We start from the raw sequence: 115,343 nt of genomic DNA, 5'->3' as shown, positions 1-115,343 counted from the left end.
TGCGCCCGCATCGCCGGCACACCACCCACCCCGGCCCAGCAGCCCGCCCGTATCCCGCTGCGGCACAGCCCGCTGCACGTGCCCCACGACCGGCTCACCGTCACCAGCCTCGACGAACTCCCCACCGACCGTGGGGTCGCGTTCACCGCCGCACTCCGTCTCGACGGCACCCGGATCGGCGTCATCCACAACGAGGGCCGCGGCGGCGGGACCTGGCTCAGCTACCACGATCCCGCCCGGTTCAGCCGGCGTGACCTGGATGAGTACGTGCGTGGATGCCGCTACCGGCGCCAGCCCACCGACGAGGAGACCGTCCTCGACCGTCTGGTCACCGAGTACGACCTCACCCGCCGGATCTCCGCCCTGCCGGCCGGCGCGTTCCTGGCCAGGTCGGTCGACGACGACGGCGACTCCTGCGGCGACTTCGTCGTCTTCACCGGCCTCGACCGGCCCCGGCAGCCCGCCGCGTGGACCAGCCTGGCTACCTACCTGGCCACTGTCGAGGCCACCTTCAGCACCCACTGGCAGGTGTGGCTGGACGGCGCCTGGCACCGGGTGCCCGACCCAACTGAGACGGCCGGACCCGACACGCGTTGACGCCGCCCGCCACACCTACCCAGCGTCGCCATCGCCCGCCACGCGCGCGCTCATCACCACCGCACAGCATCAGCCGCACGACCGCCCCGGTGGCCGGGACCGGCCGCCGGCGGACCCCGCTCACCCGAACAACCTCCGCTGACCACACCACCACCCGTGCCCGGCCGGCACCCCGCCCGGCCGGGCCTTTCCCCGACCCGAACAGCAGAAAGGGCACCCCCGTGATCGACACCCGACTCGCCGCCAAGTACTGCCGCGAACGGATCAACCCCCAGCACTTGGCCGAGGCACTACACGCCGACCCCGGCACGCCGACGCTCGCCACGGAACTGCGTACCGCGCTCACCGCCCTGGAGATGACCGAAGGCTTCATCGCCGGACTCATCACACCGCTGGACCGCAGCCTGCGCGACGTCGAGCAGGTCCTCGCCGCCGGACGCCACGACCAGATCCCCCTCATCGAGAACACCGGCGTCCTCCACGCACGAGGACCCCGCCTCGACGCGCTGCTCGCCCGCCGCGCCGCGCAGATCGACCACCTGCGCTCCCTCACCCGGCTTTGGGCAGCCGAGCACCCCGACACGACCCCCCAGTAGAAGCAGACACGCCTCTCGCCCATCCTGACCCCGCCATCCGTACCCCGCACCGCACGCCGGCCCTCACCGCAGCTCCCCAACGCCTGGGCACACCTTCGGCGACGGCCGGCCCGGCCATGGTGGCGTCACCCTGCCCCGCCCGCTGGCCGGGTACCTGGGCGGCGGACCCGCACGCCGCCGTGCTGTCCCCGCTCGAGGTCGCCGCCGCGGCCCTCCGCCTTGCACCACCTGCCGTCGTAGTCCCGACGGCCTCAACCGGCTCGTTCCACCTGACACGATCGCCCCGGCCCGGGCACCTGCTGCCGCCGGCCGTGTGCCGGTCCGTGTCAGCAGGAGCCGCCCCGGCCGGGGCTTTCGCGTCCGAACCGCGCGCCACCGGCGCGCAGAAGGACCCGACATGATCCCGAACCCAGAATCCACCGCACCTGCCGTACGGCGCACGGGGCGGTGACTGCCTCATGGACGACACGTTCCTGCGGCGCGCCGCAGGCGCCGCCGGCTACCGCCTGGCGAACGACCGGCTGACCGAGGCCGCGATCGAGCAGCCCGAGCATGCCGCGAACTGGATCGCCGCCGCCGCCCGCTACACCGCCACAGGCAGGATTCAGCGCCTGCTGACCGACGCAGCACAGCAGCTACGCGACCGGCTTACCGGCCGGCCGCCTACGCGGTTCCGCGCCGACGCCGGAGCGCTCGCCGCCGTGTGCGACCTGCTCGCCGACATCGACGAGGCCCTACGTGACCTCGGCCGGCACGCCCTCGATTTTGCGCACCTCGGCCGGCCGCCGCTGATCGACGACCCGGCGGCCACCGCACTACCCGCCGCGCTGGCCGGACGGCAGGAAGCCGTCGGTGGTGACGAACCGGCGGCTCGGGCGCAGCACGTCACCGGCGGCAGCCCGTTGCCGCCGGGCCGCCGCCGGCCCCGCCGCTCACGGCGGTAACGCACCACGGCGCCGACCGACGGCGCACCCCTGTCTCACCAACGGCACCCGGCCCGCGTCCCGCGCGACGCCCGGGTGGCCTTTCGCATGTAAGGAGCCAAACGACGATGACGCGTCGACTCTGGTGGCGGGTGGAGGAGATCCTCCCGCTGGCCGAACACGCCGCCGCCACCCCCCGGCAGCGCAAGACCCGCCAGCAGTACCGTGCCGGCTGGCCGGACGTACCCGCACTGATCTGGTCCCGCAAGCCTGACGGCGACTGGCTGGCATCCAACGGCGTCCCCATCTGGTACGACGTCGACGGCACCGAGTACCGGGTACGGGCCGAGACCTGGACCCACACCGCCACCGGCGCCACCGGAAACCCCCACCCGAACGACGGTGACGGATTCCTGCCCCTGCACGCCGAACACCTCGACGGGCGCCGCACGCTGCTCGACCTGCTCCGCTTCGCCCGCCAGCACAACGTGCCGTGGCTCGGCGTCAACGCCGACCGCACCAGCGAGGACAGCAACGACAGATACCTGCTGTCGCACAGCCGCGAGGACATCCTGCCCCCCGACGCGAGCTGGGTACCGGCGACCGTCACCTCCGACACCGTCGGCGGCGACCACTACACGGCGCTGGTCGCCGACGGATACAGCGCCGTGAACGGCGGCCTGCTGTGCCGGTTCCCGCGCGACGAGGTCGAACGCATGGCCGACCACCTGCACGGGCTGTCGATCGGCGACATGCCCGGTGAACACCCCGTCCTGCGTCTCGGTGCCGGCTTCGTCAGCGTGCAGTGGGAAGCGGACACCGGCGAGGACAGCAGCCGGTGGATCGAGGAGGACCGGGTACCGGCCGACGCCGACGACCACTACGCCGTCGGCGCCTACCAGTGGCGCTGGACGTCCGCGAACATGGTCGAGGAGCAGCCGTGACCGCCCGCCGTAGCCAGCGACGGCCAGGCACTCCCAACCCCGCCGACGACAGGGCGTTCCACCGTGCGTTGCAACGGCAGGTCGACGCCTTGGCTGCCACGGTCACGCTCAAAGACCCTCCCGACGGCCTCAGCGTCACGGCCGAGCGTGAGTGGCGGGAACAGGTGGCCGCCGCCTGGCTCTACCTGTCCTGCGTCGCCGTCTGGGCCGAGGACCACCAGCTCGTCGAGCCGCTGCTGCGCAGCGCACCGCCCGGGATCGCGCGCAACGCCGCGAGCGCACCGTTGTGGCTCGGCCGCGCTTTCGAAGCCCTCACCCGGCACCCTTCCACCCAGTGGCTGCTGCACCCGGAGTACAACCCGATGCTGTGGGCCGGCGCTCCCAGCGCCGCCGCCTGCGACGACCTGATCAGGTGGTGGGCCACCCAGGCGCCGTCGCTGGCCTGGCCCGACCAGGACGGCTATCCGCCGTCGATCAGTGGCTGGGTCATCGGCGACCTGCTGCAGATCCTGTCCCCGCAGCGGCGGGCGCGTCACGCCCTGGTGCAGACACCGCACTACGTCGCCGACTTCATCCTCGACCGCACCCTCCACCCAGCCGCCGACACCTTCCGCGAAGAGCCCGTGCTGCGGCTGATCGACCCGACCGTCGGCACCGGCCACTACCTGGTCCGGGCGGTCGACTATCTCTGGCAGTGGTACACCGCCGGCCGAATGGACGCCCGATCGGTTGAGCAACCGCCGATCACCGGCGGGCACACTCTCCCGCCCGGCGAGGCGATCCGGCGGATCCTCGCCGGAGTCGACGGCGTCGACATCGACCCGCTGACCGTGGCGGTCGCCCGGCTTCGGATGACCGTCTACCTCGGACATCTGCTCGCCGACGCTGGGCTGCTCCCGCGTCCGCTGCGCCTGGCCGCCGTTCCCGCCTGGGTCACCCCACGGATCGCGGTCGGCGACTCGCTGCTCATCGGCAAGATCAGCCGCGCCGAGTACGGCCGGCTGCGCCCACACCTGGTGGACCTGCCCGGCGCTGCCTTTCCGCTGCCCGGCTTCACGTGGACGGCCGACGAGGCGGCGACCACAGCGCCTCCTCGTCGCGGCCGCCGGAGCTGAGCGGCCTCACGCCGGACGACCCAAGCGATTTGATCGACACCGGTCGCTCGCGTGTGGTTCGTCCCGCCGGTCCGAGCCAGGGCCACCTGCGCCATCCCGTCCATGGCTCGGATCGCCATTGCGTTCGAGCCGCACCTACCCGCAAGGAGGACAACTGTGCCGCACCCTGCCACCCGCGCCGCGACACCCGCGGTGTTGACCGGCGTCGAGTCAGCCGCCGACCAGTACGGCTGGGACCAGCCCCCGGTCGTGTTCGGCCTGTTCGACCGCGCCGACCTCGCCACCTGCCGGCTCCGGCTTTGGGGCGCTTGAGGTCGATCCGAGCCTGGCCGCCCCGGACCTGTGGACCGCGTCCGACTCGGCCCGGCCCGGCGAGTCGCTGCCCGTACCGGTCGTACTCCGGCGCTTCGCCCGGCAGCTCGCCACACCGCACGCCCGGGTTTGGCAGCGGGACTGGCTGGCCCGCGACCGCCGCGCACTCGTCGGTTTCGGCCTGCTGTTCGAGGGCTGGGCTGGACCGGTGACCCCCGGCTACCGGCGCGGTGATCTCGCCAAGGCCCCCGCGGCGGTGCGCCGCGAGGTCCGCATCGCCGCCGCCGTCGACACCGACCTGGGGCTGCACCGCGTCGCGCGGGTACGCCATGGCCAACCGTCGGCCGCGCAGAGCTGGCCCGAACTGCCGCGGTGGAGCCAGCGGCGCGGCGTCGTCGTCGGGCTGCGCGCCCTTACCGAGCTGGCCAAACGCGTCTAGCGCGCCCGCCACGCAGTGCGCCCACCACCGGTGATGAACGGCCCGCTCACCCAGGCATTGGGTGGGCGGGCCCCGCACCCCGCGCCCAGCTCAGCGCCGCCGCCCGCACCGCCGTGAAACATCCGCCCACGAATACCACCGGCTGACCGGCTTCGGCGCCCCGCCGAAGCATTCGATCGACCAGTAAGGAGCGGCATCCGATGCACACCGGGGACCCACGTGTGGCCCGCTACGCCGACCACATCATGACCGAGATCGACGGCGACATCACCGAGGGAGCGGTGCCACCCGGTATCGGCAGCTTCGTCGACCTGCACTGCTACCTCGACGCGAACGACTACCTCGACGCCGCCGGCCTGCCCCACTACAGCAGCCAGGCGGACCTCGACCTCGCCAACGCCGTCACGGACGAGGTCAGCCGGCGGCTACGAACGCCCGGCCGCCCGTTCTGCACCTACGGCCGCTGCACCTTCAGCGCTCACGACCACACCACCAGCGCGGGTCCCGACGGGCAGCACCTGGACCGCGAGGTCCCACTGTGCTGCGCCCACTGCGGCCACCCCGCGCACTACGACACCCGCCTGCGCGACTACCGGCACGACGACCCCGCCGCGCCCGACTGCTTCCTCATCCGCAGAGACACCCACGGGCACACCGAGACCTCGGCCGGTCCGCAAGCCGCGTGCGGAAACGCGAAGCCCGCCGACGCCCCCTGGACGACTTGATCTTTCCGCAGAGTCGAGCGTCGATCGGCGCGGTCACCATCGCCCGACCCGAACGGCGAGGAGGACGGCTCCCAGGCCACGAGCCGAGACGGCCGGGGGGGTGGTGACCACCCGCCCGATCCCGGTCGCCGAAAGGACCCGCCCTCATGCCGCCCACCACCCCCGCTCCCGAGCCCGAGACTGTGACCGACCCGATGCTCTGGCGCATGGCCGTCCGGGTCACCGCCGATCACCAACCCCACCCGCGCCATCCCGGCCGCTGCGCCAACCTGCGCTGCGTACACGAGGCCTACCCCTGCCCGCCGCTGCGCGACGCGCAGCGGGCGCAGCAGGCCGCGACCCGCCCGCACCGGTTCACGCCGGGACGCGCCCGCGTCGCTGCCGCCGCGCAGAGGTTCGTCGGCTGGTTCCGGCCCGCGCGCCCCGTTCCGCCGGCCCCCGTACCGCTGCCCCGCCGGCAGCCCATGGCCACCCTCGGCCTCGCCGCCTGACGTCCCGAACAGACCAGCGACCGGCCGATCCCGGCCGCCGGTTCGACAACCCCCTTTGGAGGCACCTTGAGCTTCTACCAAGAGACAACCCTGGCCGGCTACGCCCGGGCCGCCGTCCACCTCAAGTCACGGATGGTCGACTACAGCCGTACCCGCTTCGCGCAGCAGTACCTGAAGGCCTACCTCGACGCCCGCGTTCGAGGAGACCGTCGCGACGACAACGCCGAAGGTGCTCGCAGCCGTCGACAAGCTCGCCCACCAGCCGTGGCAACTCGGCGATCCCTACGTGCTGGCCCCCGAGATGACCGCGATCGTGGCCGCCGCAGCCGAGGCACTCGACCTGACCGGCGACCTCATCCCCGACGACATCGCCCCCAGCGACAGCGGCGTCCTTTTCCTGCCCGAACCGATCTACCACCGTGGAACACACGGCCAGGTCGCATCGATAGGCGCGGTCACCTGGGCAAAGATGCACAACATCGGCACCGGAAGCACCGACTGGTGGATCACCGGCTGGGCCGACCGTAACGACCCGCTCGACCCCAGCGCCGCCCGCCTCCGAGCCCAGTACACACAGGACGCCCAACTCGCGGCGGACTTCGGCCCGTACGTGCTGGCCTCATCGGCCCGGATTCCCGTGGGCAGGTCGGTCGAAGCCCGTTGCGACCTCACCGCGTACGACGATGACGACATCGAGTGGGAACCAGCCCCCGACGGGCGGTTCTGCATCGACGAATCGACCGTCCGGGTCAACGCGGTGCCGCCATCGCCTACGCGTTCTGGGCCATCCAGGCCCAACCCCTCGCCACCGTATCCGCCCCGCCCCTCGACCGCGCCGCCCGCCGCCGCGCCCAACGAGACAAGGTCGTCCACCTGACCCGCGTCGTCATGCTGCGCCGACGCAAACCCGTCACCGACCGCAACACCGGTGAAGCGAAATGGCACTACCGGGTCCGGTTCTTTGTCAAAGGCCACTGGCGTCACCTCTCCGACGCTGAAGGCCGGCGGTATCGCATCTGGGTCCACAAACACATCAAGGGGCCGGACGGCGCCCCGCTGCTTCTTGGTGACGCCGTCTCCATCCTCGCCCGCTAAACAAGAAAGGAAACAAGATGCCACCGCTCGAGGAGTTCCTCCAAAACCAACAACGTCTCATCAACGAATTCGGCTGGGCAGTGACCGCCGTACTACCCGATCTCGGGGAGAGCGGCTCCACGTTCGCCTACACCGTCGGCCTGACCGAGCATGATTTCCCTGAGTTGGTCATCGCCGGCCTCGACCCGCTCATCGCCCAGGCATTGCTGAACGACATGGCCGGACGCGTCTACTCCCGGGCCGAGCGGTTCACCCACGGCCAACGCGTCGCCGACCTGCTCGTCGGCTACGACGCGATCATCGTCGAGGGACCCGCCACCGACGCGCTGCTTCCCGGTGCGGCCCACGCCCGGTACGGCAAGGATCGCGTGCGCCTGCAGCAGATCGTGTGGCCGGACCCGCGCTCCCGGTTCCCGTGGGACGACGGCTACGAATACCCCGCTCACGTGCAACCGCTGCTGGGACGCCCGTAACCCGATGAGCGGCATCACGGGAGCCGTCAACGGCCTGGCGTTGGAAGTTGGCGCGACCGTCAACTGGACCGCGTTGCACAACAATCTGCTATCCCCGGCCGTGACCGCGCTCATCAGCGCCGCCGCGACCGTCGAGTTCAACACCGGCCTGGTAGAGAAGCATCAGCAAGAGCTCAATCACATGCTTGACGCGGCGAAAGTCGAAGGCGGCCTTCCCGAGGACCTACTGCTCGTCGCCGGCGCACTGGCGGACATGTCCCTGACCCTCCTCGACGAGCGACAAGCAGCCGTCGATCGAGTACGGACGCTCGTCATTCCGCTCGCCGAACTCGGAGTGCTGGAAATGCCCGTGTGACAGGCGGGGCCTGAAACGGCCCCGCTGTCTAACGGCGACGCCGTCGCCGTCCTCCCCGTTCACTACGAACCCGGATGTCGCTGTGGGAGACAGCGACGCGATTCACCTGGCCCCACGCCCCGCGCGTGGGGCTTTGTTCTGTCCATGAATCGACACAGGAGCGTTACTTTCCATGTCCGGTCACACCTTCGCCAAGGAGGACCTTGTCGTCATCAGCCCGGTTTTCGCTCGCCCTGGCGAGGAGAACGTCGTGTATCGCGTGGTCGAGGTTCACCGAGTGAACCTCGACGCCGCTCCCGTCAGCGGCGGGCGTCCCATCCGGGCACCCAAGGACATGTTTGAGCCCACGCCGGAGACCACCGCCGCTGCCGAACAGCCGGACGGCACGCATCCGGCCCCAGCCAACCCGGTCACCCTGTGGGCCGGCAGTGTCGTCACGGTCGCCGGGCCACGGTGGCCAGGGCAGGCTGGCCAGCTCTACGTCGTCCTGCGGACGAGCGGCGACAAGGTCTCCCTGGCCAAGCTCGGCGGCGACAACGGCCGCTACTGGCGTGGTGTCCACCGCAGCTTCTGCGCCCTCGTCGACCCGAGCCTCATCACCATGTCCCCGGCGACTCAGTAGCCGGGCGCCGACGCGTCAACCTCGGTGGCTAATCCGCGCCGCCGGCCCGCCGGTCTGCCGCCAGCCCGCCGGTAGGCGACAGCGCACTCCGGCAGCCCGCCGCCGAGGTTTTCAGGTCAATCCAGCTCCAATCATTCGCATGCGGCGCCCCGAAGGCTGGCCCACCCACCACTGGGCGGGCTCGCCTTCGTGGGCGCCGCTGCCTCTTCGCTGGGAGAAATCCATGCCTCCGTCGAAAAGCCCTCTCGTCCGGGTGGCCGCTCAGTTCGGCTACGACCTCGACGAAACCTCGCTCCTCACCGACCCGGGCGTCCCCGCGACCGACACACAGGCCGCCCGGCTGTGCGCGGTCCTCATCGAACATGCCAGCTACATCAACGACCCCGGCCTGCGTTACACCATCAGCCAGGACCCGGACTACGTGCACGGCATCGTGGCGGACGCTGCTACCGCGATCGAGCGCGCCTACCGGGCCATCGCCGTGCTCCTGTCCACCGCGGTCAGCACCGGTGCCGCGCAGCTGCTCACCCCAGGCGGCAGTCGCGCCGCGGTCGCGTCGCCCTGGCGTCCCGGCGTGGTCCGAATCGCCGGCGCCCACGGCGGGCCCTACCCCTGCCAGATCTGGCCGGCGGGCTGGAACGGCTGGGCCCGACCCCGCTTCACCCGTGACATCGTCGCCCGGCTGATGGCCGACCTGGACGAGGACCGGCGCCGCAGCGGGCAGCACCCCGACTCCCTCGCCGGACAGCTGCTCGAGGACGGCAACGTGCTCCTGTTCCACGACGAGGGCGTCCAGGAGGTCATCCACCCGGACGACGACGACATGTTCGCCGTTGGCGCCGGTACGTGGACGTGGGAGGAATGGCCGGAGTAGAACCCGGCCCGCCACCCGACCCGGCGCGCCCCGGGCCGTACTGGCCCGCCTGGGCGCGGCCCGGTACCGCGGGCCGGCACGGCCACGGCGCGAGCCGAGCCCTGAAAGCAATTCCTCTACCCCAGAAAGGAGGCGAGATGCTCAGAATCCTCGCTGTATCCGTCCGAGGGCATCGGTATCTGGAGGGAAACCCGAGCGTTCACCCCATCACTGAAGTATCCGCCGGTACAGGGACCCTGTTCCCTAGCCTCACCGCGGCGCAACACCACGTGCAGCGCGAGTACCGCACCCTGTCGGTGTTCTGGCGCGTCGAGATCATCGACGAGCGTGGTCAGATCGTATCGCGCGGCACGCGTGACGGCCTCAACGGCACCGGCAACCGCTGGGTGTGGCAGACCACGTGAAGCCGTGACCGGCGCACCCACGCCACCCGACCCCGACTCCGCTCGACGTCCGGACACTCCGGCGAGCGGCACCAGCTCCACCCGTTCCCGCGGCGTCATCCGTAGCTGACCGACGCCCGCTTTCGGCACCGCCACCGGTTGTCCGCCCCGCCTCTTGACGGCGGTTCGGCGCGGCACCAACCCCAATTCCCGACCGGGAGGTGGCCACGCCGGAGGCGTGGCCACCTCCTGTCCCTTTACTCAGGAGGAACAACGGATGGACTCTCCACCCACACCAGCGCACCACAGCCCCGACCGCGACTTGATCAGCGAGAGCGGCAACGGTAGTCGTGTCTGCGCCGCACCGATCGACGGCGTCAGGGGACCTGCGATGACCACACCGACAGCGGGTACGCCCGCCACACCTGCCGGCGCGGCCGGGATCAACGCGGTCAGCGGACTGCCGAGGCTACGCGCCGGCGAGCTGCAGAACCAGGTCCTCGCGGTCCTGGCCAGCGCCGGCGTCGCCCTGGACGTCGGCGACATCGCCGGGGTCCTCGCCGGACGGTCCTCTGGCGCGATCGGTCAGGCGTGCGACCGGCTCGTCGCGCGCGGCCACGCCGAACTCCTGCCAAGCTCGCCCAAGCAGTACCGCATCACCTCGGCCGGGCTGACGGAGCACCGGGCGAACCCGACGCCGATACCGCCCGGACCACAAAGCACCACCGCTCGACCCGCGTCCCCGGCCCTGCCCGCCGCCCCAGCCCCACGCCCGGCGGCATCCACCCACCCCACACAGCCGGCGGCTGCGACCCCGCGACCCGCGACACCGGCGGCGCCCGCGCCGAAGAAGCCGACCACGGGGCCGGTGCGGCGCCCGAACGGGCAGCTGTACTACCCACGGCTGCTGGCCAAGCGCCCCGACGTCGACGTGCTGCGAGACCTCCGCGACGCCGACGTCCCCGTGCTGCTCTACGGGCCGCCCGGCACCGGCAAGACCTCGCTGATCGAGGCCGCGTTCGGCACCGACCTGTACACGGTGCCCGGCGACGGCGACACCACGGTCGGCGACATCGTCGGGGACTACGTGCCCACCGACAGCGGCGGCTACGAGTTCGTGCCCGGCCCGCTGCCGCGGGCGATGGAAGCCGGCGGGGTGCTGTTCATCGACGACGCCACCCTGATCCAGCCGAAGGTCCTCGCCGTGGTCTACCCGGCCATGGACGGCCGACGGCAGATCATCCTCAAGGCCGCCGCCGGCCGGGTCGTCACCGCCGCCCCCGGCTTCTACGTCGTCGCCGGCCACAACCCCGGCGTCCACGGCGCCGTGCTGACCGAAGCCCTCTCCAGCCGGTTCTCCACCCAGGTCAAGGTCTCCTCCGACTACGACCTGGCCGCCGCGCTCGGCGTCGACTCCCGGATGGTCCGCGCCGCCCGAAACCTCGCCACCCAGTACGACAGCGGCGAGATCGGATGGGCCCCGCAGCTGCGCGAACTGCTCGCCTTCAAACGGATCACCGACGTCCTCGGGGTCGACACCGCCATGGCCAACCTCATCGGCCTCGCCCCGGTCGAGGACCGCGAAGTGGTCCACAAGACCGTCTGCCAAGCCTTCGGCCTGGCCAAGATCCTGCCCCTCGCCCTCGGCAACCAGCTGTAACCCGCAAACGGAGGCACACCCATGTCGTTGTCGAAACACCTCAACCCGGACCCGGACGCCGCGTCCACCCCACTACCGGCCGACCACGCCTGGCTGCGCATGTCGGCCGCGCTCAGCGCGCACATCCCCCCGATCGCCGGCCGCGAGGACCTCCTCGTGGTCATCGAACCCGGCGCCGGTAACGGCGCACCGGCCTGCTTCATCCGTGAACGCGCCACCGTCGAGATCGACGGCACGTACCTCGGCATCGACCCCCGCTCGGTGGACCCGCACGACCCCGACGCCCGGGAGAAGTACCCCGTCGCCTGGGGGCTGCTGGTCCACGAGGCCGCACACTCCCAACACACCCGCTGGGAGTTCGGCACCGGACCCGCCCGGGTGGCCGAGGCCGCCGCACTGCTGGAGGAGTCCCGCATCGAGACCGCCCAACTGCGCCGCAGGCCCGGCGACCGCCGCTGGCTCCGCGCCGCGGTCACCAGGATCCTGCTCGACGACATCCCGACCACCGACGACCCATGGGCCGCCGCCGCCAGCGCCGCGCTCGTCCTCGCCAGGGTCGACGCCGGGGTCATCGATCCCGACGAGGCCGAACAGCTCCGCCGCGCGGTCGCCCGGATCCTGCGCCCGACCCTGCTCAAGACCCTCACCAGCATCTGGCGCGACGCGCACCAGGTGCCCGACGACGACACCGACGCCATGCTCGCCCTCGGCCGACGCTGGTGCGACACCCTCGGCGTCGACCCCGACACCCCACCGCCCCCGCCCGGAACGGGGCAGGCGGGCTCAGGCAACGGGCACAGCGGCGCCGGGCAGGGCAGCGGAGGCAGCCCCGGGGGTGGGGGCGTGCTGCGCAAAGCGGCCGCCTCCGTCGTCGGTGCCGTGGCCGTCCACGACGCCGAAGCCGCCCAGGCCGCCGCCGCTGCCGCCGCCCGCGCCCAACAGCGGGCACAGCAACGCAAGGCAGAGGCCGACCAGCAGAAACGGTCCCAGGACGCGGCCGGCGCGGTCTTCGACGGAGACGGAGGTACCGGCGGCGGGGGCGGCGCGAGCACCAACGGGAACCCCCTGGTCCGCACGCAACCGTCGAGGCATCGGACCCGGGAGCCCGGCGACGATGAGCGTGCCGCCGCGCGGAAGCTCGCCCGCGCACTGCGGGAGGCCGCCTACCGGGAACCGACCGACGCGGTCACCACCTCGGTGACCCCGCCCGGCCGGCTCGTCACCCGCGCCGCGCTCGCCGCCGACGCGCAACGCGCCGCCGGGCAGATCCCCACCTCGCAGCCGTGGCGACGGACCGAACGTCGCCGGGTACCGCAGCCGCCGATCCACGTCGGGATCGTCGCCGACGTCTCCCCGTCGGTGGAGACGTTCGCCGGGCCGATCGCCTCAGCGGCGTGGATCACCGCCCAGGCCACCGCCTGGGCCGGCGGCACGAGCGCCACCGTCACCTTCGGCCAGTACGTCACCGCCGTGACCCGCCCGGGCCAGCCACCCGACAGGGTCCGCCTGTTCGGCAAGGAGGGCAACACGCAGGGTTTCCCCCTCGCGGTGGACGCCCTCGACGCCGCCCTCGGCCTGGCCGACCCCCGCGGCGGCGCGCGGCTGCTCGTCGTGGTCAGCGACGGCGAGTTCACCTCCGCCGAGATCACCGAAGGCCAGAAACGTCTGGACCGTCTCGTCCGCGCCGGCTGTGGCCTGCTCTGGCTCGGACCGCCCAACTCCCGCCCCCTCAAGGACGCCCACGCCACCATCCTCGGCAACCCCGGCGACGCCGGCAGGCTCATCGCCCGCGCCGCCGCCACCGCACTACGCGACACCTGAGGCGACGCCCAGGGCCGGCACCTGTTGGTGTACGGGTTCCCGTGCAGAGCCATGTACGGGAACCCGTACACAGGCCCGGTTACCTGCCGCTTCGGCTCCGTCGGCGGCCGCGGACGCAGTGGCCCCCATCCGCTTATTACGCTGGGCTACCAAGAGAGTCGGTTCGGTGCACCGGATCGCGGCAGATCCGCGCACCTGGCACTCGGGCGACGGCCGCCGCAGCCAGGCAGCCGCTTTCGACCTACATACGCCACACCGCACGGCCGGCTCTCCGGTCGATGTCCAGGCGGCCGGACGGGCTACTCGCGGAACGGGCGGGTCATCGCGGCGAGGAGGGAGTGCTCGGTGTCGTCACCAGCGAGCTGCCACATGAACGCGCCCCGCAGCCCGTGGCTCGCCGCGAACGCCGCCCGCTCCTCGATGGACTCGGCATCCTCGTAACTCACGAACGTCTGCGTACCGGGATGGTAGAGCCACGGTGAGCGGGCGACCCGATGGCGGTGGCGCTGCCATGCCGGGTCGGGCAGCAGGTCACGCCTGATGTCGCGCCAGTCGCCGACCTCGACGGTACCGATCTGGGGCTGGAACAGCCCGGCCTGCTCGCCGGGTGAGGCGACGCGGAAGCCTTGGCCGTAGAACGGTACGCCGAGCACGAGCTTGTCCCGTGGTACGCCGTGACGCTCGTAGTAGTCGACCGCACCGGTGACGTTGTTCCACCGCCGCAGGTCGGGATCGATCGGGTCGTCGGCGACCTCGGCCAGCGGCGCGTTGAACGTGGCGATGCCGGAGAAGCCGGTACCGAAGTCGTAGGTCATGAGGTTGACGAAGTCGAGGATGTCGGCGAGCGCCGCGAGGTCGAAGCTCTCCGCCGGGTCGTAGGGGCCCGCCGACTGCAGCCGCCCGGCCGGTAGCGCGGCGGTCAGCAGGCGGTCCGAGCCGAGGCGGTCACGCAGCTCCTGGGCGAGCAGCGTGCAGTTGCGCCGGTCCTCGGGCCGGTGGGCGAGCTCGGCAGGGCCGCCCGATACCGGAAACTCCCAATCCAAATCCACGCCGTCGAAGCCGGCGACCAGCTCCAGGCATTCGGCGACCAGGTCGGCGCGCGTGTGCGGGGTCAGCGCGGCGTCGGAGAACCCACCGGCGCCCCAGCCGCCGATCGAAATCACAATGCGCAGGTGCGGATGCGTCCGCTTGATCACGGCGAGCTGCGCTGGCGCCGCGGACGGGAGCGTCAGATGGCCGTCCTCGATCCTGGCGAATGCGTAGAAGAGGTGGGTCAACAGGTCGGCGGGGAGATGCTCAATCGGGTACGTGTGCTCGTCCGCCCCGGGAAAATAGGCGCCCAAGACCGCCCGCCCCATGATCATCCACGCACAGTAGCAGCCGGCAGTCATAGCCGACTCGATCAAAAACCTCGGGGCGACATCCGCCGTACCTGATTTCGCGTCCCGGGGGCGAGAGATAGGCCGCCCGGCGTTGGACAGCACGGAGATCGAGGCCTACGACCTGGCGCGCGTGCTGTGGACCCGGATCGACGACATGCTCGGCTATACAAGGTCGGCGCTCACCTCGCGGCATGAGAGTGAAACCGGACCGGATGCGGGGATCGGCTTGGAGCCAGGTGGAGTCGTCCGCCCCCGGGGTTCGTTGTCAGGACTGCGATGCCGGATGATCCCGGGGTGGCGACCATTGATGTGCTGCAAGCGGGCGTGACCAAACCGGGCCCGGACCGATTGGCGAACGCAGCCTGGCTGGCCCTGGTGCACGACGCCACTAGGAAACTCGGCGGCGTGGTCATCACCTCGGTCGAGGAGCCGACGGTCGGCCGGAACTACTACCGGGTCGGTGTTCGACTCCGTGACGGCGTGTCGCTGAGCATCCTCTTCAACGCAGCAGCCAACCTGGCCGCTGGAGCTCGGCGGCATGATCCCGACAGGACCGACGAGGTGTTCGTAGACGTCCCCGCCGCGGACGTCTACCGCTACGCGGGGCTGCGGGTCGCCACCGGAGCAGAGCTGGATCAGCCGCTCAACGACCGACGCCTATTCCTGCTCACCGACGAGGAACGCCGCGACGTCGCCTACCACCAGCCGGAGCGGCTCGGTGACCTACTGTTCAACTGGCTCGGCTGAGGGTGCCCTCGCGCGCCCACACCATCCGCAGATTCGGATGACCGTGTCGGTCGTGGCAGGGTACGCGGATCGGGACGGTATCGGTCTCCGGGAGAGAGTGATTCGTGCATTACCCCTTGACGGCGCACCGGCGGGACATGGTCCTCGCGATATTGCGGCCGCTGCATGGTGGGTTCGCGTCGCTGGTGGCGGAGGTGCCGCTCGGGCACGACTGGGCTCCGGTCACGCGGTTGACGTTCGACCGCGACCTGCCCGGCGTCGGCTGGACCGTGGTGGTCAAGACGCGCCGCGTGGACGGGGCCGGTCACGGCGGCCCTGCCCACCTGCGACGGGAGGAGGCCGCGTTACGGATGGCCGCACCCACCGGGGTCACCGCGCGGCTGATAGCTTCCGACCAGGCCGCAGGGGTCGTGGTCACGACCGATCTGGGAGGCTGGCCGACGTTGGAGAGTGTCCTCCTCGGCGCAGATGCCGACGCCGCCACGCGAGCGGTGGTGGAGTTCGGCGTGGCCGTCGGGCGGCTGCACGCCGGTACTCGCGGCGCGGGTGCGGGGTACCGGCAGGCACTGGCTGGTCTCGGCGCGCCGCAGGCGGATGCCGGCCCCGGACTGCCCTGGCCCGGTATGGAGAGGTGGCAGGACGTCGAGGTGGCCTGCGCCGAGCTGGGCCTGCCGGACGCACGCATCGCGGCTGGTGACGCCGCGTTCGTCCGGGATCGGATCGCCGAACCCGGCCCGTTCGCGGCGCTGACGCACACCGACCTCAATCCTGGCAACGCGCTGGTGACGCCGCACGGCGTACGGATCGTGGACTTCGAAGGCGCGATCTTCGGACACTTCGGCTTCGACGCGTCGTTCCTGCACTTCCCGTTCCCCACTTACAGCGCCCACTGGGCGACGTTGCCCGACAGCGTGGTGACCGAGGCCGATCGTGCCTACCGCAGGGAACTGGACCAGGCCATGCCTGGTGAGATCCTCGGACGCCTTGACCAGGCGCTCGCGGTCGGTGCCGCGGCGGCCCTCGCCGTCCGGGTACAGCGACTGCCGCTGCTGGCCGCCACCGGGCAGCCGTCGCGCACACGTTGGCGCCGTCGAGCGCAGCTCGTGCAACAGATCGGGGTGTTCACCAGGCTCGCCGAACGGGCCGAGATCCTGCTGACGATGGCGGACTGGTTCACCCGGCTCGCCAAGGCGATGTCCGCCCGCTGGCCGGACACGACTGCGCCGCCACCGGCGACGTTTCCCGCCTTCCGGTCAGCCAGGGACAGACGACGCCCAGGCCCACCGCAGGGAGACCGGCGAAACGTGGTCGGCAGGCGAGATGGCAGGAACCCCCCCGCGCCACCCCAGCATGATCAAGTGCACTGATGTTCGACAGGCCAGAACCCTCGATCAGGCGCACGCTCGCATCGGCACGTCCGGACGCCGGCAACCGGCGCCGACATCGCCGTCGGTGATGAGCGCTACGCGGCAGAAGAGTGCGGCTCGAACGGGACGGTCCGGGTCCGGTTCGGCCTGCTCTCGGCCCGATCATGCGGGGTAATCCAGGCATGGTTGCGCTGGTGTGGGACGAGCTGCTGCGTCTGCCAGTCAGTTTTTCTGGCCGATTAGCATCATGACGCGGACGTGTTCGGAGAATCGATCGACGGGGTGGAGGGCCTGCCGGATCTGTTCGGCAAACTCCGGGCGCTGTTCCGGAGCCGGCAGATGGTCGGTGGACAACGCCGAGTAGACCCCGCCGATGAGGTGTTCGAGGTCGATCTCAGCGGTGTACTCGACGGTGGTTTCGCTAACGTGGAAGCCAGCTCTGCGCAGACTTGCGGCATAGCGCTGCTGGCTGGCACCGTCACTGCCGCAGGTGAACGTCAGCGGTCTTACTAGCCACCCTTCGAGAAAGCTGCGCAGCGACTTCGACCAGGTGGTGTCCTGTAGCCATGCCGGGGATCCGTTGGTCAATATCGCCACGCCTCCGCCGTTTCGAACCAGGGGGGCGAGATTGTTGAACAGGGTGTCGGGGTCCATCCAGTGCAGTGCCTGCCCGATGGTGACCGCGCCGAGTGTCGGCGAATCCAGCAGCGCGCCAAGGGCGGGAATGTCGGAATCGGCACCGAGAATCCAGGTGACGTTCGTCGTGTCCTGCTTCCCTGCGACATCGCGTGCGCGTTCGAGCATGTCAGGTTCCGGATCCATGCCGACCACCGCGCGTACGCGCCTGGCGAGCGGCAGTGTCAGTTGTCCGGTTCCGCATCCGAGGTCGACGACGATGTCGTCGTCGCGCAGCTGCAGCGCCGCAACCAATGCGTCGATGACGGGCGATGGGTAGCCCCGCCGATACTTGTGGTAGTAGTCGACGACCTCGCCACTGAACCCGAGTCGCATCGACTCAGCATGCCGAAGCCACCGGCAGAGTTGGAAGCGGTTCAGCGTCGAGCGTAACGGTATGTCAACGGGTGCTCTCCAACGCGCTCGGAAAGTTGACAATCAGCGGCCACCGTCACCGAGGGCGACGCTGGTTTGTGGCATGTGTGGATGTGCCTACCGGTCAGCGCCGCGTCGAGTGGAGGGCTCAGTGCGTGGCGGACCGACGTGCACGCGCTCATCGGCAGATCAGCACGTCGAGGGAACGGCCGACTCAGCAACACCCGTCACGCAACGTCACCAACTTTGACCGTCGCCATGCCGCGGGGTCAGCTGCCGTGTGTAGGTCGAGACCGACCGAGGTCCAATGCATCGACGCGGTCGACACCGACGGCACCGTCTACGTCCTCACCCGCATGCCGGGAACCGCCGAAGGCCTTGTCGCGACCGTCGTCGACCCCGGCGACAACGGAGCCATCACCCTGCTCCGCCGTCTGATCGCCCCCACCTACCCCGGCGGCGGCACCAACCCCTTACCCCCGCCACACCACCGATCCGCACTCGCGGCCCGAAGCACGGCGTCACCGGCGGTCGACACACCATCTCCGCCGCCCGCCCTCACTGGCTTGTCGCCCACACGAGCCGGTCGCGGACCGAAGCCGCCGCGCGGGAAGCTTCCGCATCGAACTCTCACGTCAAGAACATCCCATATCTGATACGGCAACCCAACACGCCTTCGACGTCGGCAACCGCGCGTACCAACGCCTGCTGGCGATCGCCCCCGAGCACCTCGACGTCGCTGTATGGTCGCCGCTGGCCCGGCCGACAGCGCCGCGACCTGTCTGATCCTGTTCGATCGAGCACACCGTTGTCTGGTGGCCGTCGGTCCATTCACTACACAACAGGATGCGGATGACTGGAAGCCGCAACCCGATCAGCAGGCATCCCGGTCCGCGATTACGCTCCGGCCAGCGCCGTGCGACGGCGGTTAGCGGCCGACAGCACACCGGATGACGGGCGGGGCACTTCGCGGTGCCCCGCCCGCCCGAGTGAGAACGGTGGCCCTTTTTCGTTCGCACCGGCTGCTTCCGCGGTCGCGGTGACCGCGTCCGGTCGAGGCTCGCGAACCTATGTTCGTCCGCGCACGCTCGGCCGGCGAAAGCCGGGGGGCAGGTTACGGCGGACGGTTCGCTCCGTCCGGCCGATCCGCCGTGCGATCTCGTCGTACCCCATCTGCGGGTCGACCTCGAGCCAGTAGGCGACGGCGGCGGCTGTCTCGCCCGGGATCTCGGGCGGCTCGCCGTCGTCTCCTGGCGTCGGCGGGTGATCGTGGTCGGCTGGTGGTGGCTCGTCGCCACCGTCCCTGGTCTGGAGAGTGTGCGGCGGCGGCTCGGGATCGGTGGGAGTCGCGCCATCGGCCGTTGAGGTTGACCCGTCCGGACCGTATCGCGGCGGCTCCGCGCCGTTGCCAGTGTGCTCTCTCGCCGGCTCGGCGGACGGCGTGGGCTGACCGTGGGCGGGGACGTCGTCGGTGGCTGGCCGGTCCCGCTCGGAATCGGCGGCGGCCGTACGCCGCGTCGGTTCGACGTACGGGTCGCCCGGTGGCTCGTCGGGGCGGGGGAGCGGCTCCGTCTCGGGGCGGGGGCGCCCGGCTCGTGAGCGCCATCGGCCGATGCTGAGCCGCACGGGTCGTTCGGCCGCGGTGGCGATCCGTGTGGGAGTGAGGTCGGCGGCGATGAGGTTGGTGAGGCCGTCGTAGTCGGCGGTGTCCGCCAGGCGGGCGGCGATCTGGTCGAGGTCGTAGACGTGCACGGCGATCGCGGCGGTGGTCGGGTCGACCGCCGCTGCGATCTTGCGGCGGAGGACCTTCGCGATCGCGGCGTCACGCCGCTCGCGGCGTCGTGCGGCGTGTGCCGCGTCGAGTGACCCGTAGAGGCCGAGCCCAGGGTCGGTCTTGGCCATCGACCGGGCGCGGTGGGTGATCAGGGGGTGGCGCAGCCAGTGCCCGACGATCTCGTAGGCCGGTGTGGTCGGCGGAAGCGCGCCGATGGCCCGCAGCCGGTCCCGTCGCACGTTCTCGACGTGCATCAACCAGACCAGGTACCCGAGCAGCGACATGCCGGCGAAGAAGCCACCGAGGAGGTGGTTGTCGTGGGCCAGCCAGTTGAACGTGACCGCGCCGGCCGCGATGGCGGCCGACAGGATCCGGGAGCCGATGGCGCGCTCTCCCAGCCGGCGTCGCACGTCCGCGTTGGCCATCACCACGACGCCGCCCAGTTCCAGCGCGCCGACCGCGGGGATCGCAAGGAGCAGGTGGATGTCGAGCTTCTGCGTCGCACCCGTGACCTGCCCGGTCAGGGCCACGAGCAGCACGACGACGTAGAAGACCGCCCGCATCTGCCCGGCGCGGCGGACAGCCTGCTCCAGTCGCGTGTCGGGCTGCTCCTCGACCGTTGGACCGTTTCGGGTGGGCGGAGCCCCGGCGGGAGCCTGCCGGACGGGAGCCGGCGGGTGCCAGGTGGTGCCGTTGGCCCGGCCCGGATCCACGTAGCTGTCGATCATGGCGGGGCCTTGCCCTCCCCGCCTACGCGCGGGCCGCGCTGCAGCCGGTTCACCAACGCGCGTGCCAGGGCGGTCGTCTCGTCGCTGACCTCGGTGTCGATCTCGTCGAGGGACCGGGCGAGCTGACGCTGCAGGTCGCGGATCGCCGCGGGGTCGCCGAGCGCCGCGTGGGCGCGCATGGCCGCCTGGTACAGCGTCTCGGCGTAGGGGCTGTGCCCGATCGCGGTGGTGAGGACGGCGAGCGCGTCGGCGGGTTGGTCGTCGAGGTCCTCGGCCAGCGCGAGGGCGGCGTCGACTGCCTGCCGCTGCACGGCCTCCCGGTACGGCTCGATCCATTCGTACTCTTTGCTGTCGGCGAGTGGACCTTGGTAGGCGTTGACGGCGCGACGTAGGGCGGAGGTCCGGTCGGCGGGGTCGGCGGCCCGGTTCGCCTCGTCGAGGGCGTCGCTCATCCGCCACAGGTCCACGTCGACGGCTTCGCGGTGCAGGATGTACCGGCGGCCGGGGTGGGACAGGTAGGTGGCGGGGCCGCCGGTGCGTTTGAGGACCCGGCGCAGGTTGTAGACGTAGGTGTGCAGCCGGTGCGGGGCTTTGCTGCTCGTGGCTTCCGGCAGCAGGTCTTCCAGGATCGCCTCTTGGCTCGCGGTACCTCCCCGGGCGGCCAGGTAGACCAGCAGTTCCAGGGACTTGCCACGCAACGGCTGTGTGGTGTCGATGTCGACGACGTAGGCGTCGCCGAGCACTCGGACCTCGACCTGCCCGATTCCGGCGTCCTCGCCGTCGTCGGGTTGGGCGGCGGCGTCCTCCTCGGGTTCGACGCGGTCGTCGTCGGCAGGTGATTCGACTACCGCGCCGTCGTCGGGTCGATGACCGGGGGGTGAGGTGGCGGGTGCGGCGGTGGCTGGTTCGTCGTCGGGCCCGGCCGGCTCGGCGGGTGGGGCGGCCTCGTCGTCGTTGTGGACCGTCGCGTTGCCGACGTCGGCCGGCCCGGCGTCGGGGGTGGGCAGTGCCGCACGCTCGGCGGGTGCCGGTGGCTGGGGTTCGCCGGTGTGAGACTCGGCGAGAACCCGCAGCAGGTCGGCGGCCTCGGTCGGGTCGATCACGGTGAGGCGGCCGACGTCGGCGGGATGCCGGCCGTGCCGGTTCGCGTCGCCTTCGGCAGGGCTGGTGACACCGTCGTCGGCCACGACGACGGTGTCACCGTCGGGCCAGGCGCCGAGCAGGATTCCGTGGATGTCGAGGCGCTGGCCCTGGGCGAGCAGCGCGGCGATGCGGGCGCGTTCGTGGGCGGCGGTGGTGTCGGCGATGAGCACCAGCGGCGGCAGGGGTTCGGCCATCGGGTCCGCGTCCCGCAGGCCGGTGATGGTGTCGACCTCGTAGTCGAAGCACATCCGGGTGCGGTGCAGGGTCTGCTCCTCGAGAAACATCAGGGCGTCGGTGAGCCCGCCGGTGACGGTCAGCCGGGGCGTGTCCGGCACGGTGACGGCGGCGGCACCCAGCAGGGTGGCGAGGGTGCCGGAGGGGATGACGACGTAGCCGCGCCCGTTGGGCTCGTCGAGCCCTCCGGCCGCGAGGGCGGACACCAGGAAGCCTCGCGCCGCCGCCTCGGCGCCCGGTCCGGTCAGACCGAGTCCGGCGGGTGGCCAGACCTCCATCACCGGGCTGGCCAGCGCGGGCGTGACCGGCTCCGGCGGGGCCGCCGTCTGGGCGGCCTCGGGCACGCCGTCGGTCGCGTCCGGCTCGTCCGCGTCGGGATGCGTGATGAGGGCGTCGAGTGGGGTGTCCGGGACCGCCTTCCTGGTCGGCGTCGAGCGGCGCAGGCCGCGACGGATCCGGGTGACCACCTCAGGCATCGGCTCGACAGTCGGGTCATCCAGGCGCAGCCGGGCCGCGGGCGGCCGAGGGGTGTAGCGGCGACGGCGGTGCGCCCAGACGAGCGCGACGGCTCCGAGGATCGCGGCGACAAGCCCCAGGTCCAGCCAACTGCCGGTGCCGATCAAGACACCCGGCGAGGGTTCCGGCGCCGGCGTGGGAGCCTGCTCCTCGGACGGCGGCTCGGGGATGGCCGCCGCGGTTCCAGCCGTTGGTGAGGGATCAGGCGGCGCGGCGGGGGCGGCCGGCGGCTCGGGTTCCACCACGCCGTCATCACCGTCGCGGACCGCAGCGGTGGAACTGGCCGACGGGTTCGCGGATGGTGGATGGTCGGTGTGCGGGGGCGGTGTCGACGCTGGAGGGGCGGCAGCGGGTGCCGACTGTTCGGGTCCCGTCGCGTCGGGTTCGGCAGGTGGCGGTCCGGTCCGTGACGGCGCGCCGGCTGGCGGTGTGGCGTCGTCGGGCAGTTCCAAGGTCCAGCCGGGGTAGATCAGGTTCGGGTTCGTGAGCGTGCCGCCGACGTCGCTGAAGTGGGTGCCCCGGTTCAGGGCGAAAATCTCGGGCCACCTGTTGGCATCACCGAGCCACTCTTGTGCGATCGCCGACAGGGTGTCGCCACGCTTGACCTCGCAGGTGTAGGTCCGCCCGGCGGAGACGAGCGTCACCTGGCCGGCCACCAGCTGGGCTGACACGGTCTCTCCCGCCGCGGTGGAGGTGAGCCGCGCGAGAGGCGCCGGCTGCTCAGCCCGGACACGGACAGGTTCCGCGAACGCCGTGGTGGAGGTGGTGTTCGCCGCCAGAGCGGTCGACACGGTGACGCTGGTGCTGTGACCGGTCGCCTCGGCGGCCCGGGTTAGGGTCGGCGCGGCCTGGGCCGCGGTGGCGAGGACACCGCCGGTGATCGCGGCGACCAGGAGCGCGGCGAGTCCCCGTGCGGGCGCCATGGCTTTCGGCTGCGGCAGCCGGATACCGGCGACGACCTCCGCGACCTCCGCGATCAGCGACCAGATGAACGCCGCCCACGCCAGCCACAGCAGGCACACGATGAGGTTGCCGAGCATGGTGTCGGTCAGCGGCGAGGTCAGAGCCGTGCCGATGTCCCGCATGGTGGGGACCTGGGCGGGGAGAGGCCAGCCGACGTAGCGGATCAGTGCGTACGGAACACCGGCGGTGAGCAGGACCAGGAGCGCGAGTCCGGCCAGCCGGCGGCCTGTGGCGGCGAGGAATACGAACACGAGGGCTCCCGGGCGTTCCGGTCAGAAGGGTGTGGTGACACCGGTCGAAGGGGTCGCGGTGGCGGTCGCGGACACCGGCAGAGCGGTGATCCCGACGAGGGTGAGTAGCTGTGTCTGCCGGGTGCCGGTGATGGACACGGTCACGGCGGTGGTGGAGGCGGACACACTCACCTGGCCGCCGGTGCCGGCCTGGTGGGCGAATGACCGCGCGGCGGCGGCTGCCTGGGCGGGTGCGAGTTGGATGATGCCGGTGGCGCGGTAGGTGGCGAGGTCGATCTCACGGGCGCCGGCCCGGGCGGCGGCCTGCGCGACGTCGAGCAGCCGGACCTTGTCGGACATTCCCAGACCGAGGTCGAGGACGAGGCCGGCGAGGATCAGAACGATGACGACGCCGACGGCCGTCCACGGGGTGATCTGACCCCGGTCATCACGCCGGATCCGCGCGAGACGGGCAGGTAGCCGGCGGTTCACGGGCTTACCCCGATGAACCGGTCGACGGGTTGCGACGAGGTGCCGGACAGGGTCACCGTGCCGGGTAGCCCCAGCCCGAACAGATCCTCCAGGTGGACGGTGCAGACCACGGTGGCGGAGACGATCCCACCGGGGGTCATCTCTCCGGCGGCGATGGTCGTGGTGTGGGGTTGGCAGGTCATGTTCCGGCCCTGCAAAGTCGCCGCGGCGGCGTCCGTGCCGGCGGCGACGGCCGTGGCCGGGGTGCGGGCCAGCGACGCCTGCCGGGCGGCCGCCGCGGCGGCGGCGTGGACGTCGCTGTCGGCCGACACCAGCCGCAGGCAGGCGACGATCGCGAGCGCGGCGAGGACCATCAACGGCACGTAGGCGAGGGCGATCTCGGTGCTCACCGACCCCGTGTCCCCCCGCAGCCTGGGGAGGCGATGGAGTGCGGCCGGCGGTTCGGGCGTGCTCACCGGTCACCTGCCTGTCCGGCGAGCCCCAGCAGGTCGGTGTCCGGGCGGAACCGTTCGACCGGCGCGACCACCGTCGTCGACACCCGCAGGGTGAGGAACGGCACGACCCGCGGCGCATCGGCTCTGATGTGGACTGTGGCGGTGTCGGTCGTGCGGGTGACGCTGATCTGCCGGCCGCTGACGAGGCTGCCGGCGATGTGGGTGAGTACGGCGTCGGCGTCGGCCTGCCCCGCCGCGACAGTGCCGCCCTGCACCCGGGTGGTCTGCAGCGCGTGGTGGGCCGCGTGCTGCACGGCCAACTGCGCCAGGCCCCAGGTCGCGAACTGCACCCCCAGCAGGACCAGCAACATGAGCAGCGGGGCGTAGAGCACCACCTCGGTGGTGGTCGAGCCACGGTCACCACCAGGGCGGCGTCGGGGCGGGTGTGTGGCGGCCATCGTCACAGGGTGATGCCGGTGATCTTCGTGATGATCTTGGACTGGAAGATCGCGTACACCCCGGCGACGAGCAGCACGAGGAACGCGATCCACAGGACCTTCTCGGTGGTTTCGGAACCACGGTCGCCGTCCTCGCGTATTTCCCGCATCCGGTCGGTCAGCGTGAGGCGGACGATGGTCAGCATGGCGAATGCTCTGGTCATTGGGCTGCTCCCGGGGTTGTTGTGGGTGGAGGAGGCTGTTCGCGTACGACGGCAGACCGTCGGTCCGTGAGCTGTTCCACGATGTGTCCACGCGGCCTGCCGCCCAGGGCGGAAGTGATGGGCAGGGCCGGCCCGTCGCGTCGCCGCCGTGGGCCGGAGACGGTCGGGATTGCCGACATCGGGTGATCTTCGAGACGAGCGGGCGGAACAAACCCGCTGATGGATCGATGTCTGTCGTGCGATGCGGCAGGCGGGCCGACCACACCCGGGCATGGGGCCTGGGTCCGGTGTGCGGCCGGCGCTCCCGCTGTGGGCGCGCGCACCCGCTGACCGGCGACGTCGCTGGGCCAGCGCGAACCGCTGATCGGCGTGGGGTCACCGGCGTCGCACCAGCCGGACCATCGACCGGATCGCTGTCGCCGTAGGGTGTCCGGATGGACATCCCTGGTCTCGGATCGGTGATCGAGGACGTCGACGGGCGGTACCGCGGCGAGCCTGTCACCGTGCCGGCCCTGGGTGGGGGCACCTACTTCCTGATGATCGACGGATACGACGACGATCCGGCCAAGGAAGAGTTCCATGCCGCCATCGCCGCGTTCCTCAGCATCGACGAGTCTGTTCTGACCGCCGCGCCGGCGATCTTCGACTACTACCAGGACATCGCGTCCGAGGTCACCGACGGCTCCATGCCGGTGTCGATCTCCCACCCGGACCAGGTCTGGGCGCACATCCGCCCGGTCGAGGTCACCGTCGCGCGGGACAGCTTCCGCGACCGGCACGTGTACGTCGTCGTGGAATGTGACTGCGACTGGGAGCCGGAACACGGACTCCAGATCGTTGTCCAAGCCGGACGGCAGGTCACGAAGGTCGGCCCGTACGACGGCCACTTCACCAACGCCGCCGCCTTCCACCGCGACGACCTCGAAGGCGTCATCTACCACCGGTGGTGACGGGTCCCGTGCGGGTAGCCCTCGCCCACCGTCCACCACCAGTGATCGGCGGACACCGACGCCGCCGCCGTCAGTTCCTGAACCCCAGCCATCAACTAGCCTCATCACTGCTTACCTCCCTTCGGTTCCTGCCTGACGAAGCTTCGGAATTGCTGAACCCACGGCTTTCCGGTTAGAACGTGTCGATGGCGGCGACGGCCGGGTAGAGCAGGAAGATCATGTAGCCGATCGCGAGGAGCATCACGGGCATGCTCATGCGTTCGGTGGCGGAGTTGGCTTTGGCTTCGAGGGCGGTTGCCTGGTGGGCGCGCATGGTGGCGGCGCGGATGCCGAGTGAGGTGCGGATGCGGGCGCCTTCGGCGCCGGCGAGCCCCATGGTCGCGGCGAGTTCCTGCAGCTCGATGACGCCGGTTTCCTCACCGAGTTGGCCGAGGGACTGCCAGGGTGGGATCCGCAGCAGCCGGGCGGTGGCGACCGTCCGGTTGAGGCGGTTGGCGGCCCAGCCGTTGGTGTCGGCGCAGGCGTCGTCGAGGGCCTGTTCGAGGCCAGCGCCGCCGGCCAGGGAGATGACGACCAAGTCGAGTACCGCGGACAGGGCGTAGCGGAGTTCGTCGCGGCGTCGTTGCGCTTCGGCGTGGACGGTGGTTTCGGCCAGCCACCATCCGCCGGCACCACCAGCGAGGGATGCCCACAGTGGTATCTGCGCGCTGATGGTGGTGCCGGTGGCGGCGAGAAGCGCGATCACGACGGGTGGGAGCAGCAGACCGGCCAGGACGGCGAGGGTCTGGTCGGCCAGGTGCGTGGCGGTGGGCCGCTCGAGGACTTCCAGGTCGGCGCGGGTGCGGACGGTCGGGAGCCCGAGTGCCGTCCATGGCCCGGACAGGATCCGGGTGCGCCACGACAGCGGCTCGCCGGCGGGGGTGGGCGGGCGACGCAGGGCGTCGAGGGCGTGGGCGAGGGACGGTCGGGCGGGCCACAGGCCGGTGGCGATCAGCAGCAACCCGAGCCCAGCTGCTACGCCCGCGATGAGGACGTTGCCGTTCATGTCGACGCCGGCCCCGGGTTGGAGCCGTCGAGGATGCGGGGCGGCTGGGGAATGCGGGAGGCGTGGGCCAGCCACCAGAATCCGGCGGCGTAGATGCTGCCGACGGTGAGGAGGACCATCTGCCCGGTGAGGGTGCTGTACGGGGTGAGGAAGCCGCGGTTGAGCACGATGAGGCCGGCGACCATGACCACGCAGGTGCCGGTGATGACCCGCGCCGCGGTCCGGGTGGTGGCCCTCGTGGTGGCGATCCGCATCCGGATTTGCGCCTGCTCGCGGGCGGTGGCGGCCAGGCTGGTCAGGCTCTCGGTGAGCTGGCCGCCGTGGTGGCCGGCGGCCTGTGTCAGGGCGCGTACGACGAGGTCGGCGGTGGGGTCTGCGAGGTCGGCGGCGAACGCGCGCAGCGCGTCGGGTAGTCGCACCCCGCCGCGTACCGCCCCTGCGAGTGCCAGCACCTGGGGGCGGATGGGCTGGGGTGTGACCGGGGCGGTGGCGGTGATGGCCTGCTCCAGACCGGCGGCCGATGACAGGGTGTCGCGCAGCAGCTCGGTCCAGGTGGCGATGGCCTCGATCCGGGCGATCGCACGGGTGTGTTCCCGGTCAGGGCCGAGGACGCGGGGTAACGCCCATACTCCGGCGGCGGTCAGCAGCGCCGCGACCGGCCAGCGGGTCACCACCGCGGCGACGAATCCGGCGGTGACGGCCGCGATGAGGCGGGTACGGTCGGGCGATGTCAACGGCCTGCGCGCGCGGGTGGTGGGGGTGCCGGGTGGGCGGCGGCGTAGCCCGTCGGTGATGAGGACGAGGCCGGCGGCGCAGCCCAGACCGAGCAGGATCGGCAGCAGGTTCATGCTCACCACCGGTCCCTGTGCAGGAGGTCGGGGTTCAGGCCGGCGGCGGTGAGCTCGTCAAGGGTGTCGGCGCGGATCGGCGCGCCGGGGATCGCGCGGCGGTCGGGGCCGGGTCGGTAGATCTCGTTGGAGGGGACCTGCGTGCCGTCGGTCTCCAGGACCTGGCGGACGGAGGACACGACGCGGGTCCCGTCGGTGGCGACGTCCAGATGGATGATGAAGTCGACGGCCTGGCCGATGAGCACGTTCGCCGCGTCGAAGGTCAGCGTCTCCGGTGCCTGCATGACGTACATGGCCAACCGCGTCAACGCCTGCTTCGACGAGGAGGCGTGCAGGGTGCACATCGACCCGTCGTTGCCCTGCGACATGGCCAGCAGCATCGGCACCGCCTCTGCACCGCGGGTCTCACCGACGATGACCCGGTCCGGGCGCATCCGCAGACCCCAGCGCACCATCGTCGACATGTCGATGCCGCCGACGCCTTCGAGGTTCGGCTCGCGCTGCTGAAGCGCGGTGGTGTTCGGATGGGCGTCGATGTCTTCGTCGAGGCCGAGTTCGTAGGCGTCCTCGACGGTCACGATCCGCTCGAGCGGGCTGATCGCCCCGGCGGCGGCGCGCAGCATGGTGGTCTTGCCGACGCCGACGCCCCCGCAGATCACGATGTTCTTGCGGGCCCGCACCAGCGCCGCGATGAGTTCCCGCAGCCCGACGGTGATCTCACCCCGCGCCCGGAGGTCCTCCAGGGTCACCCGGTGCAGCGTGTTGCGGCGGATCGACAGGCTGGGCCGCTTCGCCACCGCCATCACGGCGAACAGGCGCTGCCCGCCGGGCAGCCGCAGGGACAGGCCAGGAGAGCCGCGGTCGAAACGGCGCTCCTCCTGCCCGCTGCGCGCCGCCGCTGTCCGTACGAGGGCGACCAGGTCGTCGTCGGAGGCGGCGACCGGCGGCACCCGATGCATCTGCCCGTCGGTGGTGCGGATCCACACGTTGTCGCAGCCGTTGGCGAAGATGTCCTCCACCCGCGGGTCGTCGATCAGCCGTTGCAGGCCGCCCAGACCGGTGAAGCTGTCACGCAGCGCCCGCGCCAGGGCCGCCTCGGCCTGCGGAGTGAGCGGCACACGGCCGGCCGCGATGTCCTCGCGGGCGTGGGCGAGGAGTTCCTCGGCGATGTAGCCGGCGATCACCGTGTGACGTTCGCTGTCGGGAAGCTGCGCGCCGTGGCCGGCGAGGCGGTCGCTGACCCGGGCCCGCAGCCGCGCCACCACGTCCGGCGCGGCCGTGGCTGTGCCGCCGTTGAGGGCCGGGGCGGTCACCGCGCGACCTCCAGCGCCGCATGAGCCGGCTGCCCGCCCGCGGCGAGGGACGCGGCGAGGGCACGCAAGGCTTGGGCGAGGCGGGTCCGTGTCCACGCCTGTCCCGTCATCCGCCCCGCGAGGACGCCAGCTCCCCACCGGTCGGTGGGCAGCTGCGCCCACACCGGGACGCCGAGACGTCCGCTGATCTCCTGCGGGGTGTAGGCGGACCTGCCGGAGATCGCCAGGCCGACGCGATCCGGTCGTGCCGTGGCGCGTAGCGCCGGCAGGCGGGTGTCCAGATGATCCAGGTACTCCGTCGACCCCGAGGCGACCAGCACGACCGCGTCGGCGCAGCGCAGCAGGCCCGACGCGGGGCTGGCGGCGTAGAGGCGGCCCGCGTCGGCGACCACCACCGGTGCCAACCGCGCGACCACGTCGGGCTGGCCGGACAGGACCGACACCGCACCTGCGGCGGTCTCGGCCGCACCCGGCCCGACGAGGACGTGCAAGCCCAAGGGAATCTGCTGCACGTACGGCGCCGCCCCGCCAGCGTGCCCGCCGTGGCGGGCCGCCGCCGCCAGGGACGCCAGCCCGGGTTCCTGCGCCAGCCCGAACCGCGCCGCGACCACCCCACCCGTCGGGTCGGCCTCCACCAGCAGCCCTGGCCTGCCCGGCCACAACGCCGCCAGCCCCAACGCCGCCGTCGACGCGCCCGGCGCGCCGGACACCGACGCCACCACCACCAACATCTCCCACGCCTCCTCGTATCTCACTGGGACGGGCCGAGCTGCACCAGCGACACGTCGCCCGCCGCGGACGCGACCGCTTCCGCCGCGTCCGCGGCGAGCAGCACCGTCACCAGCTGCGTGCCCACCTGGTCGGCGCCCGCCGTCACCGACACCACCGTGGCCACCGCCCGGCGCACGCCGTCGTCCTGCTGCGGCGCTAGCTGCCCGCCGCCGCCTGCTGGGGCGACCAGCACCACCACCCGCGATCCGGCGGTCAGGCTCGTCGGGGCCCGGCCCGGCGCGACCGGTACCGCGATCACCGCCTCCCCCTCCGCGGGCCACGCCACCGGGCCGACCTGCGCCGACACCAGCAGGCTCCCCGCCACCAACGGCACCGTCGCGGTGCGCCCGACAATCCCGCCGCTCTCCTGAGCGGGGACGAGTGCCAAACCGGACGGGTTCGCTACCCACGCCACCCGCAGGTCCGCGTCGGTGATGACCTGCCCGGCGGGCACATCCCGCGCGACGGCGAGGAACTGCTCGTCGATGTGCCGGCGCAGGTCCACCTGCCAGAACGTCACCACCGTCGCCAGGACCAGCAGCACCCCGGCCACGACGCGCCGGCCACTGCGCCGCCCCGGCCGCCGCGTACCGGTGGGTGACGGCGGCAGATCCGCGGCGGAGGTGTTCGCCGCGCGGGGGCGGTCCGTCGTGACGCTCACTGGCTACCTCCGACGATTGCCTGGGACTGCGCCACCCGCACGGACACGGTCGAGGTCGTCGTCAGCGGGGCGAGAGTGCCTCCGTCGCCGGCACCGGACCAGGTGACCGACCACGTCACCGTCGCCTGCAGCGGGAACGCCGACCCCGCCGCGACAGCAGATGATGAGGTGTAGGTATGCCCGCACGGCGAGGACGCCAGCGGGTCCGTGCCCCGCTTCCACGGCTCGCCCGGCCCGGAGCAGGCCAGATCATCGCTGCCGTCGCCGAATGACCACACCACCCGCGTCGGCGTCGCCGTCGCGGTGACCGACACTCCTGGCACCGACGCCGTGGCCGACCGCGCGCCCCACGTCGCTGGATCCACCCACAGCCACACCGGCACCCGCACCAGCACGAACGGCGCTGCGGCCGGATTCGTGCGGATCTGCGGCGAGGGCAGACGCAGCCGCGACCGCGCCGTCTGCGCCAACGCCGCCAGGTCCACCGTCGGCGCCTGGTCCAGCCACACCGGCGCGTCCTGCGACCCGAGCCCGTCGGCCACGCAGGTCCACGCATACCAGCCGCCATGCGGCCCTTTTCCTGGCGGAGGAGAAAGGTCCCCGTCGACCGACGCCCAGTAGCAGCCGCCGTCACCGCCGCCACCCGAACCGTCACCGGAACCACCACGGCCCTGGCCGCCACCAGCGGCGTCGCCCTGCCCGCCGGGGGTGCCAGCGCTGACCTCACACTCAGGAGCCGACGGATTCTGTCTACAGTTGACCCCGCCGATGCCGCCGTCGGCACCTGCCGGACCCGCGTGCGTCAGCACGATCGGGGCCACACTGGCGGCGATCAGGTATCGAACGGTACGGCGCGTCAGCATGATCCCACGTCCTGGACGCCGAAGCTGGTGACCTTCCAGCCACCGACGTCGAGGTTCGTGACCGTGGCGCGCGCGGCCTGCCGCCCCCCGCGCACGTCGTTGATGGGCTCACCCGACTGCGTGTAGACCAGGAAGCTGCTGTCGTCGATGCAGTCGGTGACCGTCACCGTCGCGGGTGACGAGGTCAGCGCCACCTCGGCCACCTGTGGATTCAGGACGTACTCGCCCTTGAGTACCTGCTTCTTGCCCCGGTAGGTGGCCAGACCGCGTCTCAGCGTCTCCAGCGCACCGTCACTGGCGAATCGGCTCAGATCCGGCTCGTCGGGGTTGGCAGTGAGCCCTGCCTTCGCATAAGCGGCCCACATGCCTCGGTAAGCGTCCAGCGCGGCATTCTCGGCGGCACCGCGCGGATCCTGGCTGGGCGCCGACACAGCGATGGAGACGGTGGAGGAAGGCTTCTGCCCGGTGTCCCCGGCGTCGCATGCTCCTGCGCCGACCGCCAGGCACAGGCCGATCATCGAGCCCGCTACACGGAGCCGGCGGCCTCGCGGCTGGGCGGTGGACGTCTGCCGTCTGCTACGGATCGTCATATCTGTCCTGCCTCCTTACGGTTCGTGGCGGCAGCGGCGCTGACTCGCGGCCGCTTTTCGTGGAAGATTCACGAACGAATGCCTGGATCGACCTCCTAACAGTCCGGGCGAGTGTCGTTCCCGCTGCAGTGCACACCGCCGGTACCGCCGCCGCGTCTGCGGCTGCTCGCGATAACCACGTGGGGCTGCCGCCACGACGATGGCGAGAGTCGCGAGTCGTCGTCCGCGGGTCAGCATGTCCCGGTCTCCTCCAGGAGGAATGAGCTCACCCGCCAGCCCTCGGCGGTCCGATTGACGGTGGCGGTCATGCGGTGTCTGCCTCCGGGCTCGTCGTTGACCGGACCGCCGGATACGTTGTACTGCAACCAGTTCTCGTCGTTCACGCAATCCAGGACCGTGGCCGTGGTGGGATCTGTGGCAGGCACGAGAGCCGTGATCTCCGGGTCAAGTACCAGCTCGCCGAGGACAACCTCACCCTGCTCGCGATTGATGTAGAGTGCCTTGACGATCAACCTCAGCGCCTGATCGGAGGCGTGCCTACGCAGGTCGGGGGCGTCGGGATCCGACACCTTGCCCGCCTCCACCAATGCATCCCACATGCCCCGGTACGCCCTCAGGACGTCTCGCTCTGCCTCGTCGGCTGAGTCCAGGCTCGGCGTGCCCGATGCCGTCGCAGGCGACGACGTAGACGGTGTTTCGTAGGTCTCGTCGGCGCCACACGCCGTAGCAAACAGCGCCAATGCCCCAACCAGACAGGCCATAAGCCGACGGTTCACCACAGAGCTCAACCCGTCACCGCCCCTGCCATCGTCATCGTCATCGGGCGCACCGATAATGGCTTCGCACCCAGGCGCGCTCGGATCGGTGCTGCAGTCGACGTTCCCATTGCCGTTCCCACCCATTTCCGGGACAGGGCCGGCAAGGGAGACCGCGCCAAGTATCGCCATGGTGATCCTGAACCCACGACTCCACCCTTGTCGGTTGACCCTGCGGCTTTTTCCCAGACCAGTCTTCCCAAGACTTGATCCGGGAGCCAGCTCTACTTCAGGGTCAAGCCGGCCACTCCGGCCAGCAGGGAATTCTTCACGCCTGCGAATCATAAGATCTCTCCATTCTCGTTGGCGAAGATGAATGCACAACGCCCGGTAACCCGACCCCCTAAACACGGCGGAGCCGTCCGATCATCACCTAATTCATTCATGCCTATGTGGGCGGCAGCAGACACTGGCAGTCGTGGCCTCACCGTCAGACGCAAGCGCTGCGCATAGAATTCTCGGAGGGTGCCGAACTAGCCACTGCCGAAGGTGTGGTTCCAACTGACATGCGCACAACTCGCTAGTGAGCTGATCAGGTCTGTCGACACCATGGGCAGAGTCATCTTGGTGGCGATCAAGGTGGTTTACAATTCTTCTGGGGACGGAGTTGGTCTCGGCGACTTCCAATAACGCGTCAGCCGGTGACTCACCAGCGGAGGACGGTCCCGTCGGACACCTCGTTGACGAGCATCCCGGCATGGGTGTAGTAGTTCATCGCACTGAAGAGCAGAAAGGCAGCTCCCGCGACCGTCCAGCACCAGTAGAGGACAAGCCATGAAGCCCGGCCTCCACCCCGGACGACGGCAGGAAAGAGCAGGCAACCCACCGCCGATGGACCGTACAGGACGACGGCGAAGAAGACGTTCTCCACGGGATAACCGTGAAGGAGTCCGGTAATCGGTTCGTGCTGCGGCGCGGAGCCGATCAGGTCGAACCGGACGATCGCCAAAGTACACCAGAGAAGAACGATTCCGGTAGCGAAAATGATCCAACCCATCGGGGCCAGGGAAGCTCGCACGTATTGCTCGTCAAACGCCTGCGACTGGGGAGTGCATGCGAGCCATACGGCGGCAGCGAGCAGCACAATACCTAGGAGGAGGCAAGGTTCTCCGAAAACCGAATCAATGTATGGCTTTGCTCTCGACAACGGATGTGCGATCGTCATGATGAAGCCAAGGAGAGTCAGGATGGTGCCGAGAATTCCGAAGGTCGCACTCCACCCGGACCTGCTGAAACCCGTCGGAGTAAACAGCAGCAGTGGGGGTCGATCATTGGTGATCACTGCCCACAATCTCGGAACGAGCAGCAACGACAGCCCAGCACAGACGCCCACACGGCCGTTTCAAGATCATCTGGTGAGGTTGAGGATGGCGAATGGCCTGGTCATGTCGCGGGCGGCCCATCTGGTGGCTTCCGTGATGTCGGTTCGGCCGGCCAGGCGTAGGGCGTTGATCGCTAGGTTGCGTAGCGAGGCCAGGACGCGGGGCCCGGACCGGGTACGCGTGGTCGACCGGTCTTCCCGGTAGCAGGTGTCCCTGATCCAGTGCAACGACTCGATGGCCCAGTGGCTCCGGTTGTAGGCGGCCAGTTCGGCGGGGCCGGCCTGGTCGGGAGTGTGGCTGGCGACGCCGAGCTGCGCGGCGGCGGACTGTTTCCCGGTGGCGGTGTGCGTGACGTAGCGTTCGATCAGCCAGACCTGGTTGACGTGCGGGAACGGCAGATCGGGCGGGGCGGGCAGGACACGGATGGTGCGGCGGGTCCGGCGGCCATGTCCCATGTCGACGCTTTCCAGGTCAGGCGGTGTGTCGGCCCAGGGCAGCGCGTTGAGTGCGTCGAACAGGGTCCGCCGGTTCTCCTTGACCGGGAACATGAACTGGCCGCCGTGGTGGTGGATGAGTTCGGCGGTCGCCCTGACGGTGTGCAACGCGTCCGCGGTGACGGTCATGCCTGGCAGGTCGAGGGTCTGCAGCAGGGCGCGGGCGGTGGCCGGCTCCGTGGTCTTCGCGCCGTCGGTCGGTGCCTGGGCGAGCACGACGCCGACCGCGCCCGGTCGCGGGTCCCCGGCGAGAGCGGACAGCAGGTGCAGTTGGTTCCCGTCGTCGCCGACGGCGCCGCCCACGGTCTTGCCGTCCAGGCGTAGCTGGGTCGGCGCGCCGGCTCTGACGTGGGCGTGTCGCGTCGTTGTCCATTCGGCGATGACGGCGTCGAGCACGTCGGTGTCGGTGTCGGTGCAGACCCGCCAGATCGTCGACCGGGACGGCGGTCCCGCCGGTCTGGCCCCGACCCGTTCGTAGAGGCTGTCCATGACCTCGGCCGGTACGTCGGCGACCCAGCCCGCGATCGCGGTGTAGCCGGTCGCCCCGGCCACGGTCGCGGCCGCCACCAGCGTCAGGACGACCGCGACCGGATGGTCACGGCCCTGTGCCGACCGGCCGTCGGACACCGCCAACAACAGCTCCAGCAGGTCGTGACACGACGACGCGACGTCCCCGACGACCGGCGTCGACACCGGATCGACAGCGGGGGTGACAGAATGCGACATGACGAAGCTCCGGGTGGACAAGATCCTTGAGAAGACCTCGTCCTAACGGAGCTTCGTCCCTACTCGACACGTCACCACAGCAACTGTCACCCACCGTCATAATGATCTTGAAACGGCCGTGACAGACGCCCATCAGGTTGTTGAACATAATTATCGGCATATGTTGATCACTCCACTGATCCTTGTGCCTACCTATTTGTGCCTTAATCACACGAGTCGGCCCCGGATTTGCTCGCCGGAGACGTTGGTCGTTCTTGCCGTCTAGGAGGGAGCTCCGGTACCGCGCGGCATGTCAATCGGTCGTAGTGAGCTCCGGCTGGACGGCGACCTCGGGACTGTCGTCGGAATCAGCGCTTCGACCGTCGTCGAGCGCGCGGTTGAGAGACATGGATATCGCCCGCGTGGTCCCATACAGCTCTCGGAGCGCCCGGTCATGCTCCGTCGGTTGTACGGTACGGGCGACCTGCAGTAGGCGCCGCAACTGGCGGAGTCGTCGGGCGACAATCTGCAGCGTTTCCGCATAAGGCTGCGGCTGCCTATCGAGGCCCTGGGGCTGTACCACCGCATTGGCTCGCTCGTCGATGTTCACTTTCCACCCCACTCGGCACGGGATCTGACGAATAGACCCTGCCGGATGGCGGCCACATCCCGAAAGACGACGCGACTGGACGTGACCGGATGCCACCCGACGATGGTTGATGGGGTGATCAGGTCTGCGGACCGTGCCCTGCTACCAGGGGAAGTCGGGGTCGACGTCTAGCCCCAGGTGCTCGACACGGACGTCGAGCGCGGCACCGAGCACCCGTCTGTGCAGCTGATCAGGTACCTGCCTGTCCCGCTCCCAGCGCGACAGGTTGGCCTGGAGAGACTCGCTCTTGGCCAGCGCCATGCCCCGACGCGCAGCCTCGTCTTGCATGGCCTTCACCAGGCGAACCTGCGTCCATCCACGTTGCATCCGGGCTCGCCGGATCAGCCGACCAGGGCTGCGTGTCCGATCGCTGCGCGATGGCTGATTCGAACTGCTCAGCACGGTTCCTCCCACCGAATCTCCCCGTGGCACCCAGCCTGACGCTGGGCACACTTGTGTGGTCAGCATGTGCGCCACCCGACGTGAGCAGCGACTGCAAGCAGTAGCTGACGTCCGTGCTGAACCCATGTGGCTCAGGCCCGGACCAGCCCGTTGTCACCCGTGGTTGATAACTACCAACCAGAAGCATAAACTCATCTGGCACGTGGCGACGTCGGTGATCGGCGCCGCTGCGGTGACAGCCGATCGAGGCATGGAGGGACGTGGCATGGCCGGCGTCGACGGATCACTAGCCAGCCGCCTCGATCACCTCTTCGACAAGATCCGCCGTCCTGACGGCAAGCCCTACAGCTACGAGCAGGTCGCCGAGGCGATCCGCTCACAGCAAGGTGTAGGGGTGACCCACACCTACATCTGGCGGCTCCACAAGGGCAAGAGCGACAACCCCACCATCAAGGTCCTGATCGCGCTCGCTACCTTCTTCGCTGTCCCGGTCACCTACTTCCTCGATCCGCAGACAGCCGACGACGTCGACGAAGTCATGGACCGGGTCGCGCTGCTACACGACGCTGGCGTCGCACGGCTGGCCTTCAGAGCGGCAGGACTGTCGACACCGTCGTTGGAGACGCTTGCCACCATGGCCGACCTCGCCCGCAAGATCGAAGGCAAGGCAGCTCATAACGGTGATGAACCCGCTGAAGAGACACCCGAGCCGTCCTGAGCCAGACAACAGATCCCCGTACGTACGAGGCAACCAACGATGGAGGCGAGGACGTGGACGCGGACGAGGCGTGGACTGTCGGCGTGGACCCAGGACGGGCCAGCGCGGCCCGGGTCTACGACTACTTCCTCGGGGGTAGGTACCACCTACCGCCCGATCGCCAGGCAGCCGAAGCCGTCGTCAGCATCACACCGAACGTGCCGCGCCAGGCCCGCGCCAACCGAGCCTTCCTTCAACGAATGGTCAAGTACCTTGTGCACCTGGGTATCCGACAGTTCCTCGACATAGGATCGGGTATCCCAGCATCCGGCAACGTCCACGACATCGCCCAGGATGCCGCACCCGACGCACGCGTCCTCTACGTCGATATCGACCCAGTAGCCGTGATGACAGCCAACCAGATACTGGCCGAGAACCCCCATGCCACCGCGATCGAGGCAGACCTTCGCCGGCCTGAGCAGCTGCTCGGCCAGATCAACCGGCCCGACGTGCAGACAGTCATCGACCTTGCGCAACCCACCGCACTGCTCCTCGTCGCGGTGCTGCACTTCATCCCTGACGACGCTGACCCGTACCAGGCTGTCGGACATCTACGCGACCAGCTTGCTCCCGGCAGCTACCTGGCCATCAGCCACGGCGCTTCAGAGTCGTACACCCAGCAGGAAGCACAACGCGTCGCTGCTGCCTACGGCGCCCGATCGGCACCACTACCTACTCCACGATCACGCCAACAGGTAGCGCAGTTCTTCGCCAACTTCGAGGTCCAAGAGCCCGGGATCGTCTGGCTGCCTGAATGGAGACCCGGACCAGCGGAGGATTTCGCCGACGACCCGGTCGGTTCGGGAGCACATGCGGGTCTTGGCCGCAGACCAGATTGACAGACAGGGGCGCGGCCCGTCAGGGAAGGACGTATCTCGGCTGGACAGCCCATATGACGCTGCGCAGCCGGAGCGCAAGCAGGCCGGGACGAGCCGATCGGCCTCCGACCCCAGGGGCGCCGCTCAGGGTGGACTTGTCGGCGATTCGTCCAACGAAAAACGTTGTGCAGCGACGGCCCAAGCGGGATATCGCTGTCGAGTGCGTCGCGGAAGTCGAAGCCGTCGGCGGCAAGGCGCTGAGCTGAGAGCGGTACATTTGCAGCTACCTTCTCTCTGTGCTCGATCATGTACGCCGACACCGCGCCGCCGTCTCCGGGTCACGGCAGCAGCGCTCAGCTGGCAGGCCGGGATCGCAGCGGCAACACGCGTACCTCCTCCAACGCGGCGGCCAGCTGCCCAGGCACGCCGTTGACGCCACGTCCCAACGCAATGAGTAGTTGGTCAAGCTCCATCGCCGGACCGAGTAGATCGCCCTCGCCAACTCGGCAGCCCAGATCACGCAGAGCCTGCCGCTGCTCGTGGCTGCGCACCCCGGGCGCGCAGACCGGAATTCCTAGATCACCTCCGAGGGTCACGGCAGCCCGGATCACGACCGCCGAGTGACGGCTCGCCATGCTGTCGATGAACGTCTCATCGACCTTGAGGCCGCGGATCGGCAGCGTGGCCAGGGTCGCCAGCGATGCGGGACCCGCTCCGAAGCGCTCCAACGCCAGCAGGACACCGGCCTTGTCTACCTCGGTCAGCGTCTCGACGAGGGCGCCCGGGCCAAGCAGGTCCGTTTCAGGTATCTGGAGGATCAGGCGATCCGGTGCCACGTCGTGGCGCAGAAGGCTGCCGAAGAGCAAGCCAGTGAATCGCGCATCGAGCAGGCAGGGCGCGGACACAGTCACCACCACGGGCAAGTCGAAGCCGGCATCGCGCCACGCTGTGACTCCAGCCAGTGCCTCGTCCAGCACAACCTGGGTGATCGATACCGGCGGCACCACGGACTCGGCGATCCCGCACCAACACTGTGCTTCACGAGCCCCGTGGCGCGGATGCTGCCACGACGCCACGGCTTCGATGGCGACAGGGACGCCCGTTGTCAGGTCGAGGACCGGCTGGAACTCGACATGGAGACGGCCGGCGCGCAGATCAGCAGGCAGGTCGTGCACGAGTTCCGCCAGCTGAGGTTCCCCATCCTGATGATCCTCCAGCCGGTCGTACACCGCTAGCCTCACCGACGCGTTCCCTCCGCCCCGCCGTAGCGCGGCATCCGCGCGACCGAGTAACTCCTCGATGCCCACGCCCGCGCCTACGGCCAGCCCGATGCCGATCTGCACACCGACCAAGACTCCGCCTGCGTCCGCCGGCCGACGCAGGGCCTCAGCAATCCGCAAGGATTCACTTTCCATCGCGACGCTGGTCTTCCCGGTCAGCAGGACCGCGAATTCGTCCACGCCGAGCCGGCATGTGAGGTACCCCGCCACGGCGACCGCGCGCTTCAGCCTCGTCGCCACCTCGACCAGCAGAAGATCACCTGCGGCATGACCGAGAGTGGCGGCGATGCCAGCGAATCCCACCAGGCGTAGACGCAATACACCGACATCGGCTGAGCGGTCGGCGCAGCGCGGGCCAGCGGTAGCGGTGAAGGCGCGCCGGCCAGCCAGACCCGTCAGTCCGTCACGGGTAGCGAGGTGGGCGTACATCCTGGCGTCAGCGGCGAGGCGGGCGTGGGCCACCGCGTTGTCCAGCGAGGTCGACAACGCGGCGCCGAAGGCCCGCAAGGCGGCCTTCTCCCGACCGGATAGCACGTCACGTGGACCATGTAGAACGATGCGGACGGCCCCTGAATCTGCGTTGCCCGTCGTCAGGGGCTGTACGACGTCGGCGCGTTCCAGCGGAGGCACACCGTCCGGCGGGCCATCGAAGCACACGCAGGTCGGACACGCTCGGACGAGACGCCGGCCTGCGGCTGGCAGGGTGACCTCCACCTCAGCATGCCGAGCCCCGAACAACCCGACGGCTCCGCGAACCGCAGTGAGTAACACGTCCGTCGGATCCGCGGTGCTGAGCGTATCTGTGACACCGGCTAGCCGCTGCCAGGTCTCCCGCTCCGCTCGCAACCACATGCGATGGTTGTAAACCGCGTAGACCAGCAGCATTGCCAGTGGCATTGCGATCATGAGCCGCAGGTCCACCTTGACCAAGGCGATCGAGACCGCCGCTACCACAAACTCGGCCAGCACGACCGCGAGCCGCAGGTCCACTGCGGTACTAGCGACGGTACGCCACGCTCTGCCGGTGGCGACGGACACCGTCGTTGTGGTCACTGTCTCTTCCACCAGCACCAGCGCCAGAACGGACAACGCCAAGGCCACCAGGTAGGACGGTACCGTCGCAGGCAGAACCTCGCTTCCCAAATCAGGATGAACTCCTGCAACCCCGACAGCAGCACCCACCGCCGTAGCCGCGACCGTGTCCTTCGCCGTGTTGTGGATAGCCTTGTGTACCGCCGCACTCGTCGGATACCGGGTGATTATTTTCGCGATGCTGACACCCACCACGGTGGCCAGGACGAGCCACGGTGCCGGCAGCACGACCGCGCTGACGAAGATCGCTGTCGGAGCGAGGGTCAACCGCACCCCCGACCGGACCGGCACCTCCACCGAGCATGCATTACCGACCGCGATCAGCGTGGCTGCCGTGACGGGGTACATCCACAGGTTAGCGTTCGGCAGCGCAAGCCGGGTGACCGCAAGCGCTACCGAGGAGCCGGCGAGTACGCATACGGCAAGCGTCAGTGCCCATAGCCGGCGGTCCTGTCGTCCCATGCCTGCTGCCAATCCCGTCGCACCTGTCGGGAGCTCCGCCCGGTTCCGGCAGCCCAGGTTAACAGCCAATGGCGGCGGTCAGTTCCAGTCGTAGCCCTTACCGTTCATGCTCACCTCCTCTCACGCGCTCTCAGCCCGAAGCTAGGCAATACGGCCGTCGGATCCAACCCCACATCAGACATAGTTAGCAATTAGTGCAATCAGGCAATCTCGGCTCTGGGTACATCTCGACCTGGACCGGCCTGCGCACGTCTGGTTCGGACAACACGATGACCAGCCCGGACAGCAGGTGAGAAGCATGGCCGGCAGGATGGCCTCCCGCCGCCTCTTCCGGCAACAACCCTGGAACCAGTAGCCGACCGGCGTCGATGAACGGCATGATGATCGGATGACCTTGCCAACAGCAGCTGCGGCGCACCCGCCGGTCAGCGGCTGAACGCACCACCGGCATCATCCAGGTGGCACCAACTCGGAAATCCGGAGACCAGGTGCACACGCAGCCAGTTCCGAGCGGCGGTTGGCACCAGCGGCGTCGCCTTGAACGACGCCTACGCCGGCTGCACCTGCCTCCGCCGCCTCCGCCGTACACCGTCGACGCGTGGTGCCACGCCATCGGATCCACCCGGGCGCGACCCATCACCATCGTTCCCCTGACCATCCCCGCACACGAAGCACCAGGCGTATGGATGGACTCGACAACCACCGACCTCATCTTTGTCGATGCAGCGTTGTCTCCGCTAGCACGAAACCAGACAATCCTCCACGAGATCGCCCACATCATCCTCGGCCACCGAGGGGCACGGCTCACTGACAACCACGTCGGCGACCTAACCGAAGAACACGAGGCCGAACAAGCCGCCGACATCCTCTCTGCCCGTCTCACCAGGGCACGATCGCGCTTCGAAACACCGTCCGCTTTTCGGAGACGACCGGCTACGCCCGCCCACCCGACCGGAGACCTCGGCAGCGGCCTCCGTGCCCGTCTGGCCCGATGGTGGACCCGCTGCCAGTACCACTGGCAGATGCGTCCACTCTGGCTCGCACTCCACCACAACGCACCCACAACGCAGCCGACGGGGTTGAACGGAGTCGTGTGGCACGAAGGGTTTCCACTCGACGACCCCGTCCCCTTGACGCGTCTTCCGTATGCCTACTACCGACGAACCATCGAAATTCTCGACGGACTCCGCCGGTTGAGCGCCTTCATCGACCCGGCGATCCTCAGTCAGGCTCGACACCGCGCGAGACGTGCGTGCCTCTCCGAAGTCGAAATCGACGCGATCGCCGCAGCCACCGCCGTACGTGCAGCCCTCGACTCCTGCGCCATCGGCGCACCGCCCCGCGACGCCCCGCCCGGCACCGTCGTGCCCGCCACCACAACCGACCTGGACACGATCGCAGCCCACCTCGCGCGCACAGCGCAAGCACTCACCAGCTCCCCCTACGTGTTGACCATCAACCCAACTCCCAGGCCACAGACAGAGGAAAGCATCGACCTACTCAGGTGACCCAGCACCCTCGACGTCCGTCAGGTCCTGGAGCGGAAACTCCGAGCCGCGTGCTGACCGCTCTTGACCAGTCCCCAGAAACCAGCACGTGTCGCGATCGTCCGCCGACCCGAGCTGCTTGATCACCGCGCTCACCGCCGGTGGTGGGCTCGGCCTCGGACCCTCATCCTCGCCGTCGCCGCAGGCACCACGGGAATGGGAGACGTCCCCTCGCCGCCCTGCTCGGCGCCGCCAGCTGCCCGCCGTACTCCTCGGGGCGGTAGGGCACTACCTGCTCGCTACACCCACACCGTCGCCCTGGCCGTCACCACAGCCAGACCGCCGTCCCGCGACGCTGCGGGCGAGTTGCCATCCGCTTGCTGTGCGAACGCCGGTCGCAGCCGCCGAAGGGATCGACCGCGTCCGGGAGGCGGACGACCTTTGCCGGCACCATGAGGGCACCAAACACAACCGACGACGGCGAGCGACACCCTCGACCGAGTTCAGCCACCCGTGGGCAGCCCCGCCAGGAGCCATCGACCTCTTTCGTCGCGGGTTCAGCTCAGCCATTACCGAGGCGGCGTGCCTCGGCCACCGCGTGATCAAACCGTACGTGGGCGACCTCGGTGTCCGAGTGTGGAGCCGGCCGAGGACCGGCTCCACACCCGTTCGCTCCACTGGATTACTGGCGGAACACGGCCAGGGCTGTGGCGACCGCGCTGATCACCGCTGCCACGCCGCCAAGGACCGCAGCCACGTCACCCAAGTTGACACCCCGCCCACGGCGCACCCTGCCACGCGCCTTGGATCTTGGCCACCTACTTGCTAACTTCACGGTTCCCTTTCCTCTCTACACAACCGGGGGAAGGCACAGGGACGGCATCCGCTGCAACGGATGCCGTCCCGCACTACACGGCCACATGTTCGGCCGCCAGGATCAAACCACGAAGGACCATCGCCTTCTGTGATTTCCGAGGCCATTTCGGGCCACCCTGACCCCGCCTCGCTATGGAGTAACACGCCACATCCGGGCCAGGTCGGCACTGGTCGTCGCTGACCTGGGGCTTTCCTTGCTGGCTGCAAATTGCATTAGGCAAGGCGAGAAACATTCGCATAGCAACATATTTGATCGAGACACGCCGATGAGTCTGGCACGCTTTGGTTGACGATTCAGATGTGATCATCATTCACGAATGAGCATCGACGCGGGAGATCCTCAACCTGTCCGCGGACGCAACACCACCCGCTTCCTCCGGTTGCCCCTCGCCGACACTCCTTGCCGGTCCAGACCGGAGCGCGACCCCGCCGGTGCCGACGGTTCGTCGACCATCATCATGATCCGAGCCACCAACGGACGCAGCAGGTGCTCACAGCCCGCCGTCACGGCGCGCTCCCGGACCTCATCCAGCAGCGACTCCCAAAAATCATCACTCGAACGTGCAGCGGCCACCCGCCGCGCCGCCCGATGCCGACGGCTCCACGCGAGACCACGCGGCCGCGCCGGCGTGATCGCCGCCAGGTCGTAGACCACCCTCCTCAGCTGTAACAACCGCACCTCAAGCTCGGCGTGCCGTCGCGCCAGCTCACCGACCTCAGCCCGAGCGACGTCCACCACCAACTGGGCATCCGCCCGCGCCTGACGCGCCATCCGGTCCCGCTCCCGCGAGGCCTCAACACGGACCTGCTCAGCCTCCCGGACCGCCGCGGCCGACTCGACGCACGCACAGCACACAGGCGCCGCCGGATCATCCAGCCGATCGCCCTGGCCCGGATACCCCGCCGACGCGGCCGCCGTCGCCCACCGCCGCGCGGCGTCCAGATCCGCCCCGCCCTCGCCGCGGCCACAGTTCGCCTCCACCACCGAGCGCAGCTCATACAACAAGGCCAGCCGTGCCGCAGCGTCCGCCACATCCCGCTCCGCCGCCAACCGCAACCACCGCAACGCATCCGGATGATCATGAACCTGCAGATGAACCCCCAACAGGTACGCAGCCACGCCCAACTCGGCGTCCGCCGCCTGCAACTCCATGAACAACCGCCCCCTCGGGTCGGCGGCACGCTGGCGATACCGGTCCAACAACGCGGCCGCCTCATCCTCCACATCACCGACCGGCCGTCGCGCGTCCACCGCGTCCACCGCCTGCCGCACCACATCACCGATGCTCACGCCAACCCACCTCCCGCCCGGTCAACGACGGTCAGCCGTCCCGACAACAACCCCTGCAGCCTGCGCAGACCCCGCGACCGGTGCGTCTTGACCGTCGACTCACCGACACCGAGGATCTCGGCGACAGCCCCGACGTCAAGATCACACACCTGCGTCAACACGATCACCTCCCGCTGACGCGGCGGCAACATCCGCACCGCCCGCAGCACATCCACGTGCTCGGCCAGATCACGACCGCCCTCGCCCGCCGGGATCCGCTCCACCTCGCCACGGCACGCCTCCAACGACTCCACCCGGGCACCCTCACGAGTCAGCTGCTGACGTGCCAACCGGTACATCAGCACCTCCGGACGTTCGTAACGGCCCCAGTAGCGACGCACCACCAACATGACCTCCTGCACCACGTCATCAGCGAGAAACCGATCCCCCGTCCACGCCACCACCGCCCGCCGCAACGGATCCCGCCACCGCCGGAAAAACGCTGTGAACTGCTCATCCACCTCACGCGAAAGACTCATCCGGCGAACCGCCGCTCACCAGCAACACCTGTGGAAGCACCGGATCGCATACCGCGGCGCGACGTCGACACCGCGGTCCACCCAGGATCTGCCGCCCCCAGTAACATGTGGCGCACCTGCACTCCTCCTTCTCGAAACCACTTCCGTCAGCCCTGAACTCCCCGGCAGGAAAGAGCGGCCACGCACCACGCGAGGACGACAAGTAGCCCGATTCGTGTCCGGAGCGTTACCGGCAGCGACGCCGGGGTGGCCGAGGTGCATCGCAGGTCGACCGGGCATGCGAAGGTGGATCCGTGTTGGTGCTCCTAGTGACCGGCGTGCCGGCAGCCGGCAAGTCGACCGTCGCGCACAAGCTGTCCGACTGGGGCCACACCAGCATCAGCCTGGACGACGACAACAGCACCTGCTCCTGGCCATACTTCGACGGTCCCCAGGACACGCAGCCCGGCCGTCAGGACAACAGCTCCTCGCCGCCGCCACTTCGACGAACGTGGAACCCGTACCGACTCGAGGAGATCATCTCCACCGCCCGCCATGACGGCGTACAGACACTGTGGCTGTGCGGCCAGGCCACCAACGCCCCCGAGCTCAAAGACCGGTTCGACGCCTGCCTGCTGCTCGAGATCGACCAGACCACGATGCGGAGGCGGTTGACTGCCATCGAACAGAACGGCGGCGTCTGCCGGGCCAACGACTCACTGGCCACCGCGATGGCCAGCTACCAGGCGTTCGTCGCGACCTGGCGGCGGCTTGGCGCTGTCCCTGTCGACGGCACGCAGGACCCCGACCAGGTATGCCAGGACCTGCTGATGGCAGCTGCCTTCGCCGCACTTGGCCGCCACCGCTGATCACAACGCTACGGCGACTCTCCGCGTCCTGACGCACCATCAAAGCAGGGGGTAGTTCAGGGGACCAGCGGGCCAACGCCTTGAACCGGGTGATCGACGGAACACCCCCACGTGCGTGGGGAGGACTACCAGGACAGCAGACACGCAGATCCAATCGATACACTTCACCGCCGCAGTGGTGAAGGGCGGGTTCTGGTGAGCCTGGCCGACGTAGGCGCCGCCCTGCGGGCTGTCATCGACGGCATCGAGCGTGAACGCCAGCGCGCCGCACAGGTGGCCGCTGCTCTCCAGAGCAGCCGCGACCGCCTTGCCGCGACGGTACGGGAGAGTCGCCATCCGCTTACCATGCGGGCGCTGGACGCGATCGCTGCGGCGACCGACCGTGTTCGGGAGGCCGACGACCTCGCCGCCCAGGCAGGAGAGGCCGCCAGGGGGTACGCCCGCGCGATGGGCATCGCCATCGCCGGCTCCGGCCAGCCGCACAGTGAGATCAGCCCGACGGGTGGACCAACCACGACACCAGCCACAGCCGAGGCGTCTCCTCCACTCTCGCCATGGGTCGACCACGCCGGAAGCCGGCTGCCGCGCCGTCCCGGCGGCAAGGGCCCCACCCACGGACTGCTCTTCGACGGCGACGGCACCTCGCTCACCGGAACACCGCTCACCCAGTCAGGAGGGCTTCTCCGTAGCGGCGCGGGCGCCCGGCGCCCGCGACGGGCTCCGACCTGACTGGCATCCACTGGCGCAGGGCACCCGTGAGCACGTGGAGGCACACGCCGCGGCGCTGCTACGCAAGCCCGGCGCGCCGAAGGAAGCGGTCCTGGTGGTCAACAAGCCCACCTGCGTCAGCCGAGGTGAGTACGTCGGCTGCGACGAGGTGCTACCCGGTATGTTGCCCGAGGGCAGCCGACTGGCGGTCCACGTGTCCGACGGAGCGACCACCAGACCGTTGAAGGTCTACACCGGCACAGGGGAGGGCATCGCGTCGTGAGCTATACCGTCTCCTGGGACGGTCCCTCCGCCGAGGAGCCGCACCGCGGCAACGAGGTCGCGGTGTCAACGGTTGAGGAACTGGACCTTGTCCTCGACCGTGTCCACGCGCAAGCGGCCGCCGAGGACCTGCCCTACGCGGTCCAGATCCACCGACCTGGCCGGCACGGCGCCATCATGATCGGCATCGGCCACCACGAACGGTCCTTTGTCGACTGGCTTGACCGCGGCCAACCCCACGGCAGCGGCAACCGCTACGCCATCGACCCAGACCTGGACCCAGCCGCCGAGACGATCGCCTTCGACTTCTACGGAGACTGGAGCGAGGTGCCACCCGACCGCACCCGCATCAGCCCGCACCGCGCCCGCGAGGCCGCCCGCGAGTTCCTCCGCACCGGTCAGCAGCCGTCGCTCGACTGGACCGCGGGCAGCCAGTGACGTACCAGGCCCTGACGTCGAAGGTGCTCGTCGTCGTCAGCGAGTTGCAACACCTCCTCGCGACCTGGACCGGCGCCTGCATCACCTGCCACCAAACCGTCAATCCCTCACCCCACAACAGACATCCACCGACCTAACAAAGCACTACTAGTGTCTCGTGATTCTGTTGCCTTTACGTGATGTTGTTGTGGTTCGCTGTCTTGGTGGAGTTGACATCGGACGAGCAGGTCGAGCTTCGGGCTCTGATCAACGGTGCTGAAGTGTCGGCGGCGGTCGGGACGCGGGCGCGGATCGTGTTGTGGCATGCCGAGGGCCGGCTGAAGAAGGACATCGCGGCGCTGGCTGGGGTGTCGCGTCCGACGGTGGACCTGTGGCTGGGCCGGTACGCCGCCGACGGTGCCGCTGGTCTGTTCAGCCAGCGGCCCGGCGGGGCTCGGGAGCAGGTCCCGGCTCGGATCCGGGCGCGGGTCCTGGCGTTGACCCGGATGAGTCCACCTCCTGATACCGGCCTGTCGCACTGGTCCAGCCGTGAGATGGCCGCCTACATCACGCGCACCGAGCGCGTACCGGTCTCTCATCACTGGGTGGCCAACCTGTGGCGCGAGCACGGCCTCAAGCCACACCGGTCCGGCACATTCAAGCTGTCGCGGGATCCGGCGTTCGCGGGGAAGGTCGCCGACATCGTGGCGCTGTATCTGGACCCGCCCGGTGGTGCGGTCGTGCTCAGCCTTGACGAGAAGACCCAGATCCAGGCCCTCGACCGGATGCAGCCGCTGCTGCCGATCGAGTTCGACGCCACCGAGAAACGCACCCACGACTACGTCCGGCACGGGACCACGAACCTGTTCGCCGCCCTGAACGTCGCCACCGGCGAGGTCGTCGGCGAGTGCCGCCCGTCCCGCAACGGGGCGGAGTTCCTGTCCTTCCTCCGCAAGGCCGTGGCCCCGCACCGCGGCAAGGAGGTTCACGTGGTGCTGGACAACCTGTCCACCCATACCACCCCCGAGGTGCTGGCCTGGCTGGACAAGAACCCGCACGTGCACTTCCACTTCACCCCGACCGGCTCCAGCTGGATGAACCAGATCGTGCGACACGCAAGTCGCATGAGTACAGCGACACTCATCGAAGGGGGTGCGGCGTGACGTCGCGGATGTAGTGTCCGGTCCCGTGCGCAAGGACCGTCCCCGCCTCGGCGTGCGTCGCGGGTAACCGCGGGGTGCGAAGCCCGGGGAAGGGCCCAAGGACTCCTGTTCCATCCAGGGGTTACCGGCTGGGGAAGACCGGACGGGTGAACGCAAGTGAACCCTCGATGACGCCTCGTCATAGGCACTTCCGCTCGATGGGACGCGCCAGCGGGAGACAGGGGCCAGCCGTTGCAAGGCGGCAGGTGCCGCTCGGAGGAATCTAGCCGGGCGGGAGCGCACCACCGTCCCCGGGGTTCAGAGGGCGCCCTACCCGGTCGTATCTGTCTCATGCGGAACGTGACAACCCCGATGGGGTCCAGACGGACAGTGATTCGGCTGGTAGGCCGCCTGTGAGGGCGGACGATGTCCCAGCGGGCGCAGGACGACCCGAGAAGCGAATGCCGGTGGCCGAAAGGCAGCGGGAAACCGGCGGCGGTGATGCTGGCTCCTCCGCCAGCGGTCGCCGGATAACCGGCCGGATAAGGGCATGTGCCCTGGCCTGAAAGGGCGCTGACGCGGGTCGGGTGAGCCTGCGGAGCTACTGCTGACCACAGCTTCGGAACCGAAGGGCAAGTTAGACACGATGACAGCTCATGCCTTCGCTTTGGCGATGGCGGCTCTCGACGTGAACGGACCGGAGGACGATCCTGCTGGCTGGGACGCCATCGACTGGCGGACCTGCGAGGACAACGTACGGCGGCTACGGCAGCGGATCTTCGCGGCGTCGCGGGACGGGGACCTGAAGAAGGTCCGGAACTTGCAGAAGTTGATGCTCCGCTCGCGCAGCAACGCCGTGGTGGCGGTGCGGCGGGTGACGGAGCGCAATGCTGGTCGCAGGACGGCCGGGGTGGACCGGCAGGTCGTGGTGACTGGGGAGCAGAAGGCCGAACTGGCCGACTGGATCCAGAACGACGCCAAGCCGTGGACTCCCCTGCCGGTCAAGCGCGTGTATGTGCCCAAGAGCAACGGCCGCCGTCGCGGCCTCGGGATTCCCGTGATCGCTGACCGGGCGCTGCAAGCCCTGACGGTGAACGCGTTGGAGCCCGAATGGGAGGCCCGGTTCGAGCCGAAATCCTACGGCTTCCGACCGGGTCGTGGCTGCCACGACGCCATCGTGGCCATCCACACGACGTCGAGCCGCACCGACGCCAAACGGCTGTGGGTGCTCGACGCCGACCTGGCGGCGGCGTTCGACCGGCTCGACCACGACCACATTTGCCGGTCGCTGGGCTGGTTCCCCGGACGGGGACTGGTCCGGCAGTGGCTGAAAGCGGGCGTGGTCGAGGACGGCCGGTTCACCCCCACCGGGGAGGGCGCTCCCCAGGGCGGGGTGATCAGTCCGTTGCTCATGAACGTTGCTCTGCACGGCATGGAGGTTGCGGCCGGGGTCCGCTACCACGTCACCGGCACCCGTGCCGGGAAGACGATGGACGGTTGCCCGGTCGTGGTCCGCTACGCCGACGATCTGATCGCCTTGTGTCACTCCCGTGAGCAGGCCGAACAGGTCAAGGCGGCACTGGCCGGATGGCTGGCGCCCAGGGGTCTGGTCTTCAACGAGGACAAGACCCGGATCACGCACCTGACCGAGGGCGTGGACTTCCTGGGGTTCAACATCCGCCGCTACCCCAACGGCAAGCTGCTGACCAAGCCGAGTAACGACGCGGTGCGACGGATCCGCAGACGCCTGTCCGTGGAGGTGCGGGCCCTGCGCGGGTCCAACGCCGACGCGATGATCGGCAAGCTCAACCCGATCATCAACGGATGGTGCGCCTACTACCGGATCGGGGTGTCCAAACGCGTGTTCAACGCGCTGGACGCCCACGCGTGGAAACTGGTCTACAAGTGGGCCAGGTTCACCCACGCGAACAAGCCGAGACGCTGGGTGGTAGCCCGGTACTTCGGCGAGTTCAACTCGTCCCGGCGTGACAGGTGGGTATTCGGGAGCCGGGAAACCGGCTACTACCTGCGCAAGTTCGCCTGGACTCCGATTGTCCGGCACCGGATGGTCGCAGGGACGGCGTCACCCGACGACCCGACCCTGACCGACTACTGGACCCGGCGGCGTCGCCGCAGCAATCTCCCGGTGGACATCACCACGCAACGGCTCCTGCGAGCCCAGCACGGCCGGTGTCCGATCTGCCGAGACCTGCTGCTGCACGCCGACCACGAGCCGCGAAGCCCACGTGAGTGGGAACAATGGCTCACCGCCACCCGCAGAGCGGTCCGCAGACACGCGGTCACCGTCTGGGGAGCGGGAACACCGGACGAACGCGTCGCCAACCGCCTCATACACACCCACTGCCACCGCCGGACCACCAGCAACGGCAGCCCAGCACTTCCGCCCACCCGCGAGCCTCCAGGGCTTGCTTGAGCCGGTTGCCCGGAAAGCGGGCACGGCCGGTTCTGAGGGGGCCCCGGCGCAGCAATGCGCCGGGGCTACCCGACGAGACCTGGTTCGGCATCATCACCCGACAGGCCATCCGCCGCGGGACCTTCTCGTCCGTCCAGGTCCTGATCCGCTCCATCCGCGACTACATCACCACCTGGAACGCCAACCCCCGCCCGTTCCAATGGACCGCCACCGCCGACGAGATCCTCGCCAAAGTCCAACTCGTACAGGCCAGCATCAAGCAACTCGTCGACAACAACGCCAAGTAAACACATCAGGATCACGGGACACTAGGCCGTTCGGGATCACCCCCGCGTGCGCGGGGAGCAGCTCAACCAGCCGCCGCAGCCGCAGGGCCAGCCGACATCACCCCCGCGTTCGCGGGGAGCAGCACTGGACGGCGCCGGGAGGGAAGGCCCATCCGGGATCACCCCCGCGTGCGCGGGGAGCAGATCGGATTCGAGGGCCCGCAAGCTTTCGAGCTGGGATCACCCCCGCGTGCGCGGGGAGCAGGAGAGCGCGGATGTGCCGGTTCGCGGTGGACAGGGACCACCCCCGCGTGCGCGGGGAGCAGACCGACGACGAGGTCACCCTGCTGGGCGACACGGGATCACCCCCGCGTGCGCGGGGAGCAGGGTGAGCCGACCATCCCGGCCGACTGCATCCTGGGATCACCCCCGCGTGCGCGGGGAGCAGGGCACGGTCGTCATGCGCACCACCGCGCGGGTGGGATCACCCCCGCGTGCGCGGGGTGCAGCCACTCCACCCAGTTGTCAAGCCCCGGGTTTGATGGAGAGTCGGTTATCTGGTTTTCAGGGGTGTGGTGACCGGTTGGGTCATCGCGTGTAGCGCTTCGTACTCGGCGGGCGGGACATGTCCGAGTTCGCCGTGCAACCTCCGGTTGTTGTACCAGTCGATGTACTCGACGGTGGCCATCTCCAGGTCGTCGAGGCCGCGCCACGGACCCCTGTTGCGGACGAGTTCGGCCTTGTACAGGGAGTTGAACGCCTCGGCCATCGCGTTGTCGTACGAGTCGCCCTTGGAACCGACCGAGGCAACCGCGCCGGCCTCGGCGAGCCGCTGGCTGTAGCGGATCGCTCGATATTGGACTCCCCGGTCGGAGTGGTGCACGAGTCCGCCCAGATCAGCGTCCTGGGCGGTACGGCGCCAGATCGCCATCTTCAGCGCGTCGAGGGCCAGATCCGTGTAGAGCGACGTGGAGACCTGCCAGCCGACGATCATCCGGGAGTACACGTCGAGGACGAACGCGGCGTACACCCAGCCCACGGCGGTGCGCACGTAGGTCAGGTCGGCTACCCACAGCTGGTTCGGCCGCACCGCGGTGAAGTCGCGGTTGACCAGGTCAGCGGGCCTGCTGGTCTCGGCAGCGGGCCGGGTCGTACGCGGCGACTTGTCGCGTAGCAGCCCGCGCAGTCCGGACTCGCGCATCAGCCGTTCGACCGTGCACCGGGCCACTGGCACGTCTCGGCGGTGCAGCTCGTGCCAGATCTTGCGGGCCCCGTAGACGCCGTAGTTGGCCGCGTGGACCTGTTCGATCATCGCGGTCAGCTCGTCGTCGCGCCTCGACCGGGCCGAGGCTGGAAAAGGATCACCCCCGCGTGCGCGGGGAGCAGTCGCCGCGTCCGACGTAGGGGACGGGGGCGCGGGGATCACCCCCGCGTGCGCGGGGAGCAGAGCTCTTGCCGGGTGTAGAACGGGTTCGGCTTGGGATCACCCCCGCGTGCGCGGGGAGCAGCCGCGACGTGCTCCAGCAGTACTCCCAGGGAGGGGATCACCCCCGCGTGCGCGGGGAGCAGTTGGTGTCCTCCATGAGGGCCACGGGCTCGTCGGGATCACCCCCGCGTGCGCGGGGAGCAGGTCAGTCAAATTGGTGATGACGTTGCTTAGATGGGATCACCCCCGCGTGCGCGGGGAGCAGCCCTGGTGAGCGGGTCGTAGGTTCGTGAGCGCGGGATCACCCCCGCGTGCGCGGGGAGCAGCGGCCAGCCCATGTGCGCGAGGTTGGTGCGGCACGGATCACCCCCGCGTGCGCGGGGAGCAGAATTACGGCATGACGCAGACGATGCACATCCGGGGATCACCCCCGCGTGCGCGGGGAGCAGGGTCGGCGACGCGGGGCGGTTCCGGTGCTGGCGGGATCACCCCCGCGTGCGCGGGGAGCAGGACGACACACCCCGCCACTCGTCGTTGGTGATGGGATCACCCCCGCGTGCGCGGGGAGCAGGGCCTCGGCCAGGCCGAAAGCGGCTTCCAAAAGGGATCACCCCCGCGTGCGCGGGGAGCAGCCGGGCATCTTGAGGTGGGCACGTTCCACACGGGGATCACCCCCGCGTGCGCGGGGAGCAGCACGTCCACAGTCGGCGACCCCACCGCAGCCGCGGATCACCCCCGCGTGCGCGGGGAGCAGTTGGCGAGGTACACCGCCAACAACTGGAAGATGGGATCACCCCCGCGTGCGCGGGGAGCAGCGACGGGCTCCGGCCGCACGATCGCCGTCACCGGGATCACCCCCGCGTGCGCGGGGAGCAGGGTCTGCCGATGCCGACCACCGTGGTCACGGCGGGATCACCCCCGCGTGCGCGGGGAGCAGGTGACCGGGTCGGCTGCCGGCTGTGCCGCTTCCGGATCACCCCCGCGTGCGCGGGGAGCAGGACGTGTTTCCGTCGCGGCGGCTGCCTGCGGAGGGATCACCCCCGCGTGCGCGGGGAGCAGGTGGTTCGCGCACCGCGCCGGCTGGGATGACGAGGATCACCCCCGCGTGCGCGGGGAGCAGCCAGGCCGCCCAATGCCCGCGCCGCCGCAGTGGGGATCACCCCCGCGTGCGCGGGGAGCAGCGCCGCGCTGGTGTGGATTCACCCGGTCGAGTGGGGATCACCCCCGCGTGCGCGGGGAGCAGTAGCCGGCGTCCTGCCCTGCCTGGGAAAGCTTGGGATCACCCCCGCGTGCGCGGGGAGCAGGCGGCGGCCCGGCTGGCGCAGACACCACTGTCGGGATCACCCCCGCGTGCGCGGGGAGCAGCTGCCGGCGGGTAGCGGGTTCCTCTGGCATCAGGGATCACCCCCGCGTGCGCGGGGAGCAGGCTGGCTCGCGCCAGCTTCGACATCAACGGCGGGGATCACCCCCGCGTGCGCGGGGAGCAGCGGTGGCCGGTGTTGGACAGGGTCACGAGAACGGGATCACCCCCGCGTGCGCGGGGAGCAGCCGCGTTTGCAGCCGTCCGGGTAATCGGACCAGGGATCACCCCCGCGTGCGCGGGGAGCAGGGCACCATGAACGTCCGCGACTCGACCTGCTCCGGATCACCCCCGCGTGCGCGGGGAGCAGCTGGACAGTAGATGCCCCGCCACCCGCAGCGCGGGATCACCCCCGCGTGCGCGGGGAGCAGGGGTTCCGGGTCGGGTTCGGGCGCGTCGACCGGGGATCACCCCCGCGTGCGCGGGGAGCAGGGACCGGGGCGGTGACCGCTGATGTGGATGTGGGGATCACCCCCGCGTGCGCGGGGAGCAGGGATGTCAGCAGAGCTGGCAGGTCGGCCGGGTGGGATCACCCCCGCGTGCGCGGGGAGCAGGTGGGCGGGTTCGGTGGCAGGTCGTAGCCGCTGGGATCACCCCCGCGTGCGCGGGGAGCAGGCGTGTCGTGCGTGCCGGCAGAGGTGCTTCTTGGGATCACCCCCGCGTGCGCGGGGAGCAGGTCCCTGCTCGGCTCGCCCGCTATGAGGCGTTGGGATCACCCCCGCGTGCGCGGGGAGCAGATCTTGCAGGTGCATCGGATCCTGAAGCGGGCGGGATCACCCCCGCGTGCGCGGGGAGCAGGAGCGGTACACGTCCAGCACATGCCGCAGCACGGGATCACCCCCGCGTGCGCGGGGAGCAGGCTTGCTCTGCTCGACGCGGGCAGCGGCGCTGGGGATCACCCCCGCGTGCGCGGGGAGCAGCGCTGTGGCCGCTGTCCCCGCACTACCCGCACGGGATCACCCCCGCGTGCGCGGGGAGCAGCGGCTGACCTGGTCCTTGAGCGAGCTGCCGCCGGGATCACCCCCGCGTGCGCGGGGAGCAGTCAGAGGTCACCTGCATGTACCCCTGGCTCGTGGGATCACCCCCGCGTGCGCGGGGAGCAGGGCTGCCACACCGTGACGCTCACCGCCGCCCGGGGATCACCCCCGCGTGCGCGGGGAGCAGGCGCTTGTCGTGCCACACGTGCACGGCGGTGCGGGATCACCCCCGCGTGCGCGGGGAGCAGGTCCCTGCTCGGCTCGCCCGCTATGAGGCGTTGGGATCACCCCCGCGTGCGCGGGGAGCAGGTACAGGTGGGCGGCGCGGGACGGTGACCAGCGGGGATCACCCCCGCGTGCGCGGGGAGCAGGGTATCCCGATCCTGAACGAGGCCCGGGACCGGGGATCACCCCGCGTGCGCGGGGAGCAGCCTGGCCGACATGGCAGAGAAGGCGATCGCGGCCGGATCACCCCCGCGTGCGCGGGGAGCAGGACTCCACCTATCGCGAGTCGGGGCAGCTGGCGGGATCACCCCCGCGTGCGCGGGGAGCAGGACCTGGTCGACCCGCCCAGCCCACGCGACCTGGGATCACCCCCGCGTGCGCGGGGAGCAGGAGCCCCGGTTGGACAGTCGCAGAACCAGGGCGGGATCACCCCCGCGTGCGCGGGGAGCAGCACCCTCGCCGGCTACCTCGCGGCCGGCGACGAGGATCACCCCCGCGTGCGCGGGGAGCAGGGTGTCTGCAGACCGCACTGTCCGCCGGACTGGGGATCACCCCCGCGTGCGCGGGGAGCAGATCACCGACCGCTGCCCCTGAGCAGGCAGGACAGGATCACCCCCGCGTGCGCGGGGAGCAGCCCCAGATTTCCAATTAGGGCCGCCGCCACCGGGGATCACCCCCGCGTGCGCGGGGAGCAGGGGCGGTCGATGAACAGCAGGTGCTTCCACTGGGGATCACCCCCGCGTGCGCGGGGAGCAGCCGAATCGTCATGGTGGCGGTTCGAGGACTTGGGGATCACCCCCGCGTGCGCGGGGAGCAGTGGGACGGCAAAAACTTCATGGACTTCTCCGAGGGATCACCCCCGCGTGCGCGGGGAGCAGGCCTGGACGATCACCGCCCCCGACTCGGTGGCGGGATCACCCCCGCGTGCGCGGGGAGCAGCTGTCCGGCGGTGAGCGGGCCACGCACAGCCTGGGATCACCCCCGCGTGCGCGGGGAGCAGCGACGTGATGCGCATCCTGCTGATGGGTGGCGGGGATCACCCCCGCGTGCGCGGGGAGCAGTCCCGCCGAGAGTTCAGCGTGGTGCCGAGCAGCGGATCACCCCCGCGTGCGCGGGGAGCAGCGGTGTCCCCGGCCGCTGACGTCGCCGTCGACGGGATCACCCCCGCGTGCGCGGGGAGCAGCCCCGTCGACGCCACGGCGGCCGCCGGTGCCGGGGATCACCCCCGCGTGCGCGGGGAGCAGACGTTGTTGCCGAGTGGTCGGAGGGGACCGGGGGGATCACCCCCGCGTGCGCGGGGAGCAGCCGTCCGGGCGCTGTGCGGCGGCGGTCTCGTCGTGGATCACCCCCGCGTGCGCGGGGAGCAGGACGGGTCGGTGGAAGTGGTGTCGGTCGAGGAGGGATCACCCCCGCGTGCGCGGGGAGCAGAGCGCATCCAGGAAGGTCAGGGACTCCTTGACGGGATCACCCCCGCGTGCGCGGGGAGCAGCTGCTGCGCGGCCTTGAGGCCCGAGCCGGCGAGGGATCACCCCCGCGTGCGCGGGGAGCAGGCTTTCTCGCGCTCTTGCTTGAATCCATCCCCCGGATCACCCCCGCGTGCGCGGGGAGCAGCGACTGACCGCGCCGGACAGCGGGAGCGTCAGGGGATCACCCCCGCGTGCGCGGGGAGCAGCAGTCACCACCGAGCAGGCTGGCCTCGGTCGCGGGATCACCCCCGCGTGCGCGGGGAGCAGACCGAGCTCGGGCTGGGCCACAGCGCCTATGCGGGATCACCCCCGCGTGCGCGGGGAGCAGCGAAGGCCTTGGACGCCGCGCTGACGCAGCTGGGGATCACCCCCGCGTGCGCGGGGAGCAGTTCCGGGTCTCCTTGGACGGGGAATGGGAGACGGGATCACCCCCGCGTGCGCGGGGAGCAGTGGCTGCCGACCATGGACGTCCAGCAGACCGAGGGATCACCCCCGCGTGCGCGGGGAGCAGTTGTTGACCGTTGACGGAGACGGCAACATCGTGGGATCACCCCCGCGTGCGCGGGGAGCAGTGCAAATGGACGCCGCCGCTAATTTCCAGGACGGGATCACCCCCGCGTGCGCGGGGAGCAGACCGACAGCTGGGCCAACGTCACCGGTGGCGCGGGATCACCCCCGCGTGCGCGGGGAGCAGTGGGAGTGGGACTGCTGCGACTGGTCTCCGTCGGGATCACCCCCGCGTGCGCGGGGAGCAGCAGCCAGGATCTGGTGTGGGAAAAGGGGAACGGGGATCACCCCCGCGTGCGCGGGGAGCAGGCGATCTGCCGCGACCCGACCACCGACGAGCCAGGATCACCCCCGCGTGCGCGGGGAGCAGGGCATGGATGGTGCTGTTGATGTTCCGCCCGTGGGATCACCCCCGCGTGCGCGGGGAGCAGCTAATAACTCGCCCTCATAACAGGGGACCCCCTGGATCACCCCCGCGTGCGCGGGGAGCAGAGTTCGCCGAGAACGAGCGTCACAGGTCACCACCGGATCACCCCCGCGTGCGCGGGGAGCAGAACCGCTCGAAGCCGTCGACGCCGGCTGAGGTGGGATCACCCCCGCGTGCGCGGGGAGCAGCGGTGACCGGCCATCTAAAAAAACAGGAGACTGGGATCACCCCCGCGTGCGCGGGGAGCAGACAACGTCGCGGCCGTTCCGCACGTCGTGGTCGGGATCACCCCCGCGTGCGCGGGGAGCAGTCGGTGCTGGCGTCGTTGACGAACTGGTAGCAGGGATCACCCCCGCGTGCGCGGGGAGCAGGGCGTGAACCGCAGCTCCGGATCCCGGGCGAGGGGATCACCCCCGCGTGCGCGGGGAGCAGGGTTGAGACGGGTGACCCCACGCACTTAGCCGTGGATCACCCCCGCGTGCGCGGGGAGCAGGCCCGCTGCCCGACCCGTACTACCGGCGGGGAGGGATCACCCCCGCGTGCGCGGGGAGCAGGCCGATCAGCCAGACGACTCGGCGTGGGCGACGGGATCACCCCCGCGTGCGCGGGGAGCAGGGCGCCACCCTGATCAACATGGAGTTCCTGCAGCTGCGGATCACCCCCGCGTGCGCGGGGAGCAGAGTTGTCTCGGTCAGCGCGTCCACCGCAGCCCCGGATCACCCCCGCGTGCGCGGGGAGCAGATCGTGGTCGCCCTGATCGGCCGTAGCCGGGTGGGATCACCCCCGCGTGCGCGGGGAGCAGATGGCATTCTTCGGCTTCCGTCTGCCCGGCCCGGGGATCACCCCCGCGTGCGCGGGGAGCAGCGAGGTGGTGGCGGCTGCGGGCGAGGGTCCAGGGGATCACCCTTGCGTGCGCGGGGAGCAGGTCCTGGTCCCCGTCGTCGCCCTGGTCCCGCGCGGATCACCCCCGCGTGCGCGGGGAGCAGTTCCTGGTCCGTCGTGATGTCGCCCGGTTCTGGGGATCACCCCCGCGTGCGCGGGGAGCAGAACTCACCCGGCGCACCTACCAGGACGCCATGGGGATCACCCCCGCGTGCGCGGGGAGCAGAGGCGTTTTTCACCTCCCACGTGAGGCCCGGCGGGATCACCCCCGCGTGCGCGGGGAGCAGTGGCCACGCTACCGGCGTACCTCCGGCTCCCGGGGATCACCCCCGCGTGCGCGGGGAGCAGTCGACTTGACGCGACCCCCAGCGAACGTTAACGGGATCACCCCCGCGTGCGCGGGGAGCAGACTGCCTGTCGGGCGGCCCGCTGCCGGTGTGCGGGATCACCCCCGCGTGCGCGGGGAGCAGGGAGCAGGGAACAGGGAACAGGGGAGGGATCACCCCCGCGTGCGCGGGGAGCAGTGTACAACTTGTTCGACTGGGGCAGCGCGATCGGGATCACCCCCGCGTGCGCGGGGAGCAGGGTACGACGGGTTGCGCAACATCTTCTTCACGGGATCACCCCCGCGTGCGCGGGGAGCAGAAAGCGAATCCCTCTATATAATCCGTGGACCCGGGATCACCCCCGCGTGCGCGGGGAGCAGGGCTCGGATGCGTTCTGGTTCGCGGTAGACGAGGGATCACCCCCGCGTGCGCGGGGAGCAGGGGCGCTGATCAGCCGCGGTGCGTCCAGGAGAAGGGATCACCCCCGCGTGCGCGGGGAGCAGCATGCATCGTTCCTGGCTGTAGCGCCGAAAGTGGGATCACCCCCGCGTGCGCGGGGAGCAGACGCCGAGTCCGTCGGCGATCCTCTCAAGGTCGGGATCACCCCCGCGTGCGCGGGGAGCAGTACGCGTTGGTCACGCCCGCGAGCTTGAAGAAGGGATCACCCCCGCGTGCGCGGGGAGCAGATTCGTCGGGGTGAGACGTCGGCGGCCGAGGAGGGATCACCCCCGCGTGCGCGGGGAGCAGGGACCGGCCCCCTCACCCGCACCAGTTGAAACAGGGATCACCCCCGCGTGCGCGGGGAGCAGGCTTCTTGACCTGCAGTTTTAGAGATCAACTTTCCCGATTTTGTTCACTTTGTTTTGGGCTGCCGCCCGAGAGGTCCCCGCGTCCCGCGCCGCGTCGTCCGAAGCGTCGGCGCTTTGAGGCTTTGCTCCATCCCTGAGCTAGGGCGGGGTTGTGGGTCTTCCGCTCGGTGGGTCGGCGTATCAGGGTGATGCCGTCGAAGTCGACTGGGTTCCAGTGGTGGTCGTGCACGTCGAAGCTGAGCCGCTGTTCGCTTGGCTTTTGGTAGACGAGCAGTGCCCGTCCTGGTCCGGCCATCTCGATGACCTTGGTCCAGAGTCGGTGCCGGATTCGGCTGTTGACGTGGCCGACGTAGACGCCGGCGGAGATCTCGAGGAGCCACTGGGTGAGGTGGCCGCGTAGTCCTTCCGGGCATGCGGTGAGGATGATGACGGTCATCAGAAGTCGACTTCGGTGCTGTAATTGCGTCCGCTGGTGAGTTCGTATCCGTCCTCGTCCCAGAGGCGTACGGCGTCGTTCTCGGCTTCGTCGTCGAGCCATGCTTCGTCGATGGGTCCGCTTGGACCTGGAGTGAGGAGGAGATTTCGGATGTCCCGTACGCATCGGTCGAGGAGCGTGCCGTCGTGGACGCGGTTGCGGACGGCGCGGCGGGTGTCTGGGCCGATGTCGGTTGATCCGCTGGCGGCGATGTCGAAGGCGACGGGGATGGTGAGTTCGGCTTTGTAGAGGTCGGCGATGTCGTAGACGAAGGACCGGTCGTGGCCGGTGTGGACGAAGCCGAGCCCTGGTGAGGCGCCGATGGCGACGATGACGGCGTGCACGATGCCGTAGAGGCAGGCGTGGGCAGCCGATAGTGCCTGGTTGACCGGGTCGCCGCTGGTGAAGTCCTCCGGGTTGTAGTCGCGGTTGTTCCAGGTGACGCCGGTGCGTTTGGCGTGTTCGCGGTAGCAGCGGCGTACGCGGGCTCCTTCCTTGCCGCGGAGTTGCTGCATGGTCAGGGTGGTGGTGTCTTCGCCGGGGAAGCGCATCCGGTACATCGCGCGTGCTACCTGAAGGCGGCGGTCACGGTGCGAGACGGCGGTGGCCTGGGCGACGAGTAGCCGGCTGGATCGGGCGAGTGGGCGTCCGTGCGCGTAGTAGCGGACGCCGTGCTCGCCGACCCAGACTGCGGTGGCGCCGTTGTCGGCGAGGAGCATCATGGCCTGTTGGGTGATGCTGGTGCCCGGGCCGAGCATCAGTACGCCGAGGGTGGCGGCCGGGATGTGGACGACGCCTTGGGCGTCGGTGGCGGTGATTGCGTTGCTGTCGCGGTGGATGACGCAGCGTTCGAGGTAGAGGAAGCTGAGTCGGTCCTGTGCGCGGTTGAGGTCGGCTAGCTCCGCCGGTGGGACACCGGGGATGTTCACGGGCTGGCCTGGGTGGGGGCGAGGGTGAGCAGGCCGCAGCCGTAGGCTTTGGCGTGGCCGATTCCGCTGGTCAGTGCACGACGGAAGAGATCGATGTCGATAATTTGGAGGATACCGTCGTACGTCGCGGTGGTGAGGGTGACGGTGCCCAGGCCGCGTTTGAAGGTGTGGTTCTGGCGTTGGTGCAGTCTCAGGTTCGGGTGGCCGTCGTGTTGGCTTGCCAGGGCGAAGCCGTGTTGTTCGGCTCGTCGGGTCAGCCATTGGACCTGTTCTGGTTCGCGTAGGTGGCCGAAGCGTTGGGTTTCCTTGGCGTCGGCGGTCTTTCGCCCGCTGTGGGTCGGGTTGGCGGTGAGCCGGAACGCCCACTCCTGGCCGGGGCGCAGGGAGGCGAGCAGCCCGTCGTAGTCGCGGGTGGTCCAGGTTTCGGTGGTGGGCCAGCCGGCTTGTTCGACCAGGTGGGTGAGGTCGGGTCGGCCGGGGCTGACGATGTAGAGGTGCACGGTGGCGGGGGCCGGGGTGTCGAGGCGCCAGAGCGTACGGGCGCCGGGGCGTTCATAGCTTGCGGCGTCGGCGAAGGCGGCGCGGACCGCTGCGTGCATGGCGTGCGGTGAGGAGAGCAGCTTACGCGCGCCACGGCGGGCGGGGTTGATCCGGAGACGGGTGAGGTACATGCTCAGCCTCCCAGCAGGCTCAGCGGGTCGTGTTCGGTGACAGCGGCCCGTTCAGCGAGGTCGTTGGTGATGTCGACGTGCTGACGCAGCACGGATCGCCAGGTGTGCTGCCGATGGGCGGGGTCGAAGCTGATCGGCTCGTCGGGCACGGTCTCGGTGACGGGTTCACCCGGGCGGGCGTCGCGGATGATTTCCAACCGGACGGTGCGGGCCGCCTTTTCGCGGTACCACGTGGGTGCGAGCCACGGCCATTGTGTGAGTGCGTCGTCGAGGGTGGAGTCGTGTACGCCGAGGTTGATCGGTCCGGTTGGTGGGCATGAGCGCCGGCCGAGGTAGAGGGGGAACCGTGGCCGGTCCAGTGCTTCGGCCAGGCCGTCGAGCAGTTCCTGTTCGCCGTTGACGGCGGCGAGGAAGGTGGCGTCGGAGAGGGAGAAGCGGTAGGTCAGTGGGGCGCTGCGTTCGCCGTTGAGGGACCGGGCGGTTTGGAAGTCGCGCAGGATCTGTCCGGGCTGGTCGAGCCGTACGCCGAATTGCAGGCCGAGTAGTTCGGTGAGTGGTTCGGTGCGTCGGATGCCCTTGGCCGCGGCGAGGAGGCCGATCACTCCGCTCTTGGTGGGTGCGATCTCGGTGCCTCGGCGGGCGAAGCGGCTGGATGAGCCCCAGGACTGCAGGGGGCCGGCAAGTTTCAGCAGCAGGACGCTCATGCTGTCACCCCGCTTCGTGGCTCGCCGCCGTGAGGCGCCTGTGCTGCGCGCGGTGGCTGGTTCATGCTGGCTGGCCGAGCGCCGTTGTGACCTGCTCTCCCACGCTGGTGACCAGTTCGGTGAAGCTGACTGCCTTGCCGAGGTCGGCGAGGACCGCGGTCTTCTCTCCGACCTGGGTGACCCAGCTGCCTGTTGGCCTTTCCCCGTAGGCGTTCTCGACGTCGGTGGTGTGCTTCGCCAGCGCTTCGGCGGCCAGTGCGATCCGCCCGGCGGTGTTCGTCTCGCGGATGGGTGTTTCGAAGGCGCCGACGAGGTTGATCGGCTGGGTGTCGCGCAGCCGCACCAGTACGGCGTCGGGCAGCGTGCGGTGGGCGAAGGTGTTCTGCTTGCCGGTGGGCATGCTGCGGGCGAACGCGGTGAGGAACGCTTCGACGGCGGCTCGGGTGGCCGTGGCGTCGCCGAGGGTGCGGTGGAGTGCGTCAACGTCGATGGTGGCGTAGCGGTACAGGGTGGAGGAGTTGAACTCGATGGTGCCGATCATGCCGGCGCCGGTTTCGGCGGCGTCGGCCTTGCGGTCGTCGACTGCGGTGAAGTAGTCGAATTCGTTGTCGACGGCGTGGACGCTGATGGCGTGGGATACCTGGCAGGCCGCGTCGACGTTGATGTCGGTCATGTCGGCCACCATCCGACCGAACATCGCGATGTCGACGGAATGCTCGGCGGCGGCCAGCTTCTTGAACCGGGCCTTGTCGAGGGCGGTACCAGTTCGCGAGGCTTCCAGCGCGGCGGCGGCGAGGTTGTCCAGTTGCCGGTGGCTCAGGAACAGCAGGTAGCCGGATTCGACGTCCTTGAGCTCGCCCTTCTTCTTGTCGACCTTGGCGAGGCCGGCGGCCACGAAGGTGTCGGTGGCCAACGCGGACGCGGCCTCCGCGGACAGGCTCGGGTCGAGGGCACGGATCCGCGCGGCGAGGGATTCACCGACACGCTTGGTGCGTTCGCCGAGCTGTGAGCGGTCGAGCAGGTCGGCGAACGCGAGCCGGATGGCGCGCTTCCACGCCTGGCTGGACACTCGGGCGCGGCGTACGCCGCCGTAGACGGCGGTTTTCGGCGAACCGGTGTCGTCGCGGTTGAGGTTGCTCGGGGGTACGGTCTGCAGGGCGTACACGTCGATGATGGTGCGGCTCATGATGGGTCCTCCTCGGGAGATTCGCTGGCGGGGGCGTCGGGGTCTGCGCTGGGTCGGGTGCGGAAGAACTCCCGGCCCCAGATGGCCTGGACCGTGGGGCAGCCGGCGGGGCCGCGAAGGGTTTTGAGGTCGTCGGCGAGCAGGCCGTAGTCGAGTGGGATCTGGTGTTCGCGCAGCATCGTGATCAGGCTGCGCAGGTGGTAGATGCTCTCGTGGTAGGTGCTGGCGGTGCCGAGGGCGGCGAAGCGGCGGCGTACTCCTTCGGGTCCGGCGGACCTGCGGACCAGTTCGGCAAGTGCCTGTCCCAGGCCTCGCCCGTCGGCGTGCATCCGTTCCCGACGGGACTGCTGGTGGAGCGCGTACAGGGTCACCGCGTCGTGTACGGCGTGCTCGGCGTCACTCGCTTCGGCGTCGTCGGCGGGCCGGTGGCCCAACAGGTCGTCGGGGATCTGCAGGTAGCGCTCCAGGGTGAAGTCGAAGCCTGGGTCTCGGCCGATACCGCGCCGTAGCCGGGCCAGGGCGCTGATTGCCTCGGGCTGGGGTGGGGTGTTCAGCACCCGGACCTGAAGGGTGCCGACTGTCCGGGCGACGTGATCGCCGAGGTCCTTGCGGCGCCGGGACCACGTCCTTCGTGTGGCCGTCGATGGGTCGGTTTCCACTACCGTCATGCTGCTTCCTCCTGCGTCTGGGATGGAGACTCGGCCGCCATCGGCAGCGCCTTGGCCAGGCCGGTGCGGAACCACGCCTCGGCCTGTGAGCTGGAGTAGTGCACCTCCTTGCCGGCGTGGTCTTTGCCGGACCGGCCGGTCCATGCCTTCGGGCCGGCCGCTTGGAGCAGGTCGCTGCCGAGGCGGGCGATGGCCCGGCGGACCAGCCGCTGCCATGCCGCGCGCTCGGCCGCCGGATCACTGCCGGGTCCCAGTCGGGCCAACCAGTCTCGGAAGGCGCGGTCCAAAAGGGCGTACGCGCGTTCGGCGGCCCGGTCGGCGTCGCCGCTGTCGGTGTCCCGGCTACCGGCTGCGCGGGCCAGGTTGTCGGCGAGCCGGCGTAGCACCCTCACGGCCTTTTCGGCGTCGCCAGCGGCGTCGACTGCCGCCGCACGTTGTGCCGAGTCTTCGACCAGCAGCAGCACGTTCATGGTCAACGCGTCGCTGAACACCTCGTCGACCACTGACTGCTTGGCGCCGTAGGTGATGCTGGTGGCGCGGGTGCGGGTCTGGAACCGCGGGTCGATGACGCCGGTGACGGTCAGCCTGGCCAGCCACTGCACCACCATCGGTGACAACCGCTGCGGCGGCTCTGAGCCGGGCGGTGGCGGTGCCGGGAGCAATGTCTGCAGACCGCGCCACAGTGCGCGGCTGTGGTCGTGTGGCCGGGGCAGGTAGATCGGAGTGCGTTTCTGTTCGCGCTCCTTGGGCTGGCTGCGTCCCCAGACGCTCATCGGTTCCAGCAGGTGCCGGTCCTGCCAGTCGAACCGGTCGCCGTTGCAGATCATGGCGCCGGTGATGCCAGCGGCATCGCCGAAGAGGCGGATCCGGCGGGACTGCCAGGTGTAGAGGCTGAGTAGACCGTAGGGGCCGCGGGCGGCGTCGGCCTCCTCGGCGGCGGTGTGTGGCTCGCGTTCCCACACCGGCAGGTCCCGTTCGTCGGAGACCTGCCACCCGGGTGCGATCGGCACCAGGTTCAGCAGCAGAGTTTCCCGCAGGTTGGCGCCCTCAAGGTGGACACCGCCCAGCCAGCCCAGCGAGCCGGCGCCGATCGGGTAGCCCTTGCCGCCCGTGGCCCGTGGGTCTCCGACCGCGCCGGATTTGATGCCGGACGGGTCGTACGCCTGGCTGTGCACCAACCAGCGGGCCGCCTCGGCGGGCGTGATCGAGTCCATTCCCGATCCGGCGCGGGTGGTCAGGAAGGGCATGCCGTTGGGTACGTCGGCGATGAGGCGTTCGAGCCCGTAGGTGTTGTCCTTCTCCGCGCGCAGGTCCGCGACCTGGTAGAACGGCTGCTTCGGGTGCAGCAGGTCGAAACGGTCGCGGAAGGTGCCGAGGTAGTCGGCGATGTCGTCGACCGGCAGCCGACGGTCGCGCCACAGGGCACGCCAGGCGGCTTCACCGGGCGGGCCACCGGTGGTGCGGTGCAGGATCGCCAGGGCGAGTCGCAGGATCGCGAAGGTCTGCGTCGGTAGCTCGCAGGCGATCATGCGTACGTCGTCGGACTGCTCGAACAGACCGAGCAGCGATACGTCCCGACGCTGGCCCGCAGCATCCAACACTGGAATCCATGCTGCGTCGATAAGGGAGTACTCGGTGGTGTGCGGTGATCCGGTCACCGGCGTCACCTTTCGTTTGATCGTCGGAGTGACTCAGGTCGCTGCGCGGGTGACGCGCAGCCCTTCATCCGGGGCGTAGTGCAGGTCGAAGCCCGCGACGGTCGCGAGGCCGGCTGTGTCGATGTCGAGCACGAGCTCGCCGGCCAGCCAGGGGTCGTCCTGCCAGGCGCTGAGGTCATTTCGGTGTTCCAGTTCGGCGATGACCTCGTCGATCACGTCTGCGGAGGTCATCGCTCGGGGCAGTGGCAGGGTGCAGCGCGCGATCATCCGAGGCAGTGGTCGGCGCGGCGGGCTGTCGGTCGGCACTATGGTGCTGGCGTGGTCGATCCAGGGCGGCAGGATGAGACCGTCCGGTGTGCGTACCAGGAGCAGGACCTCGAGGGATTCGGCGTCGGTGTCGCGGACGTGGCCTTGCGCGACGCGGTCGTCGGCGTTGCCGACGCCGCCGGAGAGCCAGCCGATGAGGGGTGTCCCGGGCTCGGCGACGCCGGCGAGGCGGAAGCCGTCGGCTTTCATCTCCTTGGCGGCGATCTCGTCTTGCTGCTTCGTTTCTGCCTCGATCATGGCCGGCTGCCAGGACGCCGGGCCGAGGGGCGCGTCGTCGTAGGCGGTTTGGGTGATCGGTGCGATGTCGGCGGGCAGGCGCAGTGGTGTGCCGTCCAGGTGCGGGAGCAGCACGGCGGCGCTGCGCAGCAGGGTCGCCAGTTGGTAGACGCGACGGGAGCCGGTGACTGGTTGTGGCGGCTCGGTGGTCCAGTCGGCTCCGGTGATCCAGCAGGTCGGTGCCGCGAGCCGGGTGGGGCGGTTCTCACGCGGGTGGCGGTGGAGGCGGCCGATGCGTTGCAGGACCAGGTCGACGGGGGCGAGGTCGGTGATGAGCAGGTCGAAGTCGATGTCGAGGGACTGCTCGGCGACTTGGCTGGCCACCACCACGTGCCGGTGGGGGCGGCCGCCGCTGCCGGGTGGGCCGAAGGTGTCGCGGAGCCACCGGTCCTTGGCGGCGCGGTCGAGGGCCATGAAGCGGGAGTGCGCCACCGACACCGGTGTGTCCGGGCCGAGTGCCGCGCGCAGCGCGGCTGCGGTGTCCTGGACTCGGGCGACGGTGTTGCGGACCACGAGCGCGCAGCCTCCGTCGGCCAGTTGCTCGCGGAGCAGACTAGCCAGTGTGGGCAGGTCGTCGTCCAGCCGCCGAAGGGTTACCTGGAGGCCTCGGCCGGAGTCGGCGCAGGTGGTGGCGCTGGCGCCGCGTTGCGGGGTGGAGGCGGTGATCAGGGGGTAGCGCAGGTCGGTGCGCAGCGCGGCGTACGGGTCGGTTCGCGGTTTGCCGCGGTCGCGCCAGGTCAGCGGGGGCGGGGGGCCGTGGCGGCCGTCGTCGTAGGCTCTCATCAGCTCGGCGCGGCGGTGCGCGGGTAGCGTCGCGGAGAGCACGATCACGGGTACTCCGTGAGCGCCGAGCCATTCGAGGGTGCGGTCGAGGAAGCGGTTCATGTAGACGTCGTAGGCGTGGGCCTCGTCGATGACGACGACCTTGCCGGCGAGGCCGAGGTGGCGCAGCACGAGGTGTTTGCTGCGCAGCGCGGCGAACAGCAGTTGGTCGATGGTGCCGACGACGAAGCTGGACAGCAGTGTCCGCTTCGGTCCTGCGAGCCAGGTGTGCACGCCGATGTCGGTGCCGCCTTCGTCCTGGGCGATACCGCTGGGCAGTGAGGTGGTGCGCAGCCGGTCGTAGTCGGGGTTGAGCGCTGCCTTGCCGTGGGCGAGTCGGACGTCCCGGTCGCCGCGGCCGATCTGGACGTCGGGCAGTCGGCGCAGCCAGGACAGCATTCGGTTGAACATGGCGTCGCTGGTCGCGCGGGTGGGTAGCGCCAGGTAGCAGCCTGATGCGCCGGTCCGGCGGGCGATGATCTCCACGGCTGCCAGGGCCGCTTCGGTTTTGCCTTCCCCCATCGCCGCCTCGATGATCATCATACCAGAAGTGGGCATGACCTCGGCCAGGTCGGCGGCGGTGCGTTGCACCGGGCGTGGTGCCGCGCCGGCGGGTAGCGCGAAGCGGGTCGCGAACAGGTGGTCCACGCTCGGCGGCGGTGCGGCCGGCTGCCAGGGGGTGGGAAGGTCCAGTAGGTCCCAGCCGGTGTGCAGGCGGCGGGCGTCGGTGTCGTGCAGGAGGTAGGGGAACAGGTTTTCGTTGCTGGCGATCCAGTCGGCGACGATGACGAGGCCGGTGAGGACGGCCTGCGTGGGTTGTGACAGCGTGACGGTGCTCCAGTCGTCGAGTCGTTCGGCCACGCCTGATCGCTGCGCCATCCAGTCCAGTAGTTCCTGTTGCACGTGCCGCCAGGCGTCGTCGCCGAGCAGGTGGGGGCGTAGTTGGACGTCGCGCAGGCCCTCGTCGGTGGGTGGCACGCCGTGGTGGCCGCCGACGATGACGGCGAAGGGGTGGGGGTCGGTCCAGTTCTGTTGGTCCAGCCAGTGGGCCAGCACGATGTGCCCGGCGGTGGCGTGGGGGGCGTACCGGCGGTCGGCGCGGATCAGGTCCCGCTGGTAGCCGAGCCCGTGGTCGCGCATGCGTTCAGCGAGGTTGCCCGCCTGGTGGGCGAAGGCGGGCGTGGCCTTACCGATGTCGTGCACGCCGGCGATCCAGACGGCCAGAGTGCGGCCGTCCGCGTCGCCGCCGGGCAGTTCGTCGGCGATGCGTCGACGAACCGCGGGGCCGAGCCAGTGGTCCCAGAGTTGTCCGGCCACGTCGGCGGTGTCGGCGAGGTGGCGCCACAGCGGCAGCCACCCGACTGGTGAGGTGCCGGTGCGGTCGGTCTTGCCCCACGCGGCGCGGGCGGCGGCGCCGAGGGTGGGGGCTTCGGCGTGGGTGCGGCCGGTCATTGGAGCGCCGGCAGCAGTGGGCTGGGTGCGCCGGTGTGTGACAGGTAGAGCACGTCGCGGGCGCGGGTGAGTGCGACGAACAGCAGGCAGCGTTCCCGTTGCAGGTCCTGCCGGTGGGCGTGGGGGTCCTCGGTCGCTGAGGTGAGCGCGTGGGGTGCCGGCAGGATGCCCGCGTCGAGTCCGACGACCGCGAGGCACTGAAACTCGAGACCTTTCATACGGTGCATGGTGGCCACGTGCACCCCGTCGATGCCGCGCTTGTCGTCGGCGACGGGGATGTGCGCCTCGGTGAGGATCCTTCTGATGCTCTTGACGAGTTGTCCGGTGCGGACGGCGACGCCGATGGCGTGTGGCTCCACACCGTGGTCCAGCCAGGTGCCGACCCTTTCGATCAGCGCTTCGCATTCGCCGTCGCGGCTGTCGTAGGCGGATCGTTGGGGCATGCCGCCGCGGGTGATGGAGCGGTAGCCCCGCAGGGTGTCGTCCTGCCCGTCCAGGCCGATGGTGGCGTCGCCGCCGAGGACCTTGACTGACAGGTCGAGGATTTCGTGGGTGGTGCGGTAGTTGACGGTGAGCCGTCGGGTTCGCCCACGGACCTCGATGCCGAGCTGGGCGAGTGAGACGTGGCTGTCGTAGATGCGCTGGTGCGGGTCGGCGAGCAGGAACATGTCGTTTGGTCCGGGGGCGGCCAGGGCGCGCAGCAGCCGCCATTGCGCCGGGTGCAGGTCTTGGCCTTCGTCGACGACGACGTGTCGGTAGGGGGCGGGGGAACGGCGGGCGATCTCGGCGGCGTCGTCAGCGAGCTGGGTGTGGGTGCGCAGGCGTCGCTTCGCCAGCTCCCGGGACACACTGTCGATCGCCGCCCACACCTGCTCGCGCTGGTTGGCGCGCAGGCCCGTGCCCCGGCCACGGCGTGGGGCATCGCGGTAGGCGGCCAGGTCGGTCAGCTGGCGTGCCAGCACCACCTGTTCCCACTCGTGCTTGAGGAACGCGGCGCTGACGGTGGCGACGTGTCCCGCGCGGTTGATGTAGGTGGGCCCGTTCTTCGCCGCGGCGTCGCACAACTGGTCGATGGTGTCGCTGTCGGCGACAGTGGGTCTTCTGCTGTCGCGGGCCACGATCTCGTAGGCCAGCTTGTCGACACCGATCACGTCGATGCGTGCCCGCACCGCCGGGTCGGTGGTGAGCCGGTACAGCTGACGGGTGAGAGCGTCGGCGAGGGCCCGGGTGAACGTGGTCAGCAAGACCTTCTCACCGTCGGGCAGCCGCTCGGCGAGGAACACCGCACGGTGCAGGCCGGTCACGGTCTTCCCGGTACCGGCGCTGCCGGTCACCAACGCGGGACCGCTGTAGGTGGGGCGGTAGGCGATGTCGCGTTGCGTCGGATGCAGGAAGGTGCGCCACACGTCGAACGGGTAGGCGAGGATCGCGGCGAGTTCCACCGGGCCGGAGACGAAGGCGATCCGCTCGGGAGTACGGCGGGCGGCGGTCAACAGGTCGTCGGTGTCCACACCAGACAGCGTTTCTCTCAATACCTCCAACCGCACCTCTTCGACTGACAGTCCACTGGCCAGGCCACGAAGCGCGTCGAGCTGACTCTCCGGCAGCCGTCCGGCAAGGCTTTCCAGCTGTCGGTCGGTGGCGATGACGCGCAGCAGCGGCATCAGGTCGGCGTCCACGCCGAGTCGCCGCAGGTCGGCGGTGGAGACGCGCCCGAACAGCGCTTCCTCGGCGGGTCGCGGCGGCGTGGTGCGGGTGAACTCCTCGATCCCCGCCTGGTCACGCATCTCCAGCACGCCGAGGACCTGATTGACGGTGAACCGCCGGCTCACCGCGAACGTGATCGCGTCGTCGTGCGGTAGGACGTTGAGCAGCGCGTACCTTTCGGCCCCGAGGGAGAGTACGACGCCGCGATAGAACTGGTCGATACGGATCGTACGGATGTTGTCGTCCCGCGCCCCGACCAGTTTCTCCAGGTGCAGGCCCGCGTGGGTGTGTTCGGCGAACTTGCTGATGGCGGCTTCGACAGCGCGTTGCACCGGGCGCTGCAGCCTGGCGTAGGCGGGGAGGAAGTCCCGGCCGATGGCCAACTCAGCCATAACCATCCCTTGTCGACAACCCAGGCGGAGCCAGGGCTGATGGTCGGAAGTGTCGCGCGTCGGACACGGCTGACCGTGTCGATCGCGAAGCATGGCGGTGGCGCACCCGGGTCGGGGTCAACGCCGGCCAACATCAAAGCATCTTGTGAACCTAATTTGCAAGGCATCTCCGGTTAACTTCATTCACCAGATAACGCGGTCGACCCTACTCGAGTGCACAGCCGCAGGCGAAACGGTCGCTATCCTGGGCGGGTGGTACCCGGGACGAGAGTCAAAGGTCGATACGAGCTAGGCCGATTCCCGTTGGCGCACAAGGGGATGGGCGAGGTCTGGCCGGCCCGGGACATACTGCTCGAACGTCAGGTCATCGTGAAGTTCGTCGACCCCGCGACGCTCGACCCGGACATGGTGCGCCGGTTCCGCCGCGAGGCACTCCTGACCGCTCGTCTCGATCACCCCGGCGTACCCGCCATCCACGACCTCGGCGATCACGAGGGCCAGCCGTACGTCGTCCTCCAGAGGATCGACGGAACCACGCTCACCGACCTGATCGCCGAGCAGGGCCCGCTGCCGATCGGTTGGGTCGCCGCGATCGGAGCCCAGGTCAGCAGCGTGCTGCTCGCGGCGACCCGGATCGGCCTGGTCCACCGCGACATCAAGCCGAGCAACGTCATGCTGGACACGAGCGGCGCAGCCAAGGTGCTCGACTTCGGTCTGGCGGTGATCCGCGACGACGCCCGGTACTCGCGGATCACCCAGACCGGACAGAGCCTGGGCACGGTGGGCTACATGGCGCCCGAACAGATCCTCGGCAGGCCCGCCGACCACCGCACCGACCTCTACGGCTTGGGCGCCACCCTGTTCGACCTCAGCACCGGCCGACCACCGTTCGACGCGGAGACGACCGTGACCACGGTGCGGCATCAGCTGGAGAATTCCCCGCCGCGTCCTGCCGAGCTGCAACCGGAGATCCCCGCCGAGGTCGACGAACTGGTGCACCGGCTGTTGGCGGTTGATCCTCAGGACCGGCCCGCCACGGCCGCTGATGTCTACACCGTGCTGGCACCGTATGCCCGCGACCTGCCGCCACTACCGGGAGTGCTCATCCCCGCCGCTGCGGAAGCGGTGCAGGCCTACGCCGCGATCGTGGGTCGAGTGCCGCACCAGGCCCTCTCCCGCCCCGCGCCCGCGGACGTGCCCGGGCCGCCCGACATGCAGCAAGGCGTCAGGCGAGCCGACCAGCTGTACGCGGCCGGCGAGTACCGCGCCGCCGCACGGAAGTGGCGGCAACTCGCCGACGAACACGCCCGACGACACGGCGACGACGATCCGGTCGTGTTCGACCTCCGGCTACGTGCCGCTCGCGCTCACCTGCCGCTCGGCGAGCCCGACCGCGCGGTGCGTCAGATGAACCTGCTGCTGGAACGCCGGACACGGGTCGACGGTCAGGAGCATGCGGTCGTGGTGCAGCTGCGGCAGGAGATCGCGAGCCTCAGCAGCGAGCGGCGGGCACCGTCGCCTGAAGGGTCTTCCACGCCAGACGCGGATCGCTGAACACCCGCGGCAGCAGCGCCGCCTTCTGCGCCGCGAAGCGGTCACCCCCACTGCCGAAGATCCGGAAGCAGTTCTGCCCACGCGTCTCCATGCTCATCGCCCGACCGGCAAGCGAGGAGTACGTACCGGAGTGCTTCAACCAGGCCGCCTCCTCACCGTGGCGGTCGAAGCCGCGGCCACTCGCCGCATGTCCGAACACGTCGTGCACCGCACGGAACATGTCGTTCTCCGCGTCACTCAGATACGGATGCGGATTGTCGCTGGCGGCGCTTGACCACACCTTCAGCCGACGTCGCCGCACGTCGTCGACCATCGACGCGACATCCGGATAGGGGTCCTCGTCGACGATCCGCACCGACACGCCCAGGCCACCGAACTCCACCCGACCCACCAGGAAGTGGTACTGCCGCACCGTCTCCTGGCAGAACGCGGCGTACGCGGGGTAGGCCCGTTCGTCGCGGACCGGCGCCGCCGCGTACGCCTCAGCGATGGCCGAACCGACGGCCGGGTCAAGGCGCACTCGCGCGTACCCGCGAGAAGGTGGCATTGCTGTGGACCCTCGGCCGAGCCTCGCCGCCCCGTCGCAGACGTAGGCGACCGGCGGAAAGCACGGCGAGGCAACGGTGGGCAGCGTGGATGCGGACAAAAGTACTCATGGTCCTCCTTCGATCGACGGGATGATGGAACGCGGGTCAGCGGGCTGCCAGGTCCTGCCGGCTTCCCAGGGGTGATGGCTCCTCGTCGCACTGCGCGGGCCGCTCGCCACGCAGTAGCTCACCGAGGATCCGAATCTCGGAGACCCGACGGTCCTGATGGACCTTGGCGATCTTCCCGATGGTGGTGCTGCGACCGCGGCGTGGCATGGTCCCTCCAAACAGGCTCGTCTCACTGCGGACTGCCAGGCAAGTTAGCAGGCTGTGAACTGCGTACACAAATTGATCATCCGTGTTAGGGTTCACGTGTGACAAACGAGTCGAACGCGGCCGTCAGCGCGGCCACCCTGACGGCCAGCGGCATCGCGCAACTGGCCAAGGTCGGCAGGGCAGCCGTCAGCAACTGGCGTCGCCGCTACGCCGACTTCCCCACTCCCGTAGGCGGCACCCCGACAAGCCCTACATTCGACGCGGCAGAGATAGAGCAATGGCTGCGCCGTCACGGCCGACTGCATCAGGCGGACACCGCCCGGCGGGCATGGCGGCACATCGAGACCTACCAACCCGCCGCACAGATCAGCGACGTCCTCGGCATCGCCGGCGCCTACCTGCTCACCCGGGCCGGCGGTGACCGTCCCACCACCCCGAAACAGCTGGTCGCACACCTGCGTTCACTGGATCCCCACCTGGCCGACCTCGTCGCCGACGTCACGCCGACGCAGTGGACCACCCCACTCACCACACTGTTGCACGCGGTGGATGAACTTGGCTCGGAGCACGGCGCCGAAACCGCCTTCGAGTCCCTGCACCGGCAGTACGTCAACTCCGCCCACTCGCTGTCCGGGCTCGCCGGCACACCAGACACCGTCGCCGAGGCGATGTTGACACTCGCCGGACGCGGCACCCACATCTTCGACTTCACCAGCGGCACCGGATCGATCCTGCGCATGGCCGCCGACCGAGCACTCCACGACGACACCATCACCCGCTGCTACGCACAAGAAATCAACCCGCAGTACGCCCTGATCACCCTGGTACGGCTGTGGTTCGTGCACCTTCGCGCCCGCCGGAACAGGCACGACGCGCCACCGCCCGTCGTCCACGTCGGGGACAGCATGCTCGCCGACGCCCTGCCCGACCTACGCGCCGATTTGGTCGTGGCGAACTTCCCGTTCGGCATCCACGACTGGGGCCACGACCGCCTCGCCTACGACGCCCGGTGGGCCTTCGGGCTACCCCCACGCACCGAACCCGAACTCGCCTGGGTACAGCACGCCCTGGCGCACCTCGCCACCACCGGCACCGCCGTCGTGCTCATGCCACCCGCCGCCGCGTCCCGGCCCGCCGGCCGACGGGTCCGCGCGGAACTGATCCGTCGCCAGGCGCTGCGCGCGGTCGTCGCCCTTCCCCCCGGCCTGATGGCACCGACGAACATCGGACTACACATCTGGGTCCTCACCCACCCCAATCCACAGCAGCCACCCGCCGGGAACGTTCTCGTCGTCGACACCACCGCCGACACGACCGGGGAACCGCTCATCGACATCATCGGCACCGCCTGGGCTTCTTACCGGTCCGACCAGTACACCGAACAACCCGGCATGCACCGCGCCGTACCCGCCATCGACATGCTCGATGCCGAAGTCGATCTGACCCCGCAACGCTACCTACCGCAATCCAAGGAGCTCACCGCCAGCCCGGCCCAGCTCATCGCCAGCATCAGCGACTTCGATCACCTGCTCGACGACCTACGACGCGGCCTCCCAGCAGTACGCAAAACCCAATCGGCACCACTACGCGAAGCCCCCCAGGCCGACATCGCCGACCTTATCCGCTCCGGCAGCATCACAGTCCTACGCGCCACCACTCGCGGTCGCACCGGCCAACCCGCCATCAACGCCGTCGTCCTGACCGCCGCCGACATCCTGTCCGGTAGCGCCCCCACCGGCACGACAACCCGCACAGCCGACACCTCAGGACCTCGGATACGTGCGGGCGACATCCTGATCCCGATCATCGGCCACAGAATCAACGCTCGCGTGGCCACCCCAGAACAGATCGAGGCCGAGCTCGGACCGGGCACTCAACTGCTTCGCGTCGACACCACCCAGTTCGACCCATGGTTCGTCGCCGGCATCATTTCCCGCACCGACAACGTCCGCCTCGCCGGCCGAGTCGCCAGCACCACGGGCGCCCTGCGCATCGACATCAGGCGCCTCACCATCCCGGTCATGCCACCGGAACAGCAGCGAGCGTACGGACACGCCTTCCGCCAACTCGTCGAGTTCCGCATAACCCTCGACCGCGCCGCAACGACCGGCGCCACCCTGGCTCGCGAGATCACCGATGCTCTAACCAGCGGAACCCTTGGTCTCAGCCCTCGGCCGACGCTACAACGCTCAGCCGAGCCGTCGAAGGATACGCTGTACCCAGCCGTAGAGCCACAGCCCACAAACACCGGCTCGGAGAACCGCCCTACGAACCAAAGTGATTAAAAACCCTGCAGTTGATCTTTAGCGCCCCAGGTCAACAAGCCTGCTCCCCGCGCACGCGGGGGTGATCCCCCTGAGAGACACCCGACCCGCCCGAAAACTCGCTGCTCCCCGCGCACGCGGGGGTGATCCCAGGCCAGCGGCAGCACGATCCACTGCTGGTCGCTGCTCCCCGCGCACGCGGGGGTGATCCCCCGCAGTTGCCGATCGACGTCGGCAACAATCCCTGCTCCCCGCGCACGCGGGGGTGATCCCACCTGGACCGGGTGCGCCGGGTGGACAGCTGCCTGCTCCCCGCGCACGCGGGGGTGATCCCCCGTAATTCCCACCCGTGCTGTAGGTGACCACCTGCTCCCCGCGCACGCGGGGGTGATCCCTGGGCGCGCAGCTGCGTGTCGGTGCAGTAGCCCTGCTCCCCGCGCACGCGGGGGTGATCCCCCGTCGTACCTGGGGAAGGTTGTCGCGGGCGGCTGCTCCCCGCGCACGCGGGGGTGATCCCGGAGTGTGGCCCGGATGGTGGCCTTCTCCGCCCTGCTCCCCGCGCACGCGGGGGTGATCCCGCTGCTGGAGGAACCCGTCGCCCGGGAGTGGGCTGCTCCCCGCGCACGCGGGGGTGATCCCCGCGCACGCGGGGGTGATCCCTCGGCGACCGCGTCCCGGGCCTGCCCAGCGATCTGCTCCCCGCGCACGCGGGGGTGATCCCACCGCCAGCCAACCAAGAGCCGCCTGGCCCCGCTGCTCCCCGCGCACGCGGGGGTGATCCCTCGCCGCCGTCCAGCGGCGCGGCGGAGGTGGTCTGCTCCCCGCGCACGCGGGGGTGATCCCGTCAAGCTCACCTACGCCCGATGGGGGCAGCTCTGCTCCCCGCGCACGCGGGGGTGATCCCGTCGATAGGCTGTCCTTGACCGAATGTCGGCCCTGCTCCCCGCGCACGCGGGGGTGATCCTATTGCTGCCGCGCCGCCGGTCGCGATGATCACCTGCTCCCCGCGCACGCGGGGGTGATCCGGCGATGCCGCGTACCGCCGTGACGCTCGCGTACTGCTCCCCGCGCACGCGGGGGTGATCCCGCGGCCGAGGTGGACGCCCAGGTCGAGGACGCCTGCTCCCCGCGCACGCGGGGGTGATCCCAGTCGAAGGTGTCCGGCCCGGCAGTAGCCCACCCTGCTCCCCGCGCACGCGGGGGTGATCCCGAATGGCCTCGGCATGACCTTCGTCTTGCCGTCTGCTCCCCGCGCACGCGGGGGTGATCCCTCGATCGGCAGCTGCACCGACCTCACCCAGTCCTGCTCCCCGCGCACGCGGGGGTGATCCCTCGCGTGACGCCCGGCTGCACTGCCCGCTCCCCTGCTCCCCGCGCACGCGGGGGTGATCCCACCTCGGTCGGCGGATCGAAGATCGAGCCGTCCTGCTCCCCGCGCACGCGGGGGTGATCCCCGGCCGCGTACCGCGACACGCTGTACGTGTACCTGCTCCCCGCGCACGCGGGGGTGATCCCCGGCTGCTGGCCGACATCCGGGACGGGCGCCGCTGCTCCCCGCGCACGCGGGGGTGATCCCCGCCGGCGCCGACGGGTGGCGGCAGGTCGCCGCTGCTCCCCGCGCACGCGGGGGTGATCCCACCGAACACCGCTACCCGGCCGAACAGCAGGCCTGCTCCCCGCGCACGCGGGGGTGATCCCATGTCGGTGATCGGGATCGACGGTTCGACGCCCTGCTCCCCGCGCACGCGGGGGTGATCCCGTGCTTCGTTCGGCCACCCTGTGCGACCCGATCTGCTCCCCGCGCACGCGGGGGTGATCCCGGGGTGTCGGTCGGGGTGACGGCGAAAAGCTCCTGCTCCCCGCGCACGCGGGGGTGATCCCAGCTCCTCTCCATCCTCGCCGAGGCAGCCGATCTGCTCCCCGCGCACGCGGGGGTGATCCGCAGCTCGGCGACACCTGCCACGGCACCATCGTCTGCTCCCCGCGCACGCGGGGGTGATCCCTCTGGCAGAGGATGCCGCGTATCAAGGCGGTCCTGCTCCCCGCGCACGCGGGGGTGATCCCTCTGGCAGAGGATGCCGCGTATCAAGGCGGTCCTGCTCCCCGCGCACGCGGGGGTGATCCCGGTTCCGGATTTGCTCGCGACCGGTTCCGCCGCTGCTCCCCGCGCACGCGGGGGTGATCCCTCTGGCAGAGGATGCCGCGTATCAAGGCGGTCCTGCTCCCCGCGCACGCGGGGGTGATCCCGGTTCCGGATTTGCTCGCGACCGGTTCCGCCGCTGCTCCCCGCGCACGCGGGGGTGATCCCTCGACCGCATCAGCGACACGATCGCGGCGATCCTGCTCCCCGCGCACGCGGGGGTGATCCCTGGCGAAAAACTGCAGGTCAGGGTCGACTACTCTGCTCCCCGCGCACGCGGGGGTGATCCCGCGGCGGCGTGGCCGACCAGCCGGACGCCGTCCTGCTCCCCGCGCACGCGGGGGTGATCCCTTCCCGTCCTCCCACCGCTGGATGGTGTTCCGCTGCTCCCCGCGCACGCGGGGGTGATCCCCGCCGCGAGCAGTGGGAGTCGATCTCCCTGCTCTGCTCCCCGCGCACGCGGGGGTGATCCCAGGTCCGGCCGCTCCTTGACCAGCGGGTGGTCCTGCTCCCCGCGCACGCGGGGGTGATCCCACGGGCCGGGCGTCCGCGAACGCGCCCGTATCCTGCTCCCCGCGCACGCGGGGGTGATCCCACGGCATCGATCTGGTCCCACGGCATCGGCAGCTGCTCCCCGCGCACGCGGGGGTGATCCCAGCTTCGCGCCGCTCGGGCAGGAGCAGGTCGGCTGCTCCCCGCGCACGCGGGGGTGATCCCTGACCAGCCGGATCCAGCGGGACGGGGCCACACTGCTCCCCGCGCACGCGGGGGTGATCCCAACAAGCCGATCCAGGAGTGCCGGGTCACCGTCTGCTCCCCGCGCACGCGGGGGTGATCCCCCGGCGTCCAGGCGGTCCAGCAGACCCCGCACCTGCTCCCCGCGCACGCGGGGGTGATCCCCTTGCTAGGCCTACCGGGTGTCTGTCACACTCCTGCTCCCCGCGCACGCGGGGGTGATCCCGCCAGCGACAACCTGAAGCGCGCCGTCCTCGGCTGCTCCCCGCGCACGCGGGGGTGATCCCGCCTTCGAGCGTTCGGTCCCGACGCTGCTGGTCTGCTCCCCGCGCACGCGGGGGTGATCCCTGGAAGGAACGAACGCCGCCGCCCATGAGCAGCTGCTCCCCGCGCACGCGGGGGTGATCCCTGACGCGGACGCTCGCGGTAGTCGCCCGCGTACTACTCGCTGCGTACGCGGGTGATCCCACGTCTCGGCTGTTCGCGATGCGGCTCGAGCAACGGGTCGTCCCCGCACGCGCGGGGGTCTTCCCGCTGCGCCCAGCCGACGGAGACCTCCACGCCGCCGTCCTGGCACTCGTATGTGCCGGGGGTACGTTGGGACAGGGGAGCACCCACGGAGCACCATGGATCCATGGTGGACCACCTTCAGTTGAACGCGGCCACGTTCCCGCAGGTCAGGCCGATTGCCAGGAGGGCCTGAACAGCCGGGGTGGCCGGTGATGCAAACTTTTAATCCTTAGGTTCTGGGTTCGAGTCCCAGGCGGCCCACTAAAGGTCTACGCTCGCGAACACCTCGCGAGCTGGGCTTTTGCGCCCCGTCCAGGTTTCTGGGCGGGGCGCTTGTTGCGTTGAGGGCCTCGGTAGCGCCGGGGTTTACCCGGAAGACGGGGGTTGCCGTGACGGCCTCGGTGTTGATCTTGATTTCTTCGATGAGTAGCTCGCAGAGTTGCTTGCGTTCGGGGTCGGTGCCGTGGGTGATGATGCGGGTGATGTCGGTGCCGAGGGTGTCGAGTTGGTCGGTGGTGACGGGCTCGGGCAGGTTGTCGAGGCGGATCTGGAGGCGGTCGTGCCGTCGGCGGAGTTGGGTGAGGTCGTCGGAGAGCTTTGCGATGCGGGTTTCCAGGAGGGATCTGTCGATCTTGCCGTCTTCGTAGTCGGTGAAGTACCGGTCGATGACCGTTTCCTTCTGCGTGAGTTGGGCTTTGACGGTGCGTAGCTCTGCTTCGAGGGCGGCGTTCCCTGCTCGGTGCCGGTCATGTGCTGCGGTGACGGCTTGCATGATCAGGTCGGTGCGGTCTCGGTAGAACGATCCGAGGGTCTGCAGGACGGTCTGGTCGAGGACGTCGGCCTGGATGCGGGGGGCGTTGCAGTGGGCGGTGCCGTACCGGTTGCGGGTGAAGCAGGTGTAGTAGCGGTACCGCTTTTTGAGTTTGCCGGTGGCGGAGGTGCCGAGGTACGCCTGCCCGCAGCGCGGGCAGCGGATCTTGCCGGTGAGGTGGTAGTCGGTGGCGGCGCCTGCGGACTTGGCGGGGTGTTCGCCGCGTTCGGTCAGGATTTCCTGGGCGAGGGCGAATGTGGCTCGGTCGGTGATGGGTGGGTGGGCGTCCTCGGCGAGGATGTCCCGGAATGCGACGCTGCCGATGTAGGCGGGGTTGGTGAGTGCGTCGATGACGGTCTTGTAGCTCCACCGCCTGCCGCCCCGGCGGAGCAGGCCGCGTTGGTTGAGTTCCGCCGCGACGCCGCGGCTGCCCTTGCGGCGGACGGTGTAGAGGTCGAAGAGCGTTTCGATGGTTGGTGCCTCGTCGCCGATGATCTGTAGGTGTTTGGTGGCCGGGTTGACGGCGTAGCCGATGGGGGCGACGCCGACGGTCCATTCGCCCTTGGCGGCCTTACGTTCCATGCCGTTGATGACTCGGTCGATGATCATTTCTCGTTCGAACTCGGCGAACACGCCGAGCATTTGAACGAGCATCCGTCCGGCTGCGGTGGAGGTGTCGAAGGGTTCGGTGGCGGAGCGGAAGACGACGCCGGCTTGGTCGAGTTCGTCGAGCAGCATGACGAGGTCGCTGATGCGGCGGCTGAATCGGTCGACGCGGTAGACCAGCAGGACGTCGAATTTGCCGGCGCGTGCGGCGGCGAGCGCGCGTTGCAGTCCGGGTCGGTCGAGGCTGGCGCCGGAGGCGTCGTCGGAGAATTTCGCGATGATGCTCCAGCCGTCCTGGGAGGTGGTGTAGGCGTCGAGTTTGGTGTCTTGGGCCTCGATGGTGAACGGCTGGTTTTCTTCGTCGGTGGACCGCCGGGTGTAGATGGCGATCCGCAGGTGTGTAGCCGCTAGAGGGAGAGTCGCCTTGGCGCGGCGCGATTTGCGTGGCATATGGCATTCCTTCGAGAGGGGTGGTCGGGCCGCCGGAATGGGATCCGGCGGCCCGACGGCTACGGGGTGTGGCCCTCGTCGGCCGGTTCGCTGGCGTTTCGTTCGACCCAGGAGACGATCATGGCCGCGAGGATGTCGACGGCCTGACGGTGCTGTTTCTCCGTGATCGGGACGATGTCCGGGGCGGTGAGCCTCGGGACGATCGCTCGGCTTCTGTCCGGCCCGCGTTGGCCGATTGATGCGTCTCGCGGGCTTGCGGAGGCGGCACCGTAGCGTGACTCACCTGCGGGTTTCAAGCCAGTTGGGGGATCGGTTTCGGCGACTCGCGCTGAGTCGCGCGGACTGGTCTGACGTCGGGGGGTGAGTCGCGAAACGTCTGGCTGCACTCGTGGTGCGTCGTGGTCAGCCATCGCGACTCACCGGGGCGGTGAAGACCATCAGGTCGATGTGTAGAACTCGACGGCCGGGCGTGGACATGGCCTGGCGGGTTACCTCGGCGGCGTCGGCTTCGCTGGCGTAGAAGGTGAACTGGTCGCCCTTTCCGGCGGCGCTGACGGCCACGATTTGCAGGATGTGGGTGAATCCGACGTCGTTTGCGGCTGCGCGCAGCGTGTGTGCGTGGTCGGCGTATGTCGTGCCCGGCGTGGTGCGGGGGCGGACGGCGGCGATGACGCACGCGTCGCCGACCATCATGAGTCGGCAGGCGGTGAACAGGTCGGCGATTCGGTCTGCGGCGGGTGAGTGGTCGTCGCGGGGCCAGTGCAGCGTGACCAGGGTGACGGGCTGTTCGATCTGGTCGAGGTCAGCGAGGTGGGCGGGTTCGGTGATGGACAGGTACGTGCGGCCGGCTTCGGTGGCGGCCGTCTGCAGGTGGGGGTCGTCGTCGAGGGAGACGATGGTGTCGCCGTGTCGGGTGTAGATGAGGACGAGTCGGCGGGCCAGCCGCGACGCGAAGCCGGGGTCGGGTTCGGCCGTCTGCGGGGAGTCGCTGTGGTCGTCGAGTCGCCACACGGTGATGGGGACGTCGCCGGTGACCCGGGGTGAGTCGTCGGGATTCGCGGTCGGGAAGTCGGTGGGTCGGCGGTCGAGTCGGTGTGGGTCGCGATCTGGATGAGCAGTCATGGGGCAGGTGGCCCCCGTGCCCGGTTGGCCGTGTTCGCATCCACCAAATGCCCAACAGCGGGCCATCTCGCCGCATTGGCGGGAGCCGGGTTACCCAACAGCGCCCAACAGGCAACGCGGGCCTACCCAACAGGTACGGCGGGGGCTGACTGTTGGGTAGGCAACAAGGGGTCCGGGCTCGGGGGATGCGGTGCCTGGCCGTTGGAGCCGTTGGTGCCTTGCTAGCTGCGACGGCGGTTGGCCAGGCGCGGGTCAGGAACTCCCCGACGCTGCCGTGCACCGTCATGTGGACGAGGTGTCGGCGGATCTGGGCGGTGTGGCCGGGGTTGTAGACCCGAGGTGCCAGCAAGTTTGCCTCGCCGCGCGGGCAAACCACGCTCTCCACGAGATGTGGCGATCTTGCCGCCCAACAGCGCCCAACGACGCGCTGACCTGCACTGTTGGGTGTCTGCCTGCTTGCCTCCGCCCGAACCTGGGCGGACGGGTTCGTTGGGTGTGCAGGGCTGTGACCTGCGCCAACACGACGGTTTGGCTGATCGTGGCCGGATGGGGCTGTTGGGTCGACGTGCGCGGATGGGGGTCTCGCGTCGCTGCAGCGCGGCGCCCGATTCCCGCGAGGTTCACATGTCCGCTTCATCCTGGCCGTCGTCTCCGCTGGACGCGGCCGAACGTGCCTTCGATCTTCTCGTCCAGCCGCCGAGCCATGTCGGCTTCGACGGACGAGGCTTCACCGGTCTACCCGACGCGATCGTGCTCCTGGACGACCTGCGTGCCCTGCTGCTGTCTTCCGCGACGCCGGCCGAGGTCCGCGACGCGGTGTGGCGGGAACTGGTCGTGCGTGCCCGCCGCGACGGACCCGCGTGGGTGGTCGCTGCGGTAGGGACGGCGATGCCCCGCCTGCGCCGGGTGGCCGGCATGCTCGCCGCCGGCTGGCGCGGTGACACCGATGATCTGGACTCCGAGCTGCTCGTCGGGTTCGTCGCCCGGCTCAAGACAATCGACCTGGACGTGCCGCGCGTCTGCGGCCGGCTGGTCGACGCCGGTCTGCGGGCCGCCCGCAAGGCCCGCGACGCCGACTCCGACGCCCAACTCATCCACACCGACGCGACCGGGCCGATCGCCCCGATCCAGCCGTGGGATCACCCCGATCTGGTGCTCGCGCGGGCGGTCGCTGCCGGCGTCGTCGACGCCGATGAGGCCAACTTGATCGCGGCGACCCGGATGGAAACCGCCACCGTGGCGCAGGCCGCCAAGAAGCTCGGGATCGCGCCGAGCACGGCCAGCGCGTGGCGGGCGCGGGCGGAGCGGCGTTTGGCGGAGGCGATCTCGGAGGGGGAACTCGCCTTCATCCCGTTGCGGCCACGGGTCAGCGGTCGGGCTGTTGGGCGGCTGTTGGGTGCCGACCGTGGCGCGGGTGCGTTGTTGGCCACCCAACAGCGGGCTTTTGGGGGCAAGACATCGGACCGAGAAGCGGCCGGTGTCGGTGCCCCCGGGATCGGGGCGGCGCCGGCCTGAGTGGCCGCGTTCGCACCGATCCACGCACGGCTGAAAGGAGCGTTGCTCCCACGGCCCGCCCCGGTCCCGGTGGCGCACCTCAACCCCTATTTCGAGCCCCGGATTCCGGGGCGGGAGGTGTCCACCATGTTCCGCCGCACCATCATCCGCGTCGTCGTTGTGGCTGTCGCCACGTTGACGGTGCTCGCCGGGGCGGGCACGGCTTTCGCGGCCGAGCCGCAGATCCTGGCCGCCTACGACCTGCCCACGATCATTTCCAACATCACGAACTGGATCATTGGCCTGCTCGTGGGGGTAGCGACCCTTTTCCTCACTATCGGCGGGATACGGTATCTCGCTGCGGGCGGCGATCCCACCGAAGTCGAGAAGGCCAAGTCCGCGTTTAAGTCCGCGCTTCTCGGTTACGCCCTCGCTGTTCTTGCGCCGATCTTGCTCGGAGTCGTTCAGGGCTGGATTGGTGGCTGACGTGGGCGGCTGGATGGTCGACAGCATCATCAGCGGCATTCTCGAATGGTTCGCCAAAACCATTCTGGGTGTGCTGAACGCCCTGTGGGAGCTGTTGTCGGCTACTGTGTTCGTCAGCCCGGATGTCACGCAGCTGCCACAGGTCACCGCTTTCGCCAGCACGTCGCTAGGCATTGTTAATGCCTGCTACGTGCTGGCGTTCCTGTGGATGGCGATCCTGGTGTTGGGTCGTGACACCATTCAGGCGAAGCACGGGCCCGGTGAGCTTATTCCCCGTCTGATCATCGGGCTGATCGGCGCCAACTTCGCGGTCCCCTTGTGTTCGACGGTCATCGGACTGGCCAACGCTTTCACTGCCGCGATAACCAGTCAGGACATCACCGCACCTGGCTCGATGCAGCAGTTACGCGCCACCACGATCAGCGCGATCGAAGGTCAGACCGGGGCGAACGCGATCAGTTTCCTACTGCTGCTCATCGCCCTGCTGATCGCGGTTCTCGCCGGCGCTCTCATCGTGCAGTGGATCATCCGGTTGGGGGTGCTGGTCGTGGCGGTGGGCGTGTCGCCCATTGCCTTGGCATTGCACGGCACACCGCAGACCGAAGGGGCTGCGAAGCTGTGGTGGCGCACGATCCTCGGCACGCTCGGCACCGTGGTCATCCAGGCCGTTGCCCTGCACACCACACTGACCATCTTCCTCAACCCGAACAGCAACTTCCCGGTCCTGGGACTGCCGATTCCCGGCGGCGATCCCGGAGCGGTGATGAATCTACTCATCGTCGTGTGCCTGCTGTGGGGTGTCGTCAAGATCCCCGGGCTGATGAGCCGATACATCACCCAGTCCAAGCCCAACCCGCTCGGGGCGATGCTGCGGGTCGTGCTGATCCAGCAGATCACCCAGGGGTTGAGTCGCGGGCTGGGTCGTGGTCGCCCTACCGGCCGTGCCGCCATCGGACGCCGAGGTCCGCAAGGTGCGGGCGGCGTACCGGTCAACCGGCCCTGGCCGGTGAGATCCGGTGGCGGCGCCTCCCGCGCCGCTTCGCCGTCGTCGGTGTCGCACACCTCTCGGCCCGCCGGCTTCCTACGGCCCGCTGTCTCTTCGCCGCGGCCCGGTGACCCAGCGCCGCGGGTTGGCGGCGAGGTGCCGCGGCCGACGGGCGCAGGACGCGGCCGGACGAGCGTCGTCTACCCGTCCGGCCGACCGGCTCGGCCATACACCCGAGACGAACTCGCCGCAGGCGTCGACCTTTACACCCGCGCCATGAAGTCCCGTTTCGGCTCGTCCTCACGAAAGGCACCCTGATGACTACCCACCAGCCGCCCTCGTCCGCGTACGAGACCACCAAGCGGTCCGACATCCCAGAGGAAACCTTCGACGTCATCGCTATCGCCTGGCCCACCGGTCGACCCATTCGTTCATACAGCGTCGATGAACTCGCCGAAGGCGTGGACCTCTACACCCGCGCCATGAAGGCGCGCGCCGCTGATGTCGTGGAGCGGGGTGACCGCGATGCGCGATAGCGACGACGCCACCCCGCGCGCCCGAATTCCTGCGGATGTCGACACCCCAGACAAGATCGTCTACGGTTTGACGGCGCGGCAGTTGGCCATCCTGGTCGTGGCCGGTGTGATCGGCTACGGCATCTTCCGGGCGGTCGGCACACTGTTGCCGCAGCCGGTCCTGTTCGCCATCCTCACACCTTTGGCCGGGGCGGCGGTCGTGCTGGCCCTGGGCCGCCGCGACGGCCTGTCGATGGATGCCTGGCTGCTGTCCGCGATACGGCACACCCGCGGCCCGAAGCGGCTCGCGCCTGCCACGTCCGCACGTCCGCCTGCGGTGCCGGGCTGGGCGCCGGACACCGACACGCCGGCGGCGACGGTGCCGCCGCTGCGGCTGCCGGCCACGGCGATCAGCGACGCCGGTGTCATCGACACCGGGCCGCAGGCGGTCGCCCTGGTCGCCTGCACCACCGTCAACATCGGGCTGCGTACCGGCGACGAGCAGAACGCTCTCATCGGCGCGTACGGTCGCTGGCTCAACAGCTTGTCGTCGCCGGTGCAGATCGTCATCTCCGCCCAGCGGGTGGACCTGTCCAGCCACGCCCAACGCATCGCCGATACCGCCGACACCCTGGCCAACCCGGCGCTGGCGGAAGCCGCCCAGGACTACGCGGAGTTCCTCGATGATCTCGCCGTGCGGCGTGACCCGCTGTGGCGCACGGTCACGATCGCGGTCACCGCCCGAGGCGAGAAAGGCCGTGACACCGAGGTGCTGCGCCGGGCCGAGCACGCTGCCTCCGCCCTGTCCGCGCTCGGCGCGCAGACCGCCGTACTCGACGGCGACCGCGCCACCGCCGTGCTGACCTGCGCGGTCGACCCCTACACACCCACCGACGTCACCTGGCCCCGCGCCAGGCCCGACGCCGTCATCACCGGACCAGGAGACCGGACATGAAACTACCGACGAGAAGGCGATCGGACAGCGCAACCCCCGCGAGCCCGGCCGTGTCGGCCGGGCTCGCGTCGGTTCTGGGGCCGGCCACGGTCGAGAACAGCCCCCGACACATCACGGTCGGCGACGGCTACGCCGCCACGTTGATCGTCACCGGGTACCCGGCCGAGGTCGGCGGCGCCTGGCTGGATCCGCTGCTGGCATGGCCCGGCCGCCTCGACGTCGTCGTCTACATCGACCCGCTCGCCCCGCAGGTGGCCGCCGCGCGGCTGCGGCGCCAGCGGGCACGGTTGGAGTCCAACCGGCGCGACGACGCAGGGAAGGGCCGCCTCGCTGATCCGATCACCGAGGCCGCCACGGAGGACGCCGCCGAGTTGGCCGACCGGATCGCCCGCGGCCAGTCGAGGCTGTTCCGCGTCGGACTGTACCTGTGCGTGCACGCCCCGACCCTGGACGAGCTGGACGAGGCAGTCGCCCACGTACGGGCCACCGCGGCGTCGGTGCTACTGGACACGCAGCCGGCGACCTGGCGACAGCTGCAGGGCTGGCTGACCACCCTGCCGCTGGCCACCGACACCCTCGGCATCCGGCGGGTGATGGACACCGACGCCATCGCGACCGCGTTTCCGTTGGCGTCGGCGGACCTGCCGGCACCGCTGCCGGGAGAGTCCGGCCCCGCTGGGGGCATGCTGTACGGACTCAACCCCGACTCCAACGGCGTCGTGTGGTGGGACCGCTGGAGCCAACACAACGCCAACAGTGTCGTCCTCGCCCGGTCCGGGGCCGGCAAGAGCTACTTCATCAAGCTCGAAGTGTTGCGGTCGCTGGCCGATGGGGTGCACGTCGCGGTGATCGACCCGGACAACGAGTACATCCGGCTCACCGAGGCGGTCGGCGGGGTCACCATCGCCCTGGGCGTCGGCGGGGTGCGCCTCAACCCGCTCGACATCCCGCCCGCCGACCGCAGGCCGCAGGCACGCACTTACCGGGCGCTGTTCCTGCACACCCTGATCGCGGTGTTGCTCGGGCAGCAGCCGCCGCCGTCGGAACGGGCCGCGCTCGACAAGGCGATCAACACCGCGTACGACGCCGCCGGGATCTCCAACGACCCGGCTACCTGGCGCAGGCAGGCGCCGCTGCTGCGCGACGTGGCGGCGGCTCTGGTCGAGCAGGGCACCGAGGCGGCGCAGACCCTCGCAGCCCGGCTCACTCCTTGGACCACGGGGTCGTTCAAGGAGATGTTCGACGGCCCTACTACCAGCGTGCCGTCCGGGCAAATGATCGCCTGGTCCACCCGGCACCTGGCCGACGAACTCCGCGCTCCGGGCATGCTGCTGGCGCTCGACGCGATCTGGCGCGACGTCGACGCCCCGGCCGTGTGGTCGGCGAACCCGCCCCGCCGGCTCGTCTTCGTCGACGAGGCCTGGACCCTGCTCAGGGACGGGGAGGGCGCGAAGTTCCTGTCCCGGCTGGCCAAGAGCGCACGCAAACGCCGGGCCGGGTTGGCCGTCATCACCCAGGACGTGGGTGACCTGCTCGGCTCCGACCTTGGCCAGGTGGTGATCGCCAACGCGGCCACCCAGATCTTGCTGCGGCAGGCCCCGCAGGCGGTGGATGTCGTCGCTGACGTGTTCGGGCTGACCGCCGGCGAGGCCCGGCTGCTGCTCGGCGCCCGCCGCGGCGAAGGTCTCCTGCTCGCGGGCACGCACCGGGTCAGCTTCCAGGCCGTGGCGTCGAAGAAAGAGCACCGTCTCTGCGTAGGGGATCTGGAACTCACCGACGACGACTGAACACCATTCAACGCCTCCATCACATCCACTGGAGGGGTGGGACACGCCGCTGGCGTGTCCCACCCCTCGTTCCGTACCGGAAGGGCAATCCCATGAATCCGCCAACCATCCCCTCGCCCCCCGGCGTCACGCCGCCGCCGTCACCGGTGCCACCGGACCTACCGGCCCCGTCGCAATGGCTCCTCGACACCACCAGCGCGGCCGTCACCTGGTGCGCGCAGCGGCCGTGGCTGCTCGGCGTCGCCGCCGTCGTCCTGGCCGCTGCCCTCGCAGCCCGGGTGGCCCACGCACGGTGGCGGCAGCAGATGATGGCCCGCCACGCCACGTGCCTGATCATCACCCCGCCGCCGGAGGTCGATCCGTCCGGCACCGCCGCGTTCTGGGCGACCATGGCCGAGATCCTGCACGTCGGCTGGCGTCGCCGGCTGCGCGACGGCCGCGCTCACATCGCCGTCGAGTACCGGTGGACCGGCCGCCAACTATCCATCACGGTGTGGGTGCCCGGCACACTGCAGACCGGCCCCATCCAGGCGGCAGTACGAGGGGCGTGGCCCGGCGCCGCGTGCACCGTGGTCGACGCGGCCCCGCCGGTGCCGGCCGACGCGGTGACCGTCGGCGGCGCGCTGGCGCCGATCCTGCCGGCCTGGTTCCCGCTGGAGACTGACCACGACGCCGACCCGATGCGGACCCTGATCGCCGCCGCGTCCGGACTGCACGCGGCCGAGTCCGCGTGCGTACAGGTCCTGGCACGGCCCGCCACCGCGCGGCAGGTCCGCCGGCTGCGCCGTGGCGTGCAGGCGCTGCGGACCGGCAGGCCGCCGCGCGCCTTGCTCGACCCGGCCACCTGGCTGCGGCTCGCCCTCGACCTGGTGATGGAACTGTTCGGCCCCACCCGCCGCGCCACCTACCAGCCGGGCCGCAGCGCGGTGCTGCCCGGCGCCGACCCGCAGCGTGAGCGCGACGGCCGCGCCGGCGTCGACAAGCTCGCCGGCATCCAGTGGGAGGTGGCAATCCGCTACGCGGTCGCGCACAGCAATCCCCGCGACAGCAAGCCCGAGGACCTGAAACCTCGGCTGGTCACCCTCGCCCACACGATAGCGTCCGCGTTCGGGATGTGGACCGGCCGTAACCGGCTGCGTCGCCTCCGGATCACCCGCCCCGCGCAGGTGCTGGACGCCCGAGTGTTCCGCCGGGGCTTCCTGCTCAACACCGACGAACTGGCCAGCATCGCCGCGCTGCCGCAGGACATCGCGGTGCCCGGTCTGGACCGCGCCAGAGCCAAGCCGATGCCGGCCCCGGTGGCCGTGCCGTTCGGCGGCCGAGGTACGAAGGTGCTCGGCCGGGCGGAGATCGGCGGGCACAGCGTCGCGTTGAAGGTGCCCGACGCCCGGCAGCACCTGCACGTACTCGGCTCCACCGGCAGTGGGAAGAGCACTCTGCTGCTCAACATGATCCTCGACGACATCCACGCCCGGCGCGGCACGATCGTCATCGACCCCAAAGGCGACCTCATCATCGACCTGCTCGACCGGATCCCGGCGAAGCTGGCCAACCGGCTCGTCCTCATCGACCCCGACCAGCCCGCCGGCGTCACTCTCAACCCCCTCGCTGGCACCGACCACGACCTGCTCGTCGACAACGTCGTCTCCATCTTCGGCAAGATCTTCGCCAAGCACTGGGGCCCACGCATGGACGACGTGCTGCGGGTCGCGTGCCTGACCCTGCTACGCAAGTCGAACGCGACGCTGACGCTGATCCCGTCACTGCTGCAAGACCGCAAATTCCGGTACAACTTCACCGCCGACCTCGACGATCCCGAAGGCCTGCGAGGGTTCTGGGAGTGGTACGAGACGGCGCCGGTCATGCTGCGGTCCCAGGTCATCGCGCCGCTACTGTCGCGGCTGCGCTCGGTGCTGCTGCGGGACTTCCCACGCCGCACCTTCGGCGCCCCGAGAAGCTCGTTCGACATGCGCCGGGTCCTCGACGGCGGCATCCTGCTCGCCCGGCTACCCAAAGGGCAGATCGGAGAGGAAACCGCCCGGCTGATGGGCTCGTTCGTCCTCGCCTCCGCCTGGCAGGCCGCCACCGGCCGCGTCCGGCTGCCCGAGCCCCAACGCCGCGACACCGTCTGCTACATCGACGAAGCACACAACTTCCTGACCCTGCCCGGCTCCATCGGCGACATGCTCGCCGAAGCCCGCGGCTACCACTTCGGCATGGTCCTCGCACACCAGAACCTCGCCCAGATGCCGCGCGACACCCAACTCGCCATCAGCGCCAACGCCCGCAGCAAAATCTTCTTCTCGTGCGCGCCGGAGGACGCGCACCAACTCGCCCGGCACACCCGGCCCGAACTCGACGAGCACGACCTCAGCCACATGGACGCCTACCGGGCCGCGTGCCGCCTCGTCGTCGACGGTCGCGAAACCGCAGCATTCACGCTACACACCAACCCGCCCAGGCCACTGGCCGGCGAGGCGACCGCGGTCCGGCAGGCCGCCGCCGCAGCCGTCACCATCAAGAGCGGCAAGCAGGCGGCAATCGCCCAGCTCGCTGGCGTCGACAACGACCCAACAGCGCACGGACCAAGCCCAACAGACCCATCGAACGACCCAACAGACAACGAAAGAAACACACCGTAACCCAACAGGTGCGGCACCTCTCGCCCGGTGAGTACCGGCGCCCCGGCCACCTCGAACCATCCGGCTGAGCCGCACGCCCGGTCCGCGCAGCCGACAACCACCAACCCGGCGTCCCCGCCGACGGCATCGCCGTGCACACCAGACACCTGCGGTCCGCGCCAGCGGCCCGAGCCTTCCACATGCCCCAGGCGATGCCACCAGCCACTGACCGAAGGCGCACCCCGAGCCGGACATCGACCAGCACCGGCGGACGGCCAGCGCGGGATCACATCCGGCCTCAGCCCGGCCACCGAGCCAGACCGCAGCCCGGCCCGGCCTCAGCCCCGCACTGCCGGGGCCAGGCCGGGCCCACCCACCCAACACCCCAGCTAGGAGGCACCATGCCCGCCGCCGACGACGCCCGACAATTCCCCCAGGGGAACTCTCTACCGGGGAGCCGGCAACTAGTCGTGCTCCGCACGAACTCAGCCGCCCGCACCATCGGCCCCGCTCATACCCTCATCGACATCTCCCACCGACTGCGGCCCCGCGACTACGCGATCGCCTCCCTCCTGCACGAACACACCACCCTGACCACCGACCAGCTCACCGCGATCCTCTTCACCAACCCGACCACCTGCCGCCACCGCCTACACGCCCTTCGCAAACTCGCCTTCGTTGACCGGTTCGTCCGCACCCGCCCCGGCGCACCCAACCCGGTCTGCTGGGTACCCGGACTTTTCTCGGCCCGCTACATGGCCCTCGCCACCGACGAGACTCCACCAACCGCGAAGGCCCTGCGGGAACGCCAAGACCGCATCTACGCCACCCCGATGCTGGAACACTTGCTCGCCGCGAACCAGTTCTTCGTCGACCTGCTCGCCCACGCCCGTCGCCACCCCGGCACCGGCCTGGTCCGCTGGTGGGGCGAACGCAGCACCGCCGCGGCATTCGGACGCCGCATCCACCCCGACGGCCACGGCGTCTGGGTCGACGGGCAGACCAGCACCGGCTTCCACCTCGAACTGGACCGGGGAACCGAACCGCTGCGGCGCCTGACCGAACGCCTGGCCTCGCACCGGCGGCTACACGCCGAAGGCGGACCCACCTACCCGGTACTGTTCGTGCTGCCCAACCGCGCCCGCGAGCAGAACCTGCATCGCAAGCTCGCGGAACGGCCCGAGCCCAGCCTCACCATCGCGACCACCTCACCCGAGGCCGGATCGAACCCGGCCGGACCGGTATGGCGGGTGGCCCGCAACGGCCGCCACCGGCTCACCCTGGCCGAGCTCCCCAGCAGCCACGAACAACCCGGACCGCTCAATCCCGGTCCACCGCAACCCCACGACCATCCACTCCAGCCGATCCTGTGACTCGGCGAATAGACGGCCAATCTGAGCGACAAATGGCCATGGCGTTGCCGCGAGGTGATCGGCCTCCCGAGTCCGCGGAGCAGCCGGCGAAATGCCTCTCTTCTGATCTGGTTGTGGATGGCGCGACTCGCCAGATGTGTGCACCCATCAAGGCAGCCCACGTTCCGTTCCCGAGTCCTCAAAGCGGAGCGTCGTGTGGCGGCATGTCGTCGGCAAACGTGCCATGGGGCGCGCCGCCGGAGGTGTAGCCGCACGACGAACCACCTGCCGTCCGGCATATCCACCACTCGTCGTCAGCCTGGTTGACGCCGCACGCGACGGCACGGCGGGGGATCGCTGGGCGGGCCGCTGCGCCTACCCGCGCGCTCATCGGTCAGATCTGGATGGCCCGATCACCTCGCAGATCCCCTTCCTCCATCGCCGTTCGCACTCAGATCGGCCATCCATCACGCTCTGCTACATGATCATCACTCCTGCTGGCAGCCTCTTTCGGTCACGGCCCACCCGCCGCGCCGCGCTCCGCCCTGCGCCGACCCCAGGCCCTCAACCCCACACCGCCACTGTCCGTCGGATGAGGACTTGGGGTCGCAGCAGCCGTATGAACCTGCAGGAAGCCATCCCCGGCGGCCCGGACAGACAGACTCCACCGAAGCAATCCGCTACGGCTACCCAGCGCTCCGAACAGGCGCGGAGACGCTGGCGGTTCGCCCAACAGCTCATCGTCTTACCCAACAGTGCACGCGCGCTCAGCAGACTCGCCGGGCTCATCACCCAACACCGCAGGTCAGAGCCATGAACGTCATGATCGGCCGTCGGAGCTGCTGTTGGGCCGCCGGGCTACGGTGAAGCCTCAATTTTATTGAACCCCCATGCATCACCCGCCGGGCGCAGTCGCCCACGACCGCGGTCGCAACCGCCCACCCGCTTCGGCCGGTCGGCCTGCCCCCGCCCGTCGGCACCCCGCCCACCCGCACCACCGTGCACCACTTCCGGCCCCGCGCCGCGCCCGCCGCAGCCTGCGGTCATGCCCGCGCCGGCCGCGACCGGCCTTCCGGTCGCCTTCTCACCCACGCCCTCGCGCGGAGGCCAACCTCGCGCGCCCTATGACTCAACGTCGGAGACAACCATGCCCAAGACCTTCGTGGTCGTTGTGTGCCTGTCCAAGGACACGCCCACCGACCAACTGGCCACCACCGCCGCCGCCCGACTCGCGTCGACCCCCTGGACCAGCGCCGGCCCCGCCGGACACTTCCCGATCACCACCCGCTGGCGCCGCGGAAGCCTCGTGCGGCCCTGGCACGACACCGCCGCAGGCGGCCCGCTGCACCTACTCGACCTCGACACCATGCGTACCACCGCCCGCGACGCCTACTGGCACCGCTGGAACATTTGGCAGCACGTCGTCGCCGGCACCCGGCCCGCCCAACCGTACTGGCACTTCGTCGACCGGCACCGCGGCGAACCGCACAAGTACAGCCTCGCCAAGGCCCGGCAGCACTACCTGGCCCAGCCCAGGATCGCCGCGATGCGCACCTACAACGCCCTACCCAACAAAGTCACGGCGCTGCCGACCAACCAGCTCGAAGCGTTCCAGGCCGGCGCACACGCCTACGCCCATCTCGGGCTGCTCACCGCTGTCCCGAGTGACGGCGTCATCACCCTCGACGGCCGCCACCTGGCGGCCACTGCCGATCGGCTCGCCGACCGCCTGTCCTACCTCGAATCCGCACAACACCACCTGAACACCCTCAGCCCTCGCGACCACCTCGTGGCAGTCGCCACCTCATAAACCTCGATACGGAGAAGGCGAACCGTGACCCGGCTCGCCCTCTCCGATTACCCGCCTGCGGCCACGCGGCAGGTCTGAACACGTTCCCTCGCCGTGCCGTACGGGCCGCCACCGAACGCCAGCCGTTCCGGCGGCGACCCGCAGCCATCGTGGAAGGGAAGCGCGTCATGCCCATCCGCTCACGGATCCGCCGCCTCAGCAAAGGCCTGACATGGCGATCCACCTGACGGTCCACACGGTCATCGACATCATCGGGTCCCTTCGTCCACGCCTGGCGCCGGCGCAGCAGCCGACCCGTCGTCATGCGGCGGGAGTTCGTCACCATCGTCCGCTACTGCGGGGGATTCGCCATCGACGGACACGGCTCCTTCCCCGTTCACGGCGACTTCGCCGGCCGCCGCCCGAGCCAACTCCCGCCGTACCTTCGGCGGGGACGCCGCGCCCTCGCCGACCGGCGTCGCCGCCACGTCACCAGGCTGTTCGACGCGTTGGGCGACACCCCGCAGACCGTCGGCCCGGCTGGCGCCCACGGTCTTGTCAAGGCGTTGGACACGCGGCTCCCTCAGCAAACCCGGCCATCCCGCACCCGCAAGGCGGACCAGCTTGTCGGTCCGCCTCTTTCGTGTCCGCCCCTGCTCGGGAAGGAAGCCCGCCCATGTCCCTCACGTCGTATCTGCGCGCGGCTGTTCGTCGCCCGTCACTACTTGCCACCGGCCTCGCGCAAGCCGCCGTCCTTGCGCTGATCTTTACCGCCCGGCCGTACGCGGCGGCGTTCGCCGGCCTGTTCGGCATCGCCTGGCTGGCGTTCCTCATCGCCATGGCCGACGTCCGCATGATCCGTGCCCGCACGCAGCGGGACACGGCCACCGGCCGCATCGCCGAGCTGGAAGCCGAAGTGGTCGAGGCCAACACCGACCCCGTCACCGGGCTACCCGTGCGGCGGGTCGCCGAGCAACACCTCGCCGCCCGCGCCGGCGTGGAGTTGACCGTGGCGGTCGTTGACGTCGACGGCATGCACGACATCAACAACAGCCATGACCATCAGTTCGGGGACGCCTACCTCGCCGGTGTCGCCGACCGCCTGCTCGCGGTCACCATCGACGGCGACGTCGCGGCCCGGCTCGGCGGTGACGAGTTCGTCCTCATCTCCGCCCGCGCCCCGCAGCAACTCGCCGACGCCCTCGCCGCAGCCGTTCGGGAACCCGTCACGATCGACGGCACACCGGTTCCGCTGCGGCTCAGCATCGGTATCTGCCGTGCCACCGGCGGCGACGTGCGCGGCGGCCTCGGCCGCGCGGACCGCGCGATGTACACCGCCAAGCGGCACCGCAGCGGCATCGCGCACTACGACCCCGACCGCGACGGCGTGCCGCAGCAGCCGGGCGTGCGCCCGGCCATCCGGCACCGCGACCGCCGCACCGCCCGGCCCACCACCGACAACTCCTGACCCGCCACAGCGCCGGTCTCCGGTGTGGCCGAGACCCGTCTACCACCCCGAAACCGCAGCCAAACCATGAGGGAGGCGAACACTGTGGGCGCCGACATGACCCTACGCAGCCTGTACCTGCCCACCCGGCACACCATCAACCGCACCGCCGCCACCGACACGATCCGCCGACTGTGCCGCCAGGCAACCGCCGACGACCTGCGCGTCCTGATCGATCACGGGTGGGTCGCCGACGAGGTGCACTCCTCCGCGGACACCTGGACCGACGAGGCACTGTCTGCCCGTGCCGCGCCCCTGCGCCTGGCCGCCGAAACCGAACTGCTCCACCTGTTCGACCGGTTCGCTCGCTCGTTGGGACACCGCGATGTCATCCGGTACCGCTTCGACAACGGCGACGAGGGTATCGACGCTTACCAGACCGGTGGGCTCAGCTCGGGCGACGACCCCACCGACGCCCACAGCGCCTGGGACATCGTCTTCGACACCGGACGGCTGCCGGATACCTGGACCGACCAGATCAGGGCCGCCGCAGGGCTACTGCACCCGTGGGGCACCGGCCCGGCCGTCACCACCGTCACCTTCCGCGCCTGGGCCTGACCAGGCATCCACCCAAGGGAGCACCAATGAGCAGGATCGTCCGTGAGATTGACCGCGGCACCCGCACCGTCGACGGCGTTCAGGCGCAGATCACGGAGGTCGTCTGGGCCGACGAGGGACGCAACTTCGAGGTCCACCGCACCGACATCGGCGACGACCTCACCGAGAACGGCTGCTTCGACACCTTGCCCACCGACGCCCAAATCACCGCGTTGCTGCGCGCCGGCCGAAACCTGTGGTCGTGCCCCGGCTGCGGCACCAGCATCGACGCCAGTCACTCCGACCTGATCGTCGACCACGTGCGCGACTGCGACCTGGTCAACGGGGCGGGCCAGCCGCTGCGGGGCAGCCGATGAGCGGCCTAGCCGCCCCCCAGGACGTCGTCGCCGCGTTGTACCGGGTGGCCGACGACACCATGCTGCCCTGGCTCGACGAGCTGATGATCACCGCCGGGCTCCTGCGCCGTTGCGCCTGCGGCTCCACGGCGCCGGCCGACGAACGCTGCGACCATTGCGGTCTCACCGACGAGCCGGACGTCCTCAGCTACTTCGAGGTCTACCGCTGCGAACCGGAGGCCACCTTCACCGTCCCCGCACTGGCCAAAGGCGACCCGCCGCTGCAGGTCCGCATCGCCGCCGCCGGCGGTGGCACCATCGGACGCGCGTACGCGAACAACGACTGGATCTACGACGTCGTCCTCGCCGACACGCTGGTGTGCTCCGGCGCGGACCTGCACTCCGGTGGCGTCCCGCATACCCATGCGCAGATGGCCGCCGTCCTCGCCGAACACCTCGCCAATACCAGCCAGCCGTTGTTGCACGCCCACCGGGAGCGGCTCGCACTCTGGGCCAGCCAGGCATTGGCTCGTGGAGGTCGCCGTGGATGAGGTTGTGACCGATGACCGGCTCCCCGGCTGGAGAGCCCGGCTGATCCATGACGACTCGGCGCACGAGCCGGACGGCGACGCGCTTGCCCCCGCGCTCCTGGTCGCCCGACGCGGCCAGCCGCACCTGGCCACAGGTGTCTACGTGCCGGCGCACGGCGTGCGGATCGTGGCCGCGTTCGACCGCCTCGGCGACCGCGACCGGTTCGAGCGCTACCTGCGTATCCACCACGGCACGACGTCCCTCACCGCCGTGAGCACACCGGGCCTGGACGTGCTGATCTTCGACACCACGGACTTCCGCGCGCTCGTCGGCATGACCGTGCCGGCCGACCTCACCGCAGAACGCACCGAATGGCAGGCGTGGCTGGACGGCGACGTCTACGGCGTCTGCGTCGAACGCCACCACACCGGCGTCACGACCTGGGACGACAACACCACCACCGCCGTGTCGCAGTGGCGCGTGGTCGAGGACGTGTGGGGACTGTTCGGCCACACATCCGCCACGGACTACGCCCGCGACCTCCTACGCGAGTGCGCCGCAGGCTGACCCGGCACTGGCTCCTACTTGCCGTCGTACCCGTCGGGTCGGCGGCTGTTTCGTAGCCGCTCCCGGCAGCGGCCCAGGCGCCGCACCTGCCCCGCCACCTTCCGGAAGGCACGAATCGACCTCAATGACCCGCGCTGGCTGCAGGCCCTCGCCGAAGCGTTGCGCCGCCGCGGCCACGATGCCGTCGTCGACCACACCGGCGGCAACACGGCCGCCCTGTACGCGGGTCGCCAGATCATCAACCAGCACGGCGATCCACAATGGGCCCTCCTGCGCCGGGACCTGGCTGGTTCGAACGGCCGGGCCGCCGTATGCCCGTCGCCGGCAGACCGACGAGTCCGCGCACGGTTCTACCCACAGGGTGATGGTGTAACGGCCATCGACCCTTCACCCGTTGGCCATCGCTTCGCGCATCCATCGCCGTGGACGTGGTCTTCCATCCCCCGACCTCGTCGACGTCTCGGCCCTTGACGGGACCTGCCCCCGCTGCCGGTCCATTTGGCGCCACCGGTAGCCGGCTGGCGCTCTAGGCGGATACCCGGACACCCGAGGTCCACCGCCGTCCTCAACCCGTTTCCACCGGCCGTCGCCCGGCCTGCAACCCGCGCTCCTCGGCGCACTCCGGGCACGGCCTATCGCCGTGCCCGGACTCCGCACTATCCATGAAGGAGTCTGGCTATGATCCCGCTGTTCGCTTCCCAAAGCGCCGTCACCCGGCCCGCTGACCTGCGCCTTGGGCAGGCCGTGCACGTCAACGCCCGCGCGGCGTGGCTGCCGGCCATCGTCACATCGGTCACGCACACCCGCGTCGGTGTCGCCTACGGCGCTCCGCTTCAGGCCGGTGGCCAGTTGGCCGACGCGGTCGCGCCGTGGGTGGTCCGCCCCGCAGACGGGGTCCGCCTGCACCCGGTGCACGAGGTGCGCGTCGGCGATGACGTGGTCGCCTTCGACGGCACAACGCTCACGGTCGCCGGGGCGTGGCAGGGCCGCGACCGCTGGTGGGTGATCGACTACACCACCGGCGGGCGGGCCATCGTGCCTCCAGGTGCGATCCTGCGGCTGGCCGACCCAACACCGCAGGTCACCGTCAACGGCGTCCCTCTGTGACGCACCCGAACCCCGCACCCACCGGCATCGCCGCCACGTCGGCGCAGAACGCCGCCGACGTCGATGCTCCGGCCGGCCCGCGAACCCTCATGGGCGCGACCGGCGCCACTCCTGCACCCCAGAGTCCCGGCCTACCGCCGGACCATTCCACTCGAAAGGCAATGCCATGAGCAACACCACGCAGCAGCGTGCCCTGACCCTCGGCCGCCCCACCGCGCAGCTCGCCATCACCGCGTACCCACACCCGCAGCCGCTCGCGGCGCTCGCCGGGGCGCCCGGCCAGGCGGTCATCGTCCTGCACGCCGACCGCCGCGACAACGCCGTCGTCCTGGCCCAGCCGGCCGAGGCGGGCACGGTCCACGTCCTGATCGACGGACAAGCCCGCAGCGTGAGCGCCGACATCCCCGCCGTGCCGGTCACCGACTCGTCCACCGCGCTGGCTTTGGCGCGGCAGGCCGTGGAATGGGCGCTGGCCGCCCGGCACAGCGCCGTCGACCGCGCCCGGGGCCTGGCCGAGCGTCTCGACGAGCAGCGGCAGCGGCACGTCGGCCAGGTCGCCGAGATCCGCGCCTACGCCATCGACCGGCACCGCGACGGCGACATCTGCCGCGACGGGCTCGACAAGTTCCTCGACCACTTCGGACTGGATCCCTACGAGCCGCGCCACCGGGTCCAGTTCACCATCAGCGGCAGCTTCGCCGTCACACCCGAGAACGGCCGCGACACCGACGGCACCGGGTACGACGTCCGTGAGTACCTGCGCCTGGACACCGACCAGGTCGACGGTGTCGACGAGGACAGCGTCACTTTCGACGTGATGATCGACGAGGTGGAGACCGGCGGCGAATGACGACCAGCGATCAGGACTCTGGCATCCAACCGTCCCTGCCATCGAGCGCGAGCCGCCGCCATGCGATGGGCGGGCGCGCCGCGGTCACCATCACCGAGCAGACGGGTGCTACCCGCGCGTTCGTCGCCCTCGGGGCCAGCCCGCGGTACCTGATCCCGCTCGCCGCATCCACGCCTCGACACCGGTGACCGCCCTCGGCGCGAACCTTGCCGCCCACTTGGTCCCGGCGACGTTCGACGTGCCCCACCCGGCGATCCAGGTGGCCGGTGTCTGGGTCTTCGCCTACGTCGACCGGCACGGCACGGATCTCGGCCTACTTCGACGAGACGCAACCCCTGGCTGCTGCGCCGCGACCGCACCGCTTCGATACAGGTCGCCGCCGTCCAAGACACCCTCGTGTTCGAGGGCTAACCCGGGGCTAACCCCGCAACCGCGCGCCGACGTTGCCGCCGGCCGGCACGTCCACACCGTTTCTCCCGGCCATGCCCGGCCACCGCTTTCTCGCCGGTCATGGCCGCCTCGGTCATGGCCGGCGACTCCACCGAACAGGAGTCCCTCACGACCGACAGCCCGTTCACCTACATCAGGATCGCCGAGGGCGGCAGCAGTCACGAACACCATGCCCGGCTGCGCACCGGCACCGTCGCCGAGCTGTTGCGCCGCGCGGTCGGCGGATGGCTGGAATCAACTCCGATCAGTACTCCCGGCCTCTCCGTGTGGTGTGACGAGGACGGACCCGCTACGGGCCGCGCCCCCAATCCCGTCGCCGGCCTGCTCGTCGCGCGTCTCGGCGGCGGCCGGCTGCCGCTGGTCGGACCGGTCGTCGTCACCGGCCGCCGGGCCGACACCCCCGTCAGTCTCACCGCCGCGCAGGTCGACGCCGTGCTGGCCGCTCTCGCTCACTGCCGCTGACCCCGGGACCGGCGGACTCGGGCCGCCGGCCCACCCATCGCCATTCGAAGGAGGAACCACCTGTGGTCGAACCCCGCAACCTACGTCTCTCCAGCCCCGACGACCTCATCGCCGCGGTGCCCTACATCATCGGCTTCACCCCGACCAACAGCCTGCTCTGCATCCTCGTGGACGACCAGCGGATCATGCTCGCGGCCCGGCTCGACCTGCCCGACCCGTCCGAGGCCCACACGCTCGCGGCACCAGCCGCGCAGACCGCCACGATGCTCTCCCGGTACGGGTCGACGGCGTTCCTCATCGGCTACGGCCGGGCCGACCGCGTCGCACCCGCCGCCGATCTGCTCACCACCGCCCTGCGCGCCGCCGACGTTGACGTGTGCGAGGTGCTGCGCGTCGATGACGACCGCTACTGGTGCCTGTGCGGCGACGCCGACTGCGCCGACGGCGTCGCCTACAACCCCTCCGGCACCGTCGTCCCGGCGCAGGCCACCTACCTCGGTATCGCGCCGCTGCCGGACCGCGCCGCGCTGGAGCAGCTGATCGCGCCGGTCACCGGACCGGAGCGCGAGCGGATGCGTTTCGCGACCGGCGCGGCGCTGCGCCGGCTCACCGCACTGCGCGACGACCCCATCCGCGTCGCGGGCACCGAACCGCCGCCTGTCCCACCAGAACACCTCGTACAGGCCGGCATCACGGTGGTGCGGCAGGCACACGACGCCGCCGCCCGCGGCGACACCTTGTCCGACGACGACACGGCGTGGCTTACCGCTGTGCTGCTGATCACCGAGGTCCGCGACTACGCATGGACAACCTGTGACGGCAGCGACGTACAGCGACAGCTGTGGATCGACGTCACCCGACGAGCCATGCCGCAGATGAGCGCCGCCCCGGCCTGCCTACTCTCGATCACCGCCTACCTCGCTGGTGACGGCGCCATGGCGAACATCGCCGTGGACCGCGCACTGCACGCGCACCCGGACTACCGGCTCGCCCACCTGCTCCGCGACGCCCTCCAGTCCGCAATCCCGCCGCACCTGTTGACCACCACCAACTGATACGCCCCGCTCCACTCGGTGCCCGCGCAGGGGTGCCCATCGGTACTTGCCGCGACCCCGCGCGAACGCGGGTTCGCGCACCGCTTCAGGTGAGGGCAGCCGGTGGCACCCGGCTGCCCTCGACACCTCCCAACCCTGGGATTGGAGGTGTGGGCACCAGTGTCCACCCCCGCACAGATCATCGCGCTCCTGGCGGCCATGACGGTCACCGCCGGCATCACCCACCACCTGACCCGACGGCGTACCACCGCCCGCCACCGCGCGGCCATCACCGCCGCCGTGCACGCCGCCCATCGCGACGACCTGACCGGCCTCGGTAACCGCGCCGGCTTCCACGCCGCGCTGGCCGCCACCAGACGGCAGATCACGGTGATCCTGATCAACCTCGACGGCACACGGACGTTCGTCGGACGCTTCGGCGACCGGGCGCTCGACCAACTGCTCGTCCTGACCGCCGGTCGCCTCCAGCACCCCGCCTCCGCCGCCCGCGGGCGGATGTTCCGGCTGCGACGCGACGAGTTCGCCGTCCTGCTCGACGACCCCGCCGACGCTGGCCGCCACGCCACAGGGCTGGTCGCCGCCGTCGCCGAGCCGACCGACATCCAGCTCACCGGGCGCCCCATCACCGTCACCGTCACCGCCTGCGCTGGTATCGCCCCCTTCTCCCCGCACGCCGACCGCGATCGGCGGCTCGCGCTCGGGCGCGCCGATCGCGTCCTGCGCGTGGCGAAGCGGGCCGGCCGTAGGCGCACCGCGGTCTTCGACCCCGCGACGATGCGCGGCCTCGACACCGCACCCGTCTCGCGCGCCGACGGCGGGGATGTCCGATGAAGACCCGACGGGTGGGCACCCGCCGAGCAGGAGCACACCGGGCGGCGGCATCCGGCAGGGACGTGTATGGGCTGATCGACTGGGACGACACGCCGATCCTGAGCGGCAGCGTTGACGCGGTCACGCGGGAAGCGATCCGGATCTTCGCCAGCACCCTCACCGCTGGGGCAGCCACGCCGAGGACGACCCTGGCTTCACCGACGGGCATCCGCCGCCCGACCCAACGGCCCGATCACGGCCATCGACGGCTGGCTGGCACTGCCGCGCCAAGCGACGGCCATCCCGTGGTTCGCCATCCTCGGCGACGAGGTGGTGATCGCCCGATGACCGAACCGCACCACGGCCGCCTCGCCGCGATGCTGCTACCGCCGGTCACCGATCAACCCGTGCACCTCGGTCACCTACCTATCGGCGCCCGCCTGGTCACCGTCTGGGCGGACCAGCCGGCGGGTCGGCTGACCAAAGTCTTGCTGGCCGACCCCCGCCGGACGCCGGACGCGCATGCGGCGACGCCACCCTGCACAGCGACACCCTCACAATCGCCCTTCTCTCGCCCGGCCGACACCTGTCGAAGTCCACGGTCCGGCGCAAGTCTCATACCCCTCGGTACGGAGCCAAGCCAACGCTTCTTCAGACGATCGGGAGGGTCGTCTGCCTACCAGCGGACCGGAAGTACGCCCGCCGCTCTATTCATCGACCGGAACCGGGGCTGGCGTTGGACTGTTGCTCGTCGGGCTGATCTGCATTCCTGGCTGCGGCTTCGAGGTAGCGGGAGTAGTCGAATCCGTGCCCGGTGAGGATGCCGTGCTCGACGAACCAGCGGCAGTAGCGGATGAGCCCGTCGATCGAGTTGACCCAGTCCAGGTCGCCGTTGGCGTCGGCGATGCGGGACCAGGTTGGATCGGTGGTTCGGCCGATCCAGTGCAACGCGAACAGCGCACCCTGCCGAACCTGAACGCGGAGCTGGTCGGTGGCGGGCTCGGTCGTGCCCACCATGTACATGATCCGCTCAGCGAAGCCGCGGCTCCAACTGTCGATCTCTTGGAACGGCACGCGCGACCGCAACAACATTGCGTCCAGCTCGACATCGGACGGAGGTATTGACCTCATCGTAGCCTTTCGTATCCGAGGGAGTTACCTGTCGGCGCGGTGATTCAGCTTCCGCGGCGTCGTTTCACGGGCAGCGTGATGACGCTACCGGACTGGGCTTCGTGGGTAAGTTCGGTTATCAGTGCGCCGAGGGTGCGTACTCGTTCCTGGAGGACTGTCACGTGATGTTCGAGTTCGCAGTCCGGCGTCGACTATGGGCCAGTTGCTGCTGCAGAACCTGCACGTCCGGTGCCACAGGTCCGGTGCTGGACTTGAAGCTCGGCGACGAGATCGGCGTGACGCTCGTAGAACCGCTGCCCAGAGATGCCGGCCTCGGTGGCGAGCGCGGCGACGGTGTGCTTGCCGTTACTGCACTGCGCTGCCGGCAAGCAGCTCAAGGCGATGGCAGGAGGCGCCCGCTCATGACGATCAGCGGCCCGCAGCCCATCCGCACGGCCGATATTGCGGACGCCTAACCGGCATACGTCGCGCTGCCCGGCGCGCCCACGAATGCGCTGCTGGACCTGGCTCGGCGGGCGGGAATCGCCGTGATGGATGGACCACGAGCACATCGAGATCGAGCCAGCGACACCGAATGGGAAGACATGGCCGCCAACCTGGACGGCTACGACGAACACTGTTCCAACATCGTCGACCTCAACGAGTCGTTCCTGGGCCAAGTCTTCGCCGAGGCAGGAGTGCCCCGCTAGGCCTCGCCAGCGACGACATCTCCTTACCCCACCCGGCCGGGTAACTCGTTGGCGCTGCCGGCACCCGCCACGTCGCCGGTCTCGGCACCCGCCGCTGACGCTGACTCCTTGCACGGTCAGCAGTCCGTGGTGTGGCCCGAAGCCGTCCGGCGATGTGCTGATGTCCCACGCCGACCGGGTCGGCGATCTGCCCCAACTGGGGCTGGTGACCGCCAGCCCAGCAGCCCAAACCGTTTGACCCTTCCGGAACCTCGCCGGCCACGTGCCGCCCCCGGGGGAGTCTCCCGGGGGCAGTGCGCCGGCCCGGCGAGGTGACCCGGCCAACGCAGAAAGGATGCGGGGCCCATGTTCGAGCCGTCCGCACAGATCGACTCCCTTCTTACCGCCGTTTCTCTGCGGCAGTCCGCCTCCGCGGGGATGCGGGCGATGATGCAACGGCAGGCCGAGTTCCCGACCCCGTTGGTGGCGCGGCTCACCGGGATCGCCCTCGACCCGAACGGCCGCGATGTCGCCGACCAGCTTATGGACGCCTACTGGTCGGACGAGCCGCGCCAGGACAGCATCCTGGACACCAGCGGCACCGACCGTGAGGTCATCATCGGTAGCGGATTCCACGCGGCGGTGTACGCCGCGGTCCGCGTGCTCAGCGGTCACCCGAGGCCGCTGGTGCTGGAGCGAAGCGATCGGGTTGGTGGCGCCTTCGCGATGACCACACGCCCAACCTTCTACCTGAATTCCCGTAACCGCGCAGGGAACGCGGGACTGGCCGGCGACCAGCGAGCAAGCCTGAACTACCTGCCCGGGGCACCGATCCAGGCGTCAGCTCTGTCCATGGCGGAGTACCAGACCAACTCCGACATGGCGTTCGTGATCCGGTTGACATTGGCCCAGTTCGCTGACGTGGTGACCAACGCCGAGGTCCTCTCGGTCTCCGGGGACCGATCCGAGGTGGAAATCGACATGGACAGCCGCACCACGCTGCTCGCCGGACTAGTCATCGACGCACGAGGGCTGGGCGATCCAGACGACCACGACATCGCCAATGGCGAAACGATCCTGACCTTCCCGCAGTTCATGCAGCGCATGGCCGGCATGTGGCCGCTGCGCGGTCTACGTCGTGTCGCGATCGTCGGCAGCGGCGACTCCGCCAAGTGCGCCGCCGAGTCCTTTCTCGGCATTGCGCCGCAACCGCTCATGGCCGCCGCGGCGTTGGACAGCGTCGACCAGATCGACTGGTACTCCGACGAACTGCCAACCAGCTGTGACGAGTGGCAACAGGACATTCGCGGCCGATACCAGGCGATCGGCCGCTACCTGCGGCCGGATCGTCTCGGCGCGCGGAGGCTCAGTGTGTTGAGCCGCCGGGCGCGGCCGGTCGGCCTGCCCGGGGCGGCGCTGATCGACGGCCGCCCTGCAGTGGAATCTCGTCACCCGCGAGCACGCCGACGTGACCGGTCGGCTGCTGTGGAAGGAAGACCTCGCCAGCGTCGCCCACCGCTACCCGGTCGACCGGGACGGTGATCGGCCCGGCCCGGACGGGTTCCGTGACCGCGACGTCGACACCTACCGGTTCCGGTCCTACCCCGGCCGGATAGACCCCGAGGTCGTCGCCGTCGCCGCGGCCTCGCTGATCTACCAGTCGTGTGAGCACCCGGGCTGGACGGCCAGCGACGCCTACCGCTGGGTCACCCGGCTGCGGCAGCAGGCGAAGGCTTGCATCCCCGCCTACCTCGCCGCGCACGGACCGGTCGACCCCGCCCGCCAGGCGCCCGGCGAGCACGGCTGGTACATCCTCATCGACCTCCAGGGCAACCGCACCGTCCGGCCGGGCGACGGCTGGTCCGTTCCGAGCCGTGAGGTGTTCACCCGGGCGTCGCAGCTGCGTACCCGCCGACGTCCGGTACCCGGGCCCGGACGCCTGTGACCGACCGGTGAGCGACACCACCCGCGACGGCCGACTTTCACGTCGGCGCTGCCGCGCCGCGGACTGCTCTGCCGCGCACGACGCCACCACCGGTCCGCAGCTCTCTCATGCCGACGGGTTGACCGACCGCCTCGCACGACCCTTCACGGAAGGACTTCGATGAAAGTCATCATCCCGCTGGTCTTCGACTACGACGCCCAGCAGTGGGCACGGACCTTCGACATCGGCGTCGCCGACGCGGCCCGCGACTTCGCGGCCGTGCTGCGCCGCGCGGTCCACGACGGCGCCGTGTCCGCCGCGATCGACGCGCATTGGCCGATGATGCGCGGCCACGTCACCGCTCACACCGTGGACGGGCTCGACGCCGTCACCCGCGACGAGCTGCTGGACCTGCTCCGGCAGGCCCGTGACGCCGATCAGGACGACGCCCTGATCAGCCTGATCAGGCAGTACCTCGCCGACCATCCGCAGGACCTCGACGGCCGCGCGCCCCGGTGGATAGTCCTGCACGCTATGGAGTGGGACGATGGCTACTTCCTCAGCGGCGGTCTCGCGACCGTCTACTTCACTGATGGTGACAGCGTGCCGTACGAGATCGACAGCGACGCCGTGGAGGACCTGCTCACCGACATGTTCGGCGCCCGCGGCGCCGCCGCCGCCCTGGGCGTGGACCTGAGCCGGGAGAGGATGGAGTTCGACGACTACGCGGACAACGTTCCCAGCCTCCTGGGCATACCGCCCCGATCGCCCGACGGTGGCGACAGGGCGGGTGACGACACCGAACGCACCATCGCCGGAGAAAGCGGTGTGCTGGTACCGATCGCGCCGTCGCGGGAAATCGTGACGTACCGACCGGACGCCGCCCGCAGGTGGCTTGCCGAGGGGGTCGCGGACGAGTTCGGCATCGACGAGTCGTTCGCCACCGAGGAGATCACGATCGCGGCCCGCCTCGGCGACCTGCTGCGGTCGCTGGCCGACGATCCGCATCCGCAGGTCTGGCGTCTGCACCCGCCCGCTACCGGCGTGTACCTGTGGCGCACCGCGTACGGCGACGGCATCGACGGCGGCGCACTGCTCACCGCCGACCTGCACATCGGCGTCCACGACGTGAACCTGGCCATCGGGCACATCGCCTTCGACGAGTTTACCGACGACGCCCGCACCAGCGGCATCGACGCCGCGGTGGAAGCCCTCGGCCTCATCGCGCACCGCGTCAACCAGGCTGTCACCAGGATCCTGCAGGCCACAGGCACGCCGCAGGCCGGCCAATCCGCGGCCTGACACCCCACGGCGGCGCCACCATCTCGCAGCCCGCTGCCCCCAGCCGCAGAACCTGGCCCTGAACACGGGCGGCGGGTCTCCGCAGCTACCTCATGTCCTTCGGTCGAAGCCCGGCCACCAGCGCACACCCGCGCACCCGGGCACGGCCACCAGGGCCGTGCCCGGACCCCCAACCCCAGGAGGTTCGACATGGCACCACCGATCAGCCTGTCCGTCGGTCACGACGGACGGATCCGCACCACACCGCATGCCGTCGCCCTGCTCCATCGGGCACAAGCCGGCGACATCGACGCATTCGCCGCCCTCTACGACGGCTACCGGGACCTGCTACGCCGCTACGTCGGCGTGCGCGTCCGCGACCAGCACGCCGTCGATGACCTGGTCCACGACACGTTCACCGATGCGCTCGCCAGCCTCACCACCGCCGACGACGACGTGGTCGGCTGGCTGCTGCGCCTGGCCGGCCGCGCCTGCACCAGGCACTCGTGGGGGATGCGCCGATACCGCCGCGCCGCCCACGAACTCCACCAAGCGCCACCCGCCACGCCCGTCACTCGATCGGACACGCCGCGAATGGTGCTGGTGGCCGCGCTGCTCGCCGCCGCGCCGTTGACCCTCGCCCAACGCCAGGCGGTCGAGCTGCGTCTGGCCGGTCACCCGCGCGACGTTGCCGCCACCGAGATGGGCCGCAGCCGGGACGCGGTACGCGGCCTGGAACGCCGCGCTATTCGCCGGATCCGCATGGTGATCGATGTAGCCGGTGCCGTATGACCGGCACGCGCAGCCCGGAGGGGCATGGGGCGGCGCCGCCGTCCGGCATGGCACAAGACGACCGAACGGAACTGCACCGGCTGTGTGTATTCGAGCTCGACTTGACATGCGGGCACTGCCTCACCGTCAGCCTCAACGGCTGGTACCCCGTCTCGGTTGCTTGCTGCGACCGGCTCGGCGGCACCTGGCACAAGGGCGTGTTCTACCCGTTCGCCTCGAACGTGGACTTCGTGCGCTGTCTGGAAGAACGCTACGAACACCGGCCGCTGGGCGCGAAGCGGGAGCCGCTGCGGGTGCTGCGGCGCCGGCAGCGCACCGACGACCCGACCGTGCCGGCCCATTCGTGGCAGCGCGGCACCGCCGGACGGTTTCCCGAACGGGTCGGCGGACCCGGACCCCGTTCGTGGGCAGGACACGATCAGGACGAAGGTCAGCCCGGTCGGCACACCTGCCGTATGGGCCATGCGACGGACGGAAGGCATGGCAGATGAACATCAGCGAGTATTCGGCGGCGTCACCGACCGAACGGGCAGCGGCGCGTGCGGCGTGGAGCCGCCGGGCGGACAGCGCCACTCGGCGGCTGCGCCGCATGACCGAGGTGGAGATCGCGAACGCGGTCCGCGCCCGCTTTCCCGAGGCGGTGAAGGTGCGGGCAACCGTGGACGACGGTGACGACGCCTGGTGCATGGCGGTCGGGTTCTACGGTCCGCGCGGCAGGCGGCTGGCCCTGGACAACTACGACCAATACCCCCAGCTCGACCGCACGATCCAGAGGCTGGTCGAGGACGCGTGGGCCGAAGGTGGCAGAGACGCCTGGCCGTACGTCGACAACGACGACGAGGACGACTACCCCCTCAGCTACGCCGTCCGCGAAATCCGGCTACCGCGCTGGAGAACAGCGCCGCCGGGCGACTGACCGCGCGGGAGATGGCGCCGGCCGGGAAAGCCCGGCCGGTCGCCACCGCCGCACGAACGATGCGACAGAAAGAGAGGAGCAGACATGGCCGAGCGATTGGGGCGTGCGATGACCGAGGCAGAGTTACGTGCCGCCGTAGACGACCAGGGGTTCGTTTCGACGATCGTCGGGGTGCCGTTGACTGATCTCATCGAGTGGGAGCTCGACGGCTTCAACGACAACGCCTCGGAGTGGGTGACCGGCTCAATCGTCGGACTGACCGACATCAGCTACGAACCTGTCGGGGTGGACCGGCAAGAGTCGGCGGTGCTGATCGAGGTTACGGGCCACGTCGAGTGGGACCACCTGCCGGGTGCTGAGCCCGGCCGAACAAAGCTGAGCGACGCACGTCGGCGTGCCTGCCGGGCTCCCGCCCGGCAGGCACCGTAAGCCGCAAGGCACGAAAGCACGCCGCCGAGGCGCCGTTACCGGCCATCGTGGTCCACCCCGGCTCCGGCGAGCCCCGCTTCGCGCCTCGATGGCCGTCACCGACCCGGTCGGCCCGCTGGCGCTCAACACGGCCGTCGCGGCTCGGCGTTTGCGTGACTCGACGGCGATCACCTGACCGTGCACGCGGGATACCGATCTTCCTGCATGAAGCGCCGCCACGCGGCCCTCATGCCGCTCGTGGGTTGACCCGCCTCGCCGCGCAGCGACATCCCCATCGGTCGCCCCGCGACCCAGACCCCCACGGCGGGTTGGGGACCTGCGGGTCTCAGCGACGTGCGTGCGACTCGCCGTGAGTCGCCACGGCCTGGGCCCAGCCCTCGGCCGTGTCGCGGGGCGTGGCAGCGACTCGCCGAGGGCCGCCGCGACCTGCTCCCCGTTCATGCGGGGCCACCCGTCACGGCAGCGGCCACCTGGCCGGCTCCGCCGAACTCATCGATGCAAGCCCTATCTGGAGGCACAGCCATGTTTCCCACGTCGCCAGCGATCCTGTGGCCCCGCCACCTCGTCCGGAGGCGGCCGTGCCGGGTTCGATGAACGGGCCCCGTCGTGCTGACGGGCAGGTCGCGCCGTTGCTCGTGTTGCACCTACGGGCCCACCCGGAGCTGGATTTCAGTCCGTATGAGCTGGCCCAGGTGCTGCGGGTGTCTCACGGCACCGCCCGCCGGCATCTGCTGCGACTCGCCGCCACCGGCCAGGTCCGACGCACGACACAGGCACCCGCCCGGTTCCAGATCTCCACCTGACAGCCCTGCCCGCAGCCGCGGGACGCCCACGCCCATACAGGCGCAGCGTCCCGCATCGGGACGCCGCCTGCACTCCCGCAGGAGGAGCAGCCCCATGACCACAACCGTTCGCCGCAGCCAGGCAGGTGCGGCATGAATCTGAGCACCGACCCCGAGCGCAGCCGGGCAGCCGAACGCACCGCCTGGGCGTTCTACATCATCGCCGCGCTCGGGTCCATCATCGGCCAGATCTGGGTCGGTGTGACCGTCCCGCCCTGGCCCGCAGCCCTCGACTGGTGGTGGCGGGCGCTGCTGGTGGCGCCGTTCGCCGGCGTCATCGACCTCGGTGGCGTCGTCACCTCGGCGTTCGCCGACACCCGCCGCCGACAAGGTGAAACCGCCTACGGGTGGCGGATCCTGTCCATCGGCTCGGTCACCACCGGCGTCTGCATCAACATCATCGGCCACGGCGACGTGCCCTACCTCGCCGCCGTGTTCGGCGGCCTGGGCGTGTTCGCCTACACCGTCTGGCTGCTACACGCCAGCGACCGCCGCCGTGACGCCCTGCGCGCCGCCGGGAAACTGGCCGACACCGCGCCGAGCTACTCGCGTACTCAGCGGCGCCGCGAACCCGAGGTCACCCGACGCGCCGAACTCCTCGCCGTCGAACACGGCTACAGCCTGCACGAATCCCTCGTCGTCGCCCGGCATCAGCTACGCGACGAGCGGCGCCGCGTCGCCCTGGCCACCCACGTGGAAGCCCTCATCCGGGCCCGGCACCAGGACCCGGTCCGGGCCGCCATCGCCGCCACCACCCTGGACATCGACGCCATCGCCGCCGAACTGACCGCCCAATCCGACGTCACCGGCTGGGCGAACGCCATCGGCGCGGACCTACGCCCCCCGCAGCCACCCGCGGCCGGCACGGACGACACCGACGGCGACGCCCCGGACACCGGCGGCGTGCCGATGCCCCCCACCGATGTCCTCCGGCGCGTACCCGCCAGCCAGGACGCCTACGACCGGTGGCGCGACCTGTGGGCCGAACTGTCCGCCGACCCCGACATCGACCTGTCCGAGTTCGCGACCCGGCACGGCATCTCCGTCCGACAGACCCAGTGGATCCGCCGCGTCGGCGCCACCGGGCTGCTCAACTCCCCGATCCCACCCGCCGTGCGGCTCGCGCACCTGGCCAACACCAACGGCCACCGCCCGCACGACGACTCACCCGCCTCGTAACACACCGCCGGTCAGGCCCTGAGCCGCAAGCCCCGGGCCGGACCGGCATCGAGGTGGCCCCGCACCACCCGCAGGGGACTCCCAGCCATCCGCCTCGAAGGGAACCGGCCATGAACACCACGACACCCACCCCACACCGGGGCCGGCCATGACGCGCCGCGTCGCGACCGTGCTGGTCACCACCGTCATCGGCGTCGCCTGCCTTTGCGTCGTAGGGCTCATCGGGATCGCCAGCAGCGCTACCGCCTGCGTACCCCGCATCGACCCGTCGCCCAACGCGTCCGCCGCGCCGCCTTCCGCACTCGCCAGCAGCTACAACGCCGAGCAACTCACCAACGCCACCATCATCGTCTCCGTCGGCGCCGGCCGAGGCATCCCCGAACGGGGCCTGGTCATCGCCGTCGCCGTCGCGCTGCAGGAATCCTCCCTGCGCAACCTCGGACACCTGGGCGCGGCCAACGACCACGACTCGCTCGGCCTGTTCCAGCAACGCCCCAGCCAGGGATGGGGAACCCCGGACCAGATCATGGACCCGGTCTACGCGGCCAACGCCTTCTACAGCAAGCTCCTCACCGTCACCGGGTGGGAGCAGATGCCGCTGACACAGGCCGCCCAGTCGGTCCAACGCAGCGCCACCCCCGCCGCATACGCCAAGTGGGAGCCGGACGCCACCGCGCTCGTCGCGCTATCCGCCGGCCTGTACGGCGGCTGCACCGCTGGCGACGGAATGTCCGGCAGCAGCGAAGCCCTACCCGACGACTTCACCCTCCCACCCGACACGCCACTGCCGGTCGCCATCGCGATCTGGTGGGCGCTGCAACAACTCGGCACCCCGTACGCGTTCGGCGGCGACTGCACCGATGCGCACTCCGGCAACCCCGCCCACCAATGCGACTGCTCCAGCCTCATTCAACAGGCCTACCGGACCGGCGGAATCAGCCTGCCGCGCGTCACCGACGACCAACAGCACGCGGGCACGCCCATCGCCAGCCTCATCCAGGCACGACCCGGTGACATGATCTTCATTCCCGGCAGCAACGGCACCATGAGCGACCCCGGCCACGTCGGCCTCTACATCGGACACGGCCTTGTCGTACAGGCTCCGCACACCGGAGACGTGGTGAAACTGACTAAGGCATCTGCCTGGGCCGGCCAGATCGCCACCATCCGCCGAATCGTTAAAGGGGATTAATTGCATCAGATGCAACACTCGGCACTGCGCGGATAAGGCCGTGGCCTCGACAAATGTAGTACACCGCCCTCGGGTCTTCCCTGGTTGCTCTCAGTTCGCTAGCCTGATGGCCCGTTTGTTGCGTCTGATGCAATCGGGTGGAGGTGGCGTGCGGAGCGTGGATCTTGCCGGTGCGGTGCACCTGGTGCTGGCCGACGGCGTGGCCTACCTCGATCCAGCGCCAGGTTCCGCAGCACACGCCTTCCTACGCGATTTCCCGCTATGAAGGCCGTGCGCATCCCGACAACTGGACTGATTGAGGCTGAGCTCAGCCACCTCAACTCATTGACGTCTACGAGCGGTCACCACGGTACGTCCTTGATCGCGCGACTAAATAGGTCCGCCATCTGCCCGGAGTTCGCCCGATCTTCAGCCAGCTGATGCTCGATCTCGGCGAAGTCGTACAGCCCAAGCGTGGATAGTGAGAACGGATCGATGAGTACGCCAGGCTTCGGATCGTACGTGGAGTAGCGGGCCGAGTACTTGCCGATAGTGAGGGCAATGACCTGACGCGCACCCGCCGACACGAGGAGGTTCCGCGCCCATTCAAGTGAGGACCCCGTCGTGGTGAAGTCGTCGAAGACGATCACCGTCTTGTCCCTCACCTTGCCGCGGTAGCCCGCGCCGAGGTGAACGGTCTGAACCTGGTTCACGATCGAAACTGGCGACGGCCGTCCAGCCCTCCTCGCATTTACTCGCGCCAGGCTGGTATCCGGTGCCTCGACAGCTCGAACGAGGAGGTCGTCCTTGTAATACCCGTGCACCATGGAGGCAGCGGGCTTGACAAACTGTTCGAGCTCCTCACTCAGCCTGCCAACCTTGCTGCTCGGGTAGACGCAAAACAGGGCACCCTTTGGGAGCATCCCCTCGACGTAGAGGCTGGAGATCGCGTGCAGAGTGAGCATGTCACTGGCGCGAGACTCGCCGACACCGATGGCCCTGTGATAGGTGAAAACCTCCTGCAGGGTGAAGGATCCCTTAGGCGGGTCGGCCGGCAGTGTGGCACCCGCGGGCAGTACGCAGCGCAGCGACAGTTTGCGGCCTGGATCGTCGTAACTGAAAGAGAAACGGGGTTCCTGCATCAGGAACTGTGATGCATAAAACGCAATGTCCCGCGGCGACTCGATGACAAGGCATGTTTCAGGGATTGGCCCGAGCCACTGGGCATGAAGGAAGAAGACGCCAGAGTTGATCGCGGTTCGCCAGTCCAGCCTTGTGCCGCCCACGTACAGCAGGCGATGGTTTTCGACGCCCAAACCAGATGCGACCACATCGATCCAAAGGTGTGAGCCCCGGTTCTTTCGCCCGGGAACGTCGGCCTGCTGGACATGCAGGTCCGGCTCTGGGTACCCATGCTGAATGCAGAGTCCCTTGACGTTCATAGGATCAGTGGTCAGGATGCAGATCCGCAATCCGCAATCCCTGGCCCACGCCAGGACGACCTGCATCTCTGCGGTCACGGCCGGCCCGCGGTGGAAGAGCGTCTTATAGTCAAAGACGATCGCCTTGAGCGTCATGAGCTTTCCTCGATAAGTCGCGTCAGCCGGGTAATCAGCTGCTCAAGGTCTGAACGGGGGATGTCGCGGAGCCTTACCTCGCGATCCAGTAGGTGCTCCACGAGTTTGAGTCCATTCGTGGGCTTTCCCACTTGGTTGCAGAGCGCACGGAACAGGCGGTCCAGGTGACGTCGCCCGGAGTCGTCGAAGATCTTCACCACTTCACCGGCGTCTTGCTCGGCGACTAGCTTCGCCAGATTGCGGGCTCCTTCGAATTGAAGGCCCACCGTCGGTCGCCCGTATTTTGCCGCGAAGCGGACCGTGTGGGCGGTGCCGCCACTGGCAGTGCCGTCTGCCGCGACCACGATGTTCGACAATCCTGCCTGAAGCCGGTTCCGCGCGACGAAGTAGTGCTTCTTGTAGTGGTCGTCGGGCAGATATTCGCTAACGACTGCGCCGCCGGACGCGATGATTCGTTGGCGAATCTCGCTGGTCTCCGAGGGGAAGATGACGTTGATGCCGTGGCCGAGAAAGGCGACGTTGGTCACGCTGTCGCGGAGAGCAAATCGGTGGGCGGCGGCATCGATGCCGTTGGCGAGCCCGGAAACGAGGGTGATCGGGTATGCCGCCATAGTCCGGGCGACTGCTTCGGTGGCTTTCACCCCAAGCAGTGACGGTTCGCGGGTTCCGACGACGGCGACATAGGGGCCGTCGTCGAGGACCTCGGCGCGTCCTTGGACGAACAGCCAGCGTGGTCCATCCGGTAGAGCGCGAAGCCGTGGAGGGATCTCCCCTGGCCCGAGCAGAATGACCGCGCGCTCGGTCAGGCGGTCGAATTCCCGACAACCTGCCGTGATGAGGTCTTTTCGGTCTTCGGCCAGGGCGTCGGCGACACGATGGGCGCTGGGGATCTTGACGGCTTGTAGCATGGTGAGTGCACGGGCGTGGTCGTCTTCGAGCAGTAGCCCGATGTCGCGGCCGAGATGGTCTACTAGGTCAGCGAGCCCCTTGTGTCCCAGCCGGTGAACCTTGGCGAGCGCCAGTAGCGATGGACCGAAGGGCATCTTGGCCGCGGGGTGGCGCAACTCCGTGTTGCTGCCGGCTTCCACACCGGGCAGCGTCTCCTGGGACACCGTTTCCCCGTCCAGCTGGGTGTTGTCTGGCACCCTGCGTGTTCCGTTCCCGTGGCGGCCGACTCTGTTTCGTGCGTGGTCTCAGCCTACGCGCCGGAGATCCCGACCTCGCGATCGGCTGTACTG

102 protein-coding genes, 2 pseudogenes and 2 CRISPR repeat arrays (2 of these 106 cut by a window edge) are annotated in these 115,343 nt (G+C 69.8%); of the genes and pseudogenes, 63 read left to right on the top strand and 41 right to left on the bottom strand.

Translation table 11 applies throughout. The features are described from left to right. From EDC02_RS38135 to EDC02_RS38055, 18 genes are all read left to right on the top strand, one after another. Positions 1–597: the 3' portion of a hypothetical protein gene (locus EDC02_RS38135; RefSeq protein ID WP_123606926.1), read on the top strand. Its footprint begins 498 nt before the window's first position; 597 of the gene's 1,095 nt are visible here — the last part of the coding sequence; its start codon lies off the left edge, out of view; the stop codon is at positions 595–597. Positions 598–686: 89 nt separating this feature from the next. Beyond that, the gene (locus tag EDC02_RS38130; protein WP_233606647.1) at positions 687–1,193 is read left to right on the top strand and encodes a hypothetical protein; all 507 of its coding nucleotides are present in this window, start codon (positions 687–689) and stop codon (positions 1,191–1,193) included. A 458-nt stretch (positions 1,194–1,651) separates the two neighbouring features. After that, the gene (locus tag EDC02_RS38125; RefSeq protein WP_123606924.1) at positions 1,652–2,137 is read left to right on the top strand and encodes a hypothetical protein; all 486 of its coding nucleotides are present in this window, start codon (positions 1,652–1,654) and stop codon (positions 2,135–2,137) included. A gap of 107 nt (positions 2,138–2,244) precedes the next feature. Continuing rightward, positions 2,245–3,060, top strand: a complete 816-nt coding sequence (locus EDC02_RS38120; protein WP_148083812.1) for a hypothetical protein — start codon at positions 2,245–2,247, stop codon at positions 3,058–3,060. Further along, positions 3,057–4,175, top strand: coding sequence for a hypothetical protein (locus EDC02_RS38115; protein ID WP_148083811.1), 1,119 nt, complete (start codon positions 3,057–3,059; stop codon positions 4,173–4,175). Before EDC02_RS38120 ends, EDC02_RS38115 begins: the two co-directional genes overlap by 4 nt. A 156-nt stretch (positions 4,176–4,331) precedes the next feature. Beyond that, positions 4,332–4,487 (top strand): hypothetical protein, encoded by a 156-nt coding sequence (locus EDC02_RS40650; RefSeq protein WP_158632460.1) that lies wholly within the window; start codon positions 4,332–4,334, stop codon positions 4,485–4,487. A 208-nt stretch (positions 4,488–4,695) separates the two neighbouring features. Then, positions 4,696–4,926 (top strand): hypothetical protein, encoded by a 231-nt coding sequence (locus EDC02_RS38105; protein WP_123606920.1) that lies wholly within the window; start codon positions 4,696–4,698, stop codon positions 4,924–4,926. 200 nt (positions 4,927–5,126) lie between these two features. Next, positions 5,127–5,651: a hypothetical protein gene (locus EDC02_RS38100; RefSeq protein WP_123606919.1), complete on the top strand. Its 525-nt coding sequence runs from the start codon at positions 5,127–5,129 to the stop codon at positions 5,649–5,651. 146 nt (positions 5,652–5,797) lie between these two features. Next, positions 5,798–6,142 carry a hypothetical protein gene (locus tag EDC02_RS38095; RefSeq protein ID WP_123606918.1) on the top strand — a complete coding sequence of 115 codons (345 nt, stop codon included), beginning with the start codon at positions 5,798–5,800 and terminating at the stop codon, positions 6,140–6,142. Between the two features lie 229 nt (positions 6,143–6,371). Then, the gene (locus EDC02_RS42175) at positions 6,372–7,019 is read left to right on the top strand and encodes a hypothetical protein (RefSeq protein ID WP_233606646.1); all 648 of its coding nucleotides are present in this window, start codon (positions 6,372–6,374) and stop codon (positions 7,017–7,019) included. A gap of 11 nt (positions 7,020–7,030) precedes the next feature. Continuing rightward, complete coding sequence (locus EDC02_RS42170; RefSeq protein ID WP_233606645.1) at positions 7,031–7,237, top strand: hypothetical protein; 207 nt, start codon at positions 7,031–7,033, stop codon at positions 7,235–7,237. A 17-nt stretch (positions 7,238–7,254) separates the two neighbouring features. Beyond that, complete coding sequence (locus EDC02_RS38080; RefSeq protein ID WP_123606916.1) at positions 7,255–7,710, top strand: DUF4262 domain-containing protein; 456 nt, start codon at positions 7,255–7,257, stop codon at positions 7,708–7,710. A 4-nt stretch (positions 7,711–7,714) separates the two neighbouring features. Then, the gene (locus EDC02_RS38075) at positions 7,715–8,065 is read left to right on the top strand and encodes a hypothetical protein (protein ID WP_123606915.1); all 351 of its coding nucleotides are present in this window, start codon (positions 7,715–7,717) and stop codon (positions 8,063–8,065) included. A 172-nt stretch (positions 8,066–8,237) separates the two neighbouring features. Next, positions 8,238–8,687 (top strand): hypothetical protein, encoded by a 450-nt coding sequence (locus tag EDC02_RS38070; protein WP_123606914.1) that lies wholly within the window; start codon positions 8,238–8,240, stop codon positions 8,685–8,687. 223 nt (positions 8,688–8,910) lie between these two features. Then, on the top strand, positions 8,911–9,561 hold the full coding sequence (locus tag EDC02_RS40645; protein ID WP_158632459.1) for a hypothetical protein: 651 nt from the start codon (positions 8,911–8,913) through the stop codon (positions 9,559–9,561). 137 nt (positions 9,562–9,698) lie between these two features. Next, on the top strand, positions 9,699–9,965 hold the full coding sequence (locus tag EDC02_RS38065; protein WP_123606913.1) for a hypothetical protein: 267 nt from the start codon (positions 9,699–9,701) through the stop codon (positions 9,963–9,965). Positions 9,966–10,335: 370 nt separating this feature from the next. After that, a complete protein-coding gene (locus EDC02_RS42165; RefSeq protein WP_233606644.1) occupies positions 10,336–11,604 on the top strand; it encodes an AAA family ATPase in 1,269 nt (422 codons plus the stop codon). A gap of 21 nt (positions 11,605–11,625) precedes the next feature. Next, entirely contained in the window at positions 11,626–13,425 is a 1,800-nt protein-coding gene (locus EDC02_RS38055) for a hypothetical protein (protein WP_123606912.1), read from the top strand. A gap of 299 nt (positions 13,426–13,724) precedes the next feature. Here EDC02_RS38055 and EDC02_RS38050 read toward each other — a convergent pair whose 3' ends face one another. Continuing rightward, positions 13,725–14,789 carry a glycoside hydrolase family 18 protein gene (locus tag EDC02_RS38050; protein ID WP_199758062.1) on the bottom strand — a complete coding sequence of 355 codons (1,065 nt, stop codon included), beginning with the start codon at positions 14,787–14,789 and terminating at the stop codon, positions 13,725–13,727. A gap of 312 nt (positions 14,790–15,101) precedes the next feature. Here EDC02_RS38050 and EDC02_RS38045 point away from each other — a divergent pair, with 312 nt between their 5' ends. Then, a complete protein-coding gene (locus EDC02_RS38045; RefSeq protein WP_233606643.1) occupies positions 15,102–15,554 on the top strand; it encodes a hypothetical protein in 453 nt (150 codons plus the stop codon). A gap of 104 nt (positions 15,555–15,658) precedes the next feature. Beyond that, positions 15,659–16,921, top strand: coding sequence for a phosphotransferase (locus EDC02_RS38040; protein ID WP_148083810.1), 1,263 nt, complete (start codon positions 15,659–15,661; stop codon positions 16,919–16,921). Between the two features lie 222 nt (positions 16,922–17,143). On the opposite strand, the gene EDC02_RS38035 is transcribed toward EDC02_RS38040, so the two are convergent. The 7 genes from EDC02_RS38035 to EDC02_RS38000 all read right to left on the bottom strand — a co-directional run bounded on the left by EDC02_RS38035 (position 17,144) and on the right by EDC02_RS38000 (position 25,146). Beyond that, entirely contained in the window at positions 17,144–17,932 is a 789-nt protein-coding gene (locus EDC02_RS38035) for a class I SAM-dependent methyltransferase (protein ID WP_123606908.1), read from the bottom strand. Positions 17,933–19,039: 1,107 nt separating this feature from the next. Further along, entirely contained in the window at positions 19,040–20,473 is a 1,434-nt protein-coding gene (locus EDC02_RS41150) for a hypothetical protein (RefSeq protein ID WP_199758061.1), read from the bottom strand. Continuing rightward, a complete protein-coding gene (locus EDC02_RS38020) occupies positions 20,470–23,580 on the bottom strand; it encodes a BTAD domain-containing putative transcriptional regulator (RefSeq protein WP_123606906.1) in 3,111 nt (1,036 codons plus the stop codon). Before EDC02_RS38020 ends, EDC02_RS41150 begins: the two co-directional genes overlap by 4 nt. A 21-nt stretch (positions 23,581–23,601) precedes the next feature. Next, entirely contained in the window at positions 23,602–24,051 is a 450-nt protein-coding gene (locus tag EDC02_RS38015; RefSeq protein WP_123606905.1) for a pilus assembly protein TadG-related protein, read from the bottom strand. Next, entirely contained in the window at positions 24,048–24,428 is a 381-nt protein-coding gene (locus tag EDC02_RS38010) for a hypothetical protein (protein WP_233606737.1), read from the bottom strand. Before EDC02_RS38010 ends, EDC02_RS38015 begins: the two co-directional genes overlap by 4 nt. 74 nt (positions 24,429–24,502) lie before the next feature. Further along, positions 24,503–24,943: a TadE/TadG family type IV pilus assembly protein gene (locus tag EDC02_RS38005; RefSeq protein ID WP_123606903.1), complete on the bottom strand. Its 441-nt coding sequence runs from the start codon at positions 24,941–24,943 to the stop codon at positions 24,503–24,505. Positions 24,944–24,945: 2 nt separating this feature from the next. Next, a complete protein-coding gene (locus EDC02_RS38000; protein ID WP_123606902.1) occupies positions 24,946–25,146 on the bottom strand; it encodes a hypothetical protein in 201 nt (66 codons plus the stop codon). Between the two features lie 434 nt (positions 25,147–25,580). Between EDC02_RS38000 and EDC02_RS37995 the strand changes: the two genes are divergently transcribed. Next, complete coding sequence (locus EDC02_RS37995; RefSeq protein ID WP_123606901.1) at positions 25,581–26,096, top strand: hypothetical protein; 516 nt, start codon at positions 25,581–25,583, stop codon at positions 26,094–26,096. A 172-nt stretch (positions 26,097–26,268) separates the two neighbouring features. Here EDC02_RS37995 and EDC02_RS37990 read toward each other — a convergent pair whose 3' ends face one another. The 12 genes from EDC02_RS37990 to EDC02_RS37935 form a co-directional block, all read right to left on the bottom strand. Then, positions 26,269–27,141 carry a type II secretion system F family protein gene (locus EDC02_RS37990; protein ID WP_123606900.1) on the bottom strand — a complete coding sequence of 291 codons (873 nt, stop codon included), beginning with the start codon at positions 27,139–27,141 and terminating at the stop codon, positions 26,269–26,271. Further along, the gene (locus tag EDC02_RS37985; protein ID WP_123606899.1) at positions 27,138–27,989 is read right to left on the bottom strand and encodes a type II secretion system F family protein; all 852 of its coding nucleotides are present in this window, start codon (positions 27,987–27,989) and stop codon (positions 27,138–27,140) included. The genes EDC02_RS37990 and EDC02_RS37985 overlap by 4 nt, the downstream gene beginning before the upstream one ends. Before the next feature lie 2 nt (positions 27,990–27,991). After that, on the bottom strand, positions 27,992–29,302 hold the full coding sequence (locus EDC02_RS37980) for a CpaF family protein (protein ID WP_123606898.1): 1,311 nt from the start codon (positions 29,300–29,302) through the stop codon (positions 27,992–27,994). Continuing rightward, a complete protein-coding gene (locus EDC02_RS37975) occupies positions 29,299–30,033 on the bottom strand; it encodes a hypothetical protein (RefSeq protein ID WP_123607467.1) in 735 nt (244 codons plus the stop codon). The genes EDC02_RS37980 and EDC02_RS37975 overlap by 4 nt, the downstream gene beginning before the upstream one ends. A 20-nt stretch (positions 30,034–30,053) precedes the next feature. Then, positions 30,054–30,734: an SAF domain-containing protein gene (locus tag EDC02_RS37970; RefSeq protein ID WP_123606897.1), complete on the bottom strand. Its 681-nt coding sequence runs from the start codon at positions 30,732–30,734 to the stop codon at positions 30,054–30,056. Further along, entirely contained in the window at positions 30,731–31,597 is an 867-nt protein-coding gene (locus tag EDC02_RS37965; protein ID WP_123606896.1) for a hypothetical protein, read from the bottom strand. The genes EDC02_RS37970 and EDC02_RS37965 overlap by 4 nt, the downstream gene beginning before the upstream one ends. Beyond that, positions 31,591–32,115, bottom strand: coding sequence for a hypothetical protein (locus EDC02_RS37960; RefSeq protein ID WP_233606642.1), 525 nt, complete (start codon positions 32,113–32,115; stop codon positions 31,591–31,593). Before EDC02_RS37960 ends, EDC02_RS37965 begins: the two co-directional genes overlap by 7 nt. Before the next feature lie 302 nt (positions 32,116–32,417). Further along, positions 32,418–33,134 (bottom strand): hypothetical protein, encoded by a 717-nt coding sequence (locus EDC02_RS42160; RefSeq protein ID WP_233606641.1) that lies wholly within the window; start codon positions 33,132–33,134, stop codon positions 32,418–32,420. 514 nt (positions 33,135–33,648) lie between these two features. Next, positions 33,649–34,284 carry a DUF981 family protein gene (locus tag EDC02_RS37950; protein WP_158632458.1) on the bottom strand — a complete coding sequence of 212 codons (636 nt, stop codon included), beginning with the start codon at positions 34,282–34,284 and terminating at the stop codon, positions 33,649–33,651. Between the two features lie 66 nt (positions 34,285–34,350). Beyond that, positions 34,351–35,544, bottom strand: a complete 1,194-nt coding sequence (locus EDC02_RS37945) for an ISAs1 family transposase (RefSeq protein ID WP_123606894.1) — start codon at positions 35,542–35,544, stop codon at positions 34,351–34,353. A 292-nt stretch (positions 35,545–35,836) separates the two neighbouring features. After that, the gene (locus EDC02_RS37940) at positions 35,837–36,133 is read right to left on the bottom strand and encodes a hypothetical protein (RefSeq protein ID WP_148083808.1); all 297 of its coding nucleotides are present in this window, start codon (positions 36,131–36,133) and stop codon (positions 35,837–35,839) included. A gap of 141 nt (positions 36,134–36,274) precedes the next feature. After that, positions 36,275–36,469, bottom strand: a complete 195-nt coding sequence (locus EDC02_RS37935) for a hypothetical protein (RefSeq protein WP_148083807.1) — start codon at positions 36,467–36,469, stop codon at positions 36,275–36,277. 307 nt (positions 36,470–36,776) lie between these two features. Here EDC02_RS37935 and EDC02_RS37930 point away from each other — a divergent pair, with 307 nt between their 5' ends. Further along, positions 36,777–37,292 (top strand): helix-turn-helix domain-containing protein, encoded by a 516-nt coding sequence (locus EDC02_RS37930; RefSeq protein ID WP_199758060.1) that lies wholly within the window; start codon positions 36,777–36,779, stop codon positions 37,290–37,292. 53 nt (positions 37,293–37,345) lie between these two features. Then, entirely contained in the window at positions 37,346–38,170 is an 825-nt protein-coding gene (locus EDC02_RS37925) for an SAM-dependent methyltransferase (protein ID WP_123606891.1), read from the top strand. 332 nt (positions 38,171–38,502) lie between these two features. Here EDC02_RS37925 and EDC02_RS37920 read toward each other — a convergent pair whose 3' ends face one another. Beyond that, positions 38,503–40,983: a phosphodiesterase gene (locus EDC02_RS37920; RefSeq protein WP_123606890.1), complete on the bottom strand. Its 2,481-nt coding sequence runs from the start codon at positions 40,981–40,983 to the stop codon at positions 38,503–38,505. A gap of 458 nt (positions 40,984–41,441) precedes the next feature. Between EDC02_RS37920 and EDC02_RS37915 the strand changes: the two genes are divergently transcribed. Continuing rightward, positions 41,442–42,491 (top strand): DUF6545 domain-containing protein, encoded by a 1,050-nt coding sequence (locus tag EDC02_RS37915; protein ID WP_370461606.1) that lies wholly within the window; start codon positions 41,442–41,444, stop codon positions 42,489–42,491. Positions 42,492–43,686: 1,195 nt separating this feature from the next. Here the strand turns inward: EDC02_RS37915 and EDC02_RS37910 are convergent. Together EDC02_RS37910 and EDC02_RS37905 are read right to left on the bottom strand one after the other, a co-directional pair. Further along, on the bottom strand, positions 43,687–44,499 hold the full coding sequence (locus tag EDC02_RS37910) for a hypothetical protein (RefSeq protein ID WP_158632456.1): 813 nt from the start codon (positions 44,497–44,499) through the stop codon (positions 43,687–43,689). 134 nt (positions 44,500–44,633) lie between these two features. After that, complete coding sequence (locus tag EDC02_RS37905) at positions 44,634–45,155, bottom strand: RNA polymerase sigma factor (RefSeq protein ID WP_123606887.1); 522 nt, start codon at positions 45,153–45,155, stop codon at positions 44,634–44,636. Positions 45,156–45,448: 293 nt separating this feature from the next. Here EDC02_RS37905 and EDC02_RS37900 point away from each other — a divergent pair, with 293 nt between their 5' ends. From EDC02_RS37900 to EDC02_RS37875, 7 genes and pseudogenes are all read left to right on the top strand, one after another. Continuing rightward, complete coding sequence (locus EDC02_RS37900) at positions 45,449–46,003, top strand: hypothetical protein (RefSeq protein ID WP_123606886.1); 555 nt, start codon at positions 45,449–45,451, stop codon at positions 46,001–46,003. 195 nt (positions 46,004–46,198) lie between these two features. Next, positions 46,199–46,732: a hypothetical protein gene (locus tag EDC02_RS40640; protein ID WP_158632455.1), complete on the top strand. Its 534-nt coding sequence runs from the start codon at positions 46,199–46,201 to the stop codon at positions 46,730–46,732. A gap of 10 nt (positions 46,733–46,742) precedes the next feature. Then, a complete protein-coding gene (locus tag EDC02_RS40635) occupies positions 46,743–46,994 on the top strand; it encodes a DddA-like double-stranded DNA deaminase toxin (RefSeq protein WP_255500684.1) in 252 nt (83 codons plus the stop codon). Then, a complete protein-coding gene (locus EDC02_RS37890; RefSeq protein ID WP_158632453.1) occupies positions 46,991–47,431 on the top strand; it encodes an Imm1 family immunity protein in 441 nt (146 codons plus the stop codon). Before EDC02_RS40635 ends, EDC02_RS37890 begins: the two co-directional genes overlap by 4 nt. Positions 47,432–47,634: 203 nt before the next feature. Then, positions 47,635–48,573 (top strand): IS630 family transposase, encoded by a 939-nt coding sequence (locus EDC02_RS37885; RefSeq protein WP_233606639.1) that lies wholly within the window; start codon positions 47,635–47,637, stop codon positions 48,571–48,573. 625 nt (positions 48,574–49,198) lie between these two features. Then, a complete protein-coding gene (ltrA, locus tag EDC02_RS37880) occupies positions 49,199–50,986 on the top strand; it encodes a group II intron reverse transcriptase/maturase (RefSeq protein WP_123600919.1) in 1,788 nt (595 codons plus the stop codon). Between the two features lie 74 nt (positions 50,987–51,060). Continuing rightward, positions 51,061–51,273 (top strand): annotated as a pseudogene (locus EDC02_RS37875) (IS630 family transposase); the annotation flags it as partial. A gap of 532 nt (positions 51,274–51,805) precedes the next feature. Here EDC02_RS37875 and EDC02_RS37865 read toward each other — a convergent pair. The 10 genes and pseudogenes from EDC02_RS37865 to EDC02_RS37820 all read right to left on the bottom strand — a co-directional run. Next, positions 51,806–52,591, bottom strand: a pseudogene (locus EDC02_RS37865) (IS3 family transposase); the annotation flags it as partial. 18 nt (positions 52,592–52,609) lie between these two features. After that, positions 52,610–59,657: a CRISPR direct-repeat array (repeat unit 29 nt; unit sequence GGGATCACCCCCGCGTGCGCGGGGAGCAG). 25 nt (positions 59,658–59,682) lie between these two features. Then, positions 59,683–60,093, bottom strand: a complete 411-nt coding sequence (gene cas2e, locus EDC02_RS37860) for a type I-E CRISPR-associated endoribonuclease Cas2e (RefSeq protein ID WP_123606882.1) — start codon at positions 60,091–60,093, stop codon at positions 59,683–59,685. Continuing rightward, positions 60,093–61,061: a type I-E CRISPR-associated endonuclease Cas1e gene (gene cas1e / locus EDC02_RS37855; protein ID WP_123606881.1), complete on the bottom strand. Its 969-nt coding sequence runs from the start codon at positions 61,059–61,061 to the stop codon at positions 60,093–60,095. Before cas1e ends, cas2e begins: the two co-directional genes overlap by 1 nt. Then, entirely contained in the window at positions 61,058–61,732 is a 675-nt protein-coding gene (gene cas6e, locus EDC02_RS37850; RefSeq protein ID WP_123606880.1) for a type I-E CRISPR-associated protein Cas6/Cse3/CasE, read from the bottom strand. The genes cas1e and cas6e overlap by 4 nt, the downstream gene beginning before the upstream one ends. 2 nt (positions 61,733–61,734) lie before the next feature. Then, positions 61,735–62,436, bottom strand: coding sequence for a type I-E CRISPR-associated protein Cas5/CasD (gene cas5e, locus EDC02_RS37845; RefSeq protein ID WP_123606879.1), 702 nt, complete (start codon positions 62,434–62,436; stop codon positions 61,735–61,737). A 61-nt stretch (positions 62,437–62,497) separates the two neighbouring features. Beyond that, on the bottom strand, positions 62,498–63,622 hold the full coding sequence (gene cas7e / locus EDC02_RS37840; RefSeq protein WP_123606878.1) for a type I-E CRISPR-associated protein Cas7/Cse4/CasC: 1,125 nt from the start codon (positions 63,620–63,622) through the stop codon (positions 62,498–62,500). Next, positions 63,619–64,290: a type I-E CRISPR-associated protein Cse2/CasB gene (gene casB, locus EDC02_RS37835; RefSeq protein ID WP_123606877.1), complete on the bottom strand. Its 672-nt coding sequence runs from the start codon at positions 64,288–64,290 to the stop codon at positions 63,619–63,621. Before casB ends, cas7e begins: the two co-directional genes overlap by 4 nt. After that, positions 64,287–65,948, bottom strand: coding sequence for a type I-E CRISPR-associated protein Cse1/CasA (gene casA, locus EDC02_RS37830; protein WP_123606876.1), 1,662 nt, complete (start codon positions 65,946–65,948; stop codon positions 64,287–64,289). The genes casB and casA overlap by 4 nt, the downstream gene beginning before the upstream one ends. Positions 65,949–65,981: 33 nt before the next feature. After that, positions 65,982–68,825, bottom strand: coding sequence for a CRISPR-associated helicase Cas3' (cas3, locus tag EDC02_RS37825; protein ID WP_123606875.1), 2,844 nt, complete (start codon positions 68,823–68,825; stop codon positions 65,982–65,984). Beyond that, positions 68,822–70,924, bottom strand: a complete 2,103-nt coding sequence (locus EDC02_RS37820) for a UvrD-helicase domain-containing protein (RefSeq protein ID WP_158632452.1) — start codon at positions 70,922–70,924, stop codon at positions 68,822–68,824. Before EDC02_RS37820 ends, cas3 begins: the two co-directional genes overlap by 4 nt. A gap of 303 nt (positions 70,925–71,227) precedes the next feature. Between EDC02_RS37820 and EDC02_RS37815 the strand changes: the two genes are divergently transcribed. Further along, on the top strand, positions 71,228–72,478 hold the full coding sequence (locus EDC02_RS37815) for a serine/threonine-protein kinase (RefSeq protein WP_233606637.1): 1,251 nt from the start codon (positions 71,228–71,230) through the stop codon (positions 72,476–72,478). Here the strand turns inward: EDC02_RS37815 and EDC02_RS37810 are convergent. Both EDC02_RS37810 and EDC02_RS40630 read right to left on the bottom strand, forming a co-directional pair. Beyond that, a complete protein-coding gene (locus EDC02_RS37810; protein WP_123606872.1) occupies positions 72,417–72,998 on the bottom strand; it encodes a hypothetical protein in 582 nt (193 codons plus the stop codon). The two genes, EDC02_RS37815 and EDC02_RS37810, sit on opposite strands and share 62 nt — an antisense overlap. 172 nt (positions 72,999–73,170) lie before the next feature. Beyond that, on the bottom strand, positions 73,171–73,341 hold the full coding sequence (locus EDC02_RS40630) for a hypothetical protein (protein ID WP_158632451.1): 171 nt from the start codon (positions 73,339–73,341) through the stop codon (positions 73,171–73,173). Between the two features lie 98 nt (positions 73,342–73,439). Here EDC02_RS40630 and EDC02_RS37805 point away from each other — a divergent pair, with 98 nt between their 5' ends. Further along, positions 73,440–75,626, top strand: coding sequence for an N-6 DNA methylase (locus tag EDC02_RS37805; RefSeq protein ID WP_123606871.1), 2,187 nt, complete (start codon positions 73,440–73,442; stop codon positions 75,624–75,626). Between the two features lie 40 nt (positions 75,627–75,666). Continuing rightward, a CRISPR array of direct repeats spans positions 75,667–78,948; the repeat unit is 29 nt; unit sequence CTGCTCCCCGCGCACGCGGGGGTGATCCC. Between the two features lie 271 nt (positions 78,949–79,219). Here EDC02_RS37805 and EDC02_RS37800 read toward each other — a convergent pair. Both EDC02_RS37800 and EDC02_RS37790 read right to left on the bottom strand, forming a co-directional pair. Next, positions 79,220–80,857: a recombinase family protein gene (locus tag EDC02_RS37800; protein WP_123606870.1), complete on the bottom strand. Its 1,638-nt coding sequence runs from the start codon at positions 80,855–80,857 to the stop codon at positions 79,220–79,222. A 402-nt stretch (positions 80,858–81,259) separates the two neighbouring features. Then, positions 81,260–81,979 carry a hypothetical protein gene (locus EDC02_RS37790; protein ID WP_123606868.1) on the bottom strand — a complete coding sequence of 240 codons (720 nt, stop codon included), beginning with the start codon at positions 81,977–81,979 and terminating at the stop codon, positions 81,260–81,262. Positions 81,980–82,603: 624 nt separating this feature from the next. On the opposite strand from EDC02_RS37790, the gene EDC02_RS37785 reads away from it, so the two are divergent. The 19 genes from EDC02_RS37785 (at position 82,604) to EDC02_RS37690 (ending at position 102,216) form a co-directional block, all read left to right on the top strand. Beyond that, positions 82,604–83,494, top strand: coding sequence for a sigma-70 family RNA polymerase sigma factor (locus tag EDC02_RS37785; protein WP_123606867.1), 891 nt, complete (start codon positions 82,604–82,606; stop codon positions 83,492–83,494). 126 nt (positions 83,495–83,620) lie between these two features. Beyond that, the gene (locus EDC02_RS37780; protein WP_123607462.1) at positions 83,621–83,959 is read left to right on the top strand and encodes a pilin; all 339 of its coding nucleotides are present in this window, start codon (positions 83,621–83,623) and stop codon (positions 83,957–83,959) included. Beyond that, complete coding sequence (locus EDC02_RS37775; RefSeq protein WP_148083806.1) at positions 83,952–85,262, top strand: hypothetical protein; 1,311 nt, start codon at positions 83,952–83,954, stop codon at positions 85,260–85,262. Before EDC02_RS37780 ends, EDC02_RS37775 begins: the two co-directional genes overlap by 8 nt. Beyond that, positions 85,262–85,480 (top strand): hypothetical protein, encoded by a 219-nt coding sequence (locus tag EDC02_RS37770; RefSeq protein WP_123606865.1) that lies wholly within the window; start codon positions 85,262–85,264, stop codon positions 85,478–85,480. Before EDC02_RS37775 ends, EDC02_RS37770 begins: the two co-directional genes overlap by 1 nt. Continuing rightward, entirely contained in the window at positions 85,470–86,414 is a 945-nt protein-coding gene (locus tag EDC02_RS37765; RefSeq protein WP_123607461.1) for a PrgI family protein, read from the top strand. Before EDC02_RS37770 ends, EDC02_RS37765 begins: the two co-directional genes overlap by 11 nt. Further along, entirely contained in the window at positions 86,411–88,201 is a 1,791-nt protein-coding gene (locus EDC02_RS37760) for a VirB4 family type IV secretion system protein (RefSeq protein WP_123606864.1), read from the top strand. The genes EDC02_RS37765 and EDC02_RS37760 overlap by 4 nt, the downstream gene beginning before the upstream one ends. A 92-nt stretch (positions 88,202–88,293) precedes the next feature. Then, positions 88,294–90,843 (top strand): type IV secretory system conjugative DNA transfer family protein, encoded by a 2,550-nt coding sequence (locus EDC02_RS37755; protein WP_123606863.1) that lies wholly within the window; start codon positions 88,294–88,296, stop codon positions 90,841–90,843. Between the two features lie 380 nt (positions 90,844–91,223). Then, positions 91,224–92,195: a replication-relaxation family protein gene (locus EDC02_RS37750; protein ID WP_158632450.1), complete on the top strand. Its 972-nt coding sequence runs from the start codon at positions 91,224–91,226 to the stop codon at positions 92,193–92,195. 1,126 nt (positions 92,196–93,321) lie between these two features. Further along, positions 93,322–93,984: a hypothetical protein gene (locus tag EDC02_RS37745; protein ID WP_123606861.1), complete on the top strand. Its 663-nt coding sequence runs from the start codon at positions 93,322–93,324 to the stop codon at positions 93,982–93,984. A 655-nt stretch (positions 93,985–94,639) separates the two neighbouring features. After that, positions 94,640–95,431: a GGDEF domain-containing protein gene (locus tag EDC02_RS40625; RefSeq protein WP_158632449.1), complete on the top strand. Its 792-nt coding sequence runs from the start codon at positions 94,640–94,642 to the stop codon at positions 95,429–95,431. Positions 95,432–95,515: 84 nt separating this feature from the next. Then, entirely contained in the window at positions 95,516–96,028 is a 513-nt protein-coding gene (locus tag EDC02_RS37735) for a hypothetical protein (RefSeq protein WP_148083805.1), read from the top strand. A 26-nt stretch (positions 96,029–96,054) separates the two neighbouring features. Next, positions 96,055–96,384, top strand: a complete 330-nt coding sequence (locus tag EDC02_RS37730; protein WP_123606858.1) for a hypothetical protein — start codon at positions 96,055–96,057, stop codon at positions 96,382–96,384. Continuing rightward, positions 96,381–96,914 carry a hypothetical protein gene (locus EDC02_RS37725; protein WP_123606857.1) on the top strand — a complete coding sequence of 178 codons (534 nt, stop codon included), beginning with the start codon at positions 96,381–96,383 and terminating at the stop codon, positions 96,912–96,914. Before EDC02_RS37730 ends, EDC02_RS37725 begins: the two co-directional genes overlap by 4 nt. Next, the gene (locus EDC02_RS37720) at positions 96,907–97,461 is read left to right on the top strand and encodes a hypothetical protein (RefSeq protein ID WP_148083804.1); all 555 of its coding nucleotides are present in this window, start codon (positions 96,907–96,909) and stop codon (positions 97,459–97,461) included. The genes EDC02_RS37725 and EDC02_RS37720 overlap by 8 nt, the downstream gene beginning before the upstream one ends. 678 nt (positions 97,462–98,139) lie before the next feature. Next, complete coding sequence (locus EDC02_RS37715; RefSeq protein ID WP_123606855.1) at positions 98,140–98,568, top strand: hypothetical protein; 429 nt, start codon at positions 98,140–98,142, stop codon at positions 98,566–98,568. Between the two features lie 166 nt (positions 98,569–98,734). Next, positions 98,735–99,418, top strand: coding sequence for a hypothetical protein (locus EDC02_RS37710; protein WP_123606854.1), 684 nt, complete (start codon positions 98,735–98,737; stop codon positions 99,416–99,418). A gap of 510 nt (positions 99,419–99,928) precedes the next feature. Next, positions 99,929–100,330, top strand: coding sequence for a DUF3846 domain-containing protein (locus EDC02_RS37700; RefSeq protein ID WP_123606852.1), 402 nt, complete (start codon positions 99,929–99,931; stop codon positions 100,328–100,330). Positions 100,331–100,392: 62 nt separating this feature from the next. Next, positions 100,393–101,385 carry a DUF4192 domain-containing protein gene (locus tag EDC02_RS37695; protein ID WP_158632448.1) on the top strand — a complete coding sequence of 331 codons (993 nt, stop codon included), beginning with the start codon at positions 100,393–100,395 and terminating at the stop codon, positions 101,383–101,385. A gap of 159 nt (positions 101,386–101,544) precedes the next feature. Beyond that, positions 101,545–102,216 (top strand): GGDEF domain-containing protein, encoded by a 672-nt coding sequence (locus tag EDC02_RS37690; RefSeq protein ID WP_123606850.1) that lies wholly within the window; start codon positions 101,545–101,547, stop codon positions 102,214–102,216. Between the two features lie 690 nt (positions 102,217–102,906). Here the strand turns inward: EDC02_RS37690 and EDC02_RS37685 are convergent. Continuing rightward, complete coding sequence (locus EDC02_RS37685; RefSeq protein WP_158632447.1) at positions 102,907–103,212, bottom strand: hypothetical protein; 306 nt, start codon at positions 103,210–103,212, stop codon at positions 102,907–102,909. Between the two features lie 356 nt (positions 103,213–103,568). On the opposite strand from EDC02_RS37685, the gene EDC02_RS37680 reads away from it, so the two are divergent. From EDC02_RS37680 to EDC02_RS37630, 11 genes are all read left to right on the top strand, one after another. Next, positions 103,569–103,781 carry a hypothetical protein gene (locus tag EDC02_RS37680; RefSeq protein WP_123606848.1) on the top strand — a complete coding sequence of 71 codons (213 nt, stop codon included), beginning with the start codon at positions 103,569–103,571 and terminating at the stop codon, positions 103,779–103,781. Positions 103,782–104,360: 579 nt separating this feature from the next. After that, entirely contained in the window at positions 104,361–105,536 is a 1,176-nt protein-coding gene (locus EDC02_RS37675) for a hypothetical protein (RefSeq protein WP_148083802.1), read from the top strand. Beyond that, positions 105,463–105,939 carry a hypothetical protein gene (locus EDC02_RS37670; RefSeq protein ID WP_123606846.1) on the top strand — a complete coding sequence of 159 codons (477 nt, stop codon included), beginning with the start codon at positions 105,463–105,465 and terminating at the stop codon, positions 105,937–105,939. The genes EDC02_RS37675 and EDC02_RS37670 overlap by 74 nt, the downstream gene beginning before the upstream one ends. 159 nt (positions 105,940–106,098) lie before the next feature. Then, positions 106,099–107,220, top strand: coding sequence for a hypothetical protein (locus EDC02_RS37665; protein ID WP_123606845.1), 1,122 nt, complete (start codon positions 106,099–106,101; stop codon positions 107,218–107,220). 189 nt (positions 107,221–107,409) lie between these two features. Continuing rightward, a complete protein-coding gene (locus EDC02_RS37660) occupies positions 107,410–107,991 on the top strand; it encodes an RNA polymerase sigma factor (RefSeq protein ID WP_123606844.1) in 582 nt (193 codons plus the stop codon). Continuing rightward, entirely contained in the window at positions 107,988–108,482 is a 495-nt protein-coding gene (locus EDC02_RS37655; protein ID WP_123606843.1) for a hypothetical protein, read from the top strand. The genes EDC02_RS37660 and EDC02_RS37655 overlap by 4 nt, the downstream gene beginning before the upstream one ends. Then, complete coding sequence (locus EDC02_RS37650; protein WP_123606842.1) at positions 108,479–108,907, top strand: hypothetical protein; 429 nt, start codon at positions 108,479–108,481, stop codon at positions 108,905–108,907. Before EDC02_RS37655 ends, EDC02_RS37650 begins: the two co-directional genes overlap by 4 nt. An 84-nt stretch (positions 108,908–108,991) precedes the next feature. Further along, positions 108,992–109,336 carry a hypothetical protein gene (locus tag EDC02_RS37645; RefSeq protein WP_123606841.1) on the top strand — a complete coding sequence of 115 codons (345 nt, stop codon included), beginning with the start codon at positions 108,992–108,994 and terminating at the stop codon, positions 109,334–109,336. Between the two features lie 578 nt (positions 109,337–109,914). Continuing rightward, positions 109,915–110,139 carry a hypothetical protein gene (locus EDC02_RS37640; RefSeq protein WP_148083801.1) on the top strand — a complete coding sequence of 75 codons (225 nt, stop codon included), beginning with the start codon at positions 109,915–109,917 and terminating at the stop codon, positions 110,137–110,139. 132 nt (positions 110,140–110,271) lie between these two features. After that, positions 110,272–111,357 carry a hypothetical protein gene (locus tag EDC02_RS37635; RefSeq protein WP_123606839.1) on the top strand — a complete coding sequence of 362 codons (1,086 nt, stop codon included), beginning with the start codon at positions 110,272–110,274 and terminating at the stop codon, positions 111,355–111,357. A gap of 148 nt (positions 111,358–111,505) precedes the next feature. Next, entirely contained in the window at positions 111,506–112,549 is a 1,044-nt protein-coding gene (locus EDC02_RS37630) for an NlpC/P60 family protein (protein WP_123606838.1), read from the top strand. 341 nt (positions 112,550–112,890) lie between these two features. Here the strand turns inward: EDC02_RS37630 and EDC02_RS37625 are convergent, their stop codons facing one another. The 3 genes in view from EDC02_RS37625 to EDC02_RS39975 are tightly spaced (at most 53 nt apart) and all read right to left on the bottom strand, a layout consistent with a single transcriptional unit that may run on beyond the window. Continuing rightward, positions 112,891–114,105: a hypothetical protein gene (locus tag EDC02_RS37625; RefSeq protein WP_123606837.1), complete on the bottom strand. Its 1,215-nt coding sequence runs from the start codon at positions 114,103–114,105 to the stop codon at positions 112,891–112,893. Then, the gene (locus EDC02_RS37620; protein WP_123606836.1) at positions 114,102–115,250 is read right to left on the bottom strand and encodes a DNA-processing protein DprA; all 1,149 of its coding nucleotides are present in this window, start codon (positions 115,248–115,250) and stop codon (positions 114,102–114,104) included. The genes EDC02_RS37625 and EDC02_RS37620 overlap by 4 nt, the downstream gene beginning before the upstream one ends. Positions 115,251–115,303: 53 nt before the next feature. Then, positions 115,304–115,343, bottom strand: the 3' end of a protein-coding gene (locus tag EDC02_RS39975) for a hypothetical protein (RefSeq protein WP_148083800.1). It continues 467 nt past the right edge of the window; only the last 40 of its 507 coding nucleotides appear in the window; its start codon lies beyond the right edge, outside the window; it ends in the stop codon at positions 115,304–115,306.

It is taken from the genome of Micromonospora sp. Llam0 (assembly GCF_003751085.1).
Classification (GTDB): domain Bacteria; phylum Actinomycetota; class Actinomycetes; order Mycobacteriales; family Micromonosporaceae; genus Micromonospora_E.
Note: the sequence above shows the minus strand (reverse complement) of the source record. Positions and strands in the feature narration are given on the sequence as shown.

Bases quoted from the DNA above. Each gene is read 5' to 3' on its own strand.
- EDC02_RS38125 (WP_123606924.1), top strand. From the start codon at position 1,652: ATGGACGACACGTTCCTGCGGCGCGCCGCAGGCGCCGCCGGCTACCGC.
- EDC02_RS38120 (WP_148083812.1), top strand. From the start codon at position 2,245: ATGACGCGTCGACTCTGGTGGCGGGTGGAGGAGATCCTCCCGCTGGCC.
- EDC02_RS38100 (WP_123606919.1), top strand. From the start codon at position 5,127: ATGCACACCGGGGACCCACGTGTGGCCCGCTACGCCGACCACATCATG.
- EDC02_RS38095 (WP_123606918.1), top strand. From the start codon at position 5,798: ATGCCGCCCACCACCCCCGCTCCCGAGCCCGAGACTGTGACCGACCCG.
- EDC02_RS42170 (WP_233606645.1), top strand. From the start codon at position 7,031: ATGCTGCGCCGACGCAAACCCGTCACCGACCGCAACACCGGTGAAGCG.
- EDC02_RS38080 (WP_123606916.1), top strand. From the start codon at position 7,255: ATGCCACCGCTCGAGGAGTTCCTCCAAAACCAACAACGTCTCATCAAC.
- EDC02_RS38075 (WP_123606915.1), top strand. From the start codon at position 7,715: ATGAGCGGCATCACGGGAGCCGTCAACGGCCTGGCGTTGGAAGTTGGC.
- EDC02_RS38070 (WP_123606914.1), top strand. From the start codon at position 8,238: ATGTCCGGTCACACCTTCGCCAAGGAGGACCTTGTCGTCATCAGCCCG.
- EDC02_RS40645 (WP_158632459.1), top strand. From the start codon at position 8,911: ATGCCTCCGTCGAAAAGCCCTCTCGTCCGGGTGGCCGCTCAGTTCGGC.
- EDC02_RS38065 (WP_123606913.1), top strand. From the start codon at position 9,699: ATGCTCAGAATCCTCGCTGTATCCGTCCGAGGGCATCGGTATCTGGAG.
- EDC02_RS42165 (WP_233606644.1), top strand. From the start codon at position 10,336: ATGACCACACCGACAGCGGGTACGCCCGCCACACCTGCCGGCGCGGCC.
- EDC02_RS38055 (WP_123606912.1), top strand. From the start codon at position 11,626: ATGTCGTTGTCGAAACACCTCAACCCGGACCCGGACGCCGCGTCCACC.
- EDC02_RS38050 (WP_199758062.1), bottom strand. From the start codon at position 14,789: ATGATCATGGGGCGGGCGGTCTTGGGCGCCTATTTTCCCGGGGCGGAC.
- EDC02_RS38035 (WP_123606908.1), bottom strand. From the start codon at position 17,932: ATGCGACTCGGGTTCAGTGGCGAGGTCGTCGACTACTACCACAAGTAT.
- EDC02_RS41150 (WP_199758061.1), bottom strand. From the start codon at position 20,473: ATGATCGACAGCTACGTGGATCCGGGCCGGGCCAACGGCACCACCTGG.
- EDC02_RS38005 (WP_123606903.1), bottom strand. From the start codon at position 24,943: ATGGCCGCCACACACCCGCCCCGACGCCGCCCTGGTGGTGACCGTGGC.
- EDC02_RS38000 (WP_123606902.1), bottom strand. From the start codon at position 25,146: ATGACCAGAGCATTCGCCATGCTGACCATCGTCCGCCTCACGCTGACC.
- EDC02_RS37995 (WP_123606901.1), top strand. From the start codon at position 25,581: ATGGACATCCCTGGTCTCGGATCGGTGATCGAGGACGTCGACGGGCGG.
- EDC02_RS37990 (WP_123606900.1), bottom strand. From the start codon at position 27,141: ATGAACGGCAACGTCCTCATCGCGGGCGTAGCAGCTGGGCTCGGGTTG.
- EDC02_RS37985 (WP_123606899.1), bottom strand. From the start codon at position 27,989: ATGAACCTGCTGCCGATCCTGCTCGGTCTGGGCTGCGCCGCCGGCCTC.
- EDC02_RS37975 (WP_123607467.1), bottom strand. From the start codon at position 30,033: ATGTTGGTGGTGGTGGCGTCGGTGTCCGGCGCGCCGGGCGCGTCGACG.
- EDC02_RS37965 (WP_123606896.1), bottom strand. From the start codon at position 31,597: ATGCTGACGCGCCGTACCGTTCGATACCTGATCGCCGCCAGTGTGGCC.
- EDC02_RS37960 (WP_233606642.1), bottom strand. From the start codon at position 32,115: ATGATCGGCCTGTGCCTGGCGGTCGGCGCAGGAGCATGCGACGCCGGG.
- EDC02_RS42160 (WP_233606641.1), bottom strand. From the start codon at position 33,134: ATGGCGATACTTGGCGCGGTCTCCCTTGCCGGCCCTGTCCCGGAAATG.
- EDC02_RS37945 (WP_123606894.1), bottom strand. From the start codon at position 35,544: ATGTCGCATTCTGTCACCCCCGCTGTCGATCCGGTGTCGACGCCGGTC.
- EDC02_RS37920 (WP_123606890.1), bottom strand. From the start codon at position 40,983: ATGGGACGACAGGACCGCCGGCTATGGGCACTGACGCTTGCCGTATGC.
- EDC02_RS37910 (WP_158632456.1), bottom strand. From the start codon at position 44,499: ATGGAGTTGCAGGCGGCGGACGCCGAGTTGGGCGTGGCTGCGTACCTG.
- EDC02_RS37905 (WP_123606887.1), bottom strand. From the start codon at position 45,155: ATGAGTCTTTCGCGTGAGGTGGATGAGCAGTTCACAGCGTTTTTCCGG.
- ltrA (WP_123600919.1), top strand. From the start codon at position 49,199: ATGACAGCTCATGCCTTCGCTTTGGCGATGGCGGCTCTCGACGTGAAC.
- cas2e (WP_123606882.1), bottom strand. From the start codon at position 60,093: ATGACCGTCATCATCCTCACCGCATGCCCGGAAGGACTACGCGGCCAC.
- cas6e (WP_123606880.1), bottom strand. From the start codon at position 61,732: ATGTACCTCACCCGTCTCCGGATCAACCCCGCCCGCCGTGGCGCGCGT.
- cas5e (WP_123606879.1), bottom strand. From the start codon at position 62,436: ATGAGCGTCCTGCTGCTGAAACTTGCCGGCCCCCTGCAGTCCTGGGGC.
- cas7e (WP_123606878.1), bottom strand. From the start codon at position 63,622: ATGAGCCGCACCATCATCGACGTGTACGCCCTGCAGACCGTACCCCCG.
- casB (WP_123606877.1), bottom strand. From the start codon at position 64,290: ATGACGGTAGTGGAAACCGACCCATCGACGGCCACACGAAGGACGTGG.
- cas3 (WP_123606875.1), bottom strand. From the start codon at position 68,825: ATGACCGGCCGCACCCACGCCGAAGCCCCCACCCTCGGCGCCGCCGCC.
- EDC02_RS37820 (WP_158632452.1), bottom strand. From the start codon at position 70,924: ATGGCTGAGTTGGCCATCGGCCGGGACTTCCTCCCCGCCTACGCCAGG.
- EDC02_RS40630 (WP_158632451.1), bottom strand. From the start codon at position 73,341: ATGCCACGCCGCGGTCGCAGCACCACCATCGGGAAGATCGCCAAGGTC.
- EDC02_RS37800 (WP_123606870.1), bottom strand. From the start codon at position 80,857: ATGCCACGCAAATCGCGCCGCGCCAAGGCGACTCTCCCTCTAGCGGCT.
- EDC02_RS37790 (WP_123606868.1), bottom strand. From the start codon at position 81,979: ATGACTGCTCATCCAGATCGCGACCCACACCGACTCGACCGCCGACCC.
- EDC02_RS37785 (WP_123606867.1), top strand. From the start codon at position 82,604: ATGTCCGCTTCATCCTGGCCGTCGTCTCCGCTGGACGCGGCCGAACGT.
- EDC02_RS37780 (WP_123607462.1), top strand. From the start codon at position 83,621: ATGTTCCGCCGCACCATCATCCGCGTCGTCGTTGTGGCTGTCGCCACG.
- EDC02_RS37770 (WP_123606865.1), top strand. From the start codon at position 85,262: ATGACTACCCACCAGCCGCCCTCGTCCGCGTACGAGACCACCAAGCGG.
- EDC02_RS37765 (WP_123607461.1), top strand. From the start codon at position 85,470: ATGCGCGATAGCGACGACGCCACCCCGCGCGCCCGAATTCCTGCGGAT.
- EDC02_RS37760 (WP_123606864.1), top strand. From the start codon at position 86,411: ATGAAACTACCGACGAGAAGGCGATCGGACAGCGCAACCCCCGCGAGC.
- EDC02_RS37755 (WP_123606863.1), top strand. From the start codon at position 88,294: ATGAATCCGCCAACCATCCCCTCGCCCCCCGGCGTCACGCCGCCGCCG.
- EDC02_RS37750 (WP_158632450.1), top strand. From the start codon at position 91,224: ATGCCCGCCGCCGACGACGCCCGACAATTCCCCCAGGGGAACTCTCTA.
- EDC02_RS37745 (WP_123606861.1), top strand. From the start codon at position 93,322: ATGCCCAAGACCTTCGTGGTCGTTGTGTGCCTGTCCAAGGACACGCCC.
- EDC02_RS40625 (WP_158632449.1), top strand. From the start codon at position 94,640: ATGTCCCTCACGTCGTATCTGCGCGCGGCTGTTCGTCGCCCGTCACTA.
- EDC02_RS37730 (WP_123606858.1), top strand. From the start codon at position 96,055: ATGAGCAGGATCGTCCGTGAGATTGACCGCGGCACCCGCACCGTCGAC.
- EDC02_RS37725 (WP_123606857.1), top strand. From the start codon at position 96,381: ATGAGCGGCCTAGCCGCCCCCCAGGACGTCGTCGCCGCGTTGTACCGG.
- EDC02_RS37715 (WP_123606855.1), top strand. From the start codon at position 98,140: ATGATCCCGCTGTTCGCTTCCCAAAGCGCCGTCACCCGGCCCGCTGAC.
- EDC02_RS37710 (WP_123606854.1), top strand. From the start codon at position 98,735: ATGAGCAACACCACGCAGCAGCGTGCCCTGACCCTCGGCCGCCCCACC.
- EDC02_RS37700 (WP_123606852.1), top strand. From the start codon at position 99,929: ATGGCCGCCTCGGTCATGGCCGGCGACTCCACCGAACAGGAGTCCCTC.
- EDC02_RS37685 (WP_158632447.1), bottom strand. From the start codon at position 103,212: ATGGTGGGCACGACCGAGCCCGCCACCGACCAGCTCCGCGTTCAGGTT.
- EDC02_RS37675 (WP_148083802.1), top strand. From the start codon at position 104,361: ATGTTCGAGCCGTCCGCACAGATCGACTCCCTTCTTACCGCCGTTTCT.
- EDC02_RS37665 (WP_123606845.1), top strand. From the start codon at position 106,099: ATGAAAGTCATCATCCCGCTGGTCTTCGACTACGACGCCCAGCAGTGG.
- EDC02_RS37660 (WP_123606844.1), top strand. From the start codon at position 107,410: ATGGCACCACCGATCAGCCTGTCCGTCGGTCACGACGGACGGATCCGC.
- EDC02_RS37655 (WP_123606843.1), top strand. From the start codon at position 107,988: ATGACCGGCACGCGCAGCCCGGAGGGGCATGGGGCGGCGCCGCCGTCC.
- EDC02_RS37650 (WP_123606842.1), top strand. From the start codon at position 108,479: ATGAACATCAGCGAGTATTCGGCGGCGTCACCGACCGAACGGGCAGCG.
- EDC02_RS37645 (WP_123606841.1), top strand. From the start codon at position 108,992: ATGGCCGAGCGATTGGGGCGTGCGATGACCGAGGCAGAGTTACGTGCC.
- EDC02_RS37635 (WP_123606839.1), top strand. From the start codon at position 110,272: ATGAATCTGAGCACCGACCCCGAGCGCAGCCGGGCAGCCGAACGCACC.
- EDC02_RS37630 (WP_123606838.1), top strand. From the start codon at position 111,506: ATGACGCGCCGCGTCGCGACCGTGCTGGTCACCACCGTCATCGGCGTC.
- EDC02_RS37625 (WP_123606837.1), bottom strand. From the start codon at position 114,105: ATGACGCTCAAGGCGATCGTCTTTGACTATAAGACGCTCTTCCACCGC.